Raw genomic sequence first — 114,907 nt, 5'->3', positions numbered from 1 at the left:
TCGATGCCGTGCAGGGGCGCGCCTCCGACGATGACGCCGGCGCCGACTCCGCTCGCTCCGCCGTTGAGGTACACGAGGTGGGAGACGTCGCGGCCTGCTCCGAGGACGCTTTCGGCGAGCGCGCCGAGGTTGGCGTCGTTGGCCGAGAGCACGGGCAGGCCGGTGGCGTCGGCGAGCATGTGTGAGAACGGATCGTCGACCCAGCCGAGGTGCGGGCCGACGCGGACGAGGCCGTCGGCGTCACGGACGAGTCCGGGAACGGCCACGCCGATGCCAACCGTGCGCGTGTCCTCGGGTAGGTCGGCCACAAGCTCGGCGATCGCCTCGGCCGCCAGACGCGCCGCGGCCTCGGCGGTCGGCACGGACGCTGAGCGGCGGATGCGTCGGCGCACCGAGGCGTCGATGCCGACCACGGCGACGGTCACGGCGTCAATTTCGGGATTCACGGCGAGCGCAACCACGCCGGAAGCGGCTTCGACGACCGGGCTGGGGCGGCCGACCTGGTTCACAGTGGCGGGCTCGCGTTCGCGCACGATGCCCAACTCGACCAGTTCGCCGACCAGCGCGGCGATGGTGGAGCGGTTGAGGCCGGTCAGGCGCGTCAGCTGCGAGCGGGAGCGGGGTCCACCACGGTGCACGAGACGCAGGATCGCGGAGAGATTGTGGCGTCGGACCCGATCGAGGTTGTTGCCGCGCATAACGTGGTCGGGCATTCCGCGGTCTCCTCTGCTTGCGGGTCAGCCTATCCGCGGGCGGGCGTGTGCGAGGACGAGAGCACTTCCGCGGTTAGACCGCGGTCCAGCTCCAGGAGCCGGCCGGTCCCTCGACCGACACGGCACCGCCGGATCGAGTCACCGTGAACACGGTCTCCTCCCCCGAATCCTGCGCGACGACACGCGCGTGCGCCACGCCATCCGGCCCCGGGAAGACTTGCAACTCGAGCCCGTCGAGATAGTCGTATTCGGCCGTGTCCTGGCGCGCGCCGACCGGGATCACCGCACCCTCCCGCACGTAGAGCGGCAGCGAGTCGAAGCCGTGCACCTCGCGGCGCCACTCCCCCGTCGATGCGATCGATTCGCCGGTCCACCAGCTCGTCCAGAGCCCGCGCGGCAGGTAGAACTCGACCGTACCGTCTTCGGTGAACACCGGAGCGACGAGCAGGTCGTGCCCGAGCAGGTACTGAGTATCGAGGTGGGCGGCGGTGCGATCGTCCTCGAATTCGAGCGCCATCGGGCGCATCAGCGGCAGGCCGGTGCGCGCCGCCTCCGCTCCCGCCGCGTACAGGTAGGGCATCAGCGAGAGCTTCAACCGCGTGAAGCGCCGAGTGACCTCGACCGCCTCCTCGTCGAACGCCCACGGCACGCGCACCGAAGACGAACCGTGCAGCCGGGAGTGCGAGGACAGCAGGCCGAAGGCGAGCCAGCGCTTGAAGACGCCAGGGTCGGGCGTGCCCTCGAACCCACCGATGTCGTGCGCCCAGAAGGCGAAACCGCCGAGCGCGAGCGAGAGTCCGCCACGCAGGGTCTCGGCCATCGACACATACGACGACGTATTGTCCCCGCCCCAGTGCACCGGCAGGGTCTGCCCACCGACCGTCGCGCTGCGGGCGAAGAGCACGGCCTTCCCCTCGCCGAGCTCCTGCTCCAGCACCTCGTGCACCGCGCGGTTGTAGAGCTGGGGGTACCAGTTGTGCATCGCCTCCGGATCGGTGCCATCGGCCCAGACCACGCCTTTGGACGGGATCCGCTCGCCGAAGTCGGTTTTGAAGGAGTCCACGCCCTGGCGCACGAGAACGCGCAGCTTCTCCTGGAACCAAGCGGTTGCCTCCGGGTTGGTGAAGTCGATGAGGGCCATGCCCGCGACCCACATGTCCCACTGCCAGACGTCGCCGGAGGCGGTGCGGAGCAGGTAGCCCTTCTCGCGGCCCTCAGCGAACAGCGGCGACGCCTGAGCGATGTACGGATTGATCCAGACGCAGGTGTGCAGGCCGCGCTCGTGCAAGCGGGCGAGGATCCCCTCGGGGTCCGGGAAGGTGCGCGGGTCCCACTCGAGGTCTGTCCACTGGAACTCGCGCATCCAAAAGCAGTCGAAATGGAACGCCGACAGTGGCAACTCCCGCTCGGCAAACCCATCGATGAACGAGTTCACCGTCTCCTCGTCGTAACTCGTGGTGAAGCTGGTGGTGAGCCAGAGCCCGTAGCTCCACGCGGGCACGACGGAGGGCCGTCCGGCGAGGGCGGTGTAGCGGCGCAGCACATCCTTCTTCGTCGGGCCCTGGATGACGAGATACTCCAGCGCCTCACCGCCGACCGAGAACTGCACACGCTCGACCGCCTCCGAACCGACCTCGAACGACACGAGGCCCGGATCGTTGACGAGCACGCCGTAGCCGCAGCTGGAGAGATAAAACGGCACGTTCTTGTAGGCCTGCTCGGAGGAGGTGCCACCGTCGGCGTTCCAGACATCGACGCTCTGGCCGTTCTTCACGAACGGGCCGAAGCGCTCGCCGAGGCCGTAGATCAGCTCCCCCACGCCGAGGTCGAGTTGCTCGTGCACGTAGGCCGAGCCGTCGGGGCCGGTCAGGTAGCCCTGCGCCTTGTGCCCGGAGCCGGTTAAGCGGGTTCCCGTGGACGTGTCCCAGAACTCGAGCGACCAGGGCGCGCCCTGCGCGACGCGGACTTCAAGATCTCCCGTGCAGAGCACGCCGCCCGCCTCCGTGACGCTCGTTCGACCCACCCCGTCCTCGACGAGCTCGAAGCCGGGACGCGTCGCGCTTCCGCGCCAGTGTTCGATGCGCACCTTCGCGACTCCCTCGGCGGGCGAGGAGATCGTGACGGTCAGGGCAGGCCGGTTCAGCACGTCGCCGCGGTCACGGATCACGCGGGTGGGCGCGATCACCTCCAGCGAGAAGCCGTCGGTGCGGATGTCGTAGGCCTCCTGCGCGAACAGGGGCGTGAATCCGGCCCGCGTCTGCCAGAACCCGTCGGTGAACTTCATGGCGGTGCCTTTCGAGGACGGCGCGCGGACGGACCCCCATCACGGGGCCCGCCTGCGACAGAGGGAAGAGAGTTACTTGACCGCGCCGGCGGTGATGCCGCGGGTGAGGGTGCGCTGGAAGATCAGGAAGAAGATCAGCGTCGGCAGCAGGCCCAGCAAGGCGCTCGCGCTGGTCGTGGTGACGTCCATGATCTTGTCGCCCTGGAGGCTCGAGATCGCAATAGGGACGGTCTGCGTCGCGTCGCTCACCAGGAAGACGAGCGGAATGAGGAACTCGTTCCAGGTCCAGATGAAGAAGAAGATCATCAGGACGGAGAGAGTGGGCCGCGAGATCGGCACGATCACCCGGGTGAGCATCTGCCATTTCGACGCGCCGTCGAGAGCGGCCGCCTCGAGGATTTCCTTGGGGAACGTGCCATAGACGCTCGAGAGCAGATAGGTGCCGAACGCCGACTGAATCACGGTAAAGATGATGATAACCGAGAGCTGAGTGTCGTAAATCCCGACCGCCTTGAACATGTAGTACAGCGGGTAGAGAAGGGCCTCCTGCGGGAGCATATTGGCCAGCAGGAACAGGATGATGATCCAGCTGCGTCCCCTCACACGGCCGATCCCGATTGCATAGGCGTTCAGGACCGAGAGCGCGACTGCCAGGATCGCGACCGAACCCGAGATCAGGATCGAGTTGCCCAGCTTCTCGGGGAAGTCGACGCGGCTCCAGAAAGTAGAGAGGCCGTCGAAGGAAAGGCCCGTCGGGAAAGCGAGCGGACCGTTGGCCGAGTACTCCGCGGGCGTCTTGAACGAGTTGAGCAGGATCAGCAGTACGGGACTGATGATCGCTAGCCCGATCACGACGGCGACGGCGAGGATCACCCAGTCGCCGACCGTGCGCTTCGTGGTGCCCTTCGGCGAGCGCGGAGCCCGCTTCGACACAGTGAGATCAGTGTCCGCGGTGCCTGCCTGAGTGACAGGCAGGGTCTCGATGGCCGACATCAGCGGGCTCCTTCGCTGCGCTCGACGCGCTCCTGGGCACGGATAAATAGCACGGCCAGGATCACGATGACGATCGTGAGCGCGGTCGCGATGGTGGCTCCGTAGCCCACCTGCTGCTTTTGGAAAAACTCGGTGTAGGAGTAGTAAGAGGGGACGATCGTCGAGTCGCCCGGCCCGCCGCGCGTCAGCGCATAGATGGGGCCGAAGACCTTGAGCGCAGCGATGGTACAGGTAAGAGTGACCACGAAGATCTCGGGGCGGATGATCGAGACTGTGATCCAGCGGAAGCGCTGGAACCAGTTTGCGCCGTCCAGCTCCGCGGCCTCATAAAGTTCAGGATCTACGCGCTGCAGCGCCGCCATGAAGATGACAACCGGGTAGCCGAGCTGCACCCAGATCATCACGACCATGATCGAGAGCATCGCCGTGTCGGGCTTGCCGAGCCAGTCGTGTGTGAGCGAACCCAGGCCGACGGCTTCGAGGATCGAGTTCAGCGCGCCGTTATCGGGGCGCAGGATCCAGCCGATCACGATTGCGGCGATGACGGTCGGGAGGATCTGTGGCAAGTAGTAGGTCGCGCGGAGAAAGCTGGCGAGGCGCCCGCCGAACTTCTTGCCGACGAGGTCGAAGAGGATCGCGGCGAGCAACAGGCCCAGAAGGGTCGGCACAATCACCATCGCGATGATCATGTAGACGGAGTTGAGGAACGAGGTCCAGAACTGAGCGTCAGCCATCAGCTCGACCCAGTTGTCGAGGCCGATGAAGGTCGGCGGCTTGATCCCGCGCCACGAGGTAAAGCTGATAACGATGTTCCACACGAGCGGGATCAGCACAATGAACGTAAACAACACGAACCCGGGGATTAGATAACCCCAATACCCGCCCACCCTCTTCTCGCGCGGCGGCGCCACACTCGTCGTCATAGTCACTCCTAGCTCACATCGTGCGGGGGAAAACGGGCCGCGAGATACCAGGTGAGTACGCGACTCGCCGAGGCAGGCGTACTCACCTGGCATCTCGCGGGAGTCACTTGATGTCGGCGACTCCGTCGTCGTACTTCTTTTGGAGAGTGGAGAGCATGGCGGTCTCGGTGGTGGAGCCGTTGATGAGTTCCTGGGTGGCGGCGACGAGGTCGTCGTAGAAGGTGGCGGTCGGCCAGTCGGGGTAGAAGGAGAGCTGGTCACCCGCGACAACCGTCTTCCACTGCGAGAGAAGCGCCTTGCTCTTCTCATCAGTGATCGCGGTCTCGTCGACAACCAGCGGGATGCCTCCGTTGTTGCCGATAAGGTTCTGAATCTCGGGCCGCATCGTGATGTCGATCCACTTGAAGGCGAGGTCCTTATTCTTCGCCGTCTCGGGGATCACCCAGTGGTTACCCGCGGAGCCCATCGTGAACTCGGCGCCCGGGAAGAGGAAGGTGTTCCACTCGAAACCGGTGATCTCGGTTGTGAAGCGGCCGAACCACCACGAGCCCGAGAAGAAGATCGGGTACTCGCCCGAGATGAAGGCGGTGCCCGCGTCCTCAGCCTTCAGCCCGGAGGCGTCCGTCGAGAAGTAGCCCTTGTCTGCGTAGAGCTTCACCTGGTCGGCCGCATAGCTCCAGGCCGCATCCTGGAAGTCGACCGCTCCTGCGTAAGTCTGGAAATCGGTGATCCAGGAGCGGTCGGCCTTGAGCAGGGCGAGCTGATAGAAGAGCTGCTGCAGCGGATACTCGCCGCCGGCCTCGGCCAGGGGCGTGATCCCCTTGGCGACGAACGCGTCGAGGACAGCGATAAACTCCTCGTACGTCGTGGGCACCTCAAGTCCATTCGCCGCGAAGGCGTCCTTGTTGTAGTAGACAAAGGTGAATTCACCGTAGTTGGGAACGCCGTACCACGAACCGGAGCCCATAATGCCGTTTTCATCGTACTTCGCCGTCGTCTGCAACGCCCCGGGAACCAGCTTGTCCCACCCGTAGAAGGCGACAGCCTCGTCCAGGTTGGTCAGCAATCCCTGGCTCGAGAGCAGTCCGCTGGTGGCGTTGCCCTTGTTGTACTCGACGACGTCGGGCGCCGAGTTGGAGTTGAAGATCTGACTGGCGCCAGTGCGCAACTGCTCGAACGCCTTGAACTCGTAGGCGATCTCGGCGCCGGTCTCCTTCGTGAAGATGTCGCGGGCGGCGAGCCACGCGATGCCGCGGTCGCTATCGGGAGTTTCAAAGTCCCACATGGTCAGAGTGCGGCCGGCGCCGTCGACGCTGGTCGAGAGCGCCTCGGAGCCGGCGTTGGAACCGCCGCCGGAGCACGCGGTGAGCGCAAACATCGCGCTGAGGCCGACGCCGCCGGCGAGAAGGTTGCGGCGGCTGAGGCCGAGGGGCGGGCGGTGGAAGGCGGAGCTGGATCGGAGCGGCATGACGGGGTTCTCCTTCGAACGGGACGGTGATGCTGCGAGAGGTGATAGTGCTACGGGGCTCTCCCCGAGCGGCGTCTGTCGAAGCGTTTCGACGATCCGCGGAGGAGGCATCTGTGAGAACGGAATAAGGGATCAGAGGGTGACCGGCACTCGCGCGCCGGTCGGAGCGAGCGCGAGGGATCCGCGGTCGAGATAGGAGGGCGGAAAGAGCTCGACGCCGACGGTGCGGCCGGAGTCAATCTGGTGGAGGGTCCGCGCGACGGCCGCACGGCACATCGCGTCGAACGGGAGCGGGAGGCTGCTGGTGGGGATCGGGAGGGCGCCGCCGTCGTAGCTGGCGCACGCCGCCAGGATCGACAGATCGCCGGGGACGGAGAGGCCGCGCTCGAGAACCCGCGCGATTGCCGCCTCCGCCACGGGCTCGTTGCAGTGCAGCACCAGTGCGGTGGGGGCGGCTGGAGCAGCGAGGATCGCGTCGACTGCGGCAGCGGCGCTGAGACGGCCGATGTGCGGGCGCTCCACTGTGACCGCAACGTCGAGGACGGCGGCCTCGGCGCGGAACGCCTGATCGAAACGGCGGACAAAGCCCGCGTTGCGATCGGTGTAGGACTGCGGATGCTCCAGGAGGCCGACGGAGCGGTGCCCCAGCTCGGCCAGGCGGCGGACGCTCTCGCGGGCCGCCTCCTCGAAATCGAGGTCGACGCAGGCGAGGTCGTGAGAGTCGGCTGGAACGCCGATGAAAGTCGCGGGCACCCCGGCCGCGCGGATCAGCTCGGCGCGGTCATCGTCGTCGTCCACGCCCATCAGCACAATGCCGTCGACCAGGGAAGAGGAGGAGACGCGACCGATGCCGTTGGACGCCTCGTCGGTGACGAGCAGGAGGACGTCGTAATCGGATTCGCGAGCCCGCTCAAGCACCTCGGTGACGAAGCGCATATGGGTCGGCAGGTGCAGTTCACCGCGCATAGGGGCAGAGAGGGCGAGGATGTGGGTCCGCGCCCCGGCAAGCATCCGGGCGCCGGCGTGCGGACGGTAGCCGAGCTGGCGGACCGCCTCATCGACTCGCTGACGCGTCGAGGCGGCGATCGAACGCTTGCCGGAGAGGGCGTAGGAGACGGTGCTGATCGAGACTCCGGCAACGCGGGCGACGTCGTGGATGGTCGCCATGGTTCCTCCTGCCGGACGTCATCGTCGGTGACGGTCGCGGCTTCGAAGCGCTTCGACCGGTGGTGCTGGAGTGACTGTACGCAGAGTCGAAGCGCTTGCGCAAGCATTCGGTCGCGAATCGATCCCGCCATCCGCACTAACGGGCTGCCCGATCAGCAGGGGCTCCATCGAGACCGAATTCACGCTTCCTCGTGGTGAGAGCGACGCAGAGCGCGCAAGAACAGGGTCATGACGGCGGGATGTCCGATTCGGAGGCCGGCGGCGTAGCAGCGGCCGAACCAGTTGTGTGTCCAGACCTTGGTCTCCACATCGATGATCACGACTCCATCGCCCGCGGAGACCCGAAGCGATGATCGGAAGGTGAGGTGCTTGTCGGCGATACCAAAGGCAATGTGTTCTGGCGTCTCTGCAAGCACGGGGAACGGCCCCAGGCGGTCGGCGCGTGGGGATCCACGAACGCCAGCATCATCGGCGAAGGGCTTGATTCCGACTATTCGACCCACGGCATTTCTCATGCGCAGTGCGGCGACCACGACGAGGGGTTTGGGTGCGAAGAGCGCCTCTCCCCAAAAGCGCGCCGTCCGGAGCTCACCGCCCGGTATGCGCGTTCCCTCTCGCCACACCTGGTTCGGCTCGCCCAGCGGGTCTAATCTCTTGGATGTGCTCATCGGAGTACGCCCCGATAACCGTGTCCTAGGCGGACTCTGCCATCGTTGGCAAAGAATGTGGTTATCTCGCCGGACGGTTTACCGATCCGCACCGGTGTCCGGTCTAGCGAGACGGGACACCACCGATTTGCTCGCCCAGTTAACGTCTTCAACGCGGTGACGAGTGATGGTCGAATAACACTAGCGTCCGTGAGCACGGACACCGCTACCCCTCGACCGAAGAGTCCGATAATCATCAGCCCCCACCGAGCCGGCTAGGCCGCCTCCAACAATCACCACATCAAAGTCAGGAGTGGCCCTTTCGGGGGATTCACAAGCCGTGCGCGAAGCCCCTTGCAGCATGAACATACGAAGCCTTACGGAAAGCGGCGAAGAGTGGAGCACTGCCTCAGTGACTCCTGCGTGACAAACTAGCAGTGAGACCCGCATGATAGCAAGCGGACAATCATGCTGGCCGCGGTCGATGCACCCTCACCGCGAGGATGTAAAGGAAGTGCAGCCATTTACCCCCCGACTCTAGGGGTCAATTGAAACAGGGGCTATGAATTGGCTTATCGCATTTGAGGATACGGCTGGGTCTCTAGGCCGAGCCGCCGCCGGCGATCACCGCCACGGTCACCGGCCAGGCACTGTTCGTCTCGATCGGTTCCGACGCGGCCGACGAGCTCCAGGACTACGGGGACGCGCTGGTGGTCGACGCGCCGACGTCGGTGTGCTCACCGCCCCGGCCAGCCCGCGCATCGAGACCTTCGCACTCGTTGCGCACCTCCGCCCGCTGGGGATATGTTGGCTTCAACAACAATTCGGCGACGTCGCCGGAAAGGATCGGTTCCATGTCTCTGACCCCCACCCGCGCTGACAAGTTCTCGTTCGGCCTCTGGACCATCGGCTACAACGGGACGGACCCGTTCGGCGGCCCGACCCGCGAGCCGCTGGACGTCGTGCACGCGGTCGAGAAGCTCGACGAACTCGGCGCCTACGGCCTCACCTTCCACGACGACGACCTCTTCGCCTTCGGCTCGACCGATGCCGAACGCCAGACTCAGATCGACCGCCTCAAGGGCGCACTGGAGTCGACCGGCCTGATCGTGCCGATGGTGACCACCAACCTCTTCAGCGCCCCGGTCTTCAAGGACGGCGGCTTCACCTCGAACGACCGCGACGTGCGCCGCTTCGCCCTGCGCAAGGTCCTGCGCAACATCGACCTGGCCGCCGAGCTGGGCGCCCAGACCTTCGTCATGTGGGGTGGCCGCGAGGGCGCCGAGTACGACTCCGCCAAGGACATCCGCGCCGCGCTTGAGCGCTACCGCGAGGCCGTCAACCTGCTCGGCGACTACGTCACCGACAAGGGTTACGACATCCGCTTCGCCATCGAGCCCAAGCCCAACGAGCCCCGCGGAGACATCCTCCTGCCGACCCTGGGCCACGCGATCGCGTTCATCAACTCCCTCGAGCGCCCCGAGCTAGTCGGTGTCAACCCCGAGGTCGGTCACGAGCAGATGGCGGGCCTGAACTTTGCGGCCGGCATCGCCCAGGCGCTGTACCACGGCAAGCTCTTCCACATCGACCTCAACGGTCAGCGCGGCATCAAGTACGACCAGGACCTCGTCTTCGGCCACGGGGATCTCCACAACGCGTTCGCACTCGTCGACCTGCTCGAAAACGGTGGCCCTGGCGGCGTCCCCGCCTACGACGGCCCCCGCCACTTCGACTACAAGCCCTCGCGCACCGAGGACGAGACCGGCGTCTGGGACTCGGCCGCCGCGAACATGCACACCTACCTGCTGCTCAAGGAGCGCGCCGCGGCCTTCCGCGCTGACCCTGACGTGCAGGAAGCGCTCGCCACCGCCAAGGTCGCCGAACTCTCGATCCCGACGCTGAACGAGGGCGAGTCGTACGACGACTTGCTCGCCGACACCGCCGCCTACGAGTCCTTCAACACCGACGCCTACCTGAACGGCAAGGGCTTCGGCTTCGTCCGCCTCCAGCAACTCGCCACCGAGCACCTCCTCGGCGCCCGCTAACCCCCCTCCCCTCCCCCCTCCTAGATCTCGCGAAATGTCGCGAGATCCCCTGAAACGGACGAGATCCCCTGCCGCGGCACGGGATCTCGTCCGTTCTCCCCTATTTCGGCGGAGTCGACTCCGCCCGAACGGCCACGAACGGAAGGTGACGGCGATGACGCTTGTCGCAGGAGTCGACTCGTCGACCCAGAGCTGCAAGGTGGTCGTCCGCGACCTCGACACCGGCGCCGTCGTGCGCACCGGACGGGCCAGTCACCCCGACGGCACCGAGGTCGACCCGGCTGCGTGGTGGGAGGCACTGCAAACAGCCCTCGCGGACGCCGGCGGACTCGATGACATCGCCGCGATCTCGATCGGCGGGCAGCAGCACGGCATGGTGGTCCTCGACAGCGAGGGGCAGGTCATCCGCCCCGCCCTGCTCTGGAACGACACCCGCAGCGCCCCCGCGGCCGCCGCCCTGATCGAGGAGCTTGGAGCCCAGGCGTGGGCCCAGCGCACCGGATCGGTACCCGTCGCCTCCTTCACCGCGACGAAGCTGCGCTGGCTGCGCGACACCGAACCCGAGAACGCGGGCCGCGTCGCCGCCGTCGCGCTCCCGCACGATTGGCTGACCTGGCGCCTCCTTGGCTACGGCCCCGACTCCGCCCGAGGACCGCAGCTCGACGCGCTGACCACCGACCGCTCCGATGCCTCCGGAACCTCGTACTGGGGCGCCGACGGCTACGACCTCGACCTGCTCGAGCGCGCGCTCGGCCACCGTCCACTGCTCCCCCGCGTGCTCGGCCCGTCGGAGGAAGCGGGCCGGACCGACGGCGGCCTCGTGGTCGGTCCCGGTGCGGGCGATAACGCGGGCGCCGCGCTCGGGCTCGGCGCAGGCCCTGGCGATGTGGTCGTCAGCATCGGCACGAGCGGCACGGTGTTCGCGGTAACGGACGAGCCGGTGCACGACGCCTCCGGAACCGTGGCCGGGTTTGCCGACGCGAGCGGACGCTTCCTGCCGCTCGTCGCGACGCTCAACGCGGCGCGCGTGCTGGCCTCGATCGCCGCGTTGCTCGGCAGCGACTTCGACGAGTTCGCCGCCCTGGCGCTCGAGGCGGAGCCGGGCGCGGGCGGGCTCGTGCTCGTCCCCTACTTCGAGGGCGAGCGCACTCCGAACCTGCCCGACGCGACGGCGAGCCTGCACGGGATGACCATCGCGTCGACCACGCGGCCGAATCTGGCGCGCGCGGCGATCGAGGGGATGCTCTGTGGGCTCGCGGACGGTCTCGACGCGGTCCGCGCGCACGGCGTCCAGGCGCGGCGCATCCTGCTGATCGGCGGTGCCGCGCAGAACCGGGCCGTGCAACTCTCGGCCTCGCAGGTGTTCGACGCCCCCGTGGTGGTGCCGACGCCCGGCGAGTACGTCGCCGACGGCGCCGCCGTGCAGGCCGCGTGGGCGCTGACCGGCTCGCGTCCAACCTGGACGATCACCTCGGTCGCCGAGCCGGCGCCGGACTACCGAGCGGTCATCCGCTCGCAATACGCCGCCGCCCGCAGCTAACCCGCGAAATGTCGCGAGATGTGTTCGGGCGGTCGAAATGCCCCGCCGTTCTCGGGGATCTCGACCGTCCGCAGCGATGTCGCGAGAAAGGTCCGCTGGACAGCATCTCGCGACATTTCGCGGACGCAAAACGGTCAGGACGTCAGCGCATCAACGTAGGCGCGGTGCTCGCCCACCCAGCCGTCGAGCGCGGCAGCTCGGTCACCCTTGCCAGCGTTAAACAGCGCATTCTCGAGGGAGGCGAGCGTCGTCGAGTCCATCCGGAAGTTTCGGATCCAGCGGCTCATTGTCGGATAATCGGCATCGAATGACGCCGAGCCGAAGGAGTGCAGGCTTTCCGCCTTGCCGAGCAGGCCCTTCGGGTCCGCGAGATTCTTCAGCGCAAAAACGTCATACGCCCAGTGCGGGCGCCAGAGTGTGACAGCGATGTTCTCACCGGCACGGGTCGCATTCGATAGCTCCTGCAGCATCGCCGGCGTGGAGGAGGTCAAATAGTCCATCCGCTCGAGCCCATATCCCGGAATGACGGCGTCGGTCATCGTCCGGTTCAAGCCGGAGCCCGGCTCGATGCCGATCAGACGATTCCCCACGACGCCCGGGTTCGCGGCGAGCTCCTCCAACGAGTTGATCGGGGCGTTCTCGTTCACCGCGACGGTGAGTTTCGCCTCGTCGTTCCATGCACCGAGATCGACAATCGAATCGCTGTGCTTCTCCACGTAGCTCGCGTGCGTCACCGGGAGCCAGGTGTCGAGGGCGAGGTCGTAGTCACCGGTCGACAGGCCCTGGAAGCCGGGTGCAACATCGGCGTTCTGCAGGGTGACAACGTAGCCCTTGGCCTCGAGCACGGACTCCCAGAGCGCCGAGACAGCGATGCCCTCGTCCCACCCCTGGAAGACAGCAATGGTGACCTCGGTGCGGTCGCCGTTATCGACCGAGGCCGCGGCGGCCGGAACGGCCAGCGTTGCTGCGCCGAGAGAGGCGACCAGCCCGATCGAGACGACGCCCACGGCCGCGCGGGTCGCGACTACGGCGCGCCGGTCGCGGGCTCGGGCGAGGCGTGCCGGCGATGGACTGCCGAGCGCTCCGGTCATCCGGTCGAGGATGACAGCCAGGATGACGACGGCGATACCGGCCTCGAACCCGAGCGCGATGTCGATCCGGTTGAGGCTTGCGACCACATCTCCCCCCAATCCCCCGGCGCCAACCATTCCCGCGATGACGACCATCGACAGCGACAGCATGATCACCTGATTGAGCCCCGCCAGGATCGACGGCAGCGCCAGCGGCAACTGGATCTGACGGAGGATGCGCCACCTCGACGAGCCGAACGACTCCCCCGCCTCGACCAGTTCCGGGTCGACGCCGCGGATGCCCAGTTCGGTCAGTCGCACGCCCGGCGCCATCGCGAAGACAATCGTCGCGACGATCCCCGGCACAACTCCGACGCGGAACAGGATCAGCGCGGGGATGAGGTAAACGAAGGCCGGCATCGTCTGCATCAGGTCGAGAACGGGCCGGATGACGGCCGACGCCGTCTGGTTGCGCGCGGCGAGCACGCCCAACGGCACGCTGAGAGCGATCGCAATGACGGAGGAGACGAGCACCAGCGCGAGCGAGTCCATCGCGTTGTCCCACTGGTCGACCCCGACGATCACCAAGAGGCCGACGGCCGTCGCGATCCCGAAGACCCAACCGCGGACGGCATAGGCGAGCACGGCAAGGAAAGCGACGATCACCCAGAAGGGCGGAGTGGCGAGCACGAGATCGACACCGGAGTAGAGGCCGCCGAAGACGGTGCGGAGCACATCGAAGAACGGCTGGAAGGTGTGGGTGAGCAGAGTGAAAGCGCCCTCCGCAGCGGCTCCGAGCGGGAGGCGAAAGCTGAGGCCGCTCATCGAGTGCCCCCCTCCGTCGCGAGCAGCGCATCGTCAACCGGTCCGCCCGTCGCATGCAGAGTCGCAGTGACGAGGCCGATCGGGAGCGCCGCGGGCGACTCCACGACGGGCTGCTCGCCCGTCTGCACGTTGCCGAGAGCGGCGAGCAGGGTCACCCGCGGGATCGCGCCGAGGAGCCGCCCCTCCGCGTCGACTACCGCGACCGGCAGAGCCGACTCGACGGCGGGCTCGATGACCTCGTGCAGCGCGGTGTCCGGAGCGACGGTGACGACGTCGGAGACCAGCACAGCCGAGAGGTCACTCACCCCGAGGCGGACCTGCTCGATCACATCGCTGTCGCGGACCGTCCCCAGCAGGCGGCGACCACTGCCGACCACGAACGCCGCCGACGTCTGCAGATCGCGCATGCTGCGCAGCGCCGCACGCGGGCCCGCGGAGAGCGTGACCACCGAGCGCGCCGGCTCCATCACGGCAGCGGCAGTGAGCACGCGAGCGCGATCGACGTCCTGAACGAATTGCGCGACGTAATCGGTGGCCGGATCGGTGAGGATCTCCTCCGGCGTGCCGATCTGAACGATGCGGCCATCGCGCATCACCGCGATGCGGTCGCCGAGGAACATCGCCTCGTTGAGGTCGTGCGTGATGAACACGATGGTCTTGCCAAGCTCGTGCTGCAACTCGATAAGTTGCTCCTGCATCTCGCGGCGGATCAACGGGTCGAGCGCCGAGAACGCCTCGTCCATCAGAACGATCCCCGTATCAGCGGCGAGAGCGCGGGCGAGGCCGACGCGCTGGCGCATGCCTCCCGAGAGTTGGTCGGGCGTCTTCTCGTGCCAGCCGGCGAGACCGGCGCGCTCGACGGCAAGCAGTGCGCGCTCGCGGCGCTCAGCGGCGGGTACACCCTGGATCTCGAGCGGATATGCGACATTGTCGAGCACCGTGCGGTGCGGGAGCAGCGCGAAGTGCTGGAAGACCATCGACACCGACGAGCGGCGGACGCGCCGCAGTTCGGCCGCGGAGACGCCGGTGATGGTGCTGCCCTCAATGAGGACCTCGCCGGCCGTCGGCTCCTGGAGGCCGTTGAGCATGCGAATGAGCGTGGACTTGCCCGAGCCGGAGAGGCCCATCACGACGAAGATCTCGCCGCGGCGGACCGAGAAGGAGGCGTCGATGACGGCCGCCGTTGCCTGGTCGAGTTCAGTGCGGTCAGCGCCTGCGCGCAGGCGGCGGACCGCCTCGTCGGGCTTGCGCCCGAACACCTTGAAGAGGCCGCGGGCCTCCAGAGCGGCGCCCGCCCCGCTCCGGGGCTCGCTGCTGATCTGCTGGTTCTGCTGCACGTACACTCCGTCGGCGCACAGGGGTGACGCCCTGCGCTCATCTCGTGGTGCCGGGTCGGGAGCGTGGGACAGTCGTCCGTCGAGCCTCTAGGTGCGCCCCGCCGCTCTGCGCGGCAGGGGTGGAGGCGATCCTCGTGCGTCCGAGGCGGCCTTGGGGCCACCTCCACTCCCGTTGACCGTACGCTCGCGGTGCGTCGTGGGGACGCCGTGCTAGCGCGGACCGGTTCATCGGGGTCCGTCAGGACCGCCGTCCACGGTAGCCGCGGAGTCGGCGGTCAGCAAACGTCAGCTGAGTGCGGGGTGATACCTGCATGCGGCATATTCGTGTAAACCGCTGGCTAGGGCGGGTTTTTCCGTGATGCGGGATTACCGTCCTGATGGCGCGAGGGGCGGCACCCGTGAGGCTGTCAACTTGAGGACGTGATGTCGCCAGTCGGGCCGGACGGGGCCGACGCGCCGACTCCGCTCACCGGCTCACCCTGCCAAGACACAAGCGACCACCCGGTCCCTGACCCCTCGAGCACGACGACGCCCGTATTGTCCAGCGGATGGTCGGAGACGAAGGTCGCATCAAGGTCCAACGAACGCAGTCCCACCCAGCAGCGGATGGCCGCACCATGGCTGACCAACGCGACAACCGCATGGCCGGTCGCCTCCGCCTCCCCGACCACCGCGTCGAAGCGCGCCGCGAATTCATCTCCCGTCTCTCCACCCGCGAGCCGGAGGGACGTCTCCCCGGCCGCCCAGCGGAACACCGTGCTCATGTACTCGTCGACCGATGCCGTGTCACCGCGCATCTCGAGATCGCCCGCCGCGATCTCGCGGATGTCGGCCCGCTCCATCGGCTCGAGCCTGAGAGTGGCGGCGAGCGGAGCGGCTGTCTCGTGGGTGCGGCGCATGGTCGAGACGAGGAGAGCGCCTATCCCCTCGTCGGCGAGCAGAGCGGGCAGCGCTTCGGCTTGGCGACGGCCAAGGTCGGTCAGGCCCGGTCCGGGAACGCGGGTGTCGAGGAGCCCTGCGACGTTGGAGGAAGTCTGCCCATGGCGGATCAGGAGGAGGCGCATCCGCCCACGGTAACGGCCACGAGCCGGGCTGCCGCGCTGATCTCACCGGCTCGGTGCGATCCGACCAACCGCAGTCCGTCGCGGGAGGATGCTTGTGGAGGCAAGCGAATAACTACCCGACCGCACCCGATCTAAGAACGCAAGTGCCCAGCGACGCTCAGCGACGAAGGACTCGTACGTCAGCAGCAAAATCTCTTGAACATAGTTATTGCCCCCGGGAGGAAACCACGTCTGCATCTGCGTGTCGAACGACTCGAGGAACTTACTACAAAATATCGTCGAGCAGACGAGCGAACTCGATTGCACCCGACGGTGTCACCTGAAACAGGTGACGACTTGGGCGGGTATCCTTCTTTTCAACTGCCACAACCGAAACGAATCTATCCTTTGACAGGCTCCTTAGCTGATTGTAAACGGATCCGCGCGCGATACTCGCCCACTGGTCAGCGTTCCAAGACTCAAGTTCTCGCTGGATTTCGTAGCCATGGACAGGCCGACGCAGCCGAACGACACCGAGGACAAGGAGTCTCGTGGACGAGATGGTCATTGACGTTCCTTCCTTGCCAGCCTGAGAGCAAATTGTTTCAAATTACCGCCGTGGAACGCCAACTCGCTGCACCGAGCGTGGAATGTTCCCGAGGCCCCGCCGTGGACTGCCGCGACCTCACCAACAGCCTCGCACCCGCGCTCCTTGAAACACGCGACGTCCTCCAACTTGACCCGCGACCGTGATGGGCAGCGAACCTCTTGACGAGCCAACTGTGATGAGGTATGGTCACTTCCGGCTAGACGCATTTGCTTAGTCGGGTAGATGTGGAGTGTGAGCGTGGAGAGGAATGCGGAATCGCGCTGGTACAGGCGGCAAGAGCGGTTGATAACTCTTATTGCCGTCATAGTGACGCTCGGAGGCTGGATCGCCGTCCTCGGATGGCTGCGGACGTGGTGGGCGGTCATTGCGTGCGTCGCATACAGCGGGATCTTGATCCAGTCGGTGTCGCGTTGGCGCAAGCGGCAAATTTCCCGCAAACGCTGAGAGCGCTGTTCACCAGTCTGCCATTACTTGTTAGCGAACCCGAAGATGAAGCACAAGCGCAGGGCAGTATGCAGGTTGGCAACTACTCGGCGGGATGGTCTCATGCGGCAGACTCCTGGACAGCAACCACTCCGACTCCATACAATGGATATGCCGGAATATCCCGGGGAATCCGGGCGGCCGGCGTCACAGAATTGTTCAGAACATTTGGGCGGACATCGGTACCACTGATTCCTGCGCCGGGCGGATCGACACTCTAGTCCAGGCAGTGAATCCGGAGGGACCTCTCTGGCGAACTGACTTTGGCGCGGCCAGTCGCAAGTCTATGTTCGACACTCTGGAACGTTGTGCCGTAGATATACGTCCGCTCATAGCCGACGAGCAAACCCGAGTAGGCAAAAGGCATTGCAGGAACTTGATCGTCAGTACGAATGACTGCTTTACGGCGTACGCGTATCCATTATCAGTTCTGCCGAATGCAACGGCAAAGCCAGCAGCTTCTTGGGGGAAGCGAAACGGTGCTTCCATCGAGGTCCTAGCGCCATGCGTAGCGATCGGAGGTAGCTCATCCGCGGGCATCCGCGGGGCGGCGTCCCTCAATCGACGGTTGAAGGCACACGTCGACGTCGGCACGCCGTTGTGCCGCTGGCGTCGCCGCTGACACCATGAAGCGGAGGCAGCCCCACACGAGGCGCCAGCACACGGACGGGACGGACGAACATGGTCACCGACAGCGGCTTCTCAAAGGACGAGCGTGCGGCGATAAAGGAGCGCTCAGCCGAGCTCCGAGCAGAGGCGAAGCGGCAGAAAAGTGCAGACAAGGCCGACGCCGACAGGAAGGACGCGGAGGCGGCGATTGCCGCGATGACCGACGTCGAGCGCCCGATCGCGCAGATGCTGCATGATGTCGTCGCCGAGTATGCGGCCGATCTGCTGCCCAAGACCTGGTACGGCTTCCCCGCCTATGCTCGCACCGACGGCAAGGCCATCGTCTTCTTCCAGCCCGGCGCCAAGTTCGGCACGCGCTACTCCACCCTGGGCTTCCAGGACGGCGCTCAGCTGGACGACGGCGCGATCTGGCCGACGGCCTACGCGCTCACCTCAGCTGACGACACGACCCGAGCGACCGTCGCGGAGCTGGTCCGCCGGGCAGCGGGAATCCCGGAGGCCTGACGAGCGCGCCCGTCGCTGAGCTGCCCGGATCGGCGCGCGACGCGCTAGTAAGCCCGTCCGGGCGGGCATCTCGCTGGCGGCCCGAGGGTCATCGCGGCCAGACGTCATGTGGCCGGTTCGGGCGGGAAACGCCCGCGAAACAGGCGCCGCTTAGCGTCGGGAGCATCGCCGTCCCGCGCTCAAAGGATCCCCATGCCCCGCCTCGCGTTCCCCGCCCCGCCCAGCGCCGAGTTGCACATTCACCTCGAGGGCACCATCGAGCCCGAGCACATCGTCGAGATGGCGCGGCGCAACGGGATTACCCTGCCGACAGAGGACCTTGACGCCCTGCGCGCCCGGTACGCGTTCACCGACCTCGCCTCGTTCCTGGAGCTGCACTACTCCAATCTCACCGTCCTGAAAACCGAGCGCGACTTCTTCGAGCTGGCGACCGGTTACCTCGACCGGGCGAAGGCAGCCAATGTCCGTCGGGCCGAACTCTTCTTCGATCCGCAGACTCACCTCGGCAACGGCGTGCCGCTGGAGACAGTGATGGCCGGGATCACTCGCGCCCTTGGCACCAGCGAGCAGACGCACGGAATCTCGACCGCACTGATTATGTGCTTCTTGCGCGATCTGGGGCCACAGGCCGCCGACGAGATGCTGACGACGATCCTGCCCTACCGCGAGCACATCCTCGGCGTGGGCTTGGACTCGAACGAGGTCGGCTGGGGTCCGGAGTTATTCGTTCAGGTTTACGCGCGCGCGGCCGCCGAGGGCCTGCGCCTGGTCGCGCACGCCGGCGAGGAAGGCGGACCCGAGACCGTCGCCGCGACGGTCGAGCTGCTGAAGGTGGAGCGGGTCGATCACGGCATCCGGGCAATGGAGGACCCGGAGGTCGTCGCGATGCTGCGCGAGCGGCGGATCCCCGTCACGGTCTGCCCGCTGTCGAACGTGGCGCTGCGGGCTGTCGACACGATGGCGGATCATCCGCTGCCCGCGATGCTGCGCGCGGGCCTCGTCGTCACTATCTCGAGCGACGACCCGCCGTACTTCGGTGGCTACGTGGATGAGAACTACCGCGCCCTGGTCGAGGACCTCGGGATGGACGACGCTCAGCTGGAGCAGCTGGCGCTCAACTCCTTCGATGCGGCGTTCATCACGGAGGAGGAGCGCGAGCGATGGCAGGCGGAGGTGCGCGCCCACTACCGTCGGTGAAGGCCGCCGGGAACCGTGGCGCTGTTCGCAATCGAGGTCACACATCCGCACACGCGCCCTCAACCGCCCTGCGCGCCGTATGGACCTCGGTAACGAACACTTCCGCGCCCCACTCTCGACGGAAGGCCCGCGCGACGGTGCGCTGACAGACACCTGTCGGACGAGGGCCTCCGCGTCTAGCGACCTTCGCGCCGGAAGCGCGCCTCTCGCCCGGCCACGTGGAGACCGACCCCGGTCGTCCCGGCGGCGAAGGCGGCGAGCACCCCGAGAAACGCAATCTCTACCCCAGAGCCGACGGCCACGGCCGCGACGATCAGCGCGATCACGGAGAGCGCGACAATTACGGCCCCAATCGTCTCCAGGATGCCGCGTCCGACCATGGCCCCAGCTTGGGGGCGCCGCCCGCTCCGCGCAAGGCGCATCACACCGTCCACGTCCCACCCCGCACTCTCGCTCCGGTCGCCCTGGGCGCCACTCCCGCGGGTCGCGCTCAGCGTTGCTGAATGCGGTGCGTGGATAGTCCGAGCACGACGCCTGCTTCGGCGTGGCTGTCACGGTCGTCAACCCCAGGGCTCGCGACTGTCGACACACTCGGAGCACGGACGGCGCCGCCGCGCACCCCCTCGCCCGCCACCACACCCCTGCTTAGGCTCGGTCCCGTGACAGCGCAGACCCAGAGAGCGCAGACGGACGTACTCGTGGTCGGCGGCGGTCCTGTCGGCCTCCTCCTCGGCGCGCTCCTCGCTCGCTCCGGAGTCGCCGTGCAGGTATGGGAGCGGCGCTCCTCGGTGCCACACGGCTCGCGGGCGATCGGCATCCACCCGCCCTCGCTCGACGCCTTCGCCGCGATCGGCGCCGACGCGCCCGTGCTTGCCGAAGCCGCTCTGGTACGAGAAGGCGTCGCCCGCAGCCGTGGCCGCACTCTCGGTACACTCTCGTTCGCGCGCGTCTCCACCACGCACCCCTACGTCGTCACGCTTGACCAGCACCGAACCGAGGCGATCCTGCGCGACCGGCTGCACCTCGCGGCTCCGGAGGCACTGCGCCCCGGCCTCGCTCTGACCGGCCTGCACCGGCACGAACGGTCCATCGAGGCGACGGGCTCCGGCCCCAGCGGTGAGCCGGTCGCCGTCCGCGCTGCCTTCGTCGTCGGAGCCGACGGTGCCCGCAGCACCGTGCGCGACCTGCTCGGCCTCCGTAGCACCGGCCACGACTATCCGGACCGCTACGTGATGGGCGACTTCGCCGATCCCGAGCCCGCTGCCCTGAGCGCCACCGCGCTGGTCGATGTCGGCCCACGGGGCGTCGTCGAGTCGTTCCCTTTGCCGAATGGTCGGCGGCGTTACGTCGCGCTGAGCGGACCCGATCGCTCCCTTGGCGCCCCTGCGTGGCGACCCGAGGAGGCCCCCGATCAGGACGCGGCACGCGCCCTGGCCGCCGCGGTCCGCGAGCGGACGGGGGCCGAGGCGGATCCGGCGACGTGCAGTATGTTGAGCGGATTCCGAGTGCGTCGGCGTGAGAGCGAGCGGATGGGTGTCGGCCGGGTCGTGCTCCTTGGCGACGCCGCGCACGAAATCAGCCCCATCGGCGGGCAGGGCATGAATCTCGGCTGGCTCGACGCGGCCGAGCTAGCTCCTCTACTGGTCGGCGCGATCCGCGACGGAGCCGTCGGCCTATGGCCCGACTTCGCCCGCCGACGGACGGTGGCGGCTCGTCGCGCAGCTCGGCAAGCGGAGGCGAACATGGCGCTCGGACGCCCGGCCGGCCCACTCGCTCACCGGGGCCGCGAGGCGCTCCTGCGCACCGCCCTCGCGCTGCCGACCGCCGATGTCCTGGCGCGCGTGTACGCGATGCGCTGGTCCTGAACGATCGCGCCGCTTAGGCGACCAGCCGAGCCCCAGCCAACCCGAGCTCGCCGACCAACACCAGCGACGCGACGATGACCAGCCGGAAGAGGGTGCGCGTTGGTGGCCCAGTGAGCACCAGGCGAATGCCCGCTCCTGCCAGAGCGATCACCGCGACGGCCCCCAGGACCGCCAGCACGTCTCCCGCGCCGCGCGCGTGCTCGCCGCCGAGCAGCTGCCCGCCGAGCACGAGCAGCGCCGCAACCACGAGCGAGCCGAACGCGACCACTCCCGAGACCCGCAGGCCCAGTCGGTGCGGGAAGCCGCGCACCCCCGTCGCCTCGTCGTCGACCAGATCGGGGAGCACGTTGGTGCAGTGGATCGCGACGCCGAACACCGCTCCGGTCGCCATTGCCCACCAGGCCGGAAGCCGCCCGTCGCCGGCCGCCACCGCAACCACCGGCAGCAGGCCGAACGCCACCACGAAGGGAGCGACGGACCACGCCGTGCGCTTCAGCCCCGCGTCGTAGGCCCAGCCCGCCCCGACCAGCACCACGTGCGCGGTCGACGCGACCGGCCCGAGCGGTAGCGAGAGCACCACGGCCGCGGCCGCCGTGCCGAGAGCCGCCCCGCGCACCACAGCCACGCTGATCAGCCCCTGCGCGACCGGCTTATCGGTGCGCCCCACCGCGCGGTCGCGGTCGGCGTCGATCCAATCGTTCGCCAGGCCGATCGAGAGCTGTCCCATGAGCACGGCGAACGCGACCAGCACCACCATGCCGAGCGGATGCCCAGAGGCTGCGGCAATGACTGTCGCCAACACGGTGACCGTCACGGTCGGTCCGGGATGTGATGAGGCCAGCAGGAGTCGCACCCGGGACGTCATTGCGCCAGCCTACGGTCGCCGCGCCGCCGAGTGGCGTCAGCCCCTCGGCGAGCGTCGGGCCGCGCGCTCGGCGAAGGCGTCGAGCGCGCGGAACAGCGATCCATAGCCGAGAGCGGCGGGGACAGTTCGTCGCGCGCAGGACACCGACGAGCACGTCGGCTCGGTCCGTACCGATGCGTCGTCGGTATGCCGACACTGCGTCACCCGCCCCGGGAATGACCCGGCGTGGGGCACGGTTGGACCACCCGGCACACTGACTTAGGAAGAAGGCTTTCGGTGGATCTCGTGCACTGGCTGTTCGACGCGCGGATCGTCCTCGGCGATCAAACCGTGCTCTGGCGGGAAGTCATCGGCAACGTCTTCGGGCTTCTCAGCGCGCTCGGCGGGATGCGCCGGAAAGTCTGGGCGTGGCCCGTCGGCCTCATCGGCAACGTGCTGCTCTTCACCGTCTTCATGGGCGCCCTCTTCGGCACGCCGAACCCCGTCAACCTGCTCGGCCAAGCGGGGCGCCAGGTGATGTTCATCCTCGTCAGCGTCTACGGCTGGTACCGATGGACGCACCGCCCCGACGACTCCGCGACCCAGATCGAGCCGCGCTGGGCGTCCTGGCGCACCCGTGGTCTGCTGGTGCTCGGGATGGTCGGCGGAACCGCGGTGCTGACCCCCGTGTTCCGCGCGCTCGGCTCCTACGAGCCCGTCTGGAGCGACGCCTGGATCTTCGTCGGCTCTGTCCTCGCCACCTACGGCATGGCCAAGGGCTGGGTCGAGTTCTGGCTCATTTGGGTGGCGGTCGACCTGGTTGGCGTGCCCCTGCTGTTCTCGGCCGGCTACTACGCCTCGGGGCTGATGTACGTGTTTTATGGTGCGTTCACCCTGGTCGGCTTCTTCGTCTGGATGCGTCAGGGCACCCGCCCGTCCGCGGCTCCGGTCACCGTCGGCTAGCTCTAGCAGTCCCCTGCGGGCGTGCCCGTGCGGGCCGCTCCGTCGGTGGTCCAACGGGAGCGGCTCTCCCTTGCAGAGACGGACGTCATGGCGTCCCTCGTCTCCTTCAGCCGCACCTCCGCCGGCTTCATGGACGCCGAACTCGCCGCGCTGCTCGCCCAGTGTCGACAGCGCCGAGCGCGACGGGTAGCGACGATAGCTCCGATATGGTGAGGACGTGATCACCGGAGAGTTGAAGACCAAGATCGATCGGGTCTGGGATGCGTTCTGGTCCGGGGGCATCTCGAATCCGCTCGAGGTGATCGAGCAGATCACCTACCTGCTGTTCGTGCGCCGGCTCGACGACCTGCAGACGCTCGCCGAGAGGAAGGCGCGCGTCACGGGCGGTAAAGTCGAGCGGTCGATTTACCGGCGGGGGCAAGAGCACCTGAGGTGGAGCCGTTTCAAGAACGACGACCCCGAAGTCATGTGGGACGTTCTCGGCAACGGTGTCTTCCCGTTCTTGCGCACCCTCGGCGGTGACGGCTCGACCTACGGCGAGCACATGCGCGACGCCCGCTTCACCATCCCGACGCCCGCGTTGCTGTCGCGGGTGGTCGACATGCTCGACGACATCCCCATGGCCGAGCGCGACACCAACGGTGACCTATACGAGTACCTTCTGTCGAAGATCGCCTCCGCGGGAGTAAACGGGCAGTTCCGCACTCCGCGGCACATCATCGAGCTGATGGTCGCGATGATGGCGCCCCAGCCGGCCGACGAAATCTGCGATCCCGCGTGCGGCACGGCCGGATTCCTCGTCGCCGCGTCGGAGTACGTGCGGCGCGAGCACCCGGGCGTCTTGACGAACGCGGCACAGCGCTCGCACTTCCACACGAGCATGTTCCACGGGTTCGACTTCGACTCGACCATGCTGCGCATCGGCAGCATGAACATGCTGCTCCACGGCATCGAGGCGCCCGACATCCGCTACCGCGACTCGCTCTCCGAGGGCGCGAGCGACGACGCCGAGCGATACACGCTGATCCTCGCCAACCCGCCCTTCGCGGGCTCGCTCGACTACGAGTCGACGTCGAAGGATCTACAGCGCATCGTGAAGACCAAGAAGACCGAACTGCTCTTCGTCGCCCTGTTCCTGAAGCTGCTGAAGCCCGGCGGCCGTGCGGCCGTGATCGTGCCCGACGGTGTGCTGTTCGGCTCGTCAACCGCGCACAAGGCGTTGAGGCGAATGCTCGTGGAGGACCAGAAGCTCGACGCGGTCGTCAAGCTCCCGTCCGGCGTCTTCCGCCCCTACGCGGGAGTCTCGACCGCGATCCTGTTCTTCACGAAGACGGATTCCGGCGGCACCGACGACGTCTGGTTCTATGATGTGCACGCCGACGGCTTCTCCCTCGATGACAAGCGCAACCCGATCGAAGCGAACGACCTGCCGGACGTGCTCACCCGCTGGGCAGACCGCCGCACCAGCGAACGCGAGCGGACCCGCACCGACCAGTCGTTCACAGTGTCCAAGGCGGACATTGCCGCTCAGGGCTACGATCTCTCCCTCAACCGCTACAAGGAGATCGTCCACGACGAGGTCGAGCACCGGCCACCTCTCGAGATCATCGCCGATATTGAAGCCCTGGAAACAGAGATCGTGGACGGGCTCGCCGAGCTGAAGGCGATGCTCGCATGAAGTCCGCGCGACTCGGCGACGTTGCGCTCATTCAGCGTCAATCAGTTGACCCGAGTAAAATTGACCCGAACACGATCTATATCGGACTCGAACATCTTGAACGAGGTGGCCGAATAATTGGACATGACACAGTCGGCAACGCCGAACTAGCCAGCTCAAAGTTCATTTTTTCAGCTCGACACCTACTTTATAGCAAGCTTCGCCCGAATCTCGGTAAAATCAGCAGACCGAATTTTAGCGGTGTCTGCAGTACAGATATCCTGCCCGTGCTTCCCGGATCGCAATTGAACCGCGATTATCTCGCGCACTATCTCGCGCAGCCATCAATGGTCAACTTTGCCTCGTCCCGAGCTGCTGGCGCCAACTTACCTAGGCTAAGCCCAGCGACTCTCGATGAATTCGAGATTCCCCTGCCGCCGCTCGAGGAGCAGCGGCGAATCGCCGCGATCCTCGACCACACCGACGCGCTGCGCGCCAAGCGCCGCCAGGTGCTCACCCACCTCGACTCGCTTGCGCACGCGCTCTTCAATGAGGCTCTTAAGGCTTCAACCGCGTGCGACACCGCTTTGGGCGACGTCGCGAGATTTGCCGGCGGTGCTTCGCTTCCTCCCGGCGAGCCGTTTGCTGGCCAGCCAGGCGGAACACTGCTCATGAAAGTCTCCGACATGAACTCCTCTGGTAACGAACGCACTATTCTGAAAACGGCCCTCTGGACTGATCGCGCGGTACCCGCAAGCTCAACGGTCGAAGCCGGAGCTGTCGTCCTGCCGAAAAGGGGAGCGTCAATCGCGACAAATAAAAAGCGCGTTGTCACGCGGCGAACGACGCTCGACCCGAATTTGATGGGCGTGACTCCCATTAATGATCGACTGACTTCCGACTACATTTTCGCTTGGCTAAACGCGTTCGATCTTGCTTCGATCACGAGCGGAAGCTCTGTTCCGCAGCTCAACAAGCAGGACTTGGCGCCGTTGCTATTCCCCCTCCCGAGCCGAGCGGATCAGCTGCAATTCTCAGCGCGCATCGGTCCTGTCGAGCTCGCGCGAACTCGAAGTCAACTCTCGCTCGCCATCGCGGACAAGCTCTTTGCGTCGCTTCAAAAGCGTGCATTTAGGGGTGAAATTTGACTGCGAACTTCGACTTCGTGCGGCACGCATGGCCGAACGTTTACGCTGACGCCTCCCGCGCAGAGTCCTACCTGTCGAGCGATCCGCGGTCCGCGTGCTTCTACAGCCGACGCGCGGTGGAGCAGCTCGTCGGCCACCTGTACGAGGTGCTCAATCTGCCGGTCCCGTATCAGGACGACCTCGCCGCGCGCATCAATGACGCCGGCTTCGCGCGGGTCGCCGGAGTGGGGATCGCGCAGAAGCTAAACCTGATCCGCAAGCTGGGCAACCAGGCGGTACACGCGCAGCAGCCGGTCCGACCCGACATCGCGCTCGCGGCGCTGCGCGAATTGCACCATGTGCTGGTGTGGGCGGTGTTCCGGCATTCGGCGCATCCGGCGGGCGTACCGACGGGCGCGAAGTTCGATCCCGCTCTCGCGGCACGAGCGGCACCGCTCACGCGCGAAGACGTGCAGCGGCTCGCGGCGAAGTTCGCCGCTCAGGACGAAGCCCACGCCAGGGCACTCGCGGACCGGGACGAGCTCGCGGCCCAGCAGGCGGCGGAGATCGAGCAGTTGCGGGCGCAGGTGGCCGCGGCTCAGGCGGCGAATCACGCATCCGACGACCACGACTACTCCGAAGCCGAGACCCGCGACCTGTTCATCGACGTGCTGTTGGCCGAGGCGGGCTGGCCGCTCACCGAGCCGCGCGATCGCGAGTTCGAGGTCGCCGGAATGCCGAACGGGCCGGGAGTCGGGTTCGTCGACTACGTGCTGTGGGGAAGTGACGGGCTGCCGCTCGCGGTCGTCGAGGCGAAGCGCACGACGAAGAGCGCGCAGGTCGGGCAACAGCAGGCGAAGCTCTACGCCGACTGCCTTGAAGCGGCATACGGGCGACGGCCGGTCGTGTTCTTCACGAACGGGTACGAGCACTGGCTGTGGGACGACGCGGCCGGGTACCCCCCGCGTCAGGTCGCCGGATTCTTCACGCGCAGCGAGCTTGAGCTGATGATTCAGCGCCGCTCGACCCGCCTGCCGCTCTCCGGTGCCGCGGTAAGTCCGGACATCGCTGGCCGCCACTACCAGGTACGGGCTATCCGTGCGGTCGGGGATGCGTTCGATCGACAGCAACGACAGGCGCTGCTGGTCATGGCGACGGGGTCCGGCAAGACGCGGACGGTCATCGCGCTGGCCGATCAGCTGATGAAGGCGAACTGGGCCAAGCGCATCCTGTTCCTCGCCGACCGAACCGCGTTGGTGAAGCAGGCGGCGAATGCGTTCAAGGCTCACCTGCCCGGCGCCGCGACGGTGAACCTGGTGACCGAGCGGAATGCTGAGGGGCGCGTCTACGTGTCCACGTATCCGACAATGATGAATCTCATCGACCACATGAGCGACGGCGAGGGCACACCGACGCGGCGCTTCGGGCCCGGATTCTTCGACCTGATCGTTATCGATGAAGCGCACCGCTCGATCTATCAGAAGTACGGTGCGATCTTCGACTGGTTCGACGCGCTGCTCGTCGGCCTGACGGCGACGCCGAAGGACGAGGTCGACCACAACACGTACCGCCGGTTCCACCTCGAAGACGGAGTACCGACGGACGCCTACGGGCTCGACGAGGCGGTCGCTGAAGGCTTCCTGGTGCCGCCGCGCGGCGTCTCGGTCGGTACCCGCTTCCTGCGCCAGGGCATCCGCTACGACGACCTCAGTGACGAGGAGAAGGACGACTGGGACGCGCTCGACTGGGGTGGTGGAGGAACACCGACCACGGTCGATGCGGAGGAAGTGAACCGTTTCCTCTTCAACGAGGACACCGTCGACAAGGTGCTGGCGACCCTGATGACGCGCGGATACAAGGTCGCCGGCGGCGACCGGCTCGGCAAGACCATTGTGTTTGCGAAGAACCAGGCGCACGCCGAATTTATCCAGCGCCGCTTCGACGAGCAGTACCCCGAACACGCTGGACACTTCGCGCGCGTCATCACCCACGGCACCCCGTACGCGCAAAACCTGATCGATGAGTTCTCGATTGCCGACCACGCGCCGCACATCGCGATCTCGGTCGACATGCTCGACACCGGCATCGACGTGCCCGAGATCGTGAACCTGGTCTTCTTCAAGCCGGTGCGGTCGAAGTCGAAGTTCTGGCAGATGATCGGCCGCGGCACGCGGCTGCGCCCCGACCTCTTCGGCGAGGGCCAGCCCAAGCAGGACTTTCTGGTCTTCGATTTCTGCGGCAACCTTGAGTTCTTCAGCCAGGACCTGCCCGGGAGCGAGGGCTCGAACCAGAAGTCCCTCACCCAGCGATTGTTCGAGGCCCGGCTCGGGCTGATCACCGCGCTTGACCGAGCGCAGATCGACAGCGAGTTGCGCACGTCAGCCGCCGACATCCTGCACGAGATCGTCGCGGGAATGAACATCGATAACTTTCTCGTACGCCCAGAGCGGCGCTGGGTGGAGCAGTTCGCCGACTCGGCTGCCTGGGACGCGCTGACCCTCGAGGACGCAGCCGATGTGCTCGCGCACCTGGCCGGCCTGCCGTCGAGCGTGACGGACGACGACGTCGATGCAAAACGCTTCGACCTGTTGATCCTGCGCAGGCAACTCGCGCAGCTCGACGGCGACCTGATCGCCGCCGACCGCATCCGCCAGCAGGTCCAGGCGATCGTGACGGCGCTGCTAGCCAAATCAGCGATTCCATCGGTCGCAGAACAGCTCGTGCTGCTGGAAGAGGTCGCCAGCGAGGACTGGTGGGTCGACGTGACCCTCGGCATGCTCGAGGCCGCACGGCTACGCATCCGCTCGCTCGTGCGCTTCGTGCCGAACGTCACTCGACCGCGCGTGTACACCGACTTCATCGACGAACTCGGTGACGCGACCGAGATCCTGTTGCGTCAAACCACCCCGGGCACCGACCTCGAGCGATTTCGCGCTAAGGCGGCCGCCTACCTGCGGCAGCACGAGGACCACCTGGCGCTGCAGCGCCTGCGCCGCAATCGGCAGCTCACGCCCGATGACCTGAGCGCCCTTGAATCGATGCTGCTCGCAAGTGGAGCGGGCTCGAAGGCCGACATCGACCTGGCCACCGAACAGGCGCACGGGCTCGGACCATTTATCCGCTCCCTCGTCGGCTTGGATCGGGAGGCAGCGCTAGAGTCCTTTGCACGCTTCCTCGATGGGTCGCGTTTCTCCATTGATCAGATCCGATTCATTCATCTGATCGCTGATGAGCTCACCGCGAACGGTCTGATGGACGCGGGGCGCCTCTACGAATCGCCCTACACGGACCATGCCCCGAGCGGTATCGACTATCTCTTCGACGAATCCGACGTGACCGTCATCGTTGAGATTCTCCACGATGTTAATGCTCATGCCCGGCCCGAGATCGTTGCCTAAATGCGCCAGAGTTCCGTTTGACGATCCCGATTCGGGAGGGGTTCGGCCGCGCTGGCGTCGATAATGCCGGCCACGTCGAGCCGCTAGATGTTTACGCTCCTCTGCACGAACGCACCTACCTCTCCCATGCCGAAGCCGCATGTTTACATACAACTCGACAAGCTCGCAGAACGTGTCCCCCGATCGTTGAGGGTCGGAGATCGACGACGACTGAGCGGGCGTTCTCGGCTGCAACGACAGACTAATTCGTCTGGCTCATCGACGATCCCGATCCGCGCGGCGCCGCGGGAGCCCGAACTCCCCTCCTGGCCCGCGCGCCTCATACGCCTCCCAGCCGGCCGAGCATCCGTCGGCAAGCCCCCGCGCCGCGGGACGTAAAGTGTGCTCACATGCGCCCGCGGACGGGTGTGCGGCCTGTGACGGGCGCCCCGGTCCGGCGTCGGAGGCGCCGATCACAGAGAGTCGCGGTACCCGATGCCGGAAGACAAGCCCGCGACCCGGGCGCCGAGCATCTACGACGTCGCTCGCGCGGCCGGAGTCTCGCATCAGACCGTCTCGCGCGTCCTTAACGATCACCCGAGCCTGCGACCTGAGACGAAGAAGCGCGTCCTCGACGTGATGGCCGAACTCGACTATCGCCCCAACCTGGCCGCCCGCGCCCTGGTGACCAGCCGCACCCGCACAATCGGTGTGCTCTCGTCGCAGAGCCTCCAGTACGGCCCGGCCTCCAGCATCCAGGCCATCGAGGTGGCCGCACGCGACGCCGGCTACCTCGTCGTCACCGCCAACGTCGACGGCACCGACGAAGCGTCCATCCAGGCCGGGATCCGGCACCTGCTCAATCAGGCGATAGAGGGCCTCGTGGTCATCGCTCCGCAGATCCGAGTCTTCGATATCCTCTCCCAGGTCGCGCTGCGTATCCCGCACGTGACGCTGCAGACCAGCGAGAATGACCGCGACAACGTCCTTTACGTCGACCAGATAGCCGGCGCCCGTCTCGCGACCGCCCACCTCATCGACCTTGGTCACACCGAGATCGTGCACCTTGCCGGCCCGCAGGACTGGATCGAAGCGGAGGCGCGGATGCGCGGCTACCTTGCCGAACTCGACCATCGCTCCATCCCGCTGCGGTCACCGCTGCTCGGCGACTGGAGCGCCGAGCGCGGGCACAGGGTCGGCCACGAACTCGCGCGCTTCATCGACTTCACCGCTGTCTTCTCGGCCAACGACCAGATGGCGCTGGGCCTGATGAACGCGTTCCACGAACGCGGCGTTCGCGTGCCCGAGGACGTCAGCGTCATCGGCTTCGACGACATCCCCGAGGCGGCGTTCTACTGGCCGCCGCTGACTAGCATCCGCCAGGACTTCGTCGAGCTCGGCCGTCGCTGCGTCGCGACACTGCTCAGCCTGATCGAGGGTGAGCGAGCGGAGGCGTCCCCGCCGATCGCGCCGCTGTTGGTCGTCCGCGGGTCCACCGCCGCCCCGCGCTCCGCCGTCCTACCCGCCGCCCGTTGACCTGGCCCAGGCACCCCGTCGGCCGTTACCGAGTCGAGACGTCTGCGTTGACAAGACCGGTGCCAGCCGGGCTAGCATGACGAAATGTGATCGCTCACATCAGCGTCACAGCACCGTCCCGATTCTGAGGGCGGCCCTGCATCCACTGCATTCAATGACGAAGGAATCACAGTGACCACAATGAAGCGCGCTCTCATCGCCGGTATCGCCGGCGGAGCGATGATCCTCTCCCTCGCCGCCTGCTCCTCCGGAAGCGGCGGCTCGGGATCCGGCGACGGCGGCCTCGTCGGCGTCGCAATGCCGACCAAGTCGTCCGAGCGCTGGATCGCTGACGGCAACAACGTCAAGTCGCAGCTCGAGGAGGCCGGCTATAAGGTCGACCTGCAGTACGCCGAGGACGACATCCCCACCCAGGTCTCGCAGCTCGAGAACATGATCACCAAGGGCGCCAAGGCCCTGATCGTCGCGTCGATCGACGGCACCACGCTCACGAGCGTGCTCGAGGAGGCCAAGGCCAACGACATCCCCGTCATCGCCTACGACCGCCTGATCCGCAACTCCGAGAACGTCGACTACTACGCCACGTTCGACAACTACAAGGTCGGCGTCCAGCAGGCCACCTCGCTCCTTGCCGGCCTCGGTCTCACCGACCTCACCGGCGCCAAGGCCGCCACCGCCCCCGCTGGCCCCTTCAACATCGAGCTGTTCGCGGGAAGCCCCGACGACAACAACGCCACGTTCTTCTTCAAGGGTGCGATGGACACCCTCAAGCCGTACATCGATGACAAGACGCTCGTCGTGAAGTCGGGCGAGACCGACTTCAGCACCGTCGCCACGCTCCGCTGGGACGGCGAGGTCGCGCAGAGCCGTATGGAGGACATCCTCACCAAGACGTACTCCGACGGCTCCAAGGTTCAGGGCGTCCTCTCGCCCTACGACGGCCTCAGCCGCGGCATCATCTCGGCTCTGACCGATGCCGGGTACACCGTCGGCTCCGACTTCCCGATCATCACCGGTCAGGACGCAGAGCTTGACTCGGTCAAGGCGATCGTCGCCGGCGAGCAGTACGCGACCATCTACAAGGACACCCGCGAACTCGCCAAGGAGGCCGTGAAGATGGCCCAGGCCGTCCTCGAGGGCACAGAGCCCGAGGTCAACGACACCGACACGTACGACAACGGCAAGAAGACCGTCCCGGCCTTCCTGCTTGACCCGGTCATCGTCACCAAAGACCAGATCCAGTCCGTGCTCGTTGACGGCGGCTACTACACCGACGCCGAAGTCAACAGCTGATCCACTCGCGGCCCTCAGTGGGGCGATCTGCGGCATTGTCGTCGGTCGCGATACCTCTGGTATCGCTCCCTCCTCCGCCTTGCAGCTCACCCCGCTGAGGGCCGCGAATGCCGTTTCCTGGTGGCAGGGGCGGTCTGCATTCGGCATGAAGACACTTGCGCCGGGCCTCCGAGAGGGGGCCCGGCTCTACGAAGGAAAGGAGGCGGCGTGACTACGAACATCCTCGAGATGCGCGGCATCACCAAGACGTTCCCGGGAGTGAAGGCGCTCCAGGACGTCACGCTCAACGCCCAACGAGGCGAAGTCCACGCGATCTGCGGGGAGAACGGCGCCGGCAAGTCGACGCTGATGAAGGTGCTGTCCGGCGTGTATCCGCATGGCACCTACGAGGGCGACATCGTCTTCGAGGACGAGGTGATGCACTTCGCCAACATCCGTGATTCGGAAGCGAAGGGCATTGTCATCATCCACCAGGAGCTGGCTCTCAGCCCCTACCTTTCCATCGCGGAGAACATCTTTCTCGGCAATGAGGTGCGCGGCTTCGGTGGTCTGATCGACTGGAACAAGACCAATCAGGAGGCGGCGTCGCTACTCGCTCGGGTCGGTCTGCGCGAGAACCCGACCACCAAGATCCTCGAGATTGGAGTCGGCAAGCAACAGCTTGTCGAGATCGCCAAGGCGCTCTCCAAGCGGGTCAAACTGCTCATCCTCGACGAGCCCACCGCGGCGCTGAACGACGAGGACTCGGATCACCTGCTCGACCTGATCCTGCACCTCAAGCAGCAGGGAATTACGTCGATCATCATCAGTCACAAGCTGAACGAGATCAAAAAGATCGCGGATACCGTCACGGTCATCCGCGACGGCAAGACCATCGAGACGATCGCCCACGACGACGTCACCGAAGACCGCATCATCAAAGACATGGTCGGCCGCGACCTTGACCACCGCTACCCGGACCACACCCCGCACATTGGCGAGGAGATCCTGCGCGTGGTCGACTGGACGGCTCACCACCCTCAGGACCCGACCCGGGTCATGGTCGACAAGGTCAACCTGACCGTGCACCGCGGCGAGATCGTCGGCATCGCGGGCCTCATGGGCGCCGGGCGCACCGAGTTCGCGATGAGCCTCTTCGGCCGCTCGTACGGCAGCCGCATCTCGGGTCAGGTCTTCAAGGCCGGCAAGGAGATCAAGATGCGCAACGTCTCGGAGGCGATCGCCCACGGGCTCGCCTACGCGACGGAGGACCGCAAGCACTACGGCCTCAACCTGATCGACGACATCAAGCGGAATATCTCGCTTGCGTCGCTCGACAAGGTGTCCCGCGGCGGACTGGTCGACGACAACCGCGAATTCGAGGTCGCCAACGAGTACCGCGGCAGCATGAACATCAAGTCGCCGACTGTGCTCGCGAAGACCGGCAAGCTCTCCGGCGGCAATCAGCAAAAGGTCGTTCTGTCGAAGTGGATCTACTCCGATCCGGACGTTCTCATCCTCGACGAGCCCACCCGCGGTATCGACGTGGGGGCGAAGTACGAGATCTACACCATCATTAATCGGCTCGCGGCGCAGGGTAAGGGGATCATCGTCATCTCCTCCGAGCTGCCCGAGCTGCTCGGCATCTGCGACCGCGTCTATGCGCTGTCGGAGGGCCGCATCACGGGCGAGCTGCCCATCGCCGAGGCGACGCCCGAGGCGGTCCTCACCCTCATGACCCAGGAGAAGCAACGATGACCGATCTGCAGAACGGCCCGTCCACCGCAGCGGGCGCGCAGGTGAAGCCCACCGAGAACGCCTTCACGAAGCGCCTCAGTCACGTACTGGGCGACCTCGGCAAGAACGGCATCTTCATCGCCCTCATCGTGGTGGTGGTGCTGTTCGAGATCATGACCGGTGGAATCCTCCTCCGCCCGCAGAACATCTCGAACCTCATCGTGCAGAACGGCTACATCCTGATCCTCGCCATCGGCATGGTGATGGTCATTGTGGCTGGACACATCGACCTCTCGGTCGGCTCGGTCGCCGCTTTTGTCGGCGCAATCTCGGGAGTGTTTGCGGTCAACCTCGGACTCCCCTGGTGGTTGTCGATCGTCCTCTCCCTTCTGATCGGAGCGGCGGTTGGAGCCTGGCAGGGCTTCTGGATCGCCTACGTCGGAATCCCCGCATTCATCGTGACTTTGGCGGGCATGCTGATTTTCCGCGGCCTGGCGCTCGTCGTCCTGGGCAACGCGAACATCGGTTCCTTCCCGACCGAGTACCGCGCGCTGGGTAATGGATTCCTCACCGACCTGTTCGGCACGAGCGACCTCGACCCGCTGTCACTTGTCATCGGCGCGCTCGCGATCGTCGCCTTCACCGTGCAGTCCGTGCGCACCCGGCGCGGCCGCCAAAAGTATGCGCAGAGCGTCGAGCCGGGCGCCTGGTTCGTCACCAAGCTCGTTCTCGTCGCCATCGTGATCGGCGCGTTCGCCTTCGCGCTGGCGACCTTCAAGGGCATCCCGGTCACCCTGATCGTGCTCGCCGTGCTCGTGCTCATCTACGGCGTCGTCATGAACCGCTCGGTCTTCGGCCGTCATGTCTACGCCATCGGCGGCAATCTGCACGCCGCCGAACTCTCGGGCATCAAGACCCGCAACGTCACCTTCTGGCTGTTCGTCAACATGGGCGTCCTCGCGGCGCTGGCCGGCCTCGTCTTCACCGCGCGCCTCAACCTGGCAGGACCCAAGGCGGGCGACGGCTTCGAGCTCGAGGCCATCTCGGCGGCCTTCATCGGCGGCGCGGCGGTCCAGGGCGGCGTCGGCACCATCGGCGGCGCGATCATCGGTGGTCTCATCATCGGCGTGCTGAACAACGGCATGTCGATCATGGGCATCGGCATTGAGTGGCAGCAGGCGGTCAAGGGCCTCGTGCTCCTGCTCGCTGTCGCCTTCGATGTCTACAACAAGCGCCGCTCGGGCGGACGCTAGGCCCTCCGCTCGTGCCCGACTGGTCCCGTTACCTGCCGCTGGGCACACGACCCTCGGTCGACGAGACGGGCGTCAGCAACGACTGGCGCCCCCTCGTCGCCGAGCGGCTCGACCGCCTCGCCGTCCTGGCCGCATCTCCCTCCACTGCGGAGGGGGACGCGGCCAGTGCCGTCTCCCGGGACGCCCTGCTTGGGGAACTCATCGTTCGACTCTCGAGCAGTACGCGCCAGCGACTCGCCACCCGCTTCGGTGCTCGCGAAGCGCCCTCCCCTCCCTCGCCCGCCGACGTCCCCGCCGTTCTCGCCGCCCTCGCGTCCGCTCGCCGGTCAGGCAACGGACCGCGGTCGGTGTCCGAGCTGGTCGACGTCGTCCGGGTTGAGTTTTCCCTCACTCCCAGCCCCTTCATGCTGCCGCCCCACGTCTCCGGAGCCGTCGCCCTCGACCGCCTTCAGCGCGCGCCCCTCGCCATCCGCGCCGCCGTCCGTGACCGCACCCTCTCGCCGACCGACGCCGACTGGGAGTTGGGCACCGGCCCGGCCCTGCGCGCCCCGGCGGACGCGATCCTCCGGTTCTTGCTGGGTGTCGGACCGTTCCCGACGGAGCCGAATGCCGAGCTCTCGTGAGCCGCATCGGCCGCACCGGGGGAACCCCGAACCGTTGAGGTCGCCAGCTACAGCGGGCCCCCTCGACGGTCGGGGGTTCCCTCGGTAGGGCCATCTCGGCGGTGGGCTCAGGAGCCGTAGAGCGAGACCCACGGACCTTCGACGCGGATACCGAAGGCGCCACTCGCGACATTCGCGATGGGTCCGACGTTCGCGTGGAACTCCATCTCGGCCCAGGCAGGCCCCTCCGACCCTGCGGTGGGGCGCTTGATCCCGCCGGAGACGGAGCAGCTCCCGACCGAATTATTACAGCCAGCTCCGCGGTAGTCCCGGACCTTATCCGCCGCATAGTCAACCCGAAATGACGCCGTGCTGACAATGTCGCTGATAGCGATCTTGCAGTTGGTGAACCAGCCACCGCCATAGCTGCATTCGCTTCTTCGCGGGTCAATTGATTGAGTCGAGAATCCTTTCTCCCGTGTCGGCGTCTGCTGCTCGACCCAGCGTCGCGAGCCATCGCTAAAGACGCTGACGGTGCGAGTACGACCCGCGCGCTGCTCCGTGAAGGTGGAGACCGGAATCGAGGAGCCGATCTGGGATTCGACCGCTTTTCCGGCGTCAAGAGTGATAATGAGCCCCGTCTGTTCGCTCGCGGGAATTCCCGCGTCGGTCATCGCCGCCGTGACGGCGTCGATCTGCGCGGCGGTCAAGTATCCAGAGGGAGCATCATCGGCGGCAGCGACCGGGCCAAGGGCGACGGAGGCGAGAACCGCCACTGTCGCTAAGCCAGTCGACATTCGCTTCACCCAAGCAGCACAATGCATCGTCGTCTCCCCCGAAAATATACCGATAACGTTCCGAGGGGACATTGCCAGAGGCGGCCATGCCTCCGCAACCGATCATTCTCTGAGATTCTCACAGGCAGCGAGGGGCGTCCGAACAGTCGAGGCCGCCCGCCCCAACGGGCTCCCTCGTTGATTCAAGGTTCCCTCACTCGGGCCATGGTCACGCTGCTTCGTCGAGCCGTTCGGACGCGGGCGCCAGCTGTGCCGGGGCGACCGCCCGCAGGTGGGCGCGGCGCAGGAGCGGGAAGCTGACGCGCAGCAGCGCGGCGACGAGGCGCAGCGGAACGTGGGTCGTCTCGTGCGCCTCGAACGTCCTGGTGAATCGGGAGAGGTAGTCGTGGAAATCGGAGGCGGTGGAGTTCAAGCGACGCGCCGAGATCGTGGCTCGCACGGCGGAGTCGAAGCGGATGGGCAATGCTCGCCGGGTCAGATGGATCGCGAGGTCGATGTCCTCGTGGAACCGGTCCTCGACGTCGGCGCACACCTCGTCGGCGATCAGCAGCCACGCGTCGCGCCGGATCGCCATGTTCGAGCCAAACAGGTACGGCTGACGCCGCTCGAGGGCGAACAGAAGCCGCCGCACCCCGAGGTCGAGGCGCCCGAGCACAGATGCACAGACGACGTCGTAATAGCCCACTGAACCGGTCACGGCGCAGACGGCACCGGATGCGAAGCTCGCCGTCAGCCGCTCCACCCAATCGTGTTGGACGACGGTGTCGGCATCAATGCGCGCGAGGACGTCCCCCTCCGCCGCCCCGAACCCGTGGTCGCGCGTCGGGATCAGCCCCTGGCGGTGGTCCTGCCGCAGCACACGGATCGGGACGCTGCTCGGCGCCATAGCCAGCACGCGCTGGACGGTGTCGTCGGTCGAGAGGTTGTCGACCACGAGCACCTCAAAGGGCGCGACCGTCTGCCTCTGCAGGGCCTCGAGGCAGCGGATGATGCAGTCCTCCTCGTTCCAGACGGGGACGACTACCGAGACACGCACCTCCACATCATGGCTGCTCGCGCACCTTTCCCTCCACAGCAGGCATCCTTTCGCGCCGCAGCGTGCCAGGCTGGGGCCGCAGAGTTGAGCCAGCTCTCGACCGACATTGCGGGGGGCGGACATGACGACGACCGAGCCTTTCACGATCGACTCCCCACGCCGGAGATAGTCACATGACGCCTCACGACCGCCCCGACGTCGTCACGCTGGACGACCGCATCATCAGCATCGGCGTGCTCGCGAACCTCAACAGCAGCTTCCTCGCGGGCGTCGGCCTCGCCCACGAGGAGACCCTTCTGCGCCACATGAGGGAAAGGTTCCGGACCGACCTCGGGTCACGCCTCGGACACACACCCTCGGATCAGGAGTGCTATGCGGCTCTCGACGCTCAGATCCACCGGCTCCGCCTCTCCATCGGCGAAGACGTCTGACCGCGCAGCCCCGCTAGCACCGGACCGATGAACGGCGGCGCTCAGTTCGACGGGACCGCGCAGGTCTGCTGAGCCGCGGTCTGGCCGGGGGCGGCCAGTTCCTCCGGAGCGGCCGACTCCTGGGTCGCGGCGGGCGTCCCGTCGCCCTGGGGCGGTTGCTCTGCGGGCGGAGTCGAGGCCAGCGTGACGGGCTGGTCGTTGACGACCCGCGCCATCAGCTGGGCGCCGAGCACCGTGTCCGGAACGACCTTCCCGGGGCGGTTTGGATCATCGAGCACCGGGTATTGCACGAAGACCATCTGCGACAGATCAATGTCCTTGAGCGAGAGCGCGAGCGCGATCATCGTCGCCGGACTCGTCATCGTGGTCGAAAGGTGCAGGTTTGAGGACGCGGCGTGGGCGAGTCCGTAGAGCGCCGGGAAGTTCGAGAGGGTATTCGCGGAGCGGACGGTGCGCATGAGAGAGGCAAGGTACTGCTGCTGCGAGGAGATGCGGCTGAGGTCGCTCCCGTCGCCGACACCGTGGCGTGTGCGAAGGAACGCGAGCGCCGTCGCTCCGGACACGGTTGTGGTGCCCGCGGGCAGGTCGAGGCCGGAGTCGGTGTCGAGAATCGGACCGGACAGGCAGATCGGGACACCGCCGACGGCGTTGCTCATTTCGATGACACCGTCGAACGACACCCAGCCGGCGTAGGGGACGGTCAGGCCGGTGAACCGCTGCAAGGTGTCGTTGACGCACGCCAGGCCGCCGTCCTCGAACGTCGAGTTCAGCGTGACACCCGTCTCCGCCGCGCTGACAGCGCCCGTCTCGGCGTTTGTGCAGTCGGGTCGATCGAGGATCAGGTCGCGCGGGAAGCTGATTACTGTCGCACTTCGATGGTCGGCTGAGACGTGCAGCAAAATGTTGACGTCGTTGAGGGTCGCGTCGCGGACTCCGAATCGCTCCCCCTGGGTCGCGTCGTTGTCGGTGCCGACGACGAGAACGGAGAAGCCGCCCTCGATCGCCCCCGTCTGCGGGCCAGCGTCGCCGGGAGCCGTGACACCCAGGTCGACCGCGTTGTCCGCGACGTTCCGGCTGATGCTGGCCGTCGCGATCGCGACGAGCGAGGCTCCGCTCACGGCGAGCACGCCGAGACACGCAGCCATCACGAGAAGGAGGGAGCGGGCACCGGACCGGGGCCGCAGGCGCCCATGCCGGACGCTTCGATCGTGACTGCTCATTGTTGTCGGCCATTCCTTCCACCCCACCCTCAGGGGGGTCACTCTCGCGCGCCAGTGTACGGAGGCGCCGAGACCCACGCCCGTCTACCGTCACCGCGGCGCGGTCGGCGGCGCGGTCGGCGGGCCCCGCGTGGACAGTCGGGCAGCCAAGCCCGGCGTCCGCGCTCCCACCCGTCGGCGGCTGAGACTCCGTCACCTGGTACGAGAATGCCCCAAAGCCCTGCGGCACCGAAGCAGTGTCGCAAGCAGCTGCTACTCTCCCGCCCTCAGTCCCGAGCGACGGCCACCGCCACCACGAGAGCGGAGTGCACGGCCGGCTCCGAGACCGCGAAGTAGCGGCTCGACCCCTCGATCCACGCCTCCGTCGCGCCGTCGCGGGTGCGGAAGCGCACCGGCTTGTCGCAGGAAGTCCCACACGCGCGCAGGCGACAGTGGGCGTAACGGGACGGTGGCCGCGGGGCGTCCTGCGGCTGTTGAATGGAGGAGATGCAGACCTTCCTCCCCTACCCCGACCTGCGCAACAGCGTCCGCGCCCTCGACAGCAGACGACTGGGCAAGCAGCGGGTCGAAACGCTCCAGGTGATGCGGGCGCTCACCGTGCCCGGCTACGGCTGGCAGAACCACCCCGTCACACGGATGTGGCGCGGCTATCGGCCCGCCCTCATGGCGTATCAGCGCGAAACCTGCGCCGAGTGGGCCGCTCGCGGCTTTGCCGACACCTGCCTGGTGAAGACGGAGGCGGCACTCGCGGCCGTGCCGCCGGACCTCGCCGCATACCAGTCCGGCGACTATCCGATGCCGCCGTGGTTCGGTGCTGAGCTCGTGCATCTCTCGCACCGCTCGAATCTCGTGGCGAAGGACGAGGTGCACTACGCCCCGCTCTTTCCAGGCACGCCGAACGACCTCGACTACGTCTGGCCGGTCACCGCCTGAGCACTCACGGGAGTCGCACCCGGCAGACAATCGCTGCACCTCCGAACCTCCACAGACTTTTTGGGCCTCTGGCCGGGTCTTTGTCTTCGGGGGGTCTCGGGTTAGTCTGTCGAGGTTGATCTCGCGCAGACAGCGCGGGGCGTCGGCCACCGTCGTCGCAGCATCCCGGGGGGATTCCCGAAGGAGAAGATTTGGCGTCCGACAGAAGGACCATCGGCAGCGTTGTCAAGGCGACCGTCGGCTTCCTGGGCATGAGCGTCGCCGCCGGCGTCCTCGTGACCGCCACCGTCACCCCCGCCGTGGCGCTCGCAGGAGTCGCCGCGAACGAGTCGATCGGAGTCTTCGACGGACTGCCCGACTACCTCGAAGTCGACAAGCTGTCCGAGAAGAGCAACATCTTTGCCACGGGCGCCGATGGTTCATCGCAGCTACTCGCCTCTTTCTACGTGGAGAACCGCGTCGAAGTCCCGCTCGACCGGATCGCGCAGTCCGCGAAGGACGCCGCCGTCTCGGGTGAGGACCCCCGCTTCTACTCGCACAGCGGAGTCGACCTCCCCGGCACGCTCCGCGCAGTCGCCCAAACCTATGTGCTCGGCAACGACGTGCAAGGCGGCTCCTCCATCACCCAGCAGTACGTCAAGAACGTGCTCGTCGAGAAGGCCGTACGCGATATCACCGACGAGTCCGAGCGCACTGCGGCAATCGATGAGGCAACCCGCACGTCGCCCGAGCGCAAGCTCCGCGAGATGAAGTTCGCGATTGGGATCGAGAAGCAGTACACGAAGGATCAAATCCTCCAGGGCTACCTCAATATCGCGTTCTTCGGAGGCACGACCTACGGCCTCGAGACCGCCGCGAGTTACTACTACAACACCACTGCGGCCGACCTCTCCATCGCCCAGGCAGCATCGCTCATCGCCATCGTCAACAACCCGTCAGTGTTGCGAATCGACCAGCCGGACAACGCGGATAACGGTGCCGCGAACGGTTACGCCCGCAACAAAGACCGCCGCGACTACATCATCGGAAAGATGCTCCAGGAGGGGAAGATCTCGCAGGAGGATCACGACGCCGCCGTCGCCACTCCCGTCGAGCCGACGATCACCCAGCCCAGCACCGGCTGCTCGACCGCCGGCAACGCAGGCTTCTTCTGCGATTACGTCACCAACGTCCTGCGTAACAACGAGATTTTCGGTGCCGATGAGGACAGCCGGTGGAGTAACTTCCGCCGCGGCGGCCTCGATGTCTACACGACACTCGACGTCGATCTGCAGAATGCCGCACAGCGGAACCTCGACGCCCAGGTCCCGCGCACCATGGCAAACTTCGACGTCGGCGCGGTCGTCGTCAGCGTGCAGCCCGGCTCCGGACGCGTGCTCTCAATGGCGCAGAACAAGACGTACTCGCAGGATCCGGACGTCCAGGCCTCCGACCCCACGGCGACAGGCGTCAACTACAACACCGACTTTTCCTACGGCGGATCCTCCGGCTTCCAGCCCGGATCCACCTACAAGATCTTCACGCTGATGGAGTGGCTCAAGGAGGGGCACAGCCTCAACGAGAGCGTGGACGCGAAGGTCCGCTCCGACTGGGGCACCTTCAAGGACAGCTGCAACGCTAACGGGACCTGGTCGCAGGCCGGGTGGTCGCCGAAGAACGATGAGGGCGGCAACGGCGGCATCTGGACCGCGGCGTACAGCACGAAGCAGTCCGAGAACACCGGCTTCGTCGCGATGGCAAAAAAGCTGGACCTCTGCGCGATCAAGGGCACTGCCGAATCGTTCGGCGTGCATCGCGCCGATGGGAACGTCCTCGGAGAGAACGGGTCCGCGGTCCTGGGGACCAATGAGATTGCTCCGCTGAGCATGGCCACCGCCTTCGCGGGTATCGCTGCCGGTGGGACAGTCTGCAACCCAATCGCGATCGACAAGATCGTCGACTCCAACGAGGCTTCCCTTCCCATTCCTGCCGCGGACTGCAAGCAGGCGATCGACGGCAACGTTGCGGCGACCGCCGCTGTCGCTCTGCAATCCACCTTCGACGGCGGGACAACCACGTTCAGCGATCCCGGTGACGGCACGCCCCTGATCGGCAAGACCGGAACGACCGACGACGCCATCGCCACGTGGATGAGCGGCGCGAGCACGAAGGTCGCGACGGTCGTCGGTGTCGTGAACGTGAACGGCTACGTCAATCAGCGGGCCGTGAAGTTCCCGTCCGGACCCGCAGCGCTCGCGCGACACCGGATTTGGAAGCCCTACATGCAGACGGCAAACGCGAAGTACGGCGGCGACAAGTTCCCCGTGGCGGATGGATCGCTGCAGGTCGTACCCGCGACCACCGTCCCGGACGTGAAGGGGCTCACCGTCGCCGACGCGAAGGCCAAGCTCGACTCCGCAGGCTTTGGCCTTCTCCAGGGTGGTGCCGAGGCAAGCGGCGCCCCTGCTGGAACCATCACCCGCGCCGACCCCTCCGGCACGGCAGCACCGGGAAGCACCATCACCGTCTTCACGAGTTCCGGTACTCAAAAGACCGTGCCGAGCGTGGCGGGGCAGGGGCTCGACGCCGCGAAGAACGCTTTCGGAGCAGCGGGCTTCACGAAGCTCACGTTGGCCTGCTCCGAGGACTCGAATGCCCCGGACACCGGGCAGGTCACGGCCCAGGAACCGGCGGCCGGCTCGCCCGTCGCTCCGGATGCGGCCCTCAAAGTGACCATCACTGCGAAGAAGTGCCCCTGACCCGCACCTCCGGCTCGTGAGCACGCGTTCGGCTCGCAGGATCCGCGGATCCTGCGAGCCGAACGCGTTTCGGCGGCGCCGGCGGGCCCGGTATTGCCGGTGCTGTCTACTGCCCGCGACCGCGAATGGCGCCGACTATCGCAACCGTTGCGAAATACACGATCAGCGCGAAGATCCCGAATGAGGCGAGTGCCCCGCTCGCCTCCGCATAGGGCCGACGCGCATCGGTCACCGTCCCCGGCGTGACGATGTCGAGCGCGAAGAGTCCAACCGCGAGTGCAAAACAGACGAGGCTCAGCACCAGGAGCGACTTGATTGCCTTGCCCACCGGGTCGTAGTACCGCGGATTCGACATCGTGCCTCCGGTCGTCGCGCCCTTATGCCTCCCCCAGTCTCCCCCCTCCTGCCCTCCCGCCTGCGAGATGCCACTTGAGTACGCGACACACCGAGAAAAGCGGTCTCAAAAGGCATCTCGGGGAGGAGAGAGAGGAGAGCAGGGCTTAGGCGGCGAGGACACGCAGCTCGCCGGCGACCGTATCGACGCGAACGGCGCCTCCATCGGACACCTTGCCGCTGATGACCAGGTCCGCGATTCCATCGTCGATCGAGCGCCGCACCAGGCGGCGAAGCGGACGGGCACCGTACTGCGGCTCGTACCCGTTCTCGGCGAGCCAGTCGACCGCCGCCTCCGTCACTTCGAGCGCAACCCCGCGGGAAGCCAGGCGTGCACGAGTGGCGTCGAGAACGATCCCCACGATCTCGCGCAGCTGCTCGCGGCCGAGGCGACGGAACAGCACGATCTCGTCGATCCGGTTCAGGAACTCGGGACGCATCGCCTCGCGAAGTCGACCCATCACGCGGTCGTGCAGGTCCTTTTCCGAGGCGAAACCCTCCGCCGACGTGTCGCTGTGCGCGACGAAGCCGAGCGCACCCGACCGCGAAGCCAGAAACTCCGAACCGAGGTTCGAGGTCATGATGATCACGGTGTTTCGGAAGTCGACCGTGCGCCCCTGCCCGTCGGTCAGTCGACCGTCGTCAAGCACCTGAAGCAGCAGCGTGAACACGTCCGGGTGCGCCTTCTCAATCTCGTCGAACAGAACAACGGAGTAAGGATTGCGGCGCACACGCTCGGTCAGCTGTCCGGCCTCGTCATAGCCGACATACCCGGGAGGGGCACCGACGAGTCGCGAAACCGTGTGTCGCTCCCCGAACTCGCTCATGTCGAAGCGGATCAGCGCCTGCTCGTCCGCGAAGAGCGAGCCGGCGAGGGTACGCGCCAGTTCGGTCTTGCCGACACCGGTCGGGCCGAGGAACAAGAACGAGCCGACGGGCCGCGACGAGTCGCCGAGCCCAGTGCGGCTGCGGCGCACGGCTCGGGCGACCGCGGTGACCGCATCCTCCTGGCCGATGACCCGTTGGTGCAGCTCCGACTCGAGGTGCGCAAGGCGCTCGCGCTCCCCCTCCGTCAGCCGCGAGACCGGAATACCGGTCGCACGGGCGATGACCGCGGCGATCTCCGTTTCGCCGATGATCGCCTGGACGGGGATGGCCGTCGCATCGAGCTCGGTCTGCACGGCGGTCATGGCGTCGCGGATCCGCGACGCCTCCTCATAGTGCTCGGCCGAGACGGCCGCGTTCTTGTCGGCTTCCAGCGTGGCTAGACGCTCGAGCAGCGCAGCAGAGTCCACACCCGCACCCAGCTTCAGGCGGAGCCGCGCCCCGGCCTGGTCGATCAAGTCGATCGCCTTATCCGGCAGGACACGGTCGGTCAGGTATCGCGCCGAGAGTTCGACGGAGGCACGCAGGGCCTCATCGGTGTAGGTCACCCGGTGGTGCTCCTGGTAGGCGGGACGCAGGCCATGCAGGATCGCCACCGCGTCTTCGATACTCGGCTCGCCCACACGGACCGGCTGGAAGCGCCGCTCCAGCGCCGGATCCTTCTCGATCGTGCGGTACTCCTTGAGCGTCGTGGCTCCGACGAGGTGCAGCTCGCCGCGAGCCAGCCGGGGCTTGAGAATGTTGCCTGCGTCCATGCCGCCCTCGGCGCCTCCGCCCGCACCGACCACAGTGTGCACCTCGTCGATGAAGACGATCAGCTCTCCCGCATGCGCAGCAATCTCGTCCATCGTGCCGGTCAGGCGCTCCTCGAAATCGCCGCGATAGCGGGTGCCGGCCACCATGCCGGGCAAATCGAGCGACACGACGCGCTTGCCGCGTAGCTGCTCGGGCACCTCCTCCGCCGCGATCGCGCGGGCCAGGCCCTCGACGATCGCCGTCTTGCCGACGCCCGCCTCGCCGACCAGCACCGGGTTGTTCTTGGTGCGGCGACTCAGGATCTCGATCGTCTGCTCGATTTCATCGGCGCGTCCAATCACCGGGTCGAGCCGGCCCTCCCGAGCGAGCGCGGTGAGGTCGGTACCGAACTTGTCGAGCATCGGGGTATCGGACGCGGGCCGAGTTGCCTCCTGCTGCTGCGGGGCCTCGGCCTCGCGCATGCCCTCGGTAAGGGCCTCGGCGGTGACGCCGGCGCGAGCGAGAACCTGCCCGGCGGGAGCGTCCTGGCCGAGAACGAGCGCAAAGAAGAGGTGCTCAGGCTCGATGTAGGTCGAGCCGCTGGAGCGAGAGACCTGGTAGGCGTGGAAGAGCGCCCTCTGAGCGCTCGGGGTGATGGTCGCAGCGTTCTGCGCGGCGTGGGCCTCGTCGGCCTGCGGGAGACGCGCCTCGGTGGCCGTGGCGATGACGGCGGGATCCACGCCGAGACGGCGGACAGCTTGCGACACCGCCTCATCGTCGATGAGGACGCGGAGCACATGCAGGGCGTCAAGTTCGGTCTGGCCGCGCTCGAGGGCGAAGCGTCCTGCGGACTGCAGGATGCTCTGGGTACGGGCGGTGAGGAATCGGCTGAGGTCGATCGACCGGGCCGCGCGGGCGCGCTCACCGTCGAGGTAGCGGGCGAGGAAGTCGTCGAACGAGTTCGCTCCGGCCTCGTTGAAGTTGTCAGGCACCAGTCCTCCTGGGGAAGTTGAGTCGGTTACGCTCAAGTTCAACGCAGGGGGCTCGTTCCTATTCCCGGCATTCCCCGCTCCCGCTGTACTCCTCCACCGGGCGTCGGTACGGTCGGATCATCGACGCACACACGGATGACGGAGGCACGACCGCGCCGCCCCTCGAAGACCTGCGGTCGCACCGCGCCGAGCTGCTCGCGCTAACGACCAGCGCCGGAATCACCGCCCTGTCCGTCATCGGCTCCGTCGCTCAGGAGCGCTCGACGCGCGAGAGCGACATCGACCTTCTCGTCGACGCCGATCCGCAGACGAGCTATTTCTCGCTCGCCGCCTTCGCGCGGAGGCGTGCGACAGTGCCCGCGTGCTGGCCAAGCGTCTGACGAGCGACGATCCTGAACGCTTCCGGGACCCGCTCTGGTCGCTGACCGCCAAGAACCGGGACTTCGTTCACCACTACGACGTCATCGACCGCTCCCGCCTCTGGCTGACGGTGACCCGCGACTTCCCGTCCGTGGCGGATCTCGTCCGCGAAAAGCGACGTGATGCTCCCGCCGACGATTGACGGCACGTATGAGAAGAGGCACGGACCCTCGGCGGGTCCGTGCCTCTTCTGCGCCGACGCGCATTTCTCCGGGGTGGGAGTTCTAGGGGACGATGTGGCCCGCGGCGCGGAACAGCTCGTACCATTCCGCGCGCGTCAGCGGAAGGTCGGAGCCGAGGGCCGCGTCGCGCACGCGCTGCTCGTTCGTCGTGCCGAGGACGACCTGCATCTTGGCCGGGTGGCGGGTGATCCAGGCGGTCGCAACGGCGATAGCCGACACGTCGTACTGTGCCGCGAGGCGGTCGATGACCGTGTTGAGTTCGGCGAACTGCGGGTTGCCGAGGAAGACGCCGGTGAAGAACCCGCTCTGGAACGGCGACCACGCCTGCACGGTGATGTCGTTCAGGCGGCAGTAGTCGAGAATCCCCGCGTCGCGCATCACCGACTGCTCTTCGGCGAGCATATTCGAGGCGATACCCTGACCGACGATCGGCGAATGCGTGATCGAGAGTTGCAGCTGATTGGCCACAATCGGCTGGTTGAGCGACTTCTTCAACAGTTCAATCTGGTAAGGCGTCTGGTTCGAGACACCGAAATACTTCACCTTGCCGGCAGCGTGCAGCTTGTCGAAAGCGCGCGCCACCTCATCCGGCTCAACGAGCGCATCGGGACGGTGCAGGAGGAGCACGTCGATGTAGTCGGTTCGCAGCGCCTTCAGCGAGCCCTCGACCGACTCGATCAGGTGCTCGTACGAGAAGTCGAAGTACGGACCGTCCGGCACGATGCCCGCCTTGGTCTGCAACAGCACCTGCTCACGCTCGGACGAGGTGAGCGCCATCGCCTCGGCAAAGCGCTCCTCGCAGCGGTGCAACTCACCGCCATAGACATCCGCGTGGTCAAAGAAGTCAATGCCGAAGTCGCGGGCCGCACCGACAAGACCGCGGATCGCCTCGTCACTCATCTCGGAGATGCGCATGAGGCCGAGGACAACGTTCGGGGAGTCGACACCGGAGGTGCCGAGGGGGACGTGCTTCACAGAGAGTGCTCCTTCGTTGGATACCTCCCCCACGGTAGGGCCGCGGAGGGTGGACGTCTAACCCTGTGCAGGGGTTTCTGGTGCGATTCGTCGGGCCGAGGGGCAAAGGGGAGCCTGTCCCGTTCGTAACCGAGGTTGAGACAGCCAATCGGCGCTCCGAGAGCGCTCCACTCCTGCCTCAACCTCGGTTACGAACACCTCGCCAGCCAGAGCGGGCGGTGGACGGCTCCCGCGTGTCCTCAAGTACGACGGCGACGACGTGGTCGGCTGGGCAGCCGTGCATTGGCGGGCCGACACAAGTTACTCGAGGAACCGACGCATCCCACATGTCGATGACCTCGACGTGTGGACTGTCTGGTGCATCCGCGTTCGCCCGAGCTTTCGCGGGCGTGGCGTCTCTCATCCGCTACCCGAGGGCGCGGTCGAGTTCGCCCGGGCGCACAGTGCTCCCGCAGTGGAGGGGTACCCGGTCGACAATGCCGGCGTGAAGGTCGATCTCACGGTGGCGTACGTCGGCACTCGTGCGCTCTTCGAGCGCGCCGGCTTCTCAAAGGCGGCCGACACGACGTCGGTGCTCAATGGCTTCCCCCCGGCGCTGATGCGCCTCGCGCTCTGACATATCGCGGCGATATCGTGTCGTCGTGCTCCTCAACAACATCTCCGTCGGCGCCGTAGTGCGACGCGCCCGCGAAGACGTCGCAGGGTGCGCTCGCCACCGCTGCCGGACTCCGCCAGCCGAACATCGCGGCCATTGAAGCGGACGCCCGCCGGCCGAACCCGGGAGATGCTCGACCGCCTCCTCCGAGCTGCCCGACTTCGCCCATCAATTGCCCTCGAGTACCTCGCCGACGACATCCGCCGACTCGCTCATGATCACGGGCTGACGGATGTCCGAGTGTTTGGCTCCTCCGCGCGCGGCACCGACGATGAGCGGAGTGACGTCGACCTCCTCGTCGTGGCCGAACCCGCGGTGGACTTCCTCCGGCTGGCGGCGTTCCGCGCGCGGGCGGAGGAGATCCTGGGCTTCCCTGTCGATGTCGTGGTCGACGTGGACGGCAACGACACCGTGTCGGGCATTCGCCGCGAGGCCATACCTCTGTGAGCGAGGCCGGATCGAGCGGATTCACGGCGCGACCGCGACGGCCAGCTGACTCCACCGAGGAGCGGAGCCGCATGCTCGCCGAGGCCGACCGCCTGCTCGCCCGCCTTGAGCGCGCGACGAGGGATGGTCGCGAGGAGTTCCTCCGCCCGGTCTCCGACAGCAGAGACATCGGCGCGCTCGCCTTGATCAACCTCGCCGACTTCGTGCACCGCGACCTGCCTGAGGTATCGTCGCGCGACTCCCCGCCGCATCGGTCGAGGGACTTCGAGCGACACGGAACGTTGCGGCGCACAACTATGCAGCCCTCGACAACGACCGGCTGTTGGCGACCGTCTCCGTGCACGCCCCCGCTCTGCTGACCGCCATTCGCGCGGCGCTCCAAGCCGAGTAGGTCCGAGAGGCCGCTTCGACCGGCGCCAGACACGACGAACGGCTCACCCGCAAGAGGAGAAGACGTTCGTTGTAAATGCCAGAACGCGGAGCAAGCGCCTAGGATTTTTCGCCCTCGTCCCGCGGTTCGTTACGGCTCTGCCGGTCACGTAGAGCAGAGCCGAAGCCCGAGAAGCTAATGCTCCTGGCCCTCTGAGCACGAACCCGCACGCTGCGCTTCCGGAGTCGCGACCAGCAGCGGACCGCCAACGATCACGTCCACCGCGTAGGCCGAAACCATGTATCCGATGCTGGTATCGGGAAAGTCCAACTCGGTGGCGATCTGATCATCTAGCGCTATGACTGCGCACTCAGCAGTGGCAACGAAGAACACGAGAGCAGCCAACGGGTCAACATACCTCAGCTAACTGGGCGATCAGTCGGCGTCAGTCAATGCTCTTTCGCATCCATGTCATTACGTTGTCGGTATTGGTCACCTGGTAGCCGCGGCGCTGATAAAATCGGAGGTTGTCGGCGCTGCGGGAACCGGTGAATAGCGCGACTGCGTGCACCTCGGGAATGTCACGGGCTGCATTTTCAACGAGTGCCATGAGGTGCGACCCGACACCTCTTCGTTGGGCCCGGGGATGAGTAATGAGCTTGCCGAGAACCACGTCAGAGTCGGCGACATGGGACCGCACACCGCCGACGATGAGGCCGTCAAGAACGGCGACGAACGACAGCTGCTCTTCGAGCTCTCGCACGACTTCAGCCAGTCTCTGGGTCAGCGGCTGAATGTCGTAACCATAGATGACTGCTTCGCTTTGATAGCAGAGGTACTGTAGTTTGAGAAGTTCTTCCGCATCCTCGGTCGTGGCGGCTCTGAACCGCACCGCATCGGTCGTCATAGCGACCTCTGGGCGGAATCGATGAGCCCCAGCAAATTCGGGATATAGAGCACATTCTCACTGGTGCGTTCGGTCACGGGAAGCTCGATACCAAAGCGCTGTTCAATCCGATCCACGAAGTCGATGAGCTTCTTGGAGTTGATGGCGAACACCTCTTCCAAAGAGATGACGGACGCCGCCTCGGCACTATCGTGCGGGGGTCCGAATGATTCGGCAGCACAGCCGAATATCTGGTCAAGTAGATCTTCGTTCATTGATGTCACCGTGATTTTCCTTGCGTGTTCTGATCGTGACGCACGAGATCGTCGCGGAGCAGGTCGTTGACCCCGCCCGGGATAGTGAACCACCGCGCCGAATTCTCCATCGAGTGGATTCTCCAGCCCTGCGCTCCGTACAGCGATTGCATCCCAAGAGTCGGTCAGGCGCAACGCAAACCGGCTCCCGCCGCGGTGCGGACGGCCAGATCACTGCGGTGAAGAACCCTGCCGGACTCAGGATCATTTGCCCTCCCTCGAAGTCCAACAGAGTACGTGCCAAAGGAAACCATGCCTTGTAAACCGCTTCTTTTGCACTGAATAGGAGCCTGTCGCTGGAGATGTCCGGATGCACAGCCCTTACACGATCGGCAGCCGCTCTCTCGTCGTCCGACGAAATGCGCTGGTAGACGTTTCCGGGAAGAGGCAGGTTGGGCTCGGCGTCGATCCCCACCGCGCGTACTTCGCGGCCACGCCCGATCGCGACCGCACGGTATCCCACACAGTGCGTGATGGAGCCGACCACGCCAAGCGGCCAGCGAGGCTCACCTCGCTCGCCCGGGACCATAGGTGGTCTCGGGAGGCCTAGATCGCCCAACCCTTGTCGGACTAGTGCCCGAACGGTGCAGAACTCGTTGAACCGTTCGGGCACGGCCCTGCGGATGTGGTCCAACTCATCCGGCCACAAAGGCTCTGCCAGGTCGGATCTTGACTCGTAGAGCTGGACGCCGGTCTGTCCTAGAAGTCCCAATCCTCGTCCTCGGTGGTTACGGCCTTGCCGATCACGTAGGAGGAGCCGGAGCCTGAGAAGAAGTCGTGGTTCTCGTCCGCATTGGGCGAGAGGGCCGACAGGATCGCCGGGTTCACGTCGGTGGCCTGCTTGGGGAACATCGGCTCGTAGCCGAGGTTCATCAGCGCCTTGTTGGCGTTGTAGTGCAGGAACTTTTTGACGTCCTCGGTCAGGCCGAGCTGGTCGTAGAGGTCCTGCGTGTACTGCGCCTCGTTGTCGTAGAGCTCGTAGAGCAGCGAGAACGTGTAGTCCTTGATCTCGTCGCGCTTGGCCTGGTCGACCCGCTCGAGTCCCTTCTGGAACTTGTAACCGATGTAATAGCCGTGCACGGCCTCGTCGCGAATGATCAGGCGGATGAGGTCGGCCGTGTTCGTGAGCTTGGCGCGCGAGGACCAGTACATCGGCAGGTAGAAGCCCGAATAGAACAGGAACGACTCGAGCAGTGTGGAGGCGACCTTCCGCTTCAGTGGGTCGTCGCCGCGGTAGTAGTCCATCACGATGGACGCCTTCTTCTGAAGGTTCGGGTTCTCGACCGACCAGCGGAAGGCTTCGTCGATGTCCTGGGTGTTCGACAGGGTCGAGAACACCGAGGAATACGACTTGGCGTGCACCGACTCCATGAACGCGATGTTCGTGTAGACGGCCTCTTCATGCTGCGTGATGGCATCCGGGATGAGCGAGACCGCCCCGACGGTCCCCTGCACGGTGTCGAGGAGGGTGAGCCCGGTGAACACGCGCATGGTGAGCTGCTGCTCCTCGTGGGTGAGCGTGTTCCACGACTGGATGTCGTTAGAGAGCGGGACCTTCTCGGGCAGCCAAAAGTTGCTCGTGAGGCGGTTCCACACCTCGACGTCCTTGTCGTCCTCGATCCGGTTCCAGTTGATGGCCTGGACGGAGTCGACGAGCTTGAGCTTCTCGGGGGGAGTCATGATTCCTTCTCGCTACTGCGGATGGGTGATGCGGGTGAGAAAGGGCACTACAGCATGCACGAGACGCACTGGTCGAGTTCGGTGCCCTCGAGTGCCAGCTGGCGGATACGGATGTAGTAGATCGTCTTGATGCCCTTGCGCCAGGCGTAGATCTGGGCGCGGTTGACGTCGCGGGTCGTCGCGGTGTCCTTGAAGAAGAGGGTGAGCGAGAGGCCCTGATCGACATGCTGCGTCGCCGCGGCGTACGTGTCGATGATCTTCTCGTAGCCGATCTCGTACGCGTCCTGGTAATACTCCAAGTTGTCGTTCGTCATGAATGGCGCCGGGTAGTAGACGCGGCCGAGCTTGCCCTCCTTGCGGATCTCGATCTTCGATGCGATCGGGTGGATCGAGGACGTCGAATTGTTGATGTACGAGATCGAACCGGTCGGCGGAACGGCCTGCAGGTTCTGGTTGTAGATGCCGTGCTCCATGACGGAGGCCTTGAGCGCGCGCCAGTCGTCCTGGGTGGGGACGGCGATACCGGCGTCGGCGAAGAGGCGGGCGACGCGCTCAGTGGCCGGAGCCCACTCCTTCTCGGTGTAGGTGTCGAAGAACGCACCCGAGGCGTACGTCGAGTCGGCGAAGCCCTCGAAAGTGGTGCCGCGCTCGATCGAGAGGTTGTTGGAGGCGCGGAGGGCGTGGAACAGCACCGAGTAGAAGTAGATGTTGGTGAAGTCGATGCCCTCCTCGGATCCGTAGTGAATCCGCTCGCGGGCGAGATAGCCGTGCAGGTTCATCTGGCCGAGGCCGATCGCGTGCGACTTGTCGTTGCCGTCCTCGATTGAGCGGACCGAGGCGATGTGCGACTGGTCGGAGACCGAGGTGAGGCCGCGAATCGCAGTCTCGATGGTGCGGCCGAAATCAGGCGAGTCCATCGTCAGCGCAATGTTCAGCGAGCCGAGGTTGCAGGAGATGTCCTTGCCGATTGTGGCATAGGACAGGTCCTCGTTGTAGGTCGTCGGAGTATTCACCTGCAAGATCTCGGAGCACAGGTTGGACATGTTGATCCGGCCCTTGATCGGGTTCGCCTTGTTCACCGTGTCCTCGAACACGATGTAGGGGTAGCCCGACTCGAACTGGATCTCGGCGATGGTTTGGAAGAACTCACGAGCCGAGATCTTGCTCTTCTTGATGCGCGGATCATCGACCATCTCGCGGTACTTTTCCGAGATCGACACGTCGCCGAAGGGGATGCCGTAGACGCGCTCGACATCGTAGGGCGAGAAGAGGTACATGTCCTCATTGTTCTTCGCGAGCTCGAACGTGATGTCGGGCACGACGACACCGAGGGAGAGCGTCTTGATGCGGATCTTCTCGTCGGCGTTCTCGCGCTTGGTGTCGAGGAAACGGAGGATGTCGGGGTGGTGCGCCGAAAGGTAGACAGCCCCGGCGCCCTGGCGAGCTCCGAGCTGGTTGGCGTAGCTGAAGCTGTCTTCGAGGAGCTTCATCACGGGAATGATGCCCGAGGACTGGTTCTCGATCTGCTTGATCGGGGCGCCCGCCTCGCGAATGTTCGAGAGCGAGAGGGCGACTCCGCCGCCGCGCTTGGAGAGCTGGAGAGCGGAGTTGATGCCGCGGGCAATCGACTCCATGTTGTCCTCGATCCGCAGCAGGAAGCACGAGACGAGTTCGCCGCGCTGGGCCTTGCCGGTGTTGAGGAAGGTGGGGGTCGCCGGCTGGAAGCGGCCGGCGACGATCTCCTCAACGAGGGCGGTCGCGAGCGTCTCGTCGCCCTGCGCGAGGCCGAGGGCGGTCATCACGACGCGGTCCTCAAAGCGCTCGAGGTAGCGCTTCCCGTCGAACGTCTTCAGCGTGTAGGAGGTGTAGTACTTGAAGGCGCCGAGGAAAGTGGCGAAACGGAACTTCTTCGAGTAAGCCAGGTCGTTGAGCTGCTGGATGAACTCGAACGAGTACCGGTCGAGGACGGCTTGCTCGTAGTACTCCTTCTCGACCAGGTAGTGGAGGCGCTCCTTGAGGGTGTGGAAGAACACGGTGTTCTGGTTGACGTGCTGCAGGAAGAACTCGCGAGCGGCCTCGCGGTCCTTATCGAACTGGATCTCTCCATCCGGGCCGTACAGGTTGAGCATCGCGTTAAGCGAGTGGTAGTCCATTTGTGCGGCGTCACGGGGAGCGTCGATCACTGCTGCGTCCAAAACGAGTCCAATCCTTCATCGACGGCGCGGACGTCGTCGGGTGTTCCGAATACTTCGAAGCGGTAGAGGTGCGGTATCGCGCACTTGCGGGCGATGATGTCGCCGGCGAGGCAGTAGGCCTCACCAAAGTTGGTGTTGCCGGCGCCAATGACGCCGCGGATCAGCGAGCGGTTGCACGGATCGTTGAGGAAACGGACGACCTGCTTGGGGACCGCTCCCCCGCCGTTACCCCCGCCGTAGGTGGGGAGGACGAGTACGTACGGCTCTTCGACGTGGAGCGTGTCGAGCGCGGCTCCGTCGCGCCGAGCGCGGAGGGGGATCCGCTGAGCCGGCCGGCCGAGCTTCTCGATGAACCGGTGCGTGTTCCCCGAGCTGCTGGAGAAGTACACGAGCCCGCCCATCCGCCACCCTCGCCCTTCCATCATTCCTGCATCCTTGTCACCTCAGGTCTCTCTGAGGTGCACGGATGGTGAGTCGCAAGGCGGAGGAGGGAGCCGTAGCGGCGCTACGGCGACTGACGACAACGCAGCGAATCGCCGCCCGTGCGCCTCAGAGAGAGGCGATTTTGTCGGGGCGGAAGCCGGACCAGTGATCATCGTCCGTGATCACGACCGGCGCCTGGAGGTAGCCGAGGGCCTTGACGGCCTCGAGAGCCTTCTCGTCGACGGAGAGGTCGAACACCTCGTAGTCGATGCCCTTGCTGTCGAGGGCGCGGTAGGTCGCGGTGCACTGGACGCAGGAGGGCTTGGTGTAAACCGTCACAGCCATGGGTGGTGCCTTTCGGGGAGGAGGGGCCTCGGGGCCGCTCCCGGCGGTGGCCCGGTGTGCGGGCGGGGTTCGGGAGACGGTCGTAGCGAAGTGTGGGGTGCGGGTGGGGGCTCTCGCTCCGGCCTGCTCAGCAATACTACATATAGGGGGGCGCCCGGCGTGAGCCCACTAGAAGTAGTAGTTACAGCGGTGTAGTTATCCACCGGTTTCTCCCCCGTTCATCCACAGGCCAGAGCCTGCGGAACCGCGGAAGGACGCGGATCCGGACGAATCATCCACAGCTGTGGAGAGTCGTGGTCGGTTCTCTGGGTACACCGCGGCTCGGCGTGTCGGTCTGCTCGTACGGTACGCCCGACCACCGACATCCCGGATCGACCGCTCACCTCACGAGCGCCGCCAGTTCGCGGGCGACCGTGCGGAGGTGCGGTAGGGGGTCCGCGAGCGCCGCGGCCGTCGAGCCCGCCTCCTCCGTCAGCGACATCGCCGCGGCGAAGGCCGTGGTCGGCGCCTTGAGCGCGCCCGCGACGAGCAGCGTGCGCGCGCCGGCCGCCTCCGCCAGCCCCAGGACGTAGGAGGGGACCTTGCCCGCCGTCGACTGCGCGTCGAAGCGCCCCTCTCCCGTGATCACAACATCGGCGCCAGCGACGAGCCGCGGCAGCCCGAGGGCTTCGCCGACGGCCGCCGAGCCGGCAGAGAGGTGCGCACCCCAGGCGAGCAGTCCAAATCCTGTGCCGCCCGCGGCTCCCGCGCCTGCCGCTTCCGCATCTGCGTCGAGGTGCGCGGCGAGGTGGCGGAGCCCGTCGTCCAGGCGCAGGATGTCATCGACTCCGGCGCCCTTTTGCGGACCGAAGACCCGTGCGGCACCACCGTCGCCCAGCAGCGGATGGGTGACGTCGCTGAGGATCCTCGCGCCGCCCACCGGGATCGGCCTCAGCCCCGAGAGGTCGACCCGGGCGAGTTCGTGCAGCGCGCCTCCACCATCGCCCACCTCATTCCCCGCGACGGTGAGGAAACGCGCACCCAGTTCGCGCAGGGCGCCGACCCCGCCGTCGGTCGATGCGCTGCCACCGATCGCGAGCAGCAGCGCCCGGGCACCTGCGTCGAGGGCCGCCGCGATCACGCGGCCGAAGCCGCGGGTGTGCGCGGTGAGCGGGCGGAGGGAGTCGAGCAGCGTGATCCCGCTAGCCGACGCGAGCTCCACCACGGCCGTCCCATCCGGTAAGAGGAGCCACTCGGTCCGGACCGGCTGGTCGTCCGGCCCGGGGACACTAAGCGCGTGCCGCCGAGCCTCGGGGACCGAGAGTGCGAAGGCATCGACCGTGCCCTCTCCCCCGTCGGCCATCGGCGCGAGCACGATCTCATCGTGCGGACGCTCCCGACGCCACCCCTCGGCGAGCGCCCTGGCGACCTCGATGGCGCTCGCCGAGCCCTTGAATGAATCCGGCGCGACGACGACTCTCAGCCTGCTCACGCGCCCAGTGTGGCAGCGGTCAGAGCGTCCCCGTGTGCGGTCAGCTGCGCAGCTCGCGCGCCGGATCCACGGCCGCCGAGCGTCCGGCCGGCACGAGGGCAGCAACTCCGCCGACCAGGGCGCCGAGCAAAGGCCCCTGCGCGAGAACCTCCACCGCGACGACGGGAGTCCAACCCTGCCCGGAGGCGGTCACGAGCACGACCCCGATGCCCAGAGCAGTGCCGAGGGCGCCGCCGAGGAGTCCCGTCAACGCGCTCTCGAGCACGAAGAGAGCCCCGATCGCCGAACGCGACGCTCCGAGCGCCCGGCGCAGGCCGATCTCGGCCCGCCGGGCACTCACTCCGCTCCAAGCCGTGGCGAAGGCGCCGAGCACCGCAAGTACGAGCAGTATGGCCCCCGTCGTTCGCACCAGCTGTTCGAGCTGATCGTTGATGCGACTGCGCAGCTGCGCGAGGTCGGCCGTCGTCTCGGAATGGAACGCGGTCGGGGCGGCGGGATTCAATGCAGTAGGGGCGATGTCTGCGACCGCGCGGGCAAGTCCCGGCTCGGTCGTGCCGAGGAGCATGCCACCCTGGGTGCCCTCCGAGATCACGTCAATCGCCTGGTGGCCGATGACGATCGCCCGGGTCAAATCCGCGCCCGCCGGGCTCGCTGAGGCGATGCTCCCTACGACGCTGAAGGTTTTCCCTCCCATCGAAAGGGTTGCCCCGTCGGACCCTGGGACGATGCCCAGCCGCTCCGCCGCCTCCGCACCGACGAGGGCGATCCGACTCGAGATCGGCTCCGGGGCGGACAGCAGAGCGGCGGAAGAAGTTGGCACGGTGCTGATCTCGAGCGCCCCCACCGCGTCGGCTCCGAGGGCGACCACGGGGACCCCCGCGCCGCTCTCGTCGAGCACAGCATTCTGCGACCGCCGTACGGGGGCGCGGAGACCAGCGACATCCCAGCGCAATCCCACATGGAGAACACCCTCGACATGTGCGAGACGTTCCGCATCCGCCTCGGTCACATCGCGGTCCGTCCCGCTCGGTGTCAGCCGGACGAGGTCGCCGGCGGCGCTACGGACCGTGTCATCGACCTGTCGCGATGCGGTCACAGCCAGCGCATCAGCCGCGACAAATCCGCCGGCTCCGACCGCGACGATCGCGACGGCGACCACTCCCCGCGCCGGCTTGGCGAGGAGGCCGAGCACCGCGTCCGAGAGGAGCGTACGGATCCGCCGATGAGGAGGCACCCGCAGCTGTGATGAATTCGGGGAGGAGGCGTCGGGCTCCGGGTCCGATGGCGCCTCCGGACCCTCGAGACGCCCGTGCCGCATCGCGAGATGCCGGTCGGCGCGCGCGGCCAGACGCGTGTCGTGAGTGACCACGACGAGCGCAAGACCACCGTCGCGCAGCGTTTCGAGGAGGCTGACGATCCGGTCCCCGGTCTCCTCGTCGAGGCTGCCGGTCGGTTCATCCAGCAGCAGCACGCTCGGCCGGTGCACCAGCGCCCGCGCGATCGCGACGCGCTGACGTTCGCCTCCGGAGAGTAGATCGACGCGCGCATTCGCCTTGTGCCCGAGCCCGACGGCGGCGAGCGCCTCGGTGATCCGATCCTCCATCAGGTCGACGTCGATCCGTCCCGAGTGCGCGCCGACCGCGACGTTTTGCGCGGCCGTGCGCCCCGGCAGCAGGTGAGCCTCCTGAAAGACGAAGCCGAACCGCAGGGCGCGGAGTTCGTCCCGCTGCCGATCCGTCATCACCGCCGTGTCGATCCCATCGACGCTGAAGCGGCCCTCGCTCGGGCGATCAAGCAGACCGAGGATGTTCAGGAGTGTGGACTTCCCGGATCCGGAGGGACCGGTGATCGCTATGAACTCCCCCCGGCGCACCGCGAGATCGACGCCGCGCAGAGGGTGGTTGTCGGCGTCGAAACGTCGCTGGACGCCCGAACAGTCAAGGACCGGCACCGCGTCAGCCGATCACAACAGTCTCGCCCACAGTGAGCGCGGGCTCACCGTCGAGCAGCGCCCAGCCATCAGCGACGGCGCGGACGTTGATTTCGACGCGCTGCTGGCCGCCGACGCGATCAACGTTCACGAAGCTCGTGGTGCCGTCCTGCCGAAGTGCCGTCGCAGGAACGGCGAGCCGCTCGGCGCCACGCTCGCCGAAGGTCACGGTGACGGAGGCGCCGGAGTGCAGCGCAGGTCTCGTCTCTGCCGAGACGATGACGGTGACGTCGTGCCCCGGAGCGGACTTATCTGCCGACGGGGCGAACGGCCCGATGCTCTCGATCACGCCGTCCGCGTGCCCCGCCGAGGCAGGATCGACGATCGACGCCGCCTCTCCTGCCGTAAGCGAATCAGCGGACGCGACATCGACACGCGCGACCACGCGGTCAGGCGGCACAGTCCAGGTCATCACCTGGCCGTCCGCCGGAACCGTGGAGTAGAGAGACGGCGCGGAGGCGACGGTGAAGTCGGATCGGTCGAGGTCGACGATCTCGCTGAATGGCAGGCGACCGCCCCTCGGCCCGGGCGTCGCGGTGGTCGGAGCCTGCGTCGCAGCGGGAGCGGGCGTCGCAGCGGGAGCCAGCGTCCCAGCGGGAGCGGTGGAGGCGGGAGTCGCCGAGACGACGTCCGGTCCGCGCTGCGCCTGGTAGCCGCGGTCATCGTAGAAGGCCGCCAGGGAGGCGACGGTCGCGGAGTCGAAGGTCGCCTTCTCCGGATCCGCCGCATAGCCGAGACGGGACAGGGCGCCGTTCAGGGCGAGGACGTCCTCGCCCTCGTCACCCTGGACCAGATCGCGATAGCGCGGACCGTCGATCGCCAACGCGAACACGGGTCGCTCCGCCACGGCGAACAAGAGTGCGCCATCGGTCACGGCCGCGCCGGAGCCGAGCGGTGCAGCCGTGATCTGCGCCGCAGCGGCACCGGCGGGAGCGACCGCGTGGACGCTGACGGACGTGCTACCACCGACCGTGCCGAGCGCCGAAGGAAGCGGTAGTGCCCGCTTCTCGACGGTGCCCGTCGTCGTCAGGGTCCGCTGAGCATTATCGAAAGCGGTCGCGTCAGGCGCGCGAAGTGCCTGCCCCAGGAGGAAGGCCACCGCCATCGCGCCGATCACGGGGACAAGCACAACAACGATCACCCACGGGCGGGGGCCGAGCCGCAGCCGCGGCCCCCGGGTCTCGTCAGTGTCCGCCGTGTTCACTGATCACCTTCTGCGCGAACGCAATGCGCTCATCGGTGTCCTTCTTATCCGCCACCAGAGCCGCCTCATTCTCCGCGATGAACGCCACCTGATACGCGGCCACGACATCAACAAACGTCTGCGCCGCGCCCGTCGACGACAAGCAATCCACCTGATCCAAAGCCGCGCGAATACCCGCCTCACTATTCGGCGCCTCCGCGATCTTCGGAGAGATCGACGCCCGCTGCTCCTCCAGGGCGTAACCCTTCGCGGACAAGCACGCGCCTTGTTGTGTGCGCGCTTCCTGCCAAATCGGGTCGTCGCTCGCCCAGGACCAGGTCGCTGTACGGCCCCGCTCGAAGATCGACTCCTCCGGTTGACGCTGCTCCAGACTCTTCACCTCGTCACTCTTGGTCTCAGCGGCCATGCAATTCTTTATGACCGAGTACGTCTCGGGCGGAATAGTCGCATCCTCAACCCGGTGAGCTTCGGACAGCGCGTCGTAGGGGCTGTCGAGACCTGTCCGCGAGGCCCTGTCCTTCGTCCAGGGACCGAAGTACTTGAGGCTCCACTGAGTGGATGGCGGGTAATCGAGCACGTTGACCAGAGTGAGCGCATGTCCGGCCTGGTGCACGCAGTCCTCCGTGAGCAAATCCGACGCACGATCCAGAAGCTGACGGCCACGGATGTCAGGTCCATATACGTCGAGCGGCTCCTGCACCGTCTCTGTCGCTTCATTCAGCACTGCGGCACCCGCAACGAAATTGATCGACGGCCGATCGCCACGAGCCTCACCCTGCGACGGAACGCATCCGCTCAAGAGCACAACTGATACCGCCACTACGAACACTCGGGTGCGTCTCATCGGTCAGTAAGCCGTAATGCTCGAAATGCAGTCATTCCACGTCGATGCATGGTCGGTCCACTCGAACTGGAGCTGCTGCGCAACCTCGTCGTGCCTCACCACCCGCTCATCACCACCGGACCCCAACTCCTCATAGAACACAACACTGTCGCGCTTCCTGTTTTCTAAAGAAGAAAACTGGTCGTTCCAGGAGTCGCCTACGTAGCTCATAGTCACTACGTTGTTGAAAATATTGCCTTGTCTCTGGTCGTTCTCCCAGGCACAGTACTGACCCTCCGGGCAGAACTGCCTTTGGTCGGCGCTCGCCGGTGCGACGCCGCATGCGAGCACGGACACGGTCGCGATCGCGGCTGAGCCCGCGGCGAGGATGAGACGGCGGGGAAAAGTAGAACGTGCGATGTGACTCATGGTATTTCCTTTCGACAGTTCCTGTGAACGAAGTTGAGCGAACCACAAGCCGAGGAGCGCACGAGCGATCTGGCGCAGAACGTCGCTTCCGCGGATTGGCGTCCAGAGGTCGCGAAACGCCGCTCCGACCTGGACTTTTTGGGTCAACATCTCCCGGTGACAACCTTCCCTCATACAGTCAATACGCGCCAAGTCCTCTCGCGTAGGCACCGGCGGGGGCGGTCGCCGCAGGCCCGTTCGAGCGCCTCCGCCCACTCAGTCCGGCCCCGTTACGCCCGCTATTGGAGCAACCACATGGACGCTGGCGGCCATCCTGCCACCGACCGTAAGAAGCGCCGAGGGCAGGGGCATCATCCGACACTCGACAGCGCCCGTCGTCGTCAGTGTCCGCCGTGTTCACTGATCACCTTCTGCGCTAACGCGATCCGCTCATCGGTGTCCTTCTTATCCGCCACCAGAGCCGCCTCATTCGCCGCAATGAACGCCACCTGATACGCGGCCACGACATCAACAAAGGTCTGCGCCGCGCCCGTCGACGACAGACACTCCACTTCATCCAAAGCCGCCCGAATACCCACCTCACTATTCGGCGCCTCCGCGATCACGGGCGCGGTAGGACCGCGCGAAGCATCGAAGGTGTAGCCCTGTGCTGTCATGCAACCCTGCAGATCGCCGAGCGCCTTCTCCCAGATCGGATCATGGCTTGCCCAGGCCCATGTCTCTGATTGCCCCCGCTCATAAATCGACTCACTGGGACTGCGCTCCGCGAAATTATTCCTCTCGTCGCTTCTTGCTGAATCGCGACATTCTCCTAAAGCCGACGTCGTCTCGGGAGGAATATCTGCCTCCTTCTGGTGAGCTTCGGAAAGCGCATCGTATGGTCTGTCGAGCCCCGTTCGCGACGCTCTCTCCTTCGTCCAGGGCCCGAAGTAGTTGACCGTCCACCGCGAAGACGGCGGATAGTCGAGAACGTTGACCAGGGTCAGCGCGTGACCCGCGCGATGGACGCAATCCTCAGTAAGGAGATCAGAAGCGCGCTCGAGCATCTGGCGACCGCGCAGGTCCGGTCCGTAGACGTCGAGCGGCTCGTGCACCGTCTCGGTCGCCTCATCCAGCATAGCGACATTCGGCACAAAATTAATCAAGGGCCGCTCATCACTGTTCGCATCCGGCGAGGATAGGCATCCGCTCAGCAGCAGCATAGACGACATCGAGACGGCGAGGACCGACGATCCGCGATTCGCCCTTATCACTTGGAAGACGACAATGCTCGTGATGCTGTCATTCCACGTCCGTCCGTCACGCCGTGTTCACTGATCACCTTCTGCGCGAACGCGATCCGCTCGTCCGTGTCCTTCTTATCCGCCACCAGAGCCGCCTCATTCTCTGCAATGAACGCCACCTGATACGCGGCCACGACATCAACAAACGTCTGCGCCGCGCCCGTCGACGACAAGCAGTCCACCTGATCCAAAGCCGCGCGAATACCCGCCTCACTGTCCGGCGCCTCCGCGATCTTCGGAGAGATCGACGCCCGCTGCTCCTCCAGGGCGTAACCCTTCGCGGACAAGCACGCGCCTTGTTGTGTGCGCGCTTCCTGCCAAATCGGGTCGTCGCTCGCCCAGGACCAGGTCACAGTCCGTCCGCGCTCGTGGATCGATTCCTCGGGCGTCCGGTAGCTCAGCGACGCGATCTGTTCGCTTCTGCTGTCGACGCCAACACACCGCGTGATGGCGTCGTACGTCTCGTCAGAGTTCGCCTCACTCTGTCGTTGCCGCGCCTCGGCGAGTGCATCGTGCGGCGATCCGAGACCTGCCTGCGACGCCCTCGCCTTCGTCCACACCCCGAAGTACTTCAGCGACCACATCGTAGAGGGCGGGTAGTCGAGTACGTTTACGAAGCTGACGGAGTGACCGGCCGCGCGAACGCAGTCCTCGGCGAGCAGATCCGACGCCCGTTCGAGAACCTGCCGGTCGTGCACGCTCGGTCCATACACGTCCAGCGGCTCTCGCACCGACTCCGTCGCCTCCTCGAGCACCGCGGCGTTCGGCACGAACTCGATCGACGACGGCTTGTGCACGCCGTCATCGGCGCCGGAGGCGCAGCCACTGAGGAGAAGCAGCGCGCACCCGATGGGCAGGACACGAAGACGCATCAAGGATCAGCCCGCCGTGATGCTCGAGATCCGGTGCTGAGCAGCATTCGCCGGCGCGACGCCAACCGCCGGCACCGAGGACGTGGCGAGACGCAGCGATTCGACGGCCGCGATCTCTCGACGACAAGAAGAGCGGGAAGCGGTGTGGTGAGTGATGAGTGATTCCTCTCATAGTGCCCAGCGAAGAAACTGAGTAGATCACATCTCGAGGGATCGACACCCACACTGACGCGAGCCGTCGATCGGGTGAAAAGACAGGATTCACGCGAAGAAGGCAGATCGGACCAGGGCTTTCTTTCCCCAGTTCTCCTGAAGACCTCCTCTTCGAAGGGTCATCAACGAGAAGAATCCCGGCGCGTCACCGCGCCTGCTCGACGTAAAGGAGGACGAGACAGTGACTGACGGAGCACCACAGCCACGAACGCGCGCGCAGGATCGACAGCCGCCGAGCGTCCAGCCGGCACGAGACCTGTCACGCAGCGCGTCGCTCACGTCCTGCGGTGTGCTCCAGCGAACGTCGTCATCCAGTGACGGTGCCGACAGCGGAGTAGGTGATCCTCAAGAGTTTCGCCGACGTCGCACCGGACGGCCCATTCTTCGCGAAGAGGATGATCTGGGTCGGCGTCGCGTTCGCCCAGATACCCGCCTCGACTGCATCCGCCGACGCAGGCGTCACTGCGACGTGAGGGGCGTTGCTCCACGGCTGAGCGAATGTGACTCGTCCCAGCTCTACGCCGCCCGGCGCCCCGGTGAATGCAGCTGTCGCGCCGTTCGCCACCTGAAGGAGGATCGTGCCTCGTGAATCACTTCCGCCGCCGCTGAAGGTCGCTCCATTGCCCGAGAGCGTGAAAGTCGGCGCCGTTGGCTGGACGACAGTCTCGTGTCCCCAGATGCGCAGGTCTCCCTGCACGTCGTATGGGCGCCGCGTCGTGGCTGTATTCGGTCGCTGGTCAGAGAGGATCGGCCCGGGTGCGACCATCGCGCTACCGCTGGCGTAGTGCAGGGGCTGTGGGTCGCTGATCGAGACCACCGGCCCGAAATCAACGGAGACGAACACAGCGGCTCCGGTGTATCGGGTGAGGCGTGCACCGCCGCCCAGGTGGAAGCCATTGCCGCGGGCTAGCACGAAGAGATTATTGGAAGGCCCCTGTCCGAGCCAGGTGCCCCCGACAACGGAAACGCCCCCGTTGAAGCCAGAGCTCGTATTGAGGACCTGCTGGTTCATACGCAAGAGCGGACCGGGACCGCCAAAGACGAATGCTGCCACGAAATCCACACCGCGGACATTACCGAGATCAATCACAGGCACATTATTTGGGTTCGCGACTCCACCCGAATCGGTCGAGGCCTCAATGTGCAAATTGACAAAGCGAAGAAATTCGGCCGCATCGTAGTTCGGCCTGTTGCCGACGGCTACGGCGAGGGATGTCCCTCCCTTAGCTCGCTCAATGTGCAGCGAGTTGAAATCGGCCGTGTTGGTCGCCAGCGCGTCCCCCGAGTGCGACTGGTTCGATTCGATAACGACAGCGGGTGTGGCGGCGGAACCGCAATTGTCAACGCGAATGAAGTTGTAGAGCGCGTTATTGGTCTGGCTGATCCACAGCCCCTTTTCAAAGTTGATGATACGTACACCATCAACTCGCGTCTCAAAACCGTATCGGACGTGTAGGCCGATACCCGACCCTTCACCCACGATCGTGACGCTCGAGAGAGCCGTCGCTGCACCGTCGATCGTGATGACGGGCTTAGACGGATCAGCAGAGCGGATGACAACTCCGCCATAGCGGTAAGAATCTATTCCAAAACGAGCGGACGTGCCGCTCATCCCCACAAACTCCACTCCGGCACGGAGAGTGATGTTCGCGCGGTAGATGCCGGGACGCAGCATGACTCTCGCCCACGCGCTTGAGCCGTTCACGGTCACGGTCTCCCCGGTCTCCGCAGTTTTTGGGGTTAGGCCGGCGGCGGTCGCTTCGTCGATTGCAGCCTGTATCGTGGCGGAGTCGTCGGCAGTCCCGAGTGTCCCGAAATCCGATACGTTCAATGTGAGTTCGCCCTTGCCAACAGGGCGCCCGCCGTTCGTGGTCAGCACTCGGTCTGGGTGATTGGCCACGGGGAGCTTCTTGTCATCGCTCAGCGGCGCTACTCCTCCTGCGGCACCCACCTCTTCGCGACGGACGAAGGAATCGTTGGTGGCCGTGGACGTATCACTCATTTGGGGGCCTCTCTAGTGGGAAGAGTGCCACTCTATTCCAGGGACGGCCGAGCACTTTTTCCGTGGCGCAGAGGCCGATTTTCACTAACGTGAGTAAGCATCCTGGGGATCGGCCATTACGATTACCTGATCGTTACCGCCGCGCGAGAGCGGCACAGGTCCACGCCGCGCAAGCACCGAACCGCGGCTCGGTGCCAGCGCCCACCCGCCAGCCGCCCCTCAACCGTCAAGCGCCTCTGCCAGACGGCGGGTCACCGCGCGCAGCTCCAGTTCGGCGCCGCGCACGCGCTCGTCGAGCAGGGCGGCGCGCTCGTCCACCGCGTCGAATCGGCCGGGCGTTGCGTCCGTCTCCTCCTGCACCGACTCGCGCAACGCCGATACCGACGCTCTGAGTTCGTCCAAAGCCGCGTGCAGGCCCGCCGTCTCCTCACGAAGCGCCGCGCATTCGTCCTGCACACCGCCGAGTTCGCCGCGCACGACCGCGAACTCGTCGCGCAGCGCGGCGGTCTCGTCACGGACCGCCGCGGTCTCGCTGCGCACCTCCTCGGTGCGCAACCGCGCCTGCTCGAACCAGGGCGCGACGAGCTTGTGCACGGATTCGCGCAGCGCAGCGTGGCCCCGGCCGAACCTGGTGGGGGCGGCAGCAGGGTCGCTGAGGAAGTCGTGATCGGTCATTCGTGGTCCCGTCCGGAGAAGCGGCGGTGGAGGACATCCATCGCCCGCTGATCCTTATCCATAATGTCGGCCTCAAGAGTGGTGTCGGCCAGGCGCTCGGCGAGGCTTCCCGGTCTGCCGCGTCGCTCGAGCGAGGCTTCGATCAGCTCGAGGGAGCGCTCGAACGAGAGCGGTCCGCGGGCGGCCTCCCGCCCGCGGCGACCGAGGGCCTCCAGGTCGGTCGAACCGTTCAGCACGTTGCGCATGGCGCCGGCGAGCGCCGGCACGGAGCGGGTGATCTTGACGCAGTCGACGCCGTCGATCAGGAACTCCGCGACTCCGCTCGCCGCCGTGACGATGGGCACGCAGCCCGCCGCCGCGGCCTCGACGGGCGCCACGCCGAACGCTTCGCCCTCCCAGGTCGGAAAGAGGAAGGCGTCTGCGTGTTCGTGTGCGGCGAGCACCTCGCCCCGGGGCGTCGCGCCATGGAACTCGACCACTCCGTCGAGCCCGGCCTCGCGTGCGCGGGCACGCCAGCTCTCAACGTCGCCGTCGCCGTAGAGGTCGACGCGGAAGTCGCGGGTCTCGGCCGCGAGTACCGCTGCCGCCTCCACAACGAGTCCCACGCCCTTGTGCTCACCGAGCGAGGCCGCGAACGTGAAGCGGGTGATGCCTCCCTCCCGGTACAGGCGGGGCGTGCCGGGGTCGGGCGGCACCGTCACTCCGCGGCCGATCACTTCGACCTCGCCCAGCGTCAATCCGCTGGCCTCGATCCCGTCAACGAGGGAACGGCTAACCGCCACGATCTCGCCGCGGTCGAAGTGGTCGGGAGCCTGCGCTCCATAGACGGCGAGTACCTGCGCGGACAGCCCGTCGACCAGGGCGTTCGGGATGCGGTCGCCGAGGTTCCACATCCAGGGCGCGTCGACTGTGCGCAACAGGTCGATGAGAGCAAGTCCGCCGAGGCCGAGCAGGTTGAACGCGACCACGTGGGTCGGCTCGAACTCGCGCAGTTCCTCCAGCAGGATGCGCGTGTTCTCGAAGCGAGAGACGGCGCTCTCGTGGTGCATCAGCTGCGCAATCTCGCCGCCGGTCTGTGGGAGGGGGAAATAGGTGCGCAGGCTCAGCGTGCGGTGCAGCTCGACCGCCGGCGAGGCGTCGGGGTCAGGAGGGAGGTAGGTCGGCGAGGTCAGCACCCGCACGCTGTGGCCGCGCGCCGCCATCGCTTCTGCGACCCGGGCGCAGGTCATCTCGTAGCCACCGAGGACCTGCGGAGGGTAGAGGTTGCTCAGGAACAGGAGCCTCATCGGAGTCTGCCCTCCCGCTCGGCAGCGTCGGCTGCGATCCGTGCCGTGACCTCCGGGGTGTAGGCGGCACGGGCCTGGCGGTCGTTGCCGCCGTCCCAGTAGTTCACGAGGTAGAGCCCCGTCTGCTGAGTGCGCGGCACGAACGGGAAGAGCTGCGCGCGCGGCTCGATCTGGGCGATGCGGTAGCCGGCGTCGACCGCGCGCACGTGCAGCCAAATGTCGTCGGCGTCCGGCGTGATGTCGCGAAAGGCTTCGCCGTGGGCGGCGATCTCGGTGAGCAGCTCGCTCGGGAGCAGCTGACCCGAGACGGAGGTGCCGAAGACGTCGGTCGCGGCGCGCGTGTCGGCGACGGGCGTCCAGCTCGTGTACGGCGCGACCGTTCCATCGAGGATCCCGACGCGATGAGCGCGGTAGCACAGGACCGTCTGGCGCGGGTAGCGGGTGCGGGCGTCGAGCAGACCGCGGAGCCACGTGCGCGGGTACACGATGTCGTCGTCGGAGGTGACGAGGTCGCGCTCGCCTGCGCGGCCCGAGAGGAGGTGCGGGTAGTACTTCGTGTGCACCCGGTAGCCCTCGACCAGGCGGATCTCGACCCCCCGTCGGCGCAGGCGCCGAAGTGCTGCGGGCAGATCGGCGTGCAGCGCCGGGTCATCGAGCCAGAGCACCAGGCGTGCTGGCCGCGCCTCGCCGCGGGCGATCGACTCGAGGGCGACGTACACACGCTGCAGCCGCTCGCCGTGGGTGGTCATCGTCACGACGACCTCGCCGTCGGGGTCGACCGCCGAGCGACGCGAGAACCGGTTCGCGAGCGCCAAAACCAGCAGCTCGCGGCGGAAGGCGAGCGAGGCCGGGTGGTCGATCGGGCGAGCGGCGACCGCCGCGGCGCGGCGCACAGACACACGGTGCGGGGCGGTGCGCGCGAGCCGGACGAGCTGCGTTGCGGGTCGGACGCGTCGGCCCAGGACGGCGAGGCGCGTGCGGGGCCGGACGCGCCGACCGAGGGCGGCGAGAGCGGGATGCATCATTCCAGGGTAGTCGGCCGCTCCTGAACGGACGGTGGCGCCGACTCCGACGGCGGCGCTGGGGCAGCGCCCGGTGGCCCTACTTCTTGGGCAGCGCCGACGACAGGTCGGCGATCAGGTCGTCGGAGTCCTCGAGCCCGACCGAGAGGCGCACCAGCGACTCCGACACTTCGAGCGGAGTGCCTTTGACCGAGGCATGGGTCATCTCGCTCGGATACCCGATCAGCGACTCGACACCGCCGAGCGACTCCGCAAGCTGGAAGAGCTCGGTCGACTCGGCGAACTTGCGGGCCGCGCGCGGCGTGGCGAGTTCGAGCGAGAGCATCCCGCCAAACCGCGACATTTGGCGCTTAGCGAGTTCGTGCCCCGGATGTCCCGAAAGGCCCGGGTAGTGCACCGCTGTCACCGCTGGGTGCTCGGTGAGGAACTCGGCGACCGCCTGCGCGTTGATGGAGTGGCGCTCCATCCGGACCCCGAGGGTCTTGATGCCGCGCACGGTGAGCCAGGCGTCCATCGGCCCCGAGATTGCTCCGACGGCGAACTGCAGAAACGCGATCTTCTCGGCGAGAGCACCCGAGCGCAGCGCGAGCGCGCCGCCGACAACATCGGAGTGCCCGCCGAGGTACTTCGTGGTCGAGTGCACCACCACGTCGGCGCCGAGCGCGAGCGGCTGCTGTAGGGCGGAGGAGGCAAACGTGTTGTCGACGACGACGATCAGGTCGTGCGCGTGGGCAAGGTCGGCCAGCTCCGCGATGTCGCTGATGGTCATCAGCGGGTTGGAGGGCGTCTCGACCCAGAGCATCTTCGTCTCGCCGGGCACGATTGCCCGCTGCACCTCGCGCAGGTTCGCCATGTCAACGGCCGTGTTACGCACGCCCCAGGCGCTGTGCACGCGGTCGATCAACCGGTGGCTTCCGCCATACGCGTCGTTACCGAGCACCACGTGATCGCCGGGAGCGAGCGCCGCACGCAGCAGCGTGTCCTCCGCGGCGAGGCCCGAGGAGAAGGAGTAGGCGACGTCCGCGCCCTCGAGCGAGGCGATCAGCTCCTGGAGGGAGTCGCGGGTGGGATTCGCCGAGCGCGCGTATTCGTAGCCGCCGCGGAGCCCGCCGATGCCGTCCTGGACGAACGTCGATGTCAGGTAGACGGGCGGGACGACCGCGCCGGTGGTCGGGTCGAACTCCTGGCCGGCGTGGATGGCGCGGGTGTCGAAGTGCTGCTTCTTGGGCATTGAGCTGTCTCCCTGGGTCGGAGGTGCGGAGGCGACGGCGGTCAGGCTGTTGCGTAGGTGAGAAGGTCCTGCCGCGTGATCACGGCGACGGGCTTGCCCTCGTCGGTGACAAGGAGGGCGCCGGTTTCGGCGAGCGCGGCTCGGGCGGAGGTGATGCCCTCGCCGAGGCCGATCAGCGGGAGAACGTCGCCGACGCACCTACCGAGCGCGTCGTTCATCGAGGCGGAGCCGGCGAACACACGGTCGAGCAGGTCGCGTTCGTCGACGGTCCCGACGACCTCGCCCATGACCACCGGCGGCTCGGCACTCAGCACTGGCAGCTGCGAGACACCGAACTCGGTCATGATACCGATCGCGTCGCGGATCGTGTCGGTCGGATGCGCGTGTACAAGGGCGGGCAGACCGCCGGCCTGGGGATTCGCGGCCCGAGCACTCAGGACGTCGCGCACGGTGCCCTCATCGCGCATATCGAGGAATCCATAGGAGCGCATCCACCGGTCGTTGAAGATCTTCCCAAGGTAGCCGCGACCGCCGTCCGGCAGGAGCACGACTATCACGTCGTCGGGGCCGAGGTCGGCGGCGGCCTTGAGCGCTACCGAGACGGCCAGACCACTCGAGCCGCCCACGAGCAGGCCCTCCTCCCGGGCGAGGCGGCGGGTCATCGCAAACGATTCGGCATCGCTGGAGGCGATGATCCGATCGACCACGCTCGGGTCGTAGGCGCTGGGCCAGAAGTCTTCGCCAACGCCCTCGGTGAGGTAAGGACGCCCGCCGCCGCCGGAGTAGACAGAGCCCTCGGGGTCGGCACCGATGATCTGCACGCCACCCTCCGATACCTCCTTGAGGTACCGGCCGACTCCGCTGATCGTGCCGCCGGTGCCCACGCCGGCGACGAAGTGGGTGAGCCGGCCGGCGGTGTCCCGCCAGATCTCGGGGCCGGTCGTTTCGTAGTGGCTGAGCGGCCCGTTGAGGTTGGCGTACTGGTTGGGCTTGAAGGCGCCAGGAATGTCGCGGGCGAGGCGGTCGGACACGGAGTAGTAGGAGGCAGGGTCCTCCGGGGCGACGGCCGTCGGGGTGACGACGATCTCGGCTCCGTAGGCGGTCAGCACGCTCCGCTTGTCCTCGCCGACCTTGTCGGGCAGGACGAAGACGCAGCGGTAGCCGCGCTGCTGCGCAACGAGTGCCAGGCCGATGCCGGTGTTGCCGCTCGTCGGTTCCACGATCGTGCCGCCGGGAGCGAGGAGGCCGTCACGCTCGGCCGCATTGATGATCCGGGTCGCGATGCGGTCCTTTGAGGAGCCGCCGGGGTTGAGGTACTCGACCTTCACCAGCACGGTGGCCCGCACGCCCGCGGCGACGGGACCGAGCTTCACGAGCGGAGTGTCGCCGATGAGATCGAGCACGGACTCGGCATAGACCATCCCGGTCTCTGGGCGTCTGGGCATCCCGCCCTCCGGGCGTGCGGGCAGAGCGCGATCCAGGGTCATCTCGCCAGCGTAGCAACCGCTTTGCGCCGTGTGACGGGAGGCGGTGACGCTCTCAGAAGGCAGCGGGGACAGGGAATGCCGCGGCGGTCGGAGTACCCTATCGTGGGGGTCCGCGAGCGCCCCGTGCCATGGAACGGATCCCGAATGACCTCTCCGATCGCCGCACCGCCGCGGCGTCCGGCCGATATCCACCTCGTGCGCCTCCTCGGCCCCGCCATGGTCGCCGGAGTCGCCTATCTCGACCCGGGAAACGTCGCCAGCAATATGACGGCCGGCGCCCGCTTCGGCTACCTGCTGGTCTGGGTCGTCGTGCTCGGAAACCTGATGGCGTGGCTCATCCAGTACCTCTCGGCGAAGCTCGGGCTGATGACCGGCCGCAGCCTGCCCGAACTGCTCGGTGCGCGTCTTCGCGGCCGCTGGGGGCGCCGAGCCTACTGGCTCCAGGCCGAGACCGTGGCGATGGCGACCGACCTTGCCGAGGTGATCGGCGGAGCGATCGCCCTGCACCTGCTCTTCGGGCTGCCGCTGCTGGCCGGTGGGGTGGTGACCGGCGCAGTGTCGCTCGTGCTATTGCTCGTGCAGACCCGGGGCGGCGCGCAGCCGTTCGAGCGCGTCATCACGGGACTGATGGTGCTGATCGCCGTCGGTTTTACGGTCGGAGTGGTCATCGATCCGCCGGATGCCGGCGCCACGGTCGCCGGGCTCGTACCGCGCTTCGAGGGTTCGGAGTCGGTATTGCTCGCCGCGTCGATCCTCGGGGCCACGGTCATGCCGCACGCCATCTACGCCCACTCGGCCCTCGCCCGCGACCGTTTCGGCCACGTCGAGGGTGTCGGTGCCCGGCGGAGAATCCTCGTCGCCACCCGGATCGACGTCACCGTTGCGCTCGCCATCGCCGGCACCGTGAACCTCGCGATCCTGCTTCTCGCCGCGCACTCGCTTTCCGGGGTCGCGGGGACCGAGAGTCTCGAGGGAGCACACGCCGCGATCGGGGTGGCGCTGGGACCGGTGGTCGCGACGCTGTTCGCGGTGGGTCTTCTCGCCTCTGGCCTCGCCTCGACCTCGGTGGGCGCGTACGCGGGAGCCGAGATCATGCACGGCCTACTGCACGTGCGCGTGCCGCTCGTCGCGCGTCGGTTGGTGACACTGATCCCGGCACTGCTGGTGCTGGCGATCGGCTTCGACCCGACACGCGCGCTGGTGCTGAGTCAAGTGGTGCTCTCCTTCGGCATTCCGTTCGCACTGGTGCCGCTGGTGGTTCTCACTCGCGATCGAAGCCTGATGGGCGACCAGACGAACCGATGGTTCACGACCCTCGGAGCCGCGCTCGCGGCGGTATTCCTCATCGTGCTGAACGGGCTGCTGCTGTGGCTCACCTTCGCGGGCTGAGGGTCCTCCGCACGTCTACCCCCCATTGAGCCGATCTGACGCCAATCTCGTTACCCTCTGAGTGCGCCTCTCAGGCGCCTGCGCCCGCCACCAGGCGCCATCCGCCCCCAGAACGAGAGACACCGCCGTGCCCAGAGACACGATGTCCGCCAAGAACCGCGCCCGCCAGGAAAAACTCGAGGCCTACAAGCGCGAGCAGGACCGCCGCACACGCAGCTCCCGCATCTGGATCTGGTCACTCTCGGCGTTGGCCGTGCTCGCGGTCGGCGCCATCGTCGCCGTCACTGTCTTCGGCAACCAGCAGATTGTCGAGGCCCGCCAGATCGACGGCCTGCAGACCTTCGAGAACGACGCTACCCATGTGGCCGGCGCGGTCGAATACCCGCAGACCCCTCCCGCCGGCGGCCCACACAATGCGGTCTGGATGAATTGCGGCGTCTACGACCAGCCCGTCCCCAACGAGAACGCCGTGCACGATCTTGAGCACGGTGCCGTCTGGGCCACCTACGACCCGTCGCTGCCGCAGAGCGAGGTCGACGCGCTGATCGCCGCGATGCCCGAGACCTACTCCGTCGTCTCGCCCTACGAGGGACTCACCTCCCCGATCGTGCTTAGCGCGTGGGATGCCCAGGTTGCGATCGACTCTCCCGACGACCCCCGCCTCGCCGCTTTCGTCGAGCGCTTCTGGCAGTCCTCAAGCGCGCCCGAGCCCGGCGCCCCCTGCACCGGTGGGATCGATGCGCCCGGTAAGCAGTAGAGGACGCGTCCTCCTCGCGGCCGTGGCAGTCGTCGCGCTGCTCCTGGGGACCGCTGGGGGTTACCTCTTCGGGGCTCTGGCACCATTCGCTTCCAGCGCGACACCGTCGAGTAGCAGCGCGGAGGCAGGCTTCGCGCGAGATATGCAGGTGCACCATCTGCAGGGCGCCGAGCTGGCGATGATCGCCCGGGAGCGCAGCTCCGACGACGAGGTGTTGACGGTCTCGAAGGACATTCTGCTCACACAACAGCAGCAGGCGGGACAGCTCTTCGGCTGGTTGAACTCCTGGGGCCTCCCCCAGGCGGCGCCCGAGCCGTCGATGACCTGGATGGGCCGGCCGACTCTGGCCGGGGCCGCCGACGAGCACTCGATGATGGGGATGGGGACCGAGGACGGCGTCGTACCCGCGAGCATGCCGGGACTTGCGACTCCTCAGCAGATCATCGCGCTCCGCGCTGCCTCCGGTCGGGACTTCGACCGGATGTTCCTCGAGTTGATGATCGCCCATCACCGCGGCGCCATCGACATGGCGGAGGCGCTGCTCGCCCGCAGTCGAGTGAGCGTCGCGACCGACTTCGCCACCTCGGTCGTGAAGGCCCAGGAGGCCGAGATCTCGCTGATGGAGCAGATGCTCGCCGACCGACCCGCGGCGTGACGGCGAGATACCGCCGTCGCAACGTCAGCTGAGAAAGCTCCTCGATGGTGGATGCGACGGCGCGTCAGCCGACGTTGCGAGAGACCCGGCGGGGCATCCGACGAGATCGGCGTGGACCCACTTGGAACACCTTGTCTCAACCGGAAATCAACGGTGGGATAACCCAGCAAGCAGCACCCCCGGCGGCGGATCCGTTTCCTACGCTAACTGCACCGAGGTGCGTGCGGCGGGAGCAGACCCAATTCGTGCGGGCGACGCCGGTTACAGCCGCAGCCTCGACCGTGACGGCGACGGGATCGCCTGCGAGTAGCCGGGCAAGCCAAGACGGGCACCGCGGCTGTTCAGCCCCGGAGTGCCGTCTCGGATTGCTGCGCGTAGAGCGACGCATAGAGGCCGTCGAGTCCCAGCAGCTCGCGGTGGGTGCCCGACTCAACGATCCGGCCGCCCTCGACCACGTGGATGACGTCGGCCGAGACGATGGTCGAGAGCCGGTGGGCGATCGCGATGGTCGTCCGTCCGCGAGACGCGTCATCGAGAGCGGTCTGCACGACCCGCTCCGAGACGGTGTCGAGGGCGCTGGTCGCCTCATCGAGGATGAGGACGGCCGGATCCTTGAGCAGCACGCGGGCGATCGCGAGCCGCTGCTTCTCGCCCCCGGAAAGGCGGTAGCCGCGCTCGCCGACGAGCGTGTCGTACCCGTCGGGGAACGAGGTGATCGTGGCGTGGATGTTCGCGGCACGCGCAGCCGCCTCGAGCTCCTCCTGTGTCGCATCGGGGCGCGCGTAGCGGAGATTGTCGGCGATCGTCGCGTGGAAGAGGTACGTCTCCTGGCTGACGATGCCAATGTGCGAGACCAGCGACTCCTGCCGCAACTCGCGCACGTCCGTACCCGCAAAGCGCACCGCTCCGCCGACCACGTCGTAGAGGCGCGGGACGAGGTACGAAATCGTGGTCTTGCCCGCTCCGGAGGGACCGACGAACGCGACGAACTGGCCCGGTTCGATCGAGACCGAGACGTGGTCGAGGGTCGGACGGGCATCCTCGGCCTGGTCGGGGTAGCGGAAGACCACATCGTCCAGCTCGATCCGGCCGAGGTCGCCGCCGACGTCCCGGGCGGCCGCCCGGTCGGCGATCGCGGGACGCAGGTCGAGGTACTCGAAGATGCGGGCGAAGAGTGCCCCGGCGGTTTGCAGATCGAGCGCGACGCGCATCAAGCCCAGAAGCGGCCACATCAGGCGCGCCTGCACCGTGGTGAAGGCGACAACGGTGCCGGCGGTGACGGTGGTACCACCGAGGATGAGCCAGGCCGCGACGAGGTAGACGATCACGGGAATCACCGACAGGAAGATCTGCACCATCGCGAAGAACCACTGGCCGGACATCTGCTGGCGCACCTGGAGCCGGATTTGCCGACCGTTCTCGTCGGCGTAGCGTGACACCTCTGACTCCTGACGGCCAAAGCTCTTGGCCAGCAGGATGCCCGAGACGCTCAGTGTCTCCTGCGTGATCGCGGTCATCTCCGACAACGACTCCTGCGTCTTCGTCGCGATGCGGGCGCGCACCTGACCGACGCGACGCTGCGCGACCACGAGCACCGGAGTGAGGACGAGGGCGACGATCGTCATTTGCCACGAGAGAAGGAGCATCGCGACGACCGCCGCGATCACGGTCACCGTATTACCGAGCACGCTCGAGACGGTGTTGGTGAGCACGCTCGCCACACCACCGACGTCGTTCGCGAGGCGCGACTGGATGACGCCGGTGCGCGTCCGGGTGAAGAAGCCGAGTTCCATGGCCTGGAGGTGGCGGAAGAGGCGAATGCGCAGCTCTCCCATGACCGTATTGCCGACGGTCGCGGTGAGGTAGGTCTGCCAGACGCCGAGGATCGCGGAGAACGCCCAGATCAGCACCATGATTCCGACGAGTTCGAGCAGAACGGGCAGGTTCGGCCGCCCGCCGGGCGGGAACAGGCCGCGGTCGAACGCAAGCTGGGTGAGCAGCGGCGGCACGACCGTGAGGGCGGCGCCGACGAGCACGAGAATCACGGTGAGTGTGAGCTTGGGTCGGTGGTCGCGGAAGAGTCCGGCGATCCGCCGGAGCAGGTTGTCGACCTTCGGCGCCGCCGCGTTGACCTGCCGCTGACTGTCCGGATCGCTGCTCGAGATCCTCCCGCCGCGCGCCCCTCCGCGCATCCCGCCGCCTGCTGCGACGTCACCCATCCTGCTCACTGCTTGACCCTAACGCCGCTGATCGCTGCGGTCCGAGGCTTCCGCCCACGGCGAAGTCGTGCTGCGGAGCGAGGCTCACCCTTTGGCTGGATAGTGAGCGCGGGTCGTCCCGGATGTCTGCCGACACGGCTGGATCGAGGGGCCTGACCTTGCTGGTAGTGCGGCTGGACCCTTGATATCGCCTGCGACGCGCGCGATCAGCCCGCTTTACGCACGCTGGTTTGACCGGATCGGTCCGTAACGGATGATGTGGGATGCCTTGCCGCGGCTGCATTCGAGACAAATCTGCCGGTGGACGCCGAGCGGCTGAGCGTTCCGCGCCCGTTCAGGCGCTTTGTCATCTTCTCCTGGATCGAGCGAGCGTGCTCGATTGCCCGTTCGGTGTCTTTGCTCATCTGTCCTCCAATCGGGAGCGACTCCGTCGCTGCCGTTTCCACGGTTCCTCACGTTGGTTCCTGGCGATGACCGCCTGCGCGACGGCGAACGCTATGCGCTCATCATCCTCTGCAACCACGGCATGAGCGACCGCGAGCCGAGACGCCGAGGCGATTGCTGCCCGTCCCGACTGTTCCGTAGCGGACGGGGCCTTCAGCGGTCGCTTCCACATCATGTGTCCGCGAGTCGTTGAAACGCTGGCCATTGCCTGTCCGTTCTACGTTCCGTATGGGAATTGTCAGCCGGCCATTCCGGGGAGGTTACAGTCGATGACGTCAGAGAGCAGTGAGCCGATCAAGGCGCGGAGGCATTGTGGCGCCATTACGCGGATTGACGTCGAATCCAAGCCGCTCCAATTCTGCAGCGGCGGTCATCGGGTCATCGGATACCGCTGCGGCGAGCTGACGCTTGCGCCACCGGAGGCGGCCCTGGTGAAGCGCAGCGCCCGCGCCATCAAGAATGTCGATACCGAACTCGATCATCATCATCTCGAGCACGTCCTCCAGACATGGCCGAAACCGATGGCCACCAGTTGGGAAGTGCACGTCGCCAAATCTCGGCGTGTCACCTTTCGCTCGGCGCTTCTGGTGTATTTTTCCGCGACGTCGGGCACCTGTAGCCGCGAGCGCGTCGGTCATGTCTTGTCGCTCGGCATGCACGTTATAGTGCGCCGCGGGAATGTCGCTACCGCTTTCTCGGAGATAGTCGACTGTGAAGAGTGGCCGGGCCGAGCCCACAACGTTCACTTTGAACGTCGAGCGCTCTACCGAGACGAGGTGGCTCACCGGACTCAGCACCAGCCGATACTGGACGATGAGGCGGAACGTCTCTCTGTCGTCGATGTCCAGACGAAGCCCAAGTTCCTCGGTCGCCTCAACTGTGACTGCGACACCGCCACCGCGCGTTCGAACCACGCTGCTCTCTAGACCGACGAGTCCATTGGGAATGATCTTCGCGAGCATCTCCATAATTTCCAGCACGAAGTCGAAGACCTTTTCCTCGAAGCCCCCGTCGGACTGGCGGCCAGCGTCAACGCTCGGCATGCTCTCGCAGGTAGGCCAGGTCCTCGAGCTTGCGCAAAATTGCTTGCCCCTCCTGAGACAGCTCGTACCGGTCGGCGCGCTGGCGCAGCTCATCGGCCGAAGCGCCTGCGCGTGCCTCAAGTGCAGCGAGGCGAGTGCTGATCTCGGGAAGCGTGAGTACCTCAAGGGTGGGAACCGTGTAGTCATGGTGACACGCACCCCCGACATTCGCACGTGAGCCTCAGCAGTGTCCTGCTCGGATCCGCGCTCCGATGGGCTGTCACCAAGGTCGAGGTCGCCCCCACGACGAAGGCCCGGGTCCTGCGCGAGCAGGACCCGGGCCTTCGTCCGTGCTCCCCACTCCCTTCCAAGCTTCTGACGATTCGCGGTGCCGTCAGCTGCAAGGCGGAGGAGGAGAGCTGTAGCGGAGCTACTGCCGACGACGACAACGCCGCAGATGGCGGCACCGCGAATCGTCAGCCCTTGGTGGCGCCGGCGAGGAGGCCGCGGACAAAGAACCTCTGGAGCGAGAAGAACACGATGAGCGGCACGATGATCGAGATGAAGGCGCCGGCCGTGAGCAGCTCCCACGATTGTCCATACGACCCGGTGAGGTCCTGGAGTGCCTTTGTGATCGGCAATCCCGCACCCGAGGTAAACACCGTTGCCACCAGCAGGTCGTTCCACACCCAGAGGAATTGGAAGATGCCGAAGGAGGCGATCGCCGGTACCGCGAGGGGTAGCACAATGCGGAAGAAGATTTGCCCGTGACCTGCTCCGTCAACGCGTGCCGCCTCGATGACTTCGCCCGGGATTTCCGAGATGAAGTTGTGCAGCATGAAGATCGCGAGCGGGAGGGCGAAGATCGTATGCGCAATCCACACCTTGGCGTAGGAGCCGTCCAACCCGTTCACGCCGAGGCCGGGAAGGATGTAGAGCCCGCCGATACGCAGGCCGTCCGAGAACAGCTGCAGCAGGGGCACGAGCGCCATCTGGATGGGCACGATCTGGAGCGAGAAGACAAGGACGAACACCGTATTGCGGCCCTTGAAGTCAATCCACGCGAAAGCGTAGGCGGCGAGGCTCGCGATCGTGATCGGGATTAGCGCAGCCGGCAGCGTGATGACCAGCGAGTTCACGAAAGCCTTGCCGAGGGTGAGGCTGTCCCCCGAGTTCAGGGCGTTCGCGTAGTTGTCGAGGGTGAAGCCAGGGTTAGCGAAGATCGTCCACCAGCCGGTGGTCTTGATGTCGTTCGCGGGACGGAACGACGAGATAAACAGGCCGAGTGTCGGCACGGTCCAGATGACCGCGATGATCAGCGCCGCCAGCGTGGCTCCGCGTGACGTCGTCGCCTTCTTGAGCTTGCCGCTCGCCGTCTCGATGCGGGACTCCCCGCGCAGGAGGCGCCGTTCGGTGGTGCGATCGACCGGGACCTGGATCGGAGTGGGCGTGGCGCTCATCGGATCTCCCTCTGCTTGGCGAGCTGGCGGGCGTTGTAGACGACGATCGGGAGCACGAGCAGGAACAGGATGACCGCGAGGGCCGCGCTGTAGCCGCTGCGGGCGCCGAGCTGGAACTGGCGGACCATCTCGAAGGCCAGGACCGTGGTATCGGAGCGGCCGCCGGTCATCGCCGAGACGATGTCGAAGACCTTGAGGGAGGCAATCGAGATTGTCGTGAGGACGACCACGATGGAGGAGCGGATGCCGGGAACGGTGACGCTCCAGAACGACTGCCAGGCCGAAGTGCCGTCGAGCGAGGCCGCTTCGAGCTGTTCGGTCGGGACGCCCTTGATGGCGGCGGACAGGACCGTCATGGCGAACCCAGCTTGGGTCCAGATCAGGACGACGACGAGGAACAGCGTGTTCCACGGCTCGAGTCCCAGCCAGTCGACCGGCGAGGCACCGAAGGCGGTGAGGACACCATTGAGCAGACCGATCTGCTCGCCCTGTCGCACGTCGTAGAAGAACTTGAAGATGATCGACGCACCGACGAACGAGATCGCCATCGGCATGAAGACCAACAGCTTGAAGAACTTCTCGCCGCGGCTCTTGTCGATGAAGACGGCGTAGGCGAGTCCGATAGCGGTCGCGGTGATGGGCGCCAGCAGCACCCAGACGACCGTGTTGAGGAAGGCAGTGATGCCGTCGGGACTGGTGAAGACCCAGATGAAGTTATCGAGACCGGCAAAACCCGAGCCGTCGTTCTTCATGAACGCGTTGAAGGCGGTGGTGATCGTCGGGTAGATCAGGCCGATCAGGATGAAGAACGCGGCCGGCGCCATGAACGCGGCCAACTGGAGTCCGTAGCCCGCGCCTTTGCGGGACCGGAAATCGAGCAGGAACAGAGCACCGCCGAGAACCGCCGCGACGACCGCGACCCAGAGGACGGAACTGTACAGGCCGAAGACGAACAGGAGGACGACCGGGAGGACAACGGCGACCGCGAGGCGGAGGACCGTATAGCCGGTGCCGCGTCGGGGGGCCACCTCGACGAAGAAGAGGATGAGCGCCACCACGGCGGCGAAGGCCAGGAGGATGAGCGGGATCTGCGCCAGCGGCGGGAGTCCGGCCAGCCATTTGAAGAACCCCGAGATGGTGATGGGGGACATGAACGTCCTTTCGAGTGCGACTCTGAACTCAGCGGAAGCCTCATCCCGGCGGGACCGCTGCTGCGGATCCGCCGGGACGAGGCGTGGTCGGAGGGCCGGGATTCCGGGGAACCGCGTCCCTCCGCCGGACTGCTAGGAGGTGTAGCCGGCCTGGATCTCCTCGAGCGCCTGGTCGGTGCCCGTGCCGTCGATCCAGTCGACGATGCCCTTGAAGAAGCTGTCGGAGCCGACAGCCTTCGGCATCAGGTCGGAGGCGTCGAAGCGGAACGTCGTGTCCGGGTTTTGCAGGATCGCGATCGAGTCCTTCAGCACGTCACTGCCCGCGTTGGCCGGGTCGAGACCCTTGTTCGCAGAGATGACGCCGCCGAGCTTGACGCGGCTGTTCGCCCAGTCAGCGCTCGAGAGGTACTCCTGGACCTTCGCGGTGTCAGCGTCGTTCGAGAAGGCGGCGACCATCTCGCCACCACCGGTGACGGCCTGGGGGTCACTGGCTTTGACCGGCGGGGTGAGGAAGGCCCACACGTCGCCGTCTTCCGCCACCTTCGCGCCCGCGGACGTGAGGAAGCCCTCGAAGAACGAGGCCTGGTGCGTCAGCGCACAGGTGCCGTTCGCCATGTTCTGGGCGACGTCGCCGAACGCGGTGGAGTTGATCGACTTCACGTCGCCGTAGCCGGCGTTGACGAGGGTCGGGTCGCGCAGGATCGAGCCGACCGAGTCGAAGGCCGCCTTGATCTTCGGGTCGGTGAACTTCGTCTTACCGGCGACCCAAGAGTCGTAGGTGTCGGCGCCGGCCTCGCGGAGGACAGCGTCCTCGATCCAGTCGGTGCCGGGCCAGCCCGAGGCCTCGCCCGAGTTGAAGCCCGCGCACCAGGAGGGTCCGCCGGTCTTCTCGGCGATCGTCTTGCCGAGCGCCTGCATCTCGTCCCAGGTCTTGGGAACGGAGACGCCCCACTCCTTGAACTTCGCCGGCGAGTACCAGATGTAGCCCTTGACGGACGCCATCAGTGGCGCGCCGTACTGGGTGCCGTCGACCTGGCCGTACTTCTGCCAGTCCTCCGACCAGTTCTGCTTCACGTTGGCGACAGCGCCCTCAGGGAGCTTCTGCACCTTGCCCGAGGCGACGGTGTCGGCGAGCAGACCCGGCTGGGGGAAGATCGCGAGGTCGGGGGTGTCGCCACCCTGGACCTTGATGCCGATCTGCTTCTCAAACTCCTTGTCACCGGTGTACTTGATCTCGATGTTGTTCTGCTTCTCCCAGTCCGCCCAGGACTGCTCGAGAAGGGTGGCCTCGTCACCGTTGATCGTGCCGTAGACGTTGACGACGCCGTCGGCGGTGCCGACGCTGCCGGCAGAGCTGCCGCCGCCGGCGTTCGGGTCGTTGGGATCACTGCTGCTGGAACAGCCTGCCAGTGCGATGCCGGCAGCCGCCAGAACGGCGACCGGAACGGTGATACGGCGGTGCAGGGATGACCGCATTCTTCCTCCTCATTGAGTGATGAACCAGCCGAGGGAGCCGCTCCCCGCCGACGGTGGTCGGGGGGCGGGAGCGGCTCGACATGCGTGCCGCGACAACTCGGGTGCTGGTGCAGGCGACGCCAGGAGGAACTCCAGGCGGATCGCCGATGTCGTGTGGGTGGGCTCCCACGGGGGGAAACCTTTCCACAAATACGATGAAAGCACAACGCGGCCGATAGAGCGCTCTCTGAGATAACGATTCGGCGTCGACCCGCTGTTTTCTTCAACCGCACACGATCGGAGATCGATCTCGCGTGGGCGCTCGGGCACGCGGCGGGGTATAACTTCCTGGAACCGTTTCCAGCATCGACGCCGGACGGGCGGGAGGAACGCCGTGACAGGCATCGAAGAGGTGGCCGAACTCGCTGGAGTGTCGAAGGCAACCGTCTCGCGCGCGCTCAGCGGACGGGGCTACGTCTCTGCCGGGGCGAAGCAGCGGGTGCAGCGCGCGGCGACGAGCCTGGGCTACGTCGTCTCGGCCAATGCCTCGAGTCTCGTGACCGGGCGCAGCAACAACGTTGCGGTGATCATCCCCGTCATCAACCAGTGGTTCTTCGCCGGGATCATCGAGGGGATCGAGCGCGCACTGCTCGCGGCCGGCTACGACCTCCTCCTCTACAACATCGACAAGCATCTCGACGCCCGCCGCAGCGTCTTCGAGTACTACCTCGTCCGCAAGCGCGTCGATGCGATCGTCGCGGTCACCCTCGAGATCTCACCGCACGAGACGGAGGCGCTGCTCGCGCTGGGCAAGCCGATCGTCGGAATCGGCGGTGAGTTGCCCGGCATCCCGACCTTCAGCATCGACGACGTCGCCGCGGCCCGCCTCGCGACGGAACATCTGCTCTCGCTCGGGCACGAGCGCCTTGTCCACATCGGGGGTCTTGCGGAGGAGGAGATGGACTTCCGAGTCCACACCAAGCGTCGCGACGGCTTCCACCAGGCCCTCGCCGCGGCAGGGTTGACGGCCGGCGAGCATGCCGTCGTGTCCACCACGTTCGACATTCCGGGCGGGCACCGCGCTGGGAGGCAGGTGCTTGGCGACCCGCGGAGCCGCCCGACCGCGATCTTTGCTGCCTCCGACGAGATCGCCATTGGCATCATCCTGGCCGCCCGCGAACTCGGCCTCTCGGTGCCCGAGGACGTGTCGATCATCGGGATTGACGACCATCCGCTCGCAGAGTTGTTCGGATTGAGCTCGATCCGCCAGGACCCGCAGCAGCAGGGCGAACTCTCCGTCGCCCTCGTTTTGGACGCTTTGGCGGCCCTTTCGCGCGGCGAGTCCCCTCCCCCGGCCAGGCACACACTGATCCCCGCTTCCCTCGTCATCCGCACGAGCACCTCGGCACCGCGCGGCGCGAGAATCGGAGCATGAGCGACTCCAAGAGCCCACCGTCCGCAACGTCGCAGAGCGGTCCCGCTGTGAGGTGGAACGGTCGTGCCACACTGCCCGTTCATCGCCGCCTGACTGCGCAAGCACTCCGACGTGGACGTTCGAACTCGCTGGCCCGAGGACTGAGTTTCGGCGGATGCAATTCAGGCGGATGCAGTTCGAGCGGGCGCAGCCGTCGCGACGATCTGCTGTAATGCCCAGGTGTTGCCGTCTGGGTCGGCGAAATAGGCGTACTGCACCCCGCCGAGGTTTTGTATCTCACTGACCTCAAGCGAGCGGGCCGCCAGTTCTGCTCGAGCGGCCGCGATGTCGTCGATGACAAGGTGCAGGGACCGGACGACTCCCTCCTCAGGCCCGGGACCCATCCCGGCCCCCACGACGATCGAGCAGGCCGAGCCGGGCGGAGTGAGCTGCACGACGCGCATCGTGGCGGAGGGGCGCACATCGTGGTCGAGGTGGAAGCCAACGACCTCTGTGTAGAAGGCGACGGAGCGGTCGACGTCGGTGACGGGGAGGGGAACGAGTTCGAGTCGCATCTGCACTCGACCAGTGTGGCCCCGTGCGGTGGTAACGGTGTGAATGAACCCATCGAACGCCGCGCCCCCGGAGGCGCGCCTTTTACGGATCAGTCGCGGCTGGATCAGGCGCTCGGGCCGACGACGAGGCGCTCGTGCATGATCTCGACGGCGCGCTCGAGGACGTAGCGGTCGGCCGGAGTGAGGTCGGCAAAGAGGGGTGTGAGCGCCTCGCCCAGGTCGGTGCGCCAGGCTTCCAGCGCCTGTGCGCCGACGGGAGTGAGGCGGATCTGCCACGCGCGGGCGTCCGCCGGATCGACGACGCGGTCGAGCCAGCCGGAGCCGACCAGATTCTTCACGATCTTGGTCATCGTTGGCTGCGAAACGCGACTCTGCACGGCCAACTCGCCCAGGCGCATCGGCCCCATCGAAAGCAGGACCGAGAGCGTGCGCCAGACGGCGTGTGACTCCTGATTGCCGGTGGCCCGCGCGGCGAGCCGGGTGATCCGATGGGTCACCGACACGAAGTCGCTCAGGAGTTCACTGAGCGAGATCTCGCTCGGCGAAATATCGCGAGCGGGGAGCCCGGCCAGCGGATCGGGTGCAGTCACGGTCCGATCCTAGGGGCGCGACCAGGCACGCAATCGGGAGCGGCGCAGAAATGACGCAGGGCGCCACCTCCGAAGAGATGACGCCCTGCAACAGGGGACTTACTTGACGGTGACGGTCGCGCCGGCAGCCTCGAGCTGAGCCTTAGCCTTCTCGGCGGCCTCCTTGTTGACGGCCTCGAGGACAGCCTTGGGGGCGCCGTCCACGACAGCCTTCGCCTCGCCGAGGCCGAGGCTGGTGAGCGCGCGGACCTCCTTGATGACCTGGATCTTCTTGTCGCCGGCGGCCTCGAGCACGACGTCGAACTCGATCTGCTCCTCGACCTCCTCGGCGGGGGCAGCGGCGCCGCCGCCGGCCGCGGCGACCGCGACGGGAGCAGCAGCGGTGACCTCGAAGACCTCTTCGAACTTCTTAACGAACTCCGAGAGCTCGATGAGCGTGAGCTCCTTGAAGGCCTCGATGAGCTCGTCCTGCGTGAGCTTTGCCATGATTTTTCTCCTTGTTTTCTTTGTCTACAAACCGCGTGCGTCCTGCCTCCCGGAAAGGGAAAAGGTCAGCTCGCGGACTCCTGCTTCTCGCGCAGCGCCTCGACCGTGCGAACGGCCTTGGACAGCGGTGCGTTGAACAGATATGCGGCACCGAACAGCGAGGCCTTGAAGACGCCGGCGAGCTTGCCGAGCAGAACTTCGCGGGACTCGAGGTCGGCGAGCTTGCCCACCTCTTCTGCGGTCAGCGGGTTACCGTCGAAGTAACCGCCCTTGACCACGAGGAGAGGGTTTGCCTTGGCGAAGGCACGCAACGACTTGGCGACGGCGACAGGGTCGCCGTGCACGAACGCGATGGCCGAGGGGCCGGCGAGCTCGTCGTCGAAAGACGAGATCCCGGCGTTGTTCGCCGCGATCTTGGTCAGCGTGTTCTTCACCACCGCGTAGGTTGCGTGCTCACTGATGTCTGTGCGCAGCGTCTTCAGCTGCGCAACGGTGAGACCGCGGTACTCGGTCAGCAGAACAGCCGTCGAACTCTGGAACTTCTCCGTGAGTTCGGCAACCGAGGCTTCCTTGTTCGCCATGGCTACTCCTGTGAATTCTCGTGCCGGTAGCCCGAAAGCAGGAAAAGAAAAAAGCTCCGGCACAGGGGCACGGAGCTTCGGGAGACGCGATGATCGCGGACAGAATCTCTTGCACCTGCGCGGGCCATTCGCTTCGCGAATCCTTCGTCCGGTGGCGATTCACGGGGCCGGGGCCCTGCTCGTGCGCACACCGGAAACCGGCGGTCTTTGGCTTCGGACAGAATACGTCGTCGCGGCACGCGGGCGCAAGTCGAGCCGGAGAGCCAGTCGAGCCGGAGGGTCAGCAGGCGCGATGCTGGAGGCATGACCGGTCCGTCCTCGTCCTTGCCCCGCGGCGCTGACTCCGCCATCGCCTCAGTGGAGGCTGAACTGAGCACTTTGTTCAATCGCGTCCGCGCGGCGATGCGCTCCAACGCCGAGCGCCTGCATCCGGAACTCACACCCCTTGGCTACAAGACACTCTCGGCGCTCGAGCGGTGCGGTCCCGTGCACTCCGGCGCTCTGGCGGAGCTGCTCGAGATGGACAAGTCCGCCCTGAGCCGCCAAATCACCGCGCTGGACCGGCTGGGCTTGCTCGCCAGGACTCCCGATCCCCGGGACGGCCGCGCCACCATCCTCTCGGTGACGCCCGAGACGGCACGGAAGCTCCGCGAAGTCCGCAGCTCGAGCAAGGCGCTGATGCACGAGGAGTTGCGCCGCTGGGACCTCATCGACGTCGAACTCTTCGCCTCTCTACTGCACCGGATCAACGCCCTCGACATCTGACGCCTAGCATCCCCCAAGACCGGGGACAATCGGCGGACGGGGCCCGTCCGACTGCGTAGTTTCGAAGTCGATGGACTTGCAACGCTCCGCCTCCGCCACTCTCCCCGACAACATCGACGGCGCACTCGCCCTCGCTCGGACCCTCAACGCCGACGCTCCGCTGCCTGGAACGGGGCGGACCGCGCAGCTACATGCCCTGCTGCGTCGGCTAGCACGGCACGACCTCGGCGTCGCCCGGGCGCTCGAGCCGCACCTCGATGCGCTCGCGATCCTCGGCGAGGCGGGGCTCACGCCAACCGGGTCCGGGCTCGCCGCCGAGGCAACGTGGGGTGTGTTTGCGGCTGAGGGAGGCGACGATCCGCTCGTCGCGCGGGAGCGGGACGGCCACTGGCTGCTCGACGGAGTGAAGCCGTGGTGCTCCCTCGCCGACCGCCTCGACGCGGCTCTGGTCACCGCGCACGTCGCTGACGCCTCCGGTGAGCGCCGCCTCTTCGCGGTGCCACTGCGCGAGGGCACGGCGGCACCGGAGGCAGGCGCCTGGCACGCCCGTGGCCTTATGGAAGTGCCGAGCGGCCCGGTCCGCTTCTCTGGTGCCCGCGCTGAGCCCGTGGGCGAGGTCGGCTGGTACCTGTCGCGGCCCGGCTTCGCGTGGGGCGGGATCGGCGTCGCCGCCTGCTGGCACGGCGGGGCGCTCGGCGTCGCCGCCGCTGTCGCTACCGCGGCTGCCCGACGCGAGGACCCGCACCTGCTCGCGCACTTGGGCGCCATCGACACCGCACTCTCGGCGTCGCGACGCGCGCTCGACGAGGCAGCCTCGGCTATCGACGCGGGCGACGCCGACGGTGCGCGGGGATCGCTGCTGGCCAAGCGAGTCCGGGCGAGCGTCGCGGGAGCGGTGGAGGAGATTCTCCTGCGTGCGGGCCGGGCCCTCGGCCCCGCTCCGCTGGCCCTTGATGCCGAGCACGCCAAGCGGGTCGCCGATCTCGCGCTCTACGTGCGCCAGCACCACGCCGAGCGCGACGATGCGGCTCTCGGTTGCTCCGTGCTCGCCTCCGGCGAAACGGCAGCCTGGTGAGCCGGCCGTTCGACGGACGTCTCGAAGGCACTCCCATCGAGCGGTGGAGCGCCGACGGACGTCGCGAGCACCTCCCAGAGCTGACACTGCCGCGCGGGATCGAGCGCCTCGTCGTGGTCGTCGCCCATGCCGACGACGAGACGCTGGGCTGCGGTGGCACAATCGCGCTCGCCCGACGGCACGGCATTCCAGTCGACGTCGTGATCGTGACCGACGGAGCGGCCTCGAACGGCGGATCCGACGCCGCACTCGCCGCAGAGCGCCGATGTGAGGCTGCGGCGGCACTCGAACAGCTGGGGTCGGGCATCGGGCTCACCTTCCTCGACCTGCCGGACTCCGCCACCCCCGAGCACCGCGAGCGAATCGAACGCGAGGTGCGCGAACGTGTGGCAGAGGCTTCCGGCTCGGTCCTGCTCCTCTCGACCTGGGTCGGCGACGGGCACCGTGACCACCGGATCATCGGCGACGTCTGCGCGGAGGTCGCGCAGGACCTCGGTCATCCGCTGCTGGCGGCACCGATCTGGTTGTGGCACTGGGCCGAGCCGGACGACCCCGAGGTACCGTGGGACGCGCTCGTCCGCGTCCGGCTCGACGACGAGCTGCGCGAGCGGACCCGGCGGGCACGCGCCTGCTATCTGAGCCAGACGCGGCCGGCACCCGACGGGACGGGGTCGGTACTGCATCCGCTCTTCCTGCGCACCTTCGCGGGAGACGACCGACTGGTAAGGATCGGCTGGTAAGGATCGGATGAGCTACTTCGATGAGCTGTATGCGCGGCACGAGGACCCCTGGGGATACACGAGCCGCTGGTATGAGCAGCGCAAGCGCGCTCTGACGCTGGCGAGCCTCCCCGAGCAGCGCTACGGGTCGGTGCTCGAGATCGGAGCGTCGATCGGGGTGCTGGCTGAGGCACTCGCCGACCGCGCCGACCGCCTTCTCGCTCTCGACTTCTCAGCCGCGGCCGTCGAGCGGGCGGCCCGCCGCCTGGCACCGCTCGAGCATGTGCGGGTCGAGCACCACGACATCACCTCCGGCGTCCCGGAAGGTCCCTTCGACCTCGTCGTGCTCTCGGAGGTCGGTTACTACCTCCGGCCGACCGCGCTGGCGAGCGTGCTGCACAGCATCCGGGAGAGCCTCGCTCCCTCCGGAGAACTGGTCACGGTGCACTGGCGCCACCCGATCGAGGGGCTGGAGCTGGACGGCGACGCTGTGCAGGCGGCCGTGGCCGAATTGGGACTGCACCGGCTCGCGCGGCACGAGGAGGAGGACCTGCTGCTCGACGTCCACGCCCGCGACCCCCGCTCGGTCGCCCGCCGGACGGGGCTCGTGTGAGCCACGTCGAGCAGGTGATCGTCGTTGTGCCGGCTCACGACGAGCAGGAGCGGATTGGCGGGCTGATCGCCTCGATTCAGGCCAGCGTCGTCTCTCTCGGGCGAACCGCTCCCGGACTCCCCGTGCGAGTCCTCGTCGCGGCCGACGGCTGCACCGACGCGACCGTTACGCGCGCTCACACGGCCGGCGCTGAGGTGCTGGAACTCGAACGCTGCGGCGTCGGCGCCGCCCGCTCCGCCGGAATCGCCCGTCTGCTCGACTCCGTCTCCGCTCCCGCCGAACGCGTCTGGATCGCCAACACCGACGCCGACACGGTGGTGCCGTCGGAGTGGCTGGCCGCGCACATTGAGCACGCCCGGCACTGGGACGCCCTCCTCGGCACGGTGCGACCCGACGCGGCCGACCTCTCTCCCGAGGCCTACGCGCGCTGGCGCGATGTGCGGGCGCGGGAGGAGGCGGTCGGGAGCATCCACGGGGCGAATCTCGGGGTGCGCGCCAGCGCCTATCTCGCGGTCGGCGGATTCGGCGCGGAGCTGGTACACGAGGACGTGCTGCTCGTCGAACGGCTGCGGGCCAGCGGCGCCAGGGTCGGAGCGACGGATCGCGGCGAGGTGGTGACGTCGGGCCGCCGGGACAATCGCGTCGAGGGCGGATACGGCGGATATCTGCACGCTCGCTTCTCGGCTGAGACGACGTCCTCCTCCGTCTGAATCGGCTATACGCGCACGCGGAACACGATAAGAGGGGGTCGTGTCAATGGTCGGGGCCCGGTTTGTCACGCGTTGCGCAGGAGAGTCAAATAGGTGTCGAGCACGGCTCTGTGCTCTCCGACGGAAGGGTCACCGCATGAATCCCCGCCTCGTCCTGCTGGCATTGGTCGCCTTCGTCGCGTATGTGTTCGGCGCCCGCGCCGGCCGCGGCCGCTACGAAGAACTCCGCCATCTCGCGCTCGGCGTGTGGAACGACCCGGCCACGAAGAAGACGCGCAAGAAGCTCAAAAAGACTTCGAAGCGCGAGGCGAAACAGCTCACCGCAATCGTCGGCAAGGCACGCGACAAGGTGCAGCGCTCCCTCCGCTGACCACCGCTCTACTGACGCCGGCCTGTCCGGCGTCCTCGCTCGCATCGGAACGGCCGGTCGAGCACACTACGAAGGAGAAATATCATGGGCATCATCAGCTGGATCATCCTCGGCCTTATCGCCGGGGCGCTCGCCAAGCTCATCCTCCCGGGCAAGCAGGGCGGCGGATGGATTATTACCATCGTCCTCGGAATCATCGGCGCTCTGCTCGGCGGGTTCCTCAGCACGCTCTTCGGCATTCAGGACGCCGTGAACGGCATCAACATCGTGAGCATCATCGTCTCCGTTGTCGGAGCGATCGTCGTCCTCCTTATCTACGGCGCTATCACCGGCCGCAAGTCCCGCGCGTAAGCTGCGCGCTTCGAAGGCCCTCGGCACTCTGCGCCGGGGGCCTTCGTCGTCCCCACCCTCCTTCTACCACCCGTGCCACCCTCACCGGGGGGAAGCCTCCGCAAGGGGTTGATGCAGGGCGGTGGGAGCGATGGACTGGAAAGACGACGGCGCGGCTTCACTGCGCCGCCGACCCCACGAAAGGACGTGACTCGAGTATGAGCAACGAGACCAAAACTGTCCCCACGATTACCCTGAACAACGGCATCGAGATCCCGCAGCTGGGCTTCGGCGTCTTCCAGATCGACCCCGCCGAGACCAAGGAGGCGACCCTCGCCGCCCTCGAGGTCGGCTACCGCCACATCGACACGGCTGAGATGTACGGCAACGAAGCGGGCGTCGGTGAGGCAGTGCGCGCCTCCGGACTCGACCGCTCCGACGTCTTCGTCACGAGCAAGCTGAACAATGGCTTCCACGCCCGCGAGGACGCGCTTGCCGCGATCGACACCACCCTCGGCGAGCTGAAGTTCGACTATGTCGACCTCTTCCTCATCCATTGGCCGCTGCCGAATGTCGGCGACTACGTCGAGACCTGGAAGGCGATGGAGGAGATCTACCGCAGCGGCAAGGCGAAGGCGATCGGCGTCTCCAACTTCCAGACCAACCACCTCAACCGGCTTCGCGCCGAGGCCACCATCGTCCCGGCCGTGAACCAGATTGAGGTGCACCCGTACCTCGTGCAGCAGGAACTCCGCGCCTACGGCACCGAACACGGCATCGCGACCGAAGCCTGGTCGCCCATCGCGCAGGGCCTCGTACTCGAGGACGACACCATCACACGCATCGCGCGCAACGTCGACCGCAGCCCCGCGCAGGTTGTCCTCCGCTGGCACATCCAGCGCGGCGACATCGTCTTCCCGAAGTCGGTCACGCGTGCACGCGTGGAGGAGAACTTCGCGCTCTTCGACTTCGAACTCGACGACGAAGCAATGACCGACATCACGGCGCTCGACCGCGGCCACCGCACCGGTCCGGACCCGGACACCTTTAACATGATCCCGAGTTGACCTTTGTGCTCATGAGATGACCTCCGGCTCGCTGAATCCGCGGATTCGGCGAGCCGGAGGTGTTTATGCCAGCCGGGCGGTTAGGGTCGGCGGGAGTCGCGCCAGGAGTGCTCGGGTGCGTAGCCGAGTACCGTGCGGGCGTGGTCGATGGAGAGAAGCGTGTCGTTGACTCCGAGGTCTCCACGCAGCTCGACGCCCGGGAAGACCTCGGCGACCAGCTCAGCGTTGGGTCGGGTCATGACCGTGTCAGCTGCCGCGATGATGAAGCGGTCGAACCCCGTCGTCTCGGCCAGGAGCGCCTTCTCGACCGCCTGCGCACCGTCACGGCCGTCGATGTAGCCCCACAGGTTCCACTTGCGCAGCGTCGCATCGGAGTCGAACGACGGGAATGCGGCGTAATCCGACTCGTCCATCACGTTCGAGAAGCGCAGGCCCATAATCTTCAGGTCCGGGTGCCAGCGGCAGAGCTCGATCGCCAGCTGCTCCTCCAGGTGCTTGGTCAGCGAGTAGACCGACTCGGGACGCGCCGGGTACTGCTCGTCGACCGGGATGTAGGGCGGCGGGACGTCGAAAGGCAGGCCGAGCACCGTCTCGCTGGAGGCATAGACGATGGTGCGGATGCCGGCGCGGATCGCTCCATGAAACGCATTGAACGTGGCGATCATGTTGTTGTGGAAGGTGGCCACGTCGGGCACGATGCCCGGCGCCGGGATCGCGGCGAGGTGCACGAGCGCGTCGACTCCGTCGTACTGGTCGCCGACTCCCTGCAGGGCGTCGACCACCTGGCCGTAGTCGGTGATGTCGATGCGGACGAAGCCCGCACCGCGATCCCCCGTGCGGTCCAGATTGAAGACCTCGTGCCCGGAGCCGCGGAGACGGGTGACGACGCTGCGGCCGAGCTTGCCGGATCCACCGGTGACTGCGATTCTCATGCCCGAACGCTAACGATCCGCCCGACGCCCGGGGAGGGGTGGCGAATCAGTCGCGGGAGTGGAGCGAGATGCCGTCGCCGACCTCGGGAGTCGTCTCATCGGCGACCAGTTCGGTCCAGCGGCGCAGTGCCGCGGCGCCGGCCGTGTCGTTGACGGCTCCGTCGACGACGAGCACCGGGTACGGCTTCTCGGGGACGCCCTCGGCGGGCCGCACATCGACGTGGGCGACGTCGTACGCGTGCTCGAACAGCCAGTCGGCCATCGCGTAGTCGGTCCGGGAGTCGCCGACGGTGCGCCAGCGCTGCGGGATTGCGCCGGTCGCGCCGAGGAGTTCGACGGCGCGCTGGGCGCCGAGATCCTTGCCGACCCGGTTCGACTCGATATCGGTCGAGATGACGGTCGGGTCGATCCGGAAGGTGACCATCCCCTCTTCGTTCGGGTAGCGGATGCCGCGCCGCTCGACTCCGAGACCCGCCGCGGTCATGATCTGCAGAGCATCGGCGTCGAAGACGAGCTGGCGCTCGAGATAGTCCTCGTTCGCCAGGTCGACCAGCTGCTCCGCCGAGACCATCGCACGCTTGGTCTCGTCGAAGAAGACCAGATCGTCGTAGTCGGAGCGGATCATCCGCTCGAGGTCGCGGACGACCGGTTCGGGGATCGCGAGTGACTCGTCGACGATCGGCTCCGAGGTGCCGCGGTAGTCGACGGTGAACCAGACGGCGCCCTTCTCGCAGATGCAGACGATGCGCGCGTCGGCGGAGACACCGCGCTCTAGGAGGGCGGGCAGCACGCGTTCGCGCAGGAAGGCGTCGGAGCGGCCAGTGTTGAAGACGATCGGGATTCCAGCATTGGCGAGGGCGACGAGGTCGTCCGCGATCGCGGGGATCGAGATAGTGCGCGTGACGGGGCTGGCGATGGGGCCGTCGACGTCGAGGAGAAGGCCGAGCGGGGGCAGTGTGGCAGTCATCGTCCCCATTCTGCCGTGCGGGCCCACCCTCCTCCGCGAGATACCTCTTGGATACGCCTGCTTCGGCGCGTCGCGTGCCTAAGAGGCGTCTCGCGGAGGGGGAAGAGGGGACGGGCACAGAGGCGGGGGTTAGGGGGCTTGGATGATGAGGGTGCGCTGGGTGAGGGTGCCGGCGGCGGAGAGGACAGCGAGGGTAATCAGGGTCTCGGAGTCGCGGCAGTCGACCGAGACGGCGGAGTAGGCGGAAGCGGCGAGAGAGACGGGGGTGCCGTCGGCTGCATCGGTGGTGCCGGTGGCGAGGCGGGCGGAGACGCCCCCGCTCGTCTCCCAGGAGAGGGACACGGGGACGGTGGCGGTGCGGTCGCCGGCGCAGTCGACGGAGGCGGCGGCAAAGGAGAGGACGGTGGGGGCCGCGGCGGCGGGCGGCGCGTCGGAGGCCGCGGTGGTCGAGGCGGCGCTGGGGTCCGGGGCAGCGGACGAAGAAGCGGCTGTGGCCGAACTCTCGGTCGTCGCTGCGGTGGCCGGGACAGAGGTAGCCGGAGCAGAGGTAGCCGGGGCAGAGGTAGCCGGGGCAGAGGTGGCGGGTGCTGCGGAGGCGGACGGCGACGACGCGGCGGGCGACGCATCCGGGCCCGCCGGGCGGACGAGGAACACGATCGCCACGACGACGGCGACGACGCCGAGAACGGCGAGAACGATCCCGGCGGTGCGGGTGGAGCGGGACGGCATCGGTCCTCCTGGGGACGGACGGGACGGGGAGGGACCGGGCGGCGTGCACCCGATCCCTCCCCGCGTCGAGCGTTATGCGCGGTCGGCCTGGCGGCGGCTGCGGGCGATCAGCAGGGCGCCGAGCCCGAGAGCGAGCGCGCCTCCCGAGAGCAGCAGCCACGAGCCAGCCTCGACTCCGGTCGAGGCGAGGCCGCCGGGTTGAGTCGGCGCGGTGATGGGCGCGGCCGTGGCGGTTGGCGCGGGGCTCACGGTCGGCCCCGGCGAAACGGTCGGAGCCGCAGTCGGCTCAGGCGAGACGGTCGGCTCAGGCGAGACGGTCGGCTCAGGAGCCGCAGTCGGCCCCGGCGAGGCCGTCGGCTCCGGAGCCGCAGTCGGCTCCGGCGAGACCGTCGGCCCCGGCGTCGGAGTCGGCTCCGGGGCCCCCGGCACCTCGACGGCCGCGCCCTCCGGCGCCACCGCTAGCAGCGCCCGAGCCACGTCACTGAACGCGCCGACCGGGTGGTTGCGGAACACCGGCGACGTGCCGAAGAGGAACGCCTCTGTGCCCGACTGTGTCGAGAACGAGACGGCCGAGGCCTTCCCGGCCGCGTCACTCCTGGACTGTCCCTCCGAGTCGACCCAGTGCCCGGCGACGAACGTGTCCTCGGCGGCGTAGCTCTGCTCGACTGCGACGGACTCGTCGAAGCCTGCAAACCACAGTGCCGGCGAGACGAACGCGGTGTCCTGCGCGTAGTCGCCGAGGACGCCATCGGCCGGCGTCTCGACCGAGACGATGCCGTTGGAACTCTGGGTGCCGGTCTGCGCGGTGAGCGTCGCGAGGCCGAAGTCGGCGACGAACGCCGCTCCTGCGCCGCCACGGCCGACGACGTCGCCGCCGGCCGCGAGGAACTCCTCGACAACGGTTCGGCCCGCAGCCTGCTCCGGAGTGAAGGAGAGCGCGCGTCCGACGTAGAGCACGTCGGCGCCCTCGAGGCTGGCGGTGCCCGAGGTGAGGGTGTCGGGAGCGACGACGACCACGTCGGCGAAGCCGAGCTTGGCCAGTGCGTCGCGGTCCTCGTGCGTGCCGGAATAGGCGACGCGGAGTGCATCGAGCGCCTTCCCGTCCTCGGCGCGCACACGCTCGGCGGTGGTCGCGATGAAGTCGATGCCGAAGACGGCGGCGGCTTCCTCGGCGGCGGCCAGTCCCGCAGCGTCGGCGCGGAGGGCGACGGTGCCGTCCTCGAACTGCTCAAGCGCGACTCCGTCGGCCAACAGCGCGTTGACGGCCTGGTACTCCACGACGCCGCGCGGCTCGAAGGCCAGGTAGTCGGCACCCGTGGGAACGGAGCCGGTCGGCGCGATTGCGGTCACCGGCTCCAGGCTGACAGTCGGGAGCGGGTCGGTGGTCGAACCAATCGCCTGCACGTCGGCGCCCCACAGGAGCGACAGGCTCCACGCCGAGACGTCGTACATCTCAGGCACGCGGCTCGAGATGTCGCTGCCCTCGGCGAGCAGGACGTTCGCCAGCCCACGCACCGACTGGTGCATGTCGACCAGGTAGGTGCCCGCGGGGTAGGACACTCCTCCGACACTCGTCGCAGCCGTGGTGCGCGAGACCTCGACGCCGTGGGCGAGGAGCTGCGCGACGAGGGTCTCGGCATCGGAGACGGAGCGCTGCGTGCCGTCGACGGGGATGACGTAGGCACGCGGATACTCGGTCGTGTAGACGTCCGTCTCGTCCCAGATCTCGGTCCACTCGGACGGCATACCGCTGGGTAGATCAGCCGCGGAGACATCGGCGGGGATGTCGACGGCGGGAGCCCCGGTGACACCGCGCTCGAAGATCGCGACCTGGTTGCTCAACAGGGCGTCGCGGTTCGCGTCAATGTAGTCGACGGAGGCGTCCATGACGATCCCAGCGACCTCAATATCGATGTCGGCGTTGGCCTGACCCTCGGCGATCTCCTCCGGAGTCTCGTTGGGCGTGCGGCCGAGCGGCAGCTCCACCGTATTGGTGATTGCGCCCTGGAAGGCGACGTACTGCGGAGCGAAGATGGGCGGCCAGTCGTCCCAGCCCGCGCGAATGTCGCGGTAGGGGATCAGGATCTTGCCGGTGTTGTCGGTCGTGGCACTACCGTCCTCGGCGAGGTAGGTGTTGCCGGGCACGTCGGCCTCGACGACGCGGCGCTCGATTTCGAGCGCGGTCGCGTAGGCGTGCGGGAGGAAGAGGTCGTACTCGTAATTCTCACCGTGCGGCGGACCGCAGGGCTCGACCTGGAGGATCCCGGTGTAGCCGTGGATGTCGATGAAGTAGGTGGGCTGAAGCACGCTGGAGAGGTCGCGGATCACGGCCGCCTCGCTGGTGGCTCCGGTGATCATGTCGCGGTTGGGGTCGTAGCCCGCCGCGACCGCGCGCTGGCCCAGGGCCCGGCCGTCCGGGTTGTTGGTGACGGTGAAGTAGAGGCGGTTGCCCTCCAGCAGGGCCTCGGTTTCGGCGTCCTCGGCGGTGGCGACGCCCTCGATGTAGTCAAGGATCGCGTCGCTCCCCTCCCACTCGTTGCCGTGGATATTGCCGTTGAACCACACCGGTACCTTGTAGCCGGCCATCAACTCGGCGTCGGCGGCAGCGGCGGCGGGCTCGTACTTGAGACGGTCGCGCCACTCGGTCTGCTGGGCAGTCTCGGCCGCAGTCTCGGGAGCGGTGACGGTCACCAGGTAGATGTCGCGGCCGAGGCCGGACTTCCCGACGACCTGCGTCGAGACACGGTCGGAGCGGGCGGCGAGCGCGTTGAGCTGCGGCGCGATGGCGTCGTAGGGAGTGACTCCGCGCAGGAGCGATGCGTCGGTGGGGTCAGTGGGCACCTCGGTCAGCGGGGTCTGCAGCGGGTAGCTGGCAGGGACCGTGATCGGCGCCGAGGGAGGTCTGACGAGGTCGACGCGGCTGTAGTCCGCGGCGGTGGTCGTGGCGGCTGTGGTCGTGGCGGTCGCGGGCGGCGCGACCAGCAGTCCGCCGGCGGCGAGCGCAAACGCTGCGCATCCGGAGGCGAAGGCGATTCGAGATCTCAATCGGAGTTCTTCCTTGTCGAGGAGTGACGGACGGGCCACCGTCGGCGTCTAAACCTCCGAACTGAGTGTGAACCCTTTCAGGAACCTAAACCCCGCATGTTTCCGCCACGTGTCGGCTAGATCTCCGCCGCGAGATGCCTTTCGGTACGCCTCGCGAGTCGCGTACCGAAGAGGCATCTCACGGGAGCAGCCAGAACGTGGTCGAGGTAACACGATCCCGAGGGCGACGATGCCCAGGGTGTAGTGCTCGGGCATGACGCCCTCCTCTGCCCGCGACGGCGCGTGCCGTCACGCCCAAGGAACGTTGGGCGCACCCCTCGCTCCGCGCGGCCGCAGAGCTTTAGCGTGGATGCATGGCACTGACGCTCCCCGAACCTCGGCTCCCCTCCCTCCTTGACTCCCCCGTTCTGCGCTGGGGGGTGATTGCCCCGGGCTCTATCGCGACCTCGTTCGTGGAGGCACTGCAGAAGCACACGCGGCAGCGAGTCGTCGCCGTCGGCTCTCGCTCGCTCGAGCGGGCCGAGCGCTTCGCGAGTCGCTTCGGGATCGAGCGAGCGTCGGCCGGCTACGAGGCCGTCGTCGACGATCCGCAGGTCGACGTCGTCTACATCGCGTCGCCACACTCCGAGCACGCCCGGCAGGCGCTGCTCGCCATCGCGGCGGGCAAGCACATCCTGGTCGAGAAGCCGTTCGCGCCGACTCCGGGCGAGGCCGAGATGATTGTGCACGCCGCCCGCGACGCCGGAGTCTTTGCAATGGAGGCCATGTGGATGCGTTACCTCCCGCACATGGACGTCGTTCGGCAGCTGCTCGCAGACGGGGCGATCGGCGCGACGGCGCTAGTCTCGGCCGACTTCGGCGCGGCCTTCGAGTTCGACCCGGCCAGTCGCATCTTCGACCCGGCGCTCGCCGGCGGCGGTCTGCTGGACGTCGGCGTGTACGCCTCCTCCTTCGTCTCGATGGTCGCTGGGACTCCGCGGAGCACGGTGGTCGCGGGCAGCCTGACCTCGACGGGCGTCGATGCCACCGCGACGATAGTCGGCAGCCACGCCCACGGCGTGCAGTCAGTGTCCACGTCGACCGTGCTGGCCACTACCCGTCATGCGGCGAGCGTCGCGGGCAGCGAGGGGCGGATCGACGTGCACCCGTCGTTCTGGACCCCCAGCGGTATCACGCTCACCCGCGACGCCGAGAGCGCGTCCTGGACAGACGAATCGCCGCTGCAGGGCGGCGAGGGCCTGGCCTGGGAGGCGCTGCATGTCGCCGAGTACGTGACCGAGGGGCGCACTGAGTCGCCGCTGCACCCGCTCGACGAGGTGGTGCAGGTGGTGCGGACGCTCGACGACGCGCGCCGCCGACTGGGCGTCTCGGTGTAGCGGCCGGCGTGCGATTCGCAGGACCCGGTGCGATTCGCAGGAGTCGGTGCGATTCGCAGGGGTCGGTGCGATTCGCAGGGGTCGGTGCGATTCGCAGGGGATCGGCCACGTCCGGAGGCTGATCACCCGCAGGATGAGGCTCCGGGCGCGGATCCCCTGCAGATCGCACCAGCCCCTGCAGATCGCACGTCGGTCCTGCGAATCGCACCGACTCCTGCGAATCGCACGCCAGCCGCTCAGTCCGCCGGTAGCTCCACGCGGAAGCTCGTCCGCCCCGGCGTCGACTCCACAAGTACCCGCCCGCCGTGCGCGTCGACCACGGCCGCCACGATCGCCAGCCCGAGCCCTGTGGATCCGGTCGTCCGCGCCCGGGACGAGTCGCCGCGAGCGAACCGCTCGAACAGAACCGGCACTAACTCCGGTGCGATGCCCGGGCCGGAGTCGGTGATCGTCACGACTGCGATCGCCCGACCCTCGGACCGCTCCTTCACCAGCGCCGCCACCACGCGGGTGCCGGGCGGAGTGTGCACGGCAGCGTTTCGCAGCACATTCGCGACCACCTGGTGCAGCCGGAAGCCGTCGCCGCGGATCTCGATCGGCTCCTCCGGCAGTTCGAGGTCCCATTCGTGGTCAGGTCCGGCGGCGTGAGCATCCGAGACGGCCTCGATCAACAGCAGCGTCAGGTCGACCGACTCCTTCTCGAGGGCGCGGCCCTCATCGAGGCGGGCGAGCAGCAGCAGGTCCTCGACCAGTGAGGTCATCCGAGTGGCGGCCGATTCGATCCGGTCGAGGGAGTAGGCGGCCGCCTCGGACAGCTCGGTTTCGCCGCGCCGGGGAAGTTCGGCGTACCCGCGGATCGCGGACAGCGGCGTGCGGAGTTCGTGCGAGGCGTCGGCGACGAACTGCCGGACCTTGTTCTCGCTCGCCTGCCGCGACTCCAGCGCCCCGGTGACATGGTCGAGCATGCGGTTGAACGCGGCACCCACCCGGCCGACCTCGGTGCGCGTATCGGCATCCTCCTCCGGGACCCGCTCGACCAGCTCGACGTCACCGCGGTCCAGCGGCAGCTCGGCGACCCGCGTCGCTGTCGCCTCCACCCGCTCGAGCGGACGCAGAGCCACGCGGATGATCGCCGTGGCGATCAGCGCCACAAGCAGCATCGCGAGCAGCACCACTGCGACGACCACCCAGGTGAGGGAGCCGAGCGTCTCGGTCACCTCGCCCAGCGGCACGCCGACGACAACGACGGAGCCATCGACGACGGCCGCCTGCACGCGGTACGTCCCGAGACTCCCCGGCAGCTCGAGAGTCACCTGGTTCCCCGCGGCGGTGACTGCGGCCTTGAGGACGGAGTCGGCGGGCTCGGAGAACTGCCGGCACACGTCGGCCGCGTCGATGTACGCGCCAACGAAGGAGCCGTCGAGTGCCTGCACCGCCGTGATGGTGCTGAGATTCTGGCTCGGTCCATTGCCGAAAGATCCACTCGGGCACGACGTAGCGCGTTCGATCGCGCTCGGCCCGGCGAATCCTCCCGGGCCGTCGAACGCCCGCAATCGCTGGATCGACTCCCGCAGCTGGACGCCCGTGCTCTCGTAGAGGATGCCCCGCAGCGAGAGCACGCTGACCGCGCCGACGATCCCCGCCGTCACCGCGACGAGCAGGACCACGGCGACGACCATCCGGCGTCGCAGCGTCCACGGGGCACGCCGACCGCCGCGGGAGCGCCGCAGCGCGGAGCGGGTCGCGAAATCGCCGAACGCGGGGCGGCCGCCGAGGGTCACTGGTCGGCGGGCTTGAGCAGGTAGCCGGCGCCGCGCACGGTGTGGATCATCGGCGAGCGTCCGGCATCGATCTTCTTGCGCAGGTACGAGACGTAGATCTCGACCACGCTCGACTTGCCGCCAAAGTCGTATGACCAGACCCGGTCGAGAATCTGCGCCTTGCTCAGCACTCGGCGCGGGTTGCGCATCAGGAAACGCAACAGCTCGAACTCGGTCGCGGTCAGCTCGATCTCATCGGTTCCGCGGCGCACCTCGTGGCTGTCCTCGTTGAGCACCAGGTCGCCGACCACCACCTCGGGATCGTCGGCGTCGCTCGCGAGCAGGGTGCTGCGGCGGATGAGGCCGCGCATTCGAGCAACCAGCTCCTCGAGCGAGAACGGCTTGGTCACGTAGTCGTCACCGCCCGCGGTGAGCCCGGCGATGCGATCATCGAGCGCATCTTTCGCGGTGAGGAAGAGCACCGGGGTCTCGCTGCCGTCCGCACGCACCCGCTGGAGCACCTGGAGTCCGTCGATGTCGGGGAGCATCACGTCGAGCACGATGACATCCGGCCGGAACTCGCGGGTGATCGTGATCGCGGCGCGGCCCTCGGCGGCCGTGCGCACCTCCCAGCCCTCGTAGCGCAGCGCCATCTGGAGCAGGTCGGTCAGCGTGCTCTCGTCATCGACCACGAGGACGCGGATGGGCGTCCCGTCGGCCCGCTTGAGGCGGGTACGCTGCGCGGGGGCGAGGTGCTTCGAGGGGACAGAGGTGCTCATGACTCCAGTATCGGGAGTTTCCTATGTGTACGCTATGAACCGTCGACGCCGCCGCTGTGGGCGCCCGATGCGCCGTCGGCGGATCTGCGGCGAGTTCCTTGGGCCCTTCGCTACGGCGAGTCTCGACACTGCGTCGGACAGTCGGTCACGACATTGAGCATTGCTTCAACAAGCGCGATCATTCGCGAAACGGTCGACTGATTGACGCCGACGAAATTGGCTATCGACTGCTCGGAGACGTTGTGGCCATAGTCGAGAAGAGTGACCTGCAGCGCTCCACTGCGAGCAAGAGTCGCAGTGGCCGCCCTCGGCGCCACTGCCAGATGGATTCGTTTTCGATCCGTTCGACGAGGATCGCGTAGTGCCCGGCCGTCATTCCCGTAGTAGCTGCTTGTGCACCGGCTGGTTCCTTTGCGAAGAGTTCCTGTCGGAAATTGCTTTTCAATCGCAACGAATCAGCCGGCGTTATTCGTGGCCGACACGCACGACTTCACCTCGATCAATCAGATTTTGCATAAGCCTCAATAGATCACACAGGTTGCCCATTAAGCGAAACACTCTAGAGAATGAGGCTTATGCAAAATTCGGGGAGGGCTTCACAAAAACCCTGGTCAGAGGCTTGTTCGCTGGGCGCGCCAGTGCATAAGCCTCAATTTATACCGAACACGGCAGGTAGCTAGTCGGCATGAAAACGAGCCACTGGCGAAGTTCCGTGGCGACCGGCCGCCCATCAACTAGCAGATGTTTCTCATCCGTGGTGCGCCGAGCGGCGAATGCGCAGCACTACACCCGAGCTGGGGGGTGGCATGGGTATTCCACTGTTGCTAACGTGCTGGGGAGCTAAACCCTCGGGAGTATTTTCATGAACAAGCGAATCATCGCGCTCGTCGTCGCAGCGGCCACCGTTATCGGAACGGTCAGCATCATGGCCGTCTGCCAGCCGGACGCAACGTCGGCCTCTGCCGCAACGGTAGAGGGGGCGACAGACCCGGCACTGAGGGGGCACAAGGTGTTCGAGGCCCTGTTCTTCTTGCAGGGCGGAGACAGCACTCGCGCTCTGCTCAAGAACGCAGACGTCTCTTCGCTCACTGATGACGAGATCGAGACCGTTCTGCAGGAGGTGGCGACTCCTGAGTCTGTTGCGAAAGTGCAGCATATTGAAGAGGAGTTGATTGCGAGCGACGCGAAGTACTTTTCACGGCTCGGTGCAACAGTTCTCGACGGCGACCCCGTCAAGGTGCAGCAAGACTTGACCAGCGCTTACGACCAAATGTTGCAGACTCCGACCATGGCCGAGGCGGTGCAGTCGCTGGAGGCAGAAAAGACTCATGTGCCGGGTGAGGTCGGAACGGATTGTGGCGTTGCGGTCGTCGTCGCACTCGGAGCTGTCATCGCGGTGACCGCCGTTGCGGCAGTGAACTACGCCCTTGCTGCCAACATCGCGCTCGGGTTCAACGTCGCGGCCGGGACGAACGTGGCCTATCAGAACAACGCCGTGGAGACGAAGTCAGCCGTCGTTGCTAGCACCAGTGACCGGTTCTCCGACGGCGTTGTCGCAGCGGTGATCGAGCAGTTCGGTCGCTGAATTGCCGCTCCTGACGTGGAAGAGGGGATCTTCCGCCCCCGCTTCTCGTCTGTCCATCGTGGTAGCCGGCATCGTTGGTCTGACGCTCGCCTTTTACGTGTTCCAAGGAGCGGTCAGTTTCAGGCCATCTGTACTTCCGCCGGCTCGGAACGACGTGATTCAGGTAACTCGGCAGATAGCACCACAGGGATGGGCGTTTTTCACAAAGGACGCGCAGAGCGACTACCTCGTCCCCTTCGAGGTCTCGGACAATTCGCTGGTAAACCGATCGGTTGATGTCAGCGCCTCTGCCGAATGGGCCCTCGGTTTCAATCGAATGGGTCGGGCACAGGGAGCTGAAATCGCGACCTTCCTGCAGGGGGTCGGGCAAGGAGCGTGGACGAAGTGCGGAACCGAAAACGCTTGTGAAGCGGTTGCGGCTGGGGAACCGCTCCGAGTTCACAATCCTCGCAACAATCCGACACTCTGCGGTGAGCTGCTCCTCGTTGCGCAGAAGCCTGTGCCGTGGGAGTGGCGGAACCTCCAAGCTGAGGCCCGCTTCCACGAAGCCATTTTCTTGGACGTTGCATGTTGACCCGAACTCGCGACTACTGGCTCAGCGAAACGCTTCGGTTGCCGACGCCATGGACCGCCCCACTCGGAGCCGCTCGTAGTCTGCTCGCCCTGGGTGCTGGTCTAACTTACCTACTGACTCCTTCGGCCGTTCTGTTCACGCCGGTAGACGGAGCATTGACTGCTCGTTGTGCTGCGAGCGTGGGCTGGCTGGCTTGGCCGTGCTGGCTCCCAGAGAGTGCGGTGGGCGGTGCGCAGGCGGTAGCGGGTTTGCTCTGTCTTTCTGTCGCGTCAGGTTGGTTCCCAGCCCTGGCCGCGGTCCCGACAGCGGTTCTTCTTCTCGCTCTGCCGATGACGAGCGCCGCACCGGACGGCGGAGACCAGCTCGCCGGCATCCTGGGGCTGCTCATGCTGCCCGTCAGTCTTACTGACTGGCGCCGACACTCTTGGACAGCTGTTCAGTCTGACCGAGGCCTCGGGTCTCGCGTCTATCTGGCTGATGTTGGCGTTGCTCTCGCGAAGCTGCAGGTTGCGGTGGTCTATCTCGTAGCCTGCCTGGGGAAGCTCGAGAGCTCGGAGTGGGTAAACGGGACAGCGCTCTTCTACTGGGTGCGAAACAATGTCTTTGGCGCGCCCTGGATCTTCCGGACGACCGCTGAGTGGGTCACATCGCAGCCGCCACTGGTCGCTGCGCTCTCGTGGGGGACACTCGTGCTGGAGTTCAGCCTCGCCATCTCAGTGTTCCTGCCGGTGTCATTCCGACTGCGGGTTTTACTGCCCACCGCGCTCGTGTTCCACCTCGGGATCTGGCTCGTCCTCGGAGTGTCGAGCTTCGCGTTCGTAATGTTCGCCGCCTTGCTGATTCTGGTCGTCCCGATTGGATGGTCCTCGTCTCGACCCCGGACGACACACCAGCGTGTGCACAAAGCAGAGGAGATACCAGCGTGACGGATCGAATGAACGGCCCCATTTGGATGAAGGTACTGGGAGCGTTTCTCCTGCTGAGTTTCGGCGGCATGGTCGCCCTTGCAGTCGTTCTCGTCGATGCGATAGGCGCAGTGCCAGCCACACTCACGATGCTCCCATCCGTACTCGTGCTCGCCGTCGGTCTGGTGCTCATCACCGCATCCGTTCGCGTGGACGTCGCCCGCGACATCGAGCTGCGGTTCATTCCGATCTGGCGGCGTCGGCTGGAATTTTCCGAACTACAGTCTGTCGGCGTCGAGGACCAGACGTGGTTCCGCTTCGGTGGCGTCGGCCTGCGGTGGCGGGGCAACGCGACCGGGTTGATCCTCGGGAATCGCCCTGCTCTCCTCCTGCGTACTCGCGGCAATCGGGAGTATGTGGTGCAGTGCCGTCACCCAGAGCGCGTCGCCGACCTCATCCAAGCTCGGATGGGTGCTCGATGACTGCTGGTTCACGGACTGTGCAGCGAGGAGGACCAGCAGGGGCGGATGACGCGACCGCCGCATGGCCGACAATCGCGGTCTTCGTGCTGGTCGCATTCGGACTTGCCTGGGCGGTGGAACTCTCGCTGTGGATCACGGGAAGCGGACTGTCGTCGGCGTTCGCCACAGTGCTCGTGCCAGCGATGATGTTCACACCCCTCGTCGCGACGCTGACGGTCGTGTTCCTGCAACGACAGCATGCGACCCGCGCGGTGCTGCGGCGACTCGGGATCTGGCTACTGCATCCGCTGAAACGAACAATCGGATTTACGGCCCTGGCCGTGCTCCTCGTCCCCGTCATCCTCCTTGCGGGGATCGGACTCGCCGCAGCACTCGGCTTCGTCACACTCGATATCGTCCATTTGTCAGGATTCAGCGCTGCCCTGGAAGCCGCCATCGGGGGGGCACTTCCCGTGTCGGTGTGGACGATCGCGACACTCCAACTCCTCAGCATCCCGATCGGTACCGCAGTGAACTCGATGCTCGCCTTCGGCGAGGAGGTCGGGTGGCGTGGCTGGTTACTTCCCGCGCTGCTGCCCCTCGGGACCTGGCCTGCGCTCATCATCACCGGTGTGCTGTGGGGCGCTTGGCACGCACCGATCATCCTGCTGGGCTACAACTTCGACGAACCGAACCTCGTCGGCGTCGGTCTGATGATCGTTGCGACGACCCTGATCGGTGTGCTTGTCGGGTGGCTACGGCTGAGGAGCGAATCGCTGTGGCCAGCGGTCGTCGCCCACGGCGCACTCAACGCGGCCGACGGGCTTGTCACCCTGTTTGCCGCACAAGGGGAATCCGTCGACCCGATCCTCGTAGGTCCCCTCGGCCTCGGGTCCTGGATCGCCTTCACCATCGTCGTGGTCGTCCTGGTGCTCACCCGCCAGCTTCCCCACCGTGTGTCAGATCTCGGAACGGGCGGCACCGGGAGCCGATCCGCCCCACTCACTCCGGATCGGCGTCCGGCTCCTCCGAGTCGATCGCCGCGGTCCGCGCATAACCGCGGACCCGGCGGTCGATGAAGGTCGCCACCCAGAGCAGCACGCCGATCACGAGCAGCACCCCCGCGATCCCGTACTGCGCGATATCCCGCCCGGACGTGATCGGCAGCACCAGGTAGACGCACGCGATCGTCCCGAGAATCGGAAGCACCGTCGGCGTGCGGAAATGCTGGTGCTCCATCGGCTGACGGCGCAGCACCAGCACGGCCACATTGACCACCGCAAAGACCGCCAGCAGCAGGAGCGACGTGGTGCCGCCGAGCAGGACCGCGATCGGGTCAGACGGATCGCGCGACACATACGCGGTGAGCAGCAGTGCGATCACCGTGGTGAAAAGAATTGCCGCCCACGGCGTGCGCCGCCCGGCAAGCACATTCTGCAACAACGGCGGCAGCACGCCCTGCCGGCTCATTCCATAGAGAAGGCGGCTCGCCATCATCATGTTGATCAGCGCGCTATTGGCGACCGCGAACAGCGAGATGAACGGCAGCAGCGTCGAGATCGGGAAATCGGGAGCCGCCGTCTCCACCACTGTGACGAGCGGAGTGTCATTGCCGGCCAGCTCCCCGACTGGCACGATCGCGACGGCCAGGGTCGAGACCAGAACGTAGACCACCGCGGTGATGCCTAAACCGGTCAGCATCACGCGCGGAAAGATCCGGCTGGGGTTCTTCGTCTCCTCCGCCATGTTCACCGAGTCCTCGAAGCCGACCATCGCGAAGAAGGCGAGCGAGGTTGCGGTACTCACCGCCAGCAGCAGCGACTTATCGCTCGGCGACTCGAAGGCGACGACCCGCGAAAAGTCGGCCTGGCCTCCGAAGACCGCAAAGAAGCAGACAAAGATCACCAGGAGCAGGCCCGAAAGTTCGATCAGCGTCAGCACCACGTTGAGCCCGACGCTCTCCGCTACTCCGCGCAGGTTCACCAGGGCGATGCAGACCATGAAGATCAGCGCGATGCTCAGGCGGACGCCCGTCCCCTCCCCCAGGCCAAAGCCGATGGCGAAGTTACTCGCAAACGCTCCGGACGCAGCAGACGCGGAGGTAATGCCGCTCGCCATCACGGTGAAGCAGACCAGGAAGGTGACGAAGTGGATCCCGAACGCCTTGTGCGCGTAGAGCGCGGCGCCGGCGGCCTGTGGGTACTTCGTCACGAGTTCGAGGTATGAGCACGCGGTCAGCAGGGCGACGACGAACGCGATCACGAACGGGAGCCACGCGGCGCCGCCCACCTCGGCGGCGACCTGTCCGGTCAGCGCGTAGATGCCGGTTCCGAGGATGTCGCCGACGACGAACAGGAGTAGCAGCTTGGGGCCGAGCACCCGCTTGAGTTCGGGAGGGGCAGTACTCTCGCGTGTCACGGTCATGATCGGCGCCTCTCCCTGTTGCGAATGAGCGCGAGCCTACGACCGCGAGGCCGCGCGGGGAAGGGCGTGGTCGCGCCCGAGGTGGGCTAGTGGGATCCCTGGTCCCGCGCTTCTCGCAGAATTTCGCGGCCCAGATGAGCAGGCGAGCAGACCCTCGAGTCAGCCCGCGTGCGCCGCCAGGAACGCGAGGGCACGCGGCCAGGCGTCGGCCGCCGCCTCCGCCCGGTACGTCTGCTCGTTCGCGTCGTTGAAGAAAGCGTGCCCCGCTCCCGGGTAGACGACCACCTCGACATCCTTGCCGTCTGTCGCCTCGCGAACACGCGGCACCTGCTCGACGAGCGGAGCATCCTGGTCGCCGAGGAACGCCAGGACCGGCACCCGCAGTGCGCTGAGTTCGTCGGCCGAGGCACTCACGTGCCCGTAGAACGGCACGGCCGCGGCCAAGCGCGGCTCGGCCAGTGCGAGCGCCCACGAGAAGGTGCCGCCATAGCAGAATCCGGTGACCGCGACGCTCGTGGCCCCCTCCTGCCGCAGCAGTCGTTCAACGAGAGCCCGGAGGATCGCGAGGGTCCGCGTCCCGTGCTGCGGCGTGAAGACGGGTGCGAAAAACGTGCGCAGCTCGACCTGGCGCGGCAGGCGCCGCACCGGGTGGTCGTACTCGGCGCGCTGCTCCTCGTCCAGCTGCTCGAGGAGCCCACTCTCGGCAAGCAGCTCCGGCGCGACGACGCTGTACCCCTCGGCCGCGTACCGGTCGGCGACAGAGCGGATGTGCCCGTCGACCCCCCACACCTCGTGGATCAGGATCAGCGCGCGTCCGCCCTCTCCGCTCCGGTATACCGGTACGTCATGCTCGGCTAAGGTCCAGTTCTCATCGCTCGTGGGCATGACCGCACCCTAACCCCGGACTCCAGCATGCGGGAGTCTCTTGCCCGTCAGGGGAGGCGCCACCCTCATGTCGTCCCCGTCCAGCGCGCGCTCGACGCGGAAACCGTGCCACCAGACTGCGTCAGCGGCCGCGAGGCTTGCGGGTGCGCCGCACCGCCGGTGCCGACGCCTTTGGCCGCGCCGACTTCTTCTTGCCGCCGCCGGCCTTCTCCGCCTTCTCTCGCGCCTCGCGAGCCTTCGCCTTCGCGGCCTTCGCACGCGACTCGACCTTCGGAGTGGCAGCCGTCCCGCGGGTGGTGGTAGCGCTGCGGCCCCGCACGACGCCGATGAAGTCCTCGATGTCGTCGCCCTTTTTCTCCGTGACCCAGGCGAGACGGACCGCCACGGGGGCAACTCCGGTGACGGGGATGGCAACGACGTCCTTCCGGCCGTGCGCCCTCGCCACGGACTGCGGCACGATCAACACGCCGACGCCGGCAGCGACCTGCTCGACGGCGTCGTCCAGCCCGGCCATCCGAGGCAGCGGGCGCCGCGACTCATCGACGATCTCGACCGCGACGGCCGCCCACTCGGGCACGTCGGCGGGCTCCTGCAGGAGGTGCTCCCCCGCGAGATCGGTGACGTCCACCTCCTCCGCGTCGGCGAGCGCGTGCTCGCGCCATAGCACCGCGACCAGCTGCTCGTCGTAGAGGTGGATCGAGCTGAGCGCGGCCGAAGCGACCTCGCCGCGCACGAACGACAGTTGCGCGCGCCCGTCGAGCAACGCCTCCTCCTGCTCATGCTCGCCCACGACGGTGATCCGCAGCGGCAGGTCGGCGCGACGCTGGCCCCAGACCCGCGTCCACGTGGTGGGGGTGACGCCCGGCACGAGGGCCACGGCGAGGACGGGGCCGACAGCACCCTCGTGATCGGGGGGCTCGGGCTGCTCGCTCATCCCCTCAGGGTAGGTGCTGCGCGCCGCGCCGGTAGGGTTGCCGCATGGCCAAGGCGACACAGACGATGAAGGCTGCGACCGCGGCGAAGAAGCTGCAGGTCTACCTGCCTGCGACCCCAGACGAGTTCCAGGAGTCGGCGATCACGCGCGAGCAGTACGACGAACTCGTCGCGAACCCGCCCGCCTGGCTCGTGCAGCTGCGCGAGGAGGGACCTCACCCCCGCTCGGTGATCGCCTCCCGGCTGAACGTCTCCATCTCGGGCCTCGCCCGCGGCGGAGTCACTGACGCACTGACCACTCCCGAGATCCAGGCCCTGCTCGACGAGGTCCCCGAGTGGCTGCGCGTCGAGCAGAACCGCTACGCCGAAGTCCGTCGCGAGCAGGCCCGTCTCAAGTCCGAGCGCGCCGCCAAGACCGACTAACCCCTCCGCGAGATGCGGGAGGGGGTCACTGGGCCGAGAAGGCGGCGTCGAAGGATGCGGTGGGGCGCTTCCAGAGCAGCGAGCGGATGTAGTGCACGGCCTCGCGAGCACCGTGCAGGCGGTCCATCCCCGCGTCCTCCCATTCGATCGAGATGGGCCCGGAGTAGCCGATGGATTCGAGCGCGCGGAACGAGTCCTCCCAGGGCACGTCGCCGTGGCCGGTCGAGACAAAGTCCCAGCCGCGCCGCGGGTCGCCCCAGGGCAGGTGCGAGCCGAGCACGCCGGCCCGCCCGTTCGCGGGGCGCAGCCGCGTGTCCTTGCAGTCGACGTGGTAGATCCGATCCTGGAAGTCGACGATGAAGCCGACCGGGTCGATCCCCTGCCACATCATGTGCGACGGGTCCCAGTTGAAGCCGAATGCTGTCCGGTACCCGATCGCCTCCAGCGTCCGCACGCTGGAGAAGTAGTCGTAGGCGATCTCGGACGGATGCACCTCGTGCGCGTAGACGACGCCGTGCGCGTCGAACTCGTCGAGAATCGGGTTCCAGCGCGTGGCGAAGTCCTCGTAGCCGGCATCTATCACCGAGGCGGGGACCGGCGGGAACTGCGCCACGTAGGGCCAGATCTTCGAGCCGGTGAAGCCGACGACGACGTCGACACCCAGCTTGCGCGCGACGCGGGCAGAGCGCTTCATATCCTCGGCAGCGCGCTGCCGCACTCCCTCCGCGTCGCCGTCGCCCCAGGTGTAGTCGCGCACGAGCGCCCTGTGGCGAAAGTCGATCGGGTCATCGCAGACGGCCTGGCCGGTGAGGTGGTTGGAGATCGCGAAGACCTCAAGCCCGTACCGGTCGAGGATCTCGAGCCGCGAGGCAGCATACGTATCGTCCTCGTCGGCGCGCTTGAGGTCGAGGTGGTCGCCGGAGGCCGCGATCTCGAGGCCGTCGTAGCCCCATTCGGAGGCGAGGCGCGCGACCTCCTCGAAGGGCAGATCGGCCCACTGGCCGGTGAACAGCGTCACCGGATGGGTGGCGGCGTAGGTTTTCTCGTCGCTCATGCGGCGATCTCCGTTCGGTCGTCGGCGGCGGGCACGGTGACCCAGGCACCGGTCTCGGCCGCGTCGAGCACAGCCTCGGTGATGCGCGCCGCGCGGAGGCCGTCGTCGAACGTCGGCAGACCCTCGACCTTGGTTCCCGCAACGGCGGCGTAGGTGTCGCGCGCGAAGGCCGTGAACGCGTCCTGGTAGCCCATCGGATGTCCGCTCGGCACGATCGAGAGTCGCGCCGCATCGGGGGCGAGGAGCGACACGTCGCGCGGGACCAGCACAGCGCTGTCGCGGCGGCCGACCCAGAGCGTCTCGGGCAGCTCCTGCTCGAAGCGCAGCGACTCCTCCAGCCCCGAGACTTCGAGCACCAACTCGTTGCGGTGCCCAGCCGTGACTTGCGAGACGAGGAGGGTGCCGACGGCCCCGCCCCCGAGCCGCACGATCACTCCGGCCACGTCCTCGGTCTCAACCGGGCGACCGCCGCGCTCGGCGTGCACCGTGCTCGTGATGGCCGCGAGCGAGTCGATCCGCTCGCCGGTGACGAATTCGAGGAGGTCTACGAGGTGCGAGCCGATGTCGCCGAACGCGCGCGAGCGCCCACCTGCTGCGGGGTCGACGCGCCAGTTGTCGTCGGAGGCACCCAGGAGCCAGTCCTGCAGGTAGCTGCCGCGCACGGTGACGAGCCGGCCCGTCTCACTCGCCGCCACTCGGGCGCGCGCCTCCCGCACCATCGGGTGAAAGCGGTAGGCGAACGGGACGGTGGCGACAACTCCCGCGGCGGAGGCCGCTGCGGCGAGCGCCTCCGCCTCGCGGATGGTCGCTGCGAGCGGCTTCTCGCAGACCACGTGCTTGCCCCCTTCGATCGCGGCGAGCGCCAGCTCGGCGTGCGTGCCGTTGGGCGTGCAGATGTGCACGAGGTCGATGCTCTCGTCCTCGATCAGGGCGCGAGCGTCGGGGTAGGCGCGCGCGAAGCCGAGCTCGGCGGCGGCACGCTCACCCTTTTCGGGGCTGGAGGAGGCGACTCCGGCAAGCATCGCACCGGCGCTCCGGGCCGCACGGCTGTGCACGGTGGCCATGAAGCCTCCGCCGAGCACGCCGATGCGCAGGGGCGCGGCCATCAGACGAGGGTCGCTTCGCTCGGGTCCCAGCTCTCGGGGAGCGCGGGGCGGGGCGTGACCGTGCTCGTGACAAGCACCTTCTCGCCGGTCTCGGCGGCCTCGAGCAGTGAGAGCATCACGTCGGTGACGTGGTACGCCAGGTCTCCGGAGGCGGCCTCGGGTCGGTCAGCGCGGATCGCCCGGGCAAGGTCGAGGACCCCCGTGCCGCGGGAGGCGGTGGACCCGACGGCGGCAATGACCTCCGGCTCCTCGGCTCCGCGGCGATGGAGGGTGATTTCGCCGTCGTGGGTGTTCGGGTCGGGCAGGACGAGCGTGCCCTCGGTGCCGTTGATCTCGACGAAGCCGGCGCGCCGCAGGCTCGACTCGAAACTCCACACGCCCTGCGCAGAGGCGCCGGATTCGAAGCGCAGCAATCCGCCGATGTGCGTGGGGATAGTCACGGGGAATTCGATGCCCTCCTGGGGTCCTGAGCCCACGACGCGGGTCGCGCGAGCCTGGGACGAGACCGCGGTGACACTCTCGACCGGGCCGAGGTTTTGGACGAGGGCGGTGAGGTAGTAGGGACCCATGTCCAGGAGCGGACCTCCGCCTGGCGCAAAGAAGAACGCAGGGTTCGGGTGCCAGCTCTCGGGGCCGGGGCCCTGAAAGAGGGTGAGGGCCGAGAGTGGCGTGCCGATGGCTCCGCTCTCGATGATGCGCTGAGCCGTTTGCAGGCCGGCGCCGAGGAAGGTGTCGGGAGCCGTCGCAACACGCAGCCCTTTCTCCTTCGCGAGCGCGAGCAGCTCGCGTCCGCTGTCGCGGTCGAGCGAGAACGGCTTCTCGGTCCAGACGTGCTTGCCCGCCTCGACGGCACGGCGCGCGACCTCGACGTGCGCGGCCGGGACGGTGAGGTTGACGACGATCTCGATGCCCTCGTGCGCGAGGAGTTCATCGACGCTGCCGGACGCCGGGACGCCAAACTCCTCCGCCTGGGCCTTCGCCCGCTCGAGGTCGAGATCAGCGACGACAAGCACGTCAAGGTCGGGGAAGAGAGTGAGATTGGTGAGGTACTGCGTGCTGATGTTCCCGGCGCCGATCACGCCGACGCCCACGCGACCCACGCCGCTCATGCGCCGAGCCCCGTCACGTAGCGGTGAGCCGCCTCTAGGCCTTCGAAAATGTCCCCCGCGTATGCGTCGAATTCGAGCACGGGCAGCGCTTCCGGAGCGGCGGCGAGAATCCCGGGAACATCCATCGCCCCCTCCCCCGCGGGAAGCTGCTCCTGGGTGTCGGCCGAGATCGGTCCGTCCTTCACGTGCAGGAAGCGCACCTGATCGCCCAGGCGGCGCAGGAAATCCACCGGGTCGTCGCCGCCCACTGCGGCCCAGTAGGTGTCGAGTTCGAGCACCATCCGTGGGTCGAGGAGGCCCGCGAGGTACTCGAAGGCGCTGCGCCCGTCGATGCGGTTCTCGAACTCGAAGGCGTGGTTGTGGTAGCCGAGCACGAGACCGCGAGCGGCGGCGGAGTCGACGAGGGCAGTGAATTCGTCGGCGATTCGGGCAATGTCGTCGGCGGTCTTCCAGCGGGTCGGATCGACGAAGGGGTCGATCACGGTCTGCACGCCGAGCGAGGCGGCGACGTCGAAGATCTCCTCGACGGTGGCATCTCCCTGCGGGTCGAGCAGCCGCGCGTGCGCGCTGGGGGCGGTCAGTCCACTGGCGGAGAGCCCCGTGCGGTAGGCATCGGCCAGCTCGACGAATCCGAAGAGTTCGACCTGCGTAAATCCGATCGCGGCGAGGCGACCGAGGGTGGCTGGCAGATCGGCCGCGAGCGGTTCGCGCACCGAGTAGAGCTGGACAGAAATGTCCGAGGGCGCGGAGAGGTCTGGAGGTGTAGCCACCGGTGAGGCTCCTGATCAACGTCGAGAGGGGTTGCTGGGAACCCTACGCGGACTTTTGATCGCGGACAAGCAAAACCCGAACGGGAGGTGTCGCGTCGGCACGCGGAAGGAGGGCGCTGTGATTGACTTCCGCCATGTCACCGCTTCGCCGTTCCGCCGTCAGCGCGGTCGGCGAGCTGCTCCTCCTCCTCGCCGACGGAGCACCGCGCACCCGTGCCGACCTCGTGGGCGAGACCGGCCTGCCGCGGGCGGCCGTCTCCGCTCAGCTCGACACGCTCACGGCCTCCGGTCTGGTCGCACGCCGCGACGACGCTCCCTCCTCCGGCGGCCGCCCCGCCGCCCGTGTCGCCTTCGATGCCCAGGCACGCAGCCTGCTGGCGATCGACCTCGGCGCGGCGCACGCCGTCATCGCTTTGACCGACCTCGACGGGCAGGTTCTCGCCCGTCGGCGCGAGAGAATCGCCATCGCCGACGGTCCACTCGCCGTCCTTGGCCACGCGCTCGACGTCGCCGCAGCCCTGCTCGGCCAGGTTCCGGAGGCGGGGCCCCTCGCCGGTGTGGGCGTCGGAGTGCCGGGGCCGGTCGAGCACGCGACAGGCCACCCCGTGAAGCCGCCGATCATGCCCGGCTGGGACCGCTTCGACATCCCCGAGTTCGTGGGCCGCCGCCTCCCCGTCCCCGTCTTGGTCGACAACGACGTGAATCTTCTCGCCCTCGGCGAGCACGCCGACCACTACGCCGACGTCGACGACCTCCTCTATGTGAAGGTCTCCACCGGCATTGGCGCCGGGATCGTCAGCGGTGGCGCCCTCCAGCGCGGGGCGCTCGGAGCTGCCGGCGACCTCGGCCACGTCCAGGTGCCCGGCGACCGCGGCGGGGCCGACCTCGAGGCGATTGCGAGCGGCTCCGCGATCGCCCGGCGCCTCTCCGGGGCCGGGCGGGACGCCTCCAGCACCTCCGACGTCGTCGCTCTGCTCTCCGCCGGCGACCCGAGCGCCGTCGACTTCACCCGCGCGGCCGGCCGTGACCTCGGCGAAGTCCTTGCGACCTGCGTCAACCTGCTCAACCCCTCCGTCATCGTGATCGGAGGCAGCGTGGCCGAGGCGAGCCACGAGATCCTCGCGGGCGTGCGCGAGGTGGTCTACCGCCGCTCCCTCCCCCTCGCGACGCGCTCCCTCGACATCGTCCAGGCCGCAGCCCACGGCGGCGGCGTGCGGGGCGCAGCCCTCATGGTCCGCCGCCACCTCCTCTCCCCCACCCAGGTAGACGCCTTCCTCACCGCCTAACCCGCCCCCTCCCCTCCCGAAATGTCGCGAGATGCACCCGGACGGACGACACACCACGCCCCGGCAGCCGATCTCGTCCGTTACCCCCGATCTCGCGAGATCCGTGGGGACGGCGTGGCGATTCGGGCCGACGGGCGAGCAAGCACAGAATGAATCGGTGCCCGATCTGCAGCTCTCCTTCCCCTGGGAGACGCAGCCCGTCTTTGTGGACGCCGAGCCCCCGCACCTGCGCAGGGTCGTCGCCGACTCCTCGGACCGCGTCGCCTGGCTCCGCGCCCGATCCCGCGGCATCACCGCGACCGACGTCGCCCGCCTCTCCTCCCCCGCCGCCATTGATAAGGCCGCACTGGACAAGCTCTACGGCACCGGCTTCGGCGGCAACGCGTTCACCGATCACGGCCGAGCCCGCGAGCCCGAGATCGCAGCTTGGGTGCGCCGAGAGCACGCGATCGAGCCCAGCAGCACCCTCTTCCACGCCAGCCAGGAGCGCCGCCACCTCGCCACTCCCGACGGCATCGGCCTGCGCGACGACGGCCGGCTCGAACTCTGCGAGATCAAGACCACCGTGAAGCCCTGGCGCAGCATCCCCCGTCACTACCTCCGCCAGGTCTTCTGGCAGCAGTACGTGCTGGGCGCCGAGCGCACCCTCGTCGTCTGGGAGCAACACCGCGACTTCGTGCCGATCAGCGGCGAGCCGAACTGCCGCTGGGTCGACCGCGACGAGGACGAGATCCACATGCTGGTCCGCCTTGCCGGGATGCTGATGGCCGAGCTGCACGAGAGAACCCGCACGGGCGCACGGTGACCGTCCTCCTCCTGCACGGCCTGGGCGGTGACCGCTCCCAGCCGCTCGGACTACTGCGTTCGGCGCTCCCCGCTGGTTCCGAGGTGATCGCGCCAGACATCCGCGCTCACGGTGCCTCCAAACTGATCGGCACGCCTGACGACTTCACGCTTGAGGCGCTGACCGACGAGGTGACCGAGGAGGTCGTGCGTGCTGGAGCCGCGCACAAGCCGCTCACGGTGCTCGGCATTTCGATGGGCGCGGCGATCGCGCTGCGGCTGGCCGTGCGCCGTGTGCTCCCCATCGACCGCGCCGTGTTCGTACGCCCTGCCTTCACCGCCGAGCCGCTACCCGAGAACCTCACGGTCTTCCCCGTCATCGCTCACTTGCTGCACGACCACGGCGCGAAACGCGGCGAGCG

108 protein-coding genes and 1 pseudogene (2 of these 109 cut by a window edge) are annotated in these 114,907 nt (G+C 66.9%); 45 read left to right on the top strand and 64 right to left on the bottom strand.

The genetic code is table 11. The features are described 5' to 3' along the window. From B0H03_RS01940 to B0H03_RS01910, 7 genes are all read right to left on the bottom strand, one after another. A protein-coding gene (locus B0H03_RS01940) for an ROK family transcriptional regulator (RefSeq protein WP_181075099.1) crosses the window boundary here: on the bottom strand, window positions 1-713 show its 5' portion. Its footprint begins 472 nt before the window's first position; only the first 713 of its 1,185 coding nucleotides appear in the window; it begins with the start codon at window positions 711-713; its stop codon lies off the left edge, out of view. A gap of 73 nt (window positions 714-786) precedes the next feature. Further along, window positions 787-2,997 (bottom strand): alpha-xylosidase, encoded by a 2,211-nt coding sequence (gene yicI / locus B0H03_RS01935; RefSeq protein ID WP_104266457.1) that lies wholly within the window; start codon window positions 2,995-2,997, stop codon window positions 787-789. A 72-nt stretch (window positions 2,998-3,069) separates the two neighbouring features. Then, a complete protein-coding gene (locus tag B0H03_RS01930) occupies window positions 3,070-3,990 on the bottom strand; it encodes a carbohydrate ABC transporter permease (protein ID WP_104266456.1) in 921 nt (306 codons plus the stop codon). Further along, a complete protein-coding gene (locus B0H03_RS01925) occupies window positions 3,990-4,913 on the bottom strand; it encodes a carbohydrate ABC transporter permease (RefSeq protein WP_104354419.1) in 924 nt (307 codons plus the stop codon). The genes B0H03_RS01930 and B0H03_RS01925 overlap by 1 nt, the downstream gene beginning before the upstream one ends. Window positions 4,914-5,016: 103 nt before the next feature. Continuing rightward, complete coding sequence (locus B0H03_RS01920) at window positions 5,017-6,381, bottom strand: ABC transporter substrate-binding protein (RefSeq protein WP_237399267.1); 1,365 nt, start codon at window positions 6,379-6,381, stop codon at window positions 5,017-5,019. A 132-nt stretch (window positions 6,382-6,513) separates the two neighbouring features. Next, window positions 6,514-7,548, bottom strand: a complete 1,035-nt coding sequence (locus B0H03_RS01915; RefSeq protein ID WP_104266452.1) for a LacI family DNA-binding transcriptional regulator — start codon at window positions 7,546-7,548, stop codon at window positions 6,514-6,516. A 179-nt stretch (window positions 7,549-7,727) separates the two neighbouring features. After that, on the bottom strand, window positions 7,728-8,216 hold the full coding sequence (locus tag B0H03_RS01910) for a DUF2867 domain-containing protein (RefSeq protein WP_104266451.1): 489 nt from the start codon (window positions 8,214-8,216) through the stop codon (window positions 7,728-7,730). Between the two features lie 833 nt (window positions 8,217-9,049). Here B0H03_RS01910 and xylA point away from each other — a divergent pair. Beyond that, window positions 9,050-10,240, top strand: a complete 1,191-nt coding sequence (gene xylA, locus B0H03_RS01905; RefSeq protein WP_104266450.1) for a xylose isomerase — start codon at window positions 9,050-9,052, stop codon at window positions 10,238-10,240. 154 nt (window positions 10,241-10,394) lie between these two features. Continuing rightward, window positions 10,395-11,780: a xylulokinase gene (xylB, locus tag B0H03_RS01900; RefSeq protein ID WP_104266454.1), complete on the top strand. Its 1,386-nt coding sequence runs from the start codon at window positions 10,395-10,397 to the stop codon at window positions 11,778-11,780. 134 nt (window positions 11,781-11,914) lie between these two features. On the opposite strand, the gene B0H03_RS17315 is transcribed toward xylB, so the two are convergent. From B0H03_RS17315 to B0H03_RS17390, 4 genes are all read right to left on the bottom strand, one after another. Then, window positions 11,915-13,675, bottom strand: a complete 1,761-nt coding sequence (locus tag B0H03_RS17315) for an ABC transporter permease/substrate binding protein (RefSeq protein ID WP_104266449.1) — start codon at window positions 13,673-13,675, stop codon at window positions 11,915-11,917. Beyond that, window positions 13,672-15,012, bottom strand: a complete 1,341-nt coding sequence (locus B0H03_RS01890) for a quaternary amine ABC transporter ATP-binding protein (RefSeq protein WP_241560483.1) — start codon at window positions 15,010-15,012, stop codon at window positions 13,672-13,674. The genes B0H03_RS17315 and B0H03_RS01890 overlap by 4 nt, the downstream gene beginning before the upstream one ends. 407 nt (window positions 15,013-15,419) lie before the next feature. Continuing rightward, the gene (locus B0H03_RS01885) at window positions 15,420-16,076 is read right to left on the bottom strand and encodes a histidine phosphatase family protein (protein ID WP_104266448.1); all 657 of its coding nucleotides are present in this window, start codon (window positions 16,074-16,076) and stop codon (window positions 15,420-15,422) included. 265 nt (window positions 16,077-16,341) lie between these two features. Then, complete coding sequence (locus tag B0H03_RS17390) at window positions 16,342-16,623, bottom strand: PadR family transcriptional regulator (protein ID WP_104266447.1); 282 nt, start codon at window positions 16,621-16,623, stop codon at window positions 16,342-16,344. A 1,206-nt stretch (window positions 16,624-17,829) separates the two neighbouring features. On the opposite strand from B0H03_RS17390, the gene B0H03_RS01870 reads away from it, so the two are divergent. Both B0H03_RS01870 and B0H03_RS01865 read left to right on the top strand, forming a co-directional pair. Then, entirely contained in the window at window positions 17,830-18,282 is a 453-nt protein-coding gene (locus B0H03_RS01870; protein ID WP_104266445.1) for a hypothetical protein, read from the top strand. Window positions 18,283-18,474: 192 nt separating this feature from the next. Continuing rightward, the gene (locus B0H03_RS01865; protein ID WP_104354049.1) at window positions 18,475-19,479 is read left to right on the top strand and encodes an adenosine deaminase; all 1,005 of its coding nucleotides are present in this window, start codon (window positions 18,475-18,477) and stop codon (window positions 19,477-19,479) included. A 176-nt stretch (window positions 19,480-19,655) separates the two neighbouring features. On the opposite strand, the gene B0H03_RS01860 is transcribed toward B0H03_RS01865, so the two are convergent. Beyond that, window positions 19,656-19,859: a hypothetical protein gene (locus B0H03_RS01860; protein WP_104266434.1), complete on the bottom strand. Its 204-nt coding sequence runs from the start codon at window positions 19,857-19,859 to the stop codon at window positions 19,656-19,658. 279 nt (window positions 19,860-20,138) lie between these two features. Here B0H03_RS01860 and B0H03_RS01855 point away from each other — a divergent pair, with 279 nt between their 5' ends. Beyond that, the gene (locus tag B0H03_RS01855; RefSeq protein ID WP_243411136.1) at window positions 20,139-21,344 is read left to right on the top strand and encodes an FAD-dependent oxidoreductase; all 1,206 of its coding nucleotides are present in this window, start codon (window positions 20,139-20,141) and stop codon (window positions 21,342-21,344) included. Window positions 21,345-21,357: 13 nt separating this feature from the next. Here the strand turns inward: B0H03_RS01855 and B0H03_RS01850 are convergent, their stop codons facing one another. Then, window positions 21,358-22,209, bottom strand: coding sequence for a UbiA family prenyltransferase (locus B0H03_RS01850; protein ID WP_104266432.1), 852 nt, complete (start codon window positions 22,207-22,209; stop codon window positions 21,358-21,360). 276 nt (window positions 22,210-22,485) lie between these two features. Here B0H03_RS01850 and pnuC point away from each other — a divergent pair, with 276 nt between their 5' ends. From pnuC to B0H03_RS01805, 9 genes are all read left to right on the top strand, one after another. Continuing rightward, on the top strand, window positions 22,486-23,151 hold the full coding sequence (pnuC, locus tag B0H03_RS01845; RefSeq protein ID WP_104266431.1) for a nicotinamide riboside transporter PnuC: 666 nt from the start codon (window positions 22,486-22,488) through the stop codon (window positions 23,149-23,151). 217 nt (window positions 23,152-23,368) lie between these two features. Then, entirely contained in the window at window positions 23,369-24,829 is a 1,461-nt protein-coding gene (locus tag B0H03_RS01840; protein WP_104266430.1) for a type I restriction-modification system subunit M, read from the top strand. Further along, complete coding sequence (locus tag B0H03_RS01835; protein ID WP_104266429.1) at window positions 24,826-25,956, top strand: restriction endonuclease subunit S; 1,131 nt, start codon at window positions 24,826-24,828, stop codon at window positions 25,954-25,956. The genes B0H03_RS01840 and B0H03_RS01835 overlap by 4 nt, the downstream gene beginning before the upstream one ends. Continuing rightward, a complete protein-coding gene (locus B0H03_RS01830) occupies window positions 25,953-29,333 on the top strand; it encodes a DEAD/DEAH box helicase family protein (protein WP_104266428.1) in 3,381 nt (1,126 codons plus the stop codon). The genes B0H03_RS01835 and B0H03_RS01830 overlap by 4 nt, the downstream gene beginning before the upstream one ends. 474 nt (window positions 29,334-29,807) lie before the next feature. After that, window positions 29,808-30,848 (top strand): LacI family DNA-binding transcriptional regulator, encoded by a 1,041-nt coding sequence (locus B0H03_RS01825; protein ID WP_104354418.1) that lies wholly within the window; start codon window positions 29,808-29,810, stop codon window positions 30,846-30,848. Between the two features lie 180 nt (window positions 30,849-31,028). Further along, on the top strand, window positions 31,029-32,141 hold the full coding sequence (chvE, locus tag B0H03_RS01820; protein WP_104266426.1) for a multiple monosaccharide ABC transporter substrate-binding protein: 1,113 nt from the start codon (window positions 31,029-31,031) through the stop codon (window positions 32,139-32,141). Window positions 32,142-32,348: 207 nt separating this feature from the next. After that, window positions 32,349-33,878: a multiple monosaccharide ABC transporter ATP-binding protein gene (gene mmsA / locus B0H03_RS01815; protein ID WP_104266425.1), complete on the top strand. Its 1,530-nt coding sequence runs from the start codon at window positions 32,349-32,351 to the stop codon at window positions 33,876-33,878. Then, entirely contained in the window at window positions 33,875-35,110 is a 1,236-nt protein-coding gene (mmsB, locus tag B0H03_RS01810) for a multiple monosaccharide ABC transporter permease (protein ID WP_104266424.1), read from the top strand. The genes mmsA and mmsB overlap by 4 nt, the downstream gene beginning before the upstream one ends. A gap of 11 nt (window positions 35,111-35,121) precedes the next feature. Beyond that, window positions 35,122-35,733, top strand: a complete 612-nt coding sequence (locus tag B0H03_RS01805) for a hypothetical protein (RefSeq protein WP_104266423.1) — start codon at window positions 35,122-35,124, stop codon at window positions 35,731-35,733. A 107-nt stretch (window positions 35,734-35,840) separates the two neighbouring features. On the opposite strand, the gene B0H03_RS01800 is transcribed toward B0H03_RS01805, so the two are convergent. Both B0H03_RS01800 and B0H03_RS01795 read right to left on the bottom strand, forming a co-directional pair. Next, entirely contained in the window at window positions 35,841-36,509 is a 669-nt protein-coding gene (locus B0H03_RS01800; protein ID WP_104266422.1) for a hypothetical protein, read from the bottom strand. Between the two features lie 208 nt (window positions 36,510-36,717). Then, window positions 36,718-37,545, bottom strand: coding sequence for a glycosyltransferase family 2 protein (locus tag B0H03_RS01795; RefSeq protein WP_160487208.1), 828 nt, complete (start codon window positions 37,543-37,545; stop codon window positions 36,718-36,720). Between the two features lie 173 nt (window positions 37,546-37,718). Here B0H03_RS01795 and B0H03_RS01790 point away from each other — a divergent pair, with 173 nt between their 5' ends. After that, entirely contained in the window at window positions 37,719-37,976 is a 258-nt protein-coding gene (locus B0H03_RS01790; protein ID WP_104266420.1) for a hypothetical protein, read from the top strand. A 41-nt stretch (window positions 37,977-38,017) separates the two neighbouring features. On the opposite strand, the gene B0H03_RS01785 is transcribed toward B0H03_RS01790, so the two are convergent. Together B0H03_RS01785 and B0H03_RS17220 are read right to left on the bottom strand one after the other, a co-directional pair. Next, window positions 38,018-39,196, bottom strand: coding sequence for an LCP family protein (locus B0H03_RS01785; protein WP_104266419.1), 1,179 nt, complete (start codon window positions 39,194-39,196; stop codon window positions 38,018-38,020). A gap of 266 nt (window positions 39,197-39,462) precedes the next feature. Beyond that, a complete protein-coding gene (locus B0H03_RS17220; RefSeq protein ID WP_258062085.1) occupies window positions 39,463-39,588 on the bottom strand; it encodes a hypothetical protein in 126 nt (41 codons plus the stop codon). A gap of 94 nt (window positions 39,589-39,682) precedes the next feature. On the opposite strand from B0H03_RS17220, the gene B0H03_RS01780 reads away from it, so the two are divergent. Together B0H03_RS01780 and B0H03_RS01775 are read left to right on the top strand one after the other, a co-directional pair. Beyond that, a complete protein-coding gene (locus tag B0H03_RS01780; protein ID WP_104266418.1) occupies window positions 39,683-40,129 on the top strand; it encodes an MSMEG_6728 family protein in 447 nt (148 codons plus the stop codon). A gap of 191 nt (window positions 40,130-40,320) precedes the next feature. Beyond that, a complete protein-coding gene (locus B0H03_RS01775) occupies window positions 40,321-42,867 on the top strand; it encodes a transglycosylase domain-containing protein (RefSeq protein ID WP_237399266.1) in 2,547 nt (848 codons plus the stop codon). A 106-nt stretch (window positions 42,868-42,973) separates the two neighbouring features. Here B0H03_RS01775 and B0H03_RS01770 read toward each other — a convergent pair whose 3' ends face one another. Both B0H03_RS01770 and B0H03_RS01765 read right to left on the bottom strand, forming a co-directional pair. Beyond that, window positions 42,974-43,222 carry a hypothetical protein gene (locus B0H03_RS01770; RefSeq protein ID WP_104266417.1) on the bottom strand — a complete coding sequence of 83 codons (249 nt, stop codon included), beginning with the start codon at window positions 43,220-43,222 and terminating at the stop codon, window positions 42,974-42,976. A gap of 145 nt (window positions 43,223-43,367) precedes the next feature. Then, on the bottom strand, window positions 43,368-45,872 hold the full coding sequence (locus tag B0H03_RS01765; protein WP_104266416.1) for an ATP-dependent Clp protease ATP-binding subunit: 2,505 nt from the start codon (window positions 45,870-45,872) through the stop codon (window positions 43,368-43,370). A gap of 17 nt (window positions 45,873-45,889) precedes the next feature. Here B0H03_RS01765 and B0H03_RS01760 point away from each other — a divergent pair, with 17 nt between their 5' ends. Both B0H03_RS01760 and B0H03_RS01755 read left to right on the top strand, forming a co-directional pair. Then, the gene (locus tag B0H03_RS01760) at window positions 45,890-46,252 is read left to right on the top strand and encodes a nucleotidyltransferase family protein (protein ID WP_104266415.1); all 363 of its coding nucleotides are present in this window, start codon (window positions 45,890-45,892) and stop codon (window positions 46,250-46,252) included. Further along, the gene (locus B0H03_RS01755; RefSeq protein WP_104266414.1) at window positions 46,234-46,434 is read left to right on the top strand and encodes a ribonuclease HepT family protein; all 201 of its coding nucleotides are present in this window, start codon (window positions 46,234-46,236) and stop codon (window positions 46,432-46,434) included. Before B0H03_RS01760 ends, B0H03_RS01755 begins: the two co-directional genes overlap by 19 nt. Window positions 46,435-46,516: 82 nt before the next feature. On the opposite strand, the gene B0H03_RS01750 is transcribed toward B0H03_RS01755, so the two are convergent. Continuing rightward, complete coding sequence (locus B0H03_RS01750; RefSeq protein ID WP_258062084.1) at window positions 46,517-47,449, bottom strand: aldo/keto reductase; 933 nt, start codon at window positions 47,447-47,449, stop codon at window positions 46,517-46,519. Window positions 47,450-47,678: 229 nt separating this feature from the next. On the opposite strand from B0H03_RS01750, the pseudogene B0H03_RS01745 reads away from it, so the two are divergent. The 3 genes and pseudogenes from B0H03_RS01745 to B0H03_RS17385 all read left to right on the top strand — a co-directional run. Then, window positions 47,679-48,065 (top strand): annotated as a pseudogene (locus tag B0H03_RS01745) (GNAT family N-acetyltransferase); the annotation flags it as partial. Window positions 48,066-48,200: 135 nt separating this feature from the next. After that, window positions 48,201-48,551: a nucleotidyltransferase family protein gene (locus B0H03_RS01740; protein WP_127844083.1), complete on the top strand. Its 351-nt coding sequence runs from the start codon at window positions 48,201-48,203 to the stop codon at window positions 48,549-48,551. 226 nt (window positions 48,552-48,777) lie between these two features. Continuing rightward, a complete protein-coding gene (locus tag B0H03_RS17385) occupies window positions 48,778-48,942 on the top strand; it encodes a HepT-like ribonuclease domain-containing protein (protein ID WP_109714837.1) in 165 nt (54 codons plus the stop codon). A gap of 174 nt (window positions 48,943-49,116) precedes the next feature. Here B0H03_RS17385 and B0H03_RS16445 read toward each other — a convergent pair whose 3' ends face one another. From B0H03_RS16445 to B0H03_RS01630, 21 genes are all read right to left on the bottom strand, one after another. Then, window positions 49,117-49,326 carry an MFS transporter gene (locus B0H03_RS16445; RefSeq protein ID WP_146082782.1) on the bottom strand — a complete coding sequence of 70 codons (210 nt, stop codon included), beginning with the start codon at window positions 49,324-49,326 and terminating at the stop codon, window positions 49,117-49,119. A 40-nt stretch (window positions 49,327-49,366) separates the two neighbouring features. Next, entirely contained in the window at window positions 49,367-49,828 is a 462-nt protein-coding gene (locus B0H03_RS01725; protein ID WP_104266410.1) for a GNAT family N-acetyltransferase, read from the bottom strand. Continuing rightward, window positions 49,825-50,082, bottom strand: a complete 258-nt coding sequence (locus tag B0H03_RS16085; RefSeq protein WP_104266409.1) for a hypothetical protein — start codon at window positions 50,080-50,082, stop codon at window positions 49,825-49,827. Before B0H03_RS16085 ends, B0H03_RS01725 begins: the two co-directional genes overlap by 4 nt. Continuing rightward, window positions 50,063-50,755: a 4'-phosphopantetheinyl transferase family protein gene (locus tag B0H03_RS17380; RefSeq protein ID WP_419956886.1), complete on the bottom strand. Its 693-nt coding sequence runs from the start codon at window positions 50,753-50,755 to the stop codon at window positions 50,063-50,065. The genes B0H03_RS16085 and B0H03_RS17380 overlap by 20 nt, the downstream gene beginning before the upstream one ends. A gap of 65 nt (window positions 50,756-50,820) precedes the next feature. Next, complete coding sequence (gene nrdF / locus B0H03_RS01715) at window positions 50,821-51,801, bottom strand: class 1b ribonucleoside-diphosphate reductase subunit beta (RefSeq protein ID WP_104266407.1); 981 nt, start codon at window positions 51,799-51,801, stop codon at window positions 50,821-50,823. A 47-nt stretch (window positions 51,802-51,848) separates the two neighbouring features. Continuing rightward, on the bottom strand, window positions 51,849-53,954 hold the full coding sequence (nrdE, locus tag B0H03_RS01710) for a class 1b ribonucleoside-diphosphate reductase subunit alpha (RefSeq protein WP_104266441.1): 2,106 nt from the start codon (window positions 53,952-53,954) through the stop codon (window positions 51,849-51,851). Window positions 53,955-53,980: 26 nt separating this feature from the next. Further along, window positions 53,981-54,397: a class Ib ribonucleoside-diphosphate reductase assembly flavoprotein NrdI gene (gene nrdI / locus B0H03_RS01705; RefSeq protein WP_104266406.1), complete on the bottom strand. Its 417-nt coding sequence runs from the start codon at window positions 54,395-54,397 to the stop codon at window positions 53,981-53,983. A gap of 148 nt (window positions 54,398-54,545) precedes the next feature. Beyond that, window positions 54,546-54,764 (bottom strand): glutaredoxin-like protein NrdH, encoded by a 219-nt coding sequence (nrdH, locus tag B0H03_RS01700; protein WP_104266405.1) that lies wholly within the window; start codon window positions 54,762-54,764, stop codon window positions 54,546-54,548. A 379-nt stretch (window positions 54,765-55,143) separates the two neighbouring features. Continuing rightward, entirely contained in the window at window positions 55,144-56,226 is a 1,083-nt protein-coding gene (locus B0H03_RS01695) for a glycerate kinase (RefSeq protein WP_202129849.1), read from the bottom strand. A gap of 49 nt (window positions 56,227-56,275) precedes the next feature. Beyond that, a complete protein-coding gene (locus B0H03_RS01690; protein WP_104266404.1) occupies window positions 56,276-58,186 on the bottom strand; it encodes an ABC transporter ATP-binding protein/permease in 1,911 nt (636 codons plus the stop codon). A 4-nt stretch (window positions 58,187-58,190) separates the two neighbouring features. Continuing rightward, the gene (locus B0H03_RS01685) at window positions 58,191-59,429 is read right to left on the bottom strand and encodes a hypothetical protein (protein WP_104266403.1); all 1,239 of its coding nucleotides are present in this window, start codon (window positions 59,427-59,429) and stop codon (window positions 58,191-58,193) included. Continuing rightward, window positions 59,410-60,258, bottom strand: a complete 849-nt coding sequence (locus B0H03_RS01680) for a hypothetical protein (RefSeq protein ID WP_133248930.1) — start codon at window positions 60,256-60,258, stop codon at window positions 59,410-59,412. The genes B0H03_RS01685 and B0H03_RS01680 overlap by 20 nt, the downstream gene beginning before the upstream one ends. An 18-nt stretch (window positions 60,259-60,276) precedes the next feature. Next, the gene (locus tag B0H03_RS01670) at window positions 60,277-60,681 is read right to left on the bottom strand and encodes a peptidase inhibitor family I36 protein (protein WP_160487206.1); all 405 of its coding nucleotides are present in this window, start codon (window positions 60,679-60,681) and stop codon (window positions 60,277-60,279) included. A 380-nt stretch (window positions 60,682-61,061) separates the two neighbouring features. Beyond that, window positions 61,062-61,883 (bottom strand): hypothetical protein, encoded by an 822-nt coding sequence (locus B0H03_RS01665; protein ID WP_127844081.1) that lies wholly within the window; start codon window positions 61,881-61,883, stop codon window positions 61,062-61,064. Between the two features lie 47 nt (window positions 61,884-61,930). Next, complete coding sequence (locus B0H03_RS01660) at window positions 61,931-62,662, bottom strand: hypothetical protein (protein ID WP_127844080.1); 732 nt, start codon at window positions 62,660-62,662, stop codon at window positions 61,931-61,933. Between the two features lie 694 nt (window positions 62,663-63,356). Next, window positions 63,357-65,051, bottom strand: coding sequence for a right-handed parallel beta-helix repeat-containing protein (locus tag B0H03_RS01655; protein WP_104266397.1), 1,695 nt, complete (start codon window positions 65,049-65,051; stop codon window positions 63,357-63,359). A gap of 219 nt (window positions 65,052-65,270) precedes the next feature. Then, a complete protein-coding gene (locus B0H03_RS01650) occupies window positions 65,271-65,726 on the bottom strand; it encodes a hypothetical protein (protein ID WP_104266396.1) in 456 nt (151 codons plus the stop codon). Further along, window positions 65,723-67,012: a glycosyltransferase family 4 protein gene (locus tag B0H03_RS01645; RefSeq protein ID WP_104266395.1), complete on the bottom strand. Its 1,290-nt coding sequence runs from the start codon at window positions 67,010-67,012 to the stop codon at window positions 65,723-65,725. Before B0H03_RS01645 ends, B0H03_RS01650 begins: the two co-directional genes overlap by 4 nt. Then, complete coding sequence (locus tag B0H03_RS01640; protein ID WP_127844079.1) at window positions 67,009-68,034, bottom strand: glycosyltransferase; 1,026 nt, start codon at window positions 68,032-68,034, stop codon at window positions 67,009-67,011. The genes B0H03_RS01645 and B0H03_RS01640 overlap by 4 nt, the downstream gene beginning before the upstream one ends. Before the next feature lie 79 nt (window positions 68,035-68,113). Further along, on the bottom strand, window positions 68,114-69,265 hold the full coding sequence (locus B0H03_RS01635; RefSeq protein WP_104266393.1) for a cystathionine gamma-synthase: 1,152 nt from the start codon (window positions 69,263-69,265) through the stop codon (window positions 68,114-68,116). Window positions 69,266-69,306: 41 nt separating this feature from the next. Beyond that, window positions 69,307-70,686, bottom strand: coding sequence for a cystathionine beta-synthase (locus B0H03_RS01630; RefSeq protein WP_104266392.1), 1,380 nt, complete (start codon window positions 70,684-70,686; stop codon window positions 69,307-69,309). Between the two features lie 210 nt (window positions 70,687-70,896). Between B0H03_RS01630 and B0H03_RS01625 the strand changes: the two genes are divergently transcribed. The 4 genes from B0H03_RS01625 (at window position 70,897) to B0H03_RS17215 (ending at window position 73,863) form a co-directional block, all read left to right on the top strand. Then, the gene (locus B0H03_RS01625) at window positions 70,897-72,141 is read left to right on the top strand and encodes an Nramp family divalent metal transporter (RefSeq protein WP_104266391.1); all 1,245 of its coding nucleotides are present in this window, start codon (window positions 70,897-70,899) and stop codon (window positions 72,139-72,141) included. Window positions 72,142-72,268: 127 nt separating this feature from the next. Continuing rightward, window positions 72,269-72,898: a DUF3105 domain-containing protein gene (locus B0H03_RS01620; RefSeq protein WP_241560480.1), complete on the top strand. Its 630-nt coding sequence runs from the start codon at window positions 72,269-72,271 to the stop codon at window positions 72,896-72,898. Then, window positions 72,879-73,553 (top strand): DUF305 domain-containing protein, encoded by a 675-nt coding sequence (locus B0H03_RS01615; RefSeq protein ID WP_104266389.1) that lies wholly within the window; start codon window positions 72,879-72,881, stop codon window positions 73,551-73,553. The genes B0H03_RS01620 and B0H03_RS01615 overlap by 20 nt, the downstream gene beginning before the upstream one ends. Window positions 73,554-73,674: 121 nt before the next feature. Next, window positions 73,675-73,863 (top strand): excalibur calcium-binding domain-containing protein, encoded by a 189-nt coding sequence (locus B0H03_RS17215; RefSeq protein ID WP_272914848.1) that lies wholly within the window; start codon window positions 73,675-73,677, stop codon window positions 73,861-73,863. Window positions 73,864-73,894: 31 nt separating this feature from the next. On the opposite strand, the gene B0H03_RS01605 is transcribed toward B0H03_RS17215, so the two are convergent. The 6 genes from B0H03_RS01605 to B0H03_RS01580 all read right to left on the bottom strand — a co-directional run bounded on the left by B0H03_RS01605 (window position 73,895) and on the right by B0H03_RS01580 (window position 81,325). Beyond that, a complete protein-coding gene (locus B0H03_RS01605) occupies window positions 73,895-75,772 on the bottom strand; it encodes an ABC transporter ATP-binding protein (RefSeq protein WP_104266388.1) in 1,878 nt (625 codons plus the stop codon). Window positions 75,773-75,978: 206 nt separating this feature from the next. Further along, window positions 75,979-76,176: a hypothetical protein gene (locus tag B0H03_RS16865; RefSeq protein ID WP_127844078.1), complete on the bottom strand. Its 198-nt coding sequence runs from the start codon at window positions 76,174-76,176 to the stop codon at window positions 75,979-75,981. A gap of 315 nt (window positions 76,177-76,491) precedes the next feature. Beyond that, window positions 76,492-77,259 carry a hypothetical protein gene (locus tag B0H03_RS01600; protein WP_104266387.1) on the bottom strand — a complete coding sequence of 256 codons (768 nt, stop codon included), beginning with the start codon at window positions 77,257-77,259 and terminating at the stop codon, window positions 76,492-76,494. Window positions 77,260-77,714: 455 nt separating this feature from the next. Further along, window positions 77,715-78,698, bottom strand: a complete 984-nt coding sequence (locus tag B0H03_RS01590) for a carbohydrate ABC transporter permease (protein ID WP_104266385.1) — start codon at window positions 78,696-78,698, stop codon at window positions 77,715-77,717. Continuing rightward, the gene (locus B0H03_RS01585; RefSeq protein WP_181075095.1) at window positions 78,695-79,849 is read right to left on the bottom strand and encodes a carbohydrate ABC transporter permease; all 1,155 of its coding nucleotides are present in this window, start codon (window positions 79,847-79,849) and stop codon (window positions 78,695-78,697) included. Before B0H03_RS01585 ends, B0H03_RS01590 begins: the two co-directional genes overlap by 4 nt. A 132-nt stretch (window positions 79,850-79,981) precedes the next feature. After that, a complete protein-coding gene (locus B0H03_RS01580; protein WP_104266384.1) occupies window positions 79,982-81,325 on the bottom strand; it encodes an ABC transporter substrate-binding protein in 1,344 nt (447 codons plus the stop codon). 373 nt (window positions 81,326-81,698) lie between these two features. On the opposite strand from B0H03_RS01580, the gene B0H03_RS01575 reads away from it, so the two are divergent. Beyond that, window positions 81,699-82,739: a LacI family DNA-binding transcriptional regulator gene (locus tag B0H03_RS01575; RefSeq protein ID WP_104266383.1), complete on the top strand. Its 1,041-nt coding sequence runs from the start codon at window positions 81,699-81,701 to the stop codon at window positions 82,737-82,739. A gap of 161 nt (window positions 82,740-82,900) precedes the next feature. On the opposite strand, the gene B0H03_RS01570 is transcribed toward B0H03_RS01575, so the two are convergent. The 4 genes from B0H03_RS01570 to rplJ form a co-directional block, all read right to left on the bottom strand. Continuing rightward, complete coding sequence (locus B0H03_RS01570; protein WP_181075094.1) at window positions 82,901-83,299, bottom strand: VOC family protein; 399 nt, start codon at window positions 83,297-83,299, stop codon at window positions 82,901-82,903. Window positions 83,300-83,397: 98 nt separating this feature from the next. After that, window positions 83,398-83,883: a MarR family winged helix-turn-helix transcriptional regulator gene (locus tag B0H03_RS01565; RefSeq protein WP_241560479.1), complete on the bottom strand. Its 486-nt coding sequence runs from the start codon at window positions 83,881-83,883 to the stop codon at window positions 83,398-83,400. A 99-nt stretch (window positions 83,884-83,982) separates the two neighbouring features. Then, window positions 83,983-84,369: a 50S ribosomal protein L7/L12 gene (gene rplL, locus B0H03_RS01560; RefSeq protein ID WP_104266381.1), complete on the bottom strand. Its 387-nt coding sequence runs from the start codon at window positions 84,367-84,369 to the stop codon at window positions 83,983-83,985. Window positions 84,370-84,434: 65 nt separating this feature from the next. Next, window positions 84,435-84,950: a 50S ribosomal protein L10 gene (gene rplJ, locus B0H03_RS01555; protein WP_104266380.1), complete on the bottom strand. Its 516-nt coding sequence runs from the start codon at window positions 84,948-84,950 to the stop codon at window positions 84,435-84,437. A 303-nt stretch (window positions 84,951-85,253) separates the two neighbouring features. On the opposite strand from rplJ, the gene B0H03_RS01550 reads away from it, so the two are divergent. The 8 genes from B0H03_RS01550 to B0H03_RS01515 all read left to right on the top strand — a co-directional run bounded on the left by B0H03_RS01550 (window position 85,254) and on the right by B0H03_RS01515 (window position 90,599). Then, the gene (locus tag B0H03_RS01550) at window positions 85,254-85,715 is read left to right on the top strand and encodes a MarR family winged helix-turn-helix transcriptional regulator (protein ID WP_104266379.1); all 462 of its coding nucleotides are present in this window, start codon (window positions 85,254-85,256) and stop codon (window positions 85,713-85,715) included. Between the two features lie 70 nt (window positions 85,716-85,785). Continuing rightward, entirely contained in the window at window positions 85,786-86,790 is a 1,005-nt protein-coding gene (locus tag B0H03_RS01545) for an acyl-CoA dehydrogenase family protein (protein WP_104266378.1), read from the top strand. Continuing rightward, a complete protein-coding gene (locus tag B0H03_RS01540) occupies window positions 86,787-87,530 on the top strand; it encodes a PIG-L deacetylase family protein (protein ID WP_160487205.1) in 744 nt (247 codons plus the stop codon). Before B0H03_RS01545 ends, B0H03_RS01540 begins: the two co-directional genes overlap by 4 nt. A gap of 7 nt (window positions 87,531-87,537) precedes the next feature. Further along, entirely contained in the window at window positions 87,538-88,122 is a 585-nt protein-coding gene (locus B0H03_RS01535) for a class I SAM-dependent DNA methyltransferase (RefSeq protein ID WP_104266376.1), read from the top strand. Further along, window positions 88,119-88,832 (top strand): glycosyltransferase family 2 protein, encoded by a 714-nt coding sequence (locus B0H03_RS01530; protein WP_160487204.1) that lies wholly within the window; start codon window positions 88,119-88,121, stop codon window positions 88,830-88,832. The genes B0H03_RS01535 and B0H03_RS01530 overlap by 4 nt, the downstream gene beginning before the upstream one ends. Before the next feature lie 136 nt (window positions 88,833-88,968). Beyond that, window positions 88,969-89,202 (top strand): hypothetical protein, encoded by a 234-nt coding sequence (locus B0H03_RS01525; RefSeq protein ID WP_104266374.1) that lies wholly within the window; start codon window positions 88,969-88,971, stop codon window positions 89,200-89,202. 84 nt (window positions 89,203-89,286) lie between these two features. Then, the gene (locus B0H03_RS01520) at window positions 89,287-89,553 is read left to right on the top strand and encodes a GlsB/YeaQ/YmgE family stress response membrane protein (RefSeq protein ID WP_104266373.1); all 267 of its coding nucleotides are present in this window, start codon (window positions 89,287-89,289) and stop codon (window positions 89,551-89,553) included. A 197-nt stretch (window positions 89,554-89,750) separates the two neighbouring features. Next, a complete protein-coding gene (locus B0H03_RS01515) occupies window positions 89,751-90,599 on the top strand; it encodes an aldo/keto reductase (protein WP_104266372.1) in 849 nt (282 codons plus the stop codon). An 80-nt stretch (window positions 90,600-90,679) separates the two neighbouring features. Here B0H03_RS01515 and B0H03_RS01510 read toward each other — a convergent pair whose 3' ends face one another. From B0H03_RS01510 to B0H03_RS01495, 4 genes are all read right to left on the bottom strand, one after another. Continuing rightward, complete coding sequence (locus B0H03_RS01510; RefSeq protein WP_104266371.1) at window positions 90,680-91,531, bottom strand: NAD-dependent epimerase/dehydratase family protein; 852 nt, start codon at window positions 91,529-91,531, stop codon at window positions 90,680-90,682. A gap of 46 nt (window positions 91,532-91,577) precedes the next feature. After that, window positions 91,578-92,498 carry an HAD family hydrolase gene (locus B0H03_RS01505; protein WP_181075093.1) on the bottom strand — a complete coding sequence of 307 codons (921 nt, stop codon included), beginning with the start codon at window positions 92,496-92,498 and terminating at the stop codon, window positions 91,578-91,580. A gap of 129 nt (window positions 92,499-92,627) precedes the next feature. Further along, window positions 92,628-93,227, bottom strand: a complete 600-nt coding sequence (locus tag B0H03_RS01500; RefSeq protein ID WP_104266369.1) for a hypothetical protein — start codon at window positions 93,225-93,227, stop codon at window positions 92,628-92,630. Window positions 93,228-93,299: 72 nt separating this feature from the next. Continuing rightward, on the bottom strand, window positions 93,300-96,272 hold the full coding sequence (locus tag B0H03_RS01495) for a M14 family zinc carboxypeptidase (protein ID WP_160487203.1): 2,973 nt from the start codon (window positions 96,270-96,272) through the stop codon (window positions 93,300-93,302). Between the two features lie 353 nt (window positions 96,273-96,625). Here B0H03_RS01495 and B0H03_RS01490 point away from each other — a divergent pair, with 353 nt between their 5' ends. Further along, window positions 96,626-97,648, top strand: coding sequence for a Gfo/Idh/MocA family protein (locus B0H03_RS01490; RefSeq protein WP_104266367.1), 1,023 nt, complete (start codon window positions 96,626-96,628; stop codon window positions 97,646-97,648). Between the two features lie 236 nt (window positions 97,649-97,884). On the opposite strand, the gene B0H03_RS01485 is transcribed toward B0H03_RS01490, so the two are convergent. Together B0H03_RS01485 and B0H03_RS01480 are read right to left on the bottom strand one after the other, a co-directional pair. Beyond that, complete coding sequence (locus B0H03_RS01485; RefSeq protein WP_219814987.1) at window positions 97,885-99,429, bottom strand: sensor histidine kinase; 1,545 nt, start codon at window positions 99,427-99,429, stop codon at window positions 97,885-97,887. After that, complete coding sequence (locus tag B0H03_RS01480) at window positions 99,426-100,187, bottom strand: response regulator transcription factor (RefSeq protein ID WP_104266366.1); 762 nt, start codon at window positions 100,185-100,187, stop codon at window positions 99,426-99,428. The genes B0H03_RS01485 and B0H03_RS01480 overlap by 4 nt, the downstream gene beginning before the upstream one ends. Window positions 100,188-101,049: 862 nt before the next feature. Here B0H03_RS01480 and B0H03_RS01470 point away from each other — a divergent pair. The 5 genes from B0H03_RS01470 to B0H03_RS01450 all read left to right on the top strand — a co-directional run bounded on the left by B0H03_RS01470 (window position 101,050) and on the right by B0H03_RS01450 (window position 104,791). Then, on the top strand, window positions 101,050-101,772 hold the full coding sequence (locus tag B0H03_RS01470; protein WP_104266364.1) for a sporulation delaying protein family toxin: 723 nt from the start codon (window positions 101,050-101,052) through the stop codon (window positions 101,770-101,772). Between the two features lie 58 nt (window positions 101,773-101,830). Beyond that, on the top strand, window positions 101,831-102,346 hold the full coding sequence (locus B0H03_RS17375) for an SdpA family antimicrobial peptide system protein (RefSeq protein ID WP_160487202.1): 516 nt from the start codon (window positions 101,831-101,833) through the stop codon (window positions 102,344-102,346). A 329-nt stretch (window positions 102,347-102,675) separates the two neighbouring features. Continuing rightward, window positions 102,676-103,272 (top strand): HTTM domain-containing protein, encoded by a 597-nt coding sequence (locus B0H03_RS16435; RefSeq protein WP_104266362.1) that lies wholly within the window; start codon window positions 102,676-102,678, stop codon window positions 103,270-103,272. Continuing rightward, entirely contained in the window at window positions 103,269-103,733 is a 465-nt protein-coding gene (locus tag B0H03_RS01455) for a hypothetical protein (RefSeq protein ID WP_104266361.1), read from the top strand. The genes B0H03_RS16435 and B0H03_RS01455 overlap by 4 nt, the downstream gene beginning before the upstream one ends. Beyond that, entirely contained in the window at window positions 103,730-104,791 is a 1,062-nt protein-coding gene (locus B0H03_RS01450; protein WP_104266360.1) for a CPBP family intramembrane glutamic endopeptidase, read from the top strand. Before B0H03_RS01455 ends, B0H03_RS01450 begins: the two co-directional genes overlap by 4 nt. Here the strand turns inward: B0H03_RS01450 and B0H03_RS01445 are convergent. The 3 genes from B0H03_RS01445 to B0H03_RS01435 form a co-directional block, all read right to left on the bottom strand. After that, window positions 104,715-106,136, bottom strand: a complete 1,422-nt coding sequence (locus B0H03_RS01445) for an APC family permease (protein WP_104266359.1) — start codon at window positions 106,134-106,136, stop codon at window positions 104,715-104,717. The genes B0H03_RS01450 and B0H03_RS01445 overlap by 77 nt on opposite strands. A 159-nt stretch (window positions 106,137-106,295) precedes the next feature. After that, window positions 106,296-107,021: a dienelactone hydrolase family protein gene (locus tag B0H03_RS01440; RefSeq protein ID WP_104266358.1), complete on the bottom strand. Its 726-nt coding sequence runs from the start codon at window positions 107,019-107,021 to the stop codon at window positions 106,296-106,298. A gap of 121 nt (window positions 107,022-107,142) precedes the next feature. Then, complete coding sequence (locus B0H03_RS01435) at window positions 107,143-107,955, bottom strand: LysR family transcriptional regulator substrate-binding protein (RefSeq protein WP_104266357.1); 813 nt, start codon at window positions 107,953-107,955, stop codon at window positions 107,143-107,145. 44 nt (window positions 107,956-107,999) lie between these two features. On the opposite strand from B0H03_RS01435, the gene B0H03_RS01430 reads away from it, so the two are divergent. Beyond that, window positions 108,000-108,377, top strand: coding sequence for a DUF5997 family protein (locus B0H03_RS01430; protein ID WP_104266356.1), 378 nt, complete (start codon window positions 108,000-108,002; stop codon window positions 108,375-108,377). 25 nt (window positions 108,378-108,402) lie between these two features. On the opposite strand, the gene B0H03_RS01425 is transcribed toward B0H03_RS01430, so the two are convergent. The 4 genes from B0H03_RS01425 to B0H03_RS01410 are packed head-to-tail and all read right to left on the bottom strand — an operon-like array spanning window position 108,403 to window position 112,416. Then, window positions 108,403-109,431, bottom strand: coding sequence for a sugar phosphate isomerase/epimerase family protein (locus tag B0H03_RS01425; RefSeq protein ID WP_160487201.1), 1,029 nt, complete (start codon window positions 109,429-109,431; stop codon window positions 108,403-108,405). After that, complete coding sequence (locus B0H03_RS01420) at window positions 109,428-110,537, bottom strand: Gfo/Idh/MocA family protein (RefSeq protein WP_104266355.1); 1,110 nt, start codon at window positions 110,535-110,537, stop codon at window positions 109,428-109,430. Before B0H03_RS01420 ends, B0H03_RS01425 begins: the two co-directional genes overlap by 4 nt. After that, window positions 110,537-111,646, bottom strand: coding sequence for a Gfo/Idh/MocA family protein (locus tag B0H03_RS01415; RefSeq protein WP_104266354.1), 1,110 nt, complete (start codon window positions 111,644-111,646; stop codon window positions 110,537-110,539). The genes B0H03_RS01420 and B0H03_RS01415 overlap by 1 nt, the downstream gene beginning before the upstream one ends. Continuing rightward, window positions 111,643-112,416 carry a sugar phosphate isomerase/epimerase family protein gene (locus B0H03_RS01410; protein ID WP_206612075.1) on the bottom strand — a complete coding sequence of 258 codons (774 nt, stop codon included), beginning with the start codon at window positions 112,414-112,416 and terminating at the stop codon, window positions 111,643-111,645. The genes B0H03_RS01415 and B0H03_RS01410 overlap by 4 nt, the downstream gene beginning before the upstream one ends. Before the next feature lie 134 nt (window positions 112,417-112,550). On the opposite strand from B0H03_RS01410, the gene B0H03_RS01405 reads away from it, so the two are divergent. From B0H03_RS01405 to B0H03_RS01395, 3 genes are all read left to right on the top strand, one after another. Then, complete coding sequence (locus tag B0H03_RS01405) at window positions 112,551-113,702, top strand: ROK family protein (protein ID WP_104354415.1); 1,152 nt, start codon at window positions 112,551-112,553, stop codon at window positions 113,700-113,702. A 166-nt stretch (window positions 113,703-113,868) separates the two neighbouring features. Then, on the top strand, window positions 113,869-114,507 hold the full coding sequence (locus tag B0H03_RS01400; RefSeq protein ID WP_181109299.1) for a YqaJ viral recombinase family protein: 639 nt from the start codon (window positions 113,869-113,871) through the stop codon (window positions 114,505-114,507). After that, window positions 114,504-114,907, top strand: partial view of an alpha/beta fold hydrolase gene (locus tag B0H03_RS01395; protein WP_160487200.1) — the 5' portion only. It continues 352 nt past the right edge of the window; 404 of the gene's 756 nt are visible here — the first part of the coding sequence; it begins with the start codon at window positions 114,504-114,506; its stop codon lies beyond the right edge, outside the window. The genes B0H03_RS01400 and B0H03_RS01395 overlap by 4 nt, the downstream gene beginning before the upstream one ends.

It is taken from the genome of Rathayibacter iranicus NCPPB 2253 = VKM Ac-1602, from assembly GCF_003149025.1.
Lineage (GTDB): Bacteria > Actinomycetota > Actinomycetes > Actinomycetales > Microbacteriaceae > Rathayibacter > Rathayibacter iranicus.
Note: the sequence above shows the minus strand (reverse complement) of the source record. Positions and strands in the feature narration are given on the sequence as shown.

Coding starts and splice junctions, on each gene's coding strand:
- nrdF (WP_104266407.1), bottom strand. CDS start 51,801: ATGACTCCCCCCGAGAAGCTCAAGCTCGTCGACTCCGTCCAGGCCATC.
- B0H03_RS01425 (WP_160487201.1), bottom strand. CDS start 109,431: ATGAGCGACGAGAAAACCTACGCCGCCACCCATCCGGTGACGCTGTTC.
- B0H03_RS01780 (WP_104266418.1), top strand. CDS start 39,683: ATGCAGACCTTCCTCCCCTACCCCGACCTGCGCAACAGCGTCCGCGCC.
- B0H03_RS01520 (WP_104266373.1), top strand. CDS start 89,287: ATGGGCATCATCAGCTGGATCATCCTCGGCCTTATCGCCGGGGCGCTC.
- B0H03_RS01800 (WP_104266422.1), bottom strand. CDS start 36,509: ATGTCGACTGGCTTAGCGACAGTGGCGGTTCTCGCCTCCGTCGCCCTT.
- B0H03_RS01825 (WP_104354418.1), top strand. CDS start 29,808: ATGCCGGAAGACAAGCCCGCGACCCGGGCGCCGAGCATCTACGACGTC.
- B0H03_RS01450 (WP_104266360.1), top strand. CDS start 103,730: ATGACTGCTGGTTCACGGACTGTGCAGCGAGGAGGACCAGCAGGGGCG.
- B0H03_RS01525 (WP_104266374.1), top strand. CDS start 88,969: ATGAATCCCCGCCTCGTCCTGCTGGCATTGGTCGCCTTCGTCGCGTAT.
- B0H03_RS01625 (WP_104266391.1), top strand. CDS start 70,897: ATGACCTCTCCGATCGCCGCACCGCCGCGGCGTCCGGCCGATATCCAC.
- B0H03_RS01430 (WP_104266356.1), top strand. CDS start 108,000: ATGGCCAAGGCGACACAGACGATGAAGGCTGCGACCGCGGCGAAGAAG.
- B0H03_RS01770 (WP_104266417.1), bottom strand. CDS start 43,222: ATGTCGAATCCGCGGTACTACGACCCGGTGGGCAAGGCAATCAAGTCG.
- nrdI (WP_104266406.1), bottom strand. CDS start 54,397: ATGGGCGGGCTCGTGTACTTCTCCAGCAGCTCGGGGAACACGCACCGG.
- B0H03_RS01580 (WP_104266384.1), bottom strand. CDS start 81,325: ATGCGGTCATCCCTGCACCGCCGTATCACCGTTCCGGTCGCCGTTCTG.
- B0H03_RS01510 (WP_104266371.1), bottom strand. CDS start 91,531: ATGAGAATCGCAGTCACCGGTGGATCCGGCAAGCTCGGCCGCAGCGTC.
- B0H03_RS01590 (WP_104266385.1), bottom strand. CDS start 78,698: ATGAGCGCCACGCCCACTCCGATCCAGGTCCCGGTCGATCGCACCACC.
- chvE (WP_104266426.1), top strand. CDS start 31,029: ATGAAGCGCGCTCTCATCGCCGGTATCGCCGGCGGAGCGATGATCCTC.
- B0H03_RS01480 (WP_104266366.1), bottom strand. CDS start 100,187: ATGAGCACCTCTGTCCCCTCGAAGCACCTCGCCCCCGCGCAGCGTACC.
- nrdE (WP_104266441.1), bottom strand. CDS start 53,954: ATGGACTACCACTCGCTTAACGCGATGCTCAACCTGTACGGCCCGGAT.
- B0H03_RS01640 (WP_127844079.1), bottom strand. CDS start 68,034: ATGCATCCCGCTCTCGCCGCCCTCGGTCGGCGCGTCCGGCCCCGCACG.
- B0H03_RS01790 (WP_104266420.1), top strand. CDS start 37,719: ATGACGCCTCACGACCGCCCCGACGTCGTCACGCTGGACGACCGCATC.
- B0H03_RS01865 (WP_104354049.1), top strand. CDS start 18,475: ATGCCCCGCCTCGCGTTCCCCGCCCCGCCCAGCGCCGAGTTGCACATT.
- B0H03_RS01420 (WP_104266355.1), bottom strand. CDS start 110,537: ATGGCCGCGCCCCTGCGCATCGGCGTGCTCGGCGGAGGCTTCATGGCC.
- B0H03_RS16435 (WP_104266362.1), top strand. CDS start 102,676: ATGACGAGCGCCGCACCGGACGGCGGAGACCAGCTCGCCGGCATCCTG.
- B0H03_RS01445 (WP_104266359.1), bottom strand. CDS start 106,136: ATGACCGTGACACGCGAGAGTACTGCCCCTCCCGAACTCAAGCGGGTG.
- yicI (WP_104266457.1), bottom strand. CDS start 2,997: ATGAAGTTCACCGACGGGTTCTGGCAGACGCGGGCCGGATTCACGCCC.
- B0H03_RS01490 (WP_104266367.1), top strand. CDS start 96,626: ATGGCACTGACGCTCCCCGAACCTCGGCTCCCCTCCCTCCTTGACTCC.
- B0H03_RS01440 (WP_104266358.1), bottom strand. CDS start 107,021: ATGCCCACGAGCGATGAGAACTGGACCTTAGCCGAGCATGACGTACCG.
- B0H03_RS01545 (WP_104266378.1), top strand. CDS start 85,786: ATGGACTTGCAACGCTCCGCCTCCGCCACTCTCCCCGACAACATCGAC.
- B0H03_RS01665 (WP_127844081.1), bottom strand. CDS start 61,883: ATGCTGCTGCTGAGCGGATGCCTATCCTCGCCGGATGCGAACAGTGAT.
- B0H03_RS01655 (WP_104266397.1), bottom strand. CDS start 65,051: ATGAGTGATACGTCCACGGCCACCAACGATTCCTTCGTCCGTCGCGAA.
- B0H03_RS01670 (WP_160487206.1), bottom strand. CDS start 60,681: ATGAGTCACATCGCACGTTCTACTTTTCCCCGCCGTCTCATCCTCGCC.
- B0H03_RS01505 (WP_181075093.1), bottom strand. CDS start 92,498: ATGACTGCCACACTGCCCCCGCTCGGCCTTCTCCTCGACGTCGACGGC.
- B0H03_RS01915 (WP_104266452.1), bottom strand. CDS start 7,548: ATGGCGACCATCCACGACGTCGCCCGCGTTGCCGGAGTCTCGATCAGC.
- B0H03_RS01920 (WP_237399267.1), bottom strand. CDS start 6,381: ATGCCGCTCCGATCCAGCTCCGCCTTCCACCGCCCGCCCCTCGGCCTC.
- B0H03_RS01910 (WP_104266451.1), bottom strand. CDS start 8,216: ATGAGCACATCCAAGAGATTAGACCCGCTGGGCGAGCCGAACCAGGTG.
- B0H03_RS01405 (WP_104354415.1), top strand. CDS start 112,551: ATGTCACCGCTTCGCCGTTCCGCCGTCAGCGCGGTCGGCGAGCTGCTC.
- B0H03_RS01650 (WP_104266396.1), bottom strand. CDS start 65,726: ATGACCGATCACGACTTCCTCAGCGACCCTGCTGCCGCCCCCACCAGG.
- xylA (WP_104266450.1), top strand. CDS start 9,050: ATGTCTCTGACCCCCACCCGCGCTGACAAGTTCTCGTTCGGCCTCTGG.
- B0H03_RS01835 (WP_104266429.1), top strand. CDS start 24,826: ATGAAGTCCGCGCGACTCGGCGACGTTGCGCTCATTCAGCGTCAATCA.
- B0H03_RS01930 (WP_104266456.1), bottom strand. CDS start 3,990: ATGTCGGCCATCGAGACCCTGCCTGTCACTCAGGCAGGCACCGCGGAC.
- B0H03_RS01860 (WP_104266434.1), bottom strand. CDS start 19,859: ATGGTCGGACGCGGCATCCTGGAGACGATTGGGGCCGTAATTGTCGCG.
- B0H03_RS16865 (WP_127844078.1), bottom strand. CDS start 76,176: ATGAGCAAAGACACCGAACGGGCAATCGAGCACGCTCGCTCGATCCAG.
- rplL (WP_104266381.1), bottom strand. CDS start 84,369: ATGGCAAAGCTCACGCAGGACGAGCTCATCGAGGCCTTCAAGGAGCTC.
- B0H03_RS01630 (WP_104266392.1), bottom strand. CDS start 70,686: ATGGTCTATGCCGAGTCCGTGCTCGATCTCATCGGCGACACTCCGCTC.
- B0H03_RS01415 (WP_104266354.1), bottom strand. CDS start 111,646: ATGAGCGGCGTGGGTCGCGTGGGCGTCGGCGTGATCGGCGCCGGGAAC.
- B0H03_RS01435 (WP_104266357.1), bottom strand. CDS start 107,955: ATGAGCGAGCAGCCCGAGCCCCCCGATCACGAGGGTGCTGTCGGCCCC.
- B0H03_RS01925 (WP_104354419.1), bottom strand. CDS start 4,913: ATGACGACGAGTGTGGCGCCGCCGCGCGAGAAGAGGGTGGGCGGGTAT.
- B0H03_RS17315 (WP_104266449.1), bottom strand. CDS start 13,675: ATGAGCGGCCTCAGCTTTCGCCTCCCGCTCGGAGCCGCTGCGGAGGGC.
- B0H03_RS01550 (WP_104266379.1), top strand. CDS start 85,254: ATGACCGGTCCGTCCTCGTCCTTGCCCCGCGGCGCTGACTCCGCCATC.
- rplJ (WP_104266380.1), bottom strand. CDS start 84,950: ATGGCGAACAAGGAAGCCTCGGTTGCCGAACTCACGGAGAAGTTCCAG.
- B0H03_RS01785 (WP_104266419.1), bottom strand. CDS start 39,196: ATGAGCAGTCACGATCGAAGCGTCCGGCATGGGCGCCTGCGGCCCCGG.
- B0H03_RS01615 (WP_104266389.1), top strand. CDS start 72,879: ATGCGCCCGGTAAGCAGTAGAGGACGCGTCCTCCTCGCGGCCGTGGCA.
- B0H03_RS01500 (WP_104266369.1), bottom strand. CDS start 93,227: ATGCCGTCCCGCTCCACCCGCACCGCCGGGATCGTTCTCGCCGTTCTC.
- B0H03_RS01850 (WP_104266432.1), bottom strand. CDS start 22,209: ATGACGTCCCGGGTGCGACTCCTGCTGGCCTCATCACATCCCGGACCG.
- xylB (WP_104266454.1), top strand. CDS start 10,395: ATGACGCTTGTCGCAGGAGTCGACTCGTCGACCCAGAGCTGCAAGGTG.
- B0H03_RS01725 (WP_104266410.1), bottom strand. CDS start 49,828: ATGACGACCGATGCGGTGCGGTTCAGAGCCGCCACGACCGAGGATGCG.
- nrdH (WP_104266405.1), bottom strand. CDS start 54,764: ATGGCTGTGACGGTTTACACCAAGCCCTCCTGCGTCCAGTGCACCGCG.
- B0H03_RS16085 (WP_104266409.1), bottom strand. CDS start 50,082: ATGAACGAAGATCTACTTGACCAGATATTCGGCTGTGCTGCCGAATCA.
- B0H03_RS01585 (WP_181075095.1), bottom strand. CDS start 79,849: ATGTCCCCCATCACCATCTCGGGGTTCTTCAAATGGCTGGCCGGACTC.
- B0H03_RS01605 (WP_104266388.1), bottom strand. CDS start 75,772: ATGGGTGACGTCGCAGCAGGCGGCGGGATGCGCGGAGGGGCGCGCGGC.
- B0H03_RS01645 (WP_104266395.1), bottom strand. CDS start 67,012: ATGAGGCTCCTGTTCCTGAGCAACCTCTACCCTCCGCAGGTCCTCGGT.
- B0H03_RS01600 (WP_104266387.1), bottom strand. CDS start 77,259: ATGCCGAGCGTTGACGCTGGCCGCCAGTCCGACGGGGGCTTCGAGGAA.
- mmsB (WP_104266424.1), top strand. CDS start 33,875: ATGACCGATCTGCAGAACGGCCCGTCCACCGCAGCGGGCGCGCAGGTG.
- B0H03_RS17390 (WP_104266447.1), bottom strand. CDS start 16,623: ATGACCATCTCGTCCACGAGACTCCTTGTCCTCGGTGTCGTTCGGCTG.
- B0H03_RS01470 (WP_104266364.1), top strand. CDS start 101,050: ATGAACAAGCGAATCATCGCGCTCGTCGTCGCAGCGGCCACCGTTATC.
- B0H03_RS01870 (WP_104266445.1), top strand. CDS start 17,830: ATGGTCACCGACAGCGGCTTCTCAAAGGACGAGCGTGCGGCGATAAAG.
- B0H03_RS01515 (WP_104266372.1), top strand. CDS start 89,751: ATGAGCAACGAGACCAAAACTGTCCCCACGATTACCCTGAACAACGGC.
- B0H03_RS01635 (WP_104266393.1), bottom strand. CDS start 69,265: ATGCCCAAGAAGCAGCACTTCGACACCCGCGCCATCCACGCCGGCCAG.
- B0H03_RS01885 (WP_104266448.1), bottom strand. CDS start 16,076: ATGCGCCTCCTCCTGATCCGCCATGGGCAGACTTCCTCCAACGTCGCA.
- B0H03_RS01535 (WP_104266376.1), top strand. CDS start 87,538: ATGAGCTACTTCGATGAGCTGTATGCGCGGCACGAGGACCCCTGGGGA.